This is a genomic window from Hymenobacter bucti, from assembly GCF_042681145.1.
Classification (GTDB): Bacteria; Bacteroidota; Bacteroidia; order Cytophagales; family Hymenobacteraceae; genus Hymenobacter; species Hymenobacter bucti.
Genome location: NZ_JBHUFD010000001.1, coordinates 704,981 through 817,533, shown reverse-complemented (window position 1 = coordinate 817,533; position 112,553 = coordinate 704,981). Strand labels below are relative to the sequence as shown.

Annotated in this window: 107 protein-coding genes and 1 tRNA gene (2 of these 108 running past the window's edge); 44 read left to right on the top strand and 64 right to left on the bottom strand. The window is 60.2% G+C overall.

Translation table 11 applies throughout. The annotated features are described in order from the left end of the window. Positions 1-685: the 3' portion of a signal peptidase I gene (gene lepB, locus ACFSDX_RS03320; RefSeq protein ID WP_382311758.1), read on the top strand. 485 nt of this gene lie to the left of the window's left edge; the window shows 685 of its 1,170 coding nt (coding positions 486-1,170); its start codon lies beyond the left edge, outside the window; the stop codon is at positions 683-685. Between the two features lie 121 nt (positions 686-806). After that, positions 807-1,301 carry an HNH endonuclease gene (locus tag ACFSDX_RS03315; protein ID WP_382311757.1) on the top strand — a complete coding sequence of 165 codons (495 nt, stop codon included), beginning with the start codon at positions 807-809 and terminating at the stop codon, positions 1,299-1,301. Between the two features lie 76 nt (positions 1,302-1,377). Here ACFSDX_RS03315 and ACFSDX_RS03310 read toward each other — a convergent pair whose 3' ends face one another. After that, positions 1,378-2,286, bottom strand: a complete 909-nt coding sequence (locus ACFSDX_RS03310; RefSeq protein ID WP_382311756.1) for an alpha/beta fold hydrolase — start codon at positions 2,284-2,286, stop codon at positions 1,378-1,380. Positions 2,287-2,467: 181 nt separating this feature from the next. On the opposite strand from ACFSDX_RS03310, the gene ACFSDX_RS03305 reads away from it, so the two are divergent. Together ACFSDX_RS03305 and ACFSDX_RS03300 are read left to right on the top strand one after the other, a co-directional pair. Further along, a complete protein-coding gene (locus tag ACFSDX_RS03305; RefSeq protein WP_382311755.1) occupies positions 2,468-3,715 on the top strand; it encodes a DUF3298 and DUF4163 domain-containing protein in 1,248 nt (415 codons plus the stop codon). 208 nt (positions 3,716-3,923) lie between these two features. Next, the gene (locus tag ACFSDX_RS03300; RefSeq protein WP_382311754.1) at positions 3,924-4,517 is read left to right on the top strand and encodes a DUF4202 domain-containing protein; all 594 of its coding nucleotides are present in this window, start codon (positions 3,924-3,926) and stop codon (positions 4,515-4,517) included. A gap of 109 nt (positions 4,518-4,626) precedes the next feature. Here the strand turns inward: ACFSDX_RS03300 and ACFSDX_RS03295 are convergent, their stop codons facing one another. Both ACFSDX_RS03295 and cobA read right to left on the bottom strand, forming a co-directional pair. Further along, positions 4,627-4,791: a hypothetical protein gene (locus tag ACFSDX_RS03295; protein ID WP_382311753.1), complete on the bottom strand. Its 165-nt coding sequence runs from the start codon at positions 4,789-4,791 to the stop codon at positions 4,627-4,629. Between the two features lie 26 nt (positions 4,792-4,817). Next, entirely contained in the window at positions 4,818-5,564 is a 747-nt protein-coding gene (gene cobA / locus ACFSDX_RS03290; RefSeq protein ID WP_382311752.1) for a uroporphyrinogen-III C-methyltransferase, read from the bottom strand. A 318-nt stretch (positions 5,565-5,882) separates the two neighbouring features. Here cobA and nirB point away from each other — a divergent pair, with 318 nt between their 5' ends. The 6 genes from nirB to ACFSDX_RS03260 all read left to right on the top strand — a co-directional run bounded on the left by nirB (position 5,883) and on the right by ACFSDX_RS03260 (position 16,162). Beyond that, on the top strand, positions 5,883-8,387 hold the full coding sequence (gene nirB, locus ACFSDX_RS03285) for a nitrite reductase large subunit NirB (protein WP_382311751.1): 2,505 nt from the start codon (positions 5,883-5,885) through the stop codon (positions 8,385-8,387). 160 nt (positions 8,388-8,547) lie between these two features. Further along, positions 8,548-8,898, top strand: a complete 351-nt coding sequence (nirD, locus tag ACFSDX_RS03280; protein WP_382311750.1) for a nitrite reductase small subunit NirD — start codon at positions 8,548-8,550, stop codon at positions 8,896-8,898. An 88-nt stretch (positions 8,899-8,986) separates the two neighbouring features. Next, positions 8,987-10,306 carry an MFS transporter gene (locus ACFSDX_RS03275; RefSeq protein WP_382311749.1) on the top strand — a complete coding sequence of 440 codons (1,320 nt, stop codon included), beginning with the start codon at positions 8,987-8,989 and terminating at the stop codon, positions 10,304-10,306. 72 nt (positions 10,307-10,378) lie between these two features. Continuing rightward, positions 10,379-13,879, top strand: coding sequence for a molybdopterin-dependent oxidoreductase (locus ACFSDX_RS03270; protein ID WP_382311748.1), 3,501 nt, complete (start codon positions 10,379-10,381; stop codon positions 13,877-13,879). A 38-nt stretch (positions 13,880-13,917) separates the two neighbouring features. After that, positions 13,918-15,420 carry a rubredoxin gene (locus ACFSDX_RS03265; protein WP_382311747.1) on the top strand — a complete coding sequence of 501 codons (1,503 nt, stop codon included), beginning with the start codon at positions 13,918-13,920 and terminating at the stop codon, positions 15,418-15,420. Between the two features lie 55 nt (positions 15,421-15,475). After that, the gene (locus ACFSDX_RS03260; RefSeq protein WP_382311746.1) at positions 15,476-16,162 is read left to right on the top strand and encodes a precorrin-2 dehydrogenase/sirohydrochlorin ferrochelatase family protein; all 687 of its coding nucleotides are present in this window, start codon (positions 15,476-15,478) and stop codon (positions 16,160-16,162) included. A gap of 121 nt (positions 16,163-16,283) precedes the next feature. On the opposite strand, the gene gpmA is transcribed toward ACFSDX_RS03260, so the two are convergent. Then, positions 16,284-16,973: a 2,3-diphosphoglycerate-dependent phosphoglycerate mutase gene (gpmA, locus tag ACFSDX_RS03255; protein WP_382311745.1), complete on the bottom strand. Its 690-nt coding sequence runs from the start codon at positions 16,971-16,973 to the stop codon at positions 16,284-16,286. 313 nt (positions 16,974-17,286) lie between these two features. Between gpmA and rpsA the strand changes: the two genes are divergently transcribed. Both rpsA and ACFSDX_RS03245 read left to right on the top strand, forming a co-directional pair. Then, positions 17,287-19,182 (top strand): 30S ribosomal protein S1, encoded by a 1,896-nt coding sequence (gene rpsA / locus ACFSDX_RS03250; protein WP_382311744.1) that lies wholly within the window; start codon positions 17,287-17,289, stop codon positions 19,180-19,182. A gap of 109 nt (positions 19,183-19,291) precedes the next feature. Next, positions 19,292-19,362: transfer RNA gene (locus ACFSDX_RS03245), tRNA-Cys, on the top strand. Between the two features lie 157 nt (positions 19,363-19,519). On the opposite strand, the gene ACFSDX_RS03240 is transcribed toward ACFSDX_RS03245, so the two are convergent. From ACFSDX_RS03240 to ACFSDX_RS03230, 3 genes are read right to left on the bottom strand one after another with little or no spacing between them, the layout of a single operon-like run. Continuing rightward, positions 19,520-20,173: an acetyltransferase gene (locus tag ACFSDX_RS03240; RefSeq protein WP_382311743.1), complete on the bottom strand. Its 654-nt coding sequence runs from the start codon at positions 20,171-20,173 to the stop codon at positions 19,520-19,522. Positions 20,174-20,233: 60 nt separating this feature from the next. Beyond that, entirely contained in the window at positions 20,234-21,229 is a 996-nt protein-coding gene (locus ACFSDX_RS03235; RefSeq protein WP_382311742.1) for a glycosyltransferase family 2 protein, read from the bottom strand. Next, positions 21,189-22,340 (bottom strand): DegT/DnrJ/EryC1/StrS family aminotransferase, encoded by a 1,152-nt coding sequence (locus ACFSDX_RS03230; protein WP_382311741.1) that lies wholly within the window; start codon positions 22,338-22,340, stop codon positions 21,189-21,191. The genes ACFSDX_RS03235 and ACFSDX_RS03230 overlap by 41 nt, the downstream gene beginning before the upstream one ends. Positions 22,341-22,683: 343 nt before the next feature. On the opposite strand from ACFSDX_RS03230, the gene cphA reads away from it, so the two are divergent. From cphA to ACFSDX_RS03210, 4 genes are read left to right on the top strand one after another with little or no spacing between them, the layout of a single operon-like run. Continuing rightward, on the top strand, positions 22,684-25,350 hold the full coding sequence (cphA, locus tag ACFSDX_RS03225; protein WP_382311740.1) for a cyanophycin synthetase: 2,667 nt from the start codon (positions 22,684-22,686) through the stop codon (positions 25,348-25,350). A 14-nt stretch (positions 25,351-25,364) separates the two neighbouring features. Continuing rightward, a complete protein-coding gene (locus tag ACFSDX_RS03220; protein WP_382311739.1) occupies positions 25,365-27,179 on the top strand; it encodes a DUF885 domain-containing protein in 1,815 nt (604 codons plus the stop codon). 59 nt (positions 27,180-27,238) lie between these two features. Further along, a complete protein-coding gene (locus ACFSDX_RS03215; protein ID WP_382311738.1) occupies positions 27,239-27,679 on the top strand; it encodes a DoxX family protein in 441 nt (146 codons plus the stop codon). Between the two features lie 53 nt (positions 27,680-27,732). Continuing rightward, positions 27,733-28,365: a flavin reductase family protein gene (locus ACFSDX_RS03210; RefSeq protein ID WP_382311737.1), complete on the top strand. Its 633-nt coding sequence runs from the start codon at positions 27,733-27,735 to the stop codon at positions 28,363-28,365. Positions 28,366-28,415: 50 nt separating this feature from the next. Here the strand turns inward: ACFSDX_RS03210 and ACFSDX_RS03205 are convergent, their stop codons facing one another. Both ACFSDX_RS03205 and ACFSDX_RS03200 read right to left on the bottom strand, forming a co-directional pair. After that, positions 28,416-29,438: an MBL fold metallo-hydrolase gene (locus ACFSDX_RS03205; RefSeq protein ID WP_382311736.1), complete on the bottom strand. Its 1,023-nt coding sequence runs from the start codon at positions 29,436-29,438 to the stop codon at positions 28,416-28,418. 190 nt (positions 29,439-29,628) lie between these two features. After that, on the bottom strand, positions 29,629-29,997 hold the full coding sequence (locus tag ACFSDX_RS03200) for a hypothetical protein (RefSeq protein ID WP_382311735.1): 369 nt from the start codon (positions 29,995-29,997) through the stop codon (positions 29,629-29,631). 136 nt (positions 29,998-30,133) lie between these two features. Here ACFSDX_RS03200 and ACFSDX_RS03195 point away from each other — a divergent pair, with 136 nt between their 5' ends. Then, positions 30,134-31,270 carry an esterase/lipase family protein gene (locus ACFSDX_RS03195; RefSeq protein WP_382311734.1) on the top strand — a complete coding sequence of 379 codons (1,137 nt, stop codon included), beginning with the start codon at positions 30,134-30,136 and terminating at the stop codon, positions 31,268-31,270. 83 nt (positions 31,271-31,353) lie between these two features. Here ACFSDX_RS03195 and ACFSDX_RS03190 read toward each other — a convergent pair whose 3' ends face one another. After that, a complete protein-coding gene (locus ACFSDX_RS03190; protein ID WP_382311733.1) occupies positions 31,354-32,619 on the bottom strand; it encodes a TPM domain-containing protein in 1,266 nt (421 codons plus the stop codon). A gap of 507 nt (positions 32,620-33,126) precedes the next feature. Then, positions 33,127-33,675 carry a GNAT family N-acetyltransferase gene (locus ACFSDX_RS03185; protein ID WP_382311732.1) on the bottom strand — a complete coding sequence of 183 codons (549 nt, stop codon included), beginning with the start codon at positions 33,673-33,675 and terminating at the stop codon, positions 33,127-33,129. A gap of 267 nt (positions 33,676-33,942) precedes the next feature. Between ACFSDX_RS03185 and hrpB the strand changes: the two genes are divergently transcribed. Next, complete coding sequence (hrpB, locus tag ACFSDX_RS03180; protein ID WP_382311731.1) at positions 33,943-36,615, top strand: ATP-dependent helicase HrpB; 2,673 nt, start codon at positions 33,943-33,945, stop codon at positions 36,613-36,615. Positions 36,616-37,130: 515 nt separating this feature from the next. Here hrpB and ACFSDX_RS03175 read toward each other — a convergent pair. After that, positions 37,131-38,219, bottom strand: a complete 1,089-nt coding sequence (locus ACFSDX_RS03175) for a T9SS type A sorting domain-containing protein (protein WP_382311730.1) — start codon at positions 38,217-38,219, stop codon at positions 37,131-37,133. A gap of 761 nt (positions 38,220-38,980) precedes the next feature. Here ACFSDX_RS03175 and ACFSDX_RS03170 point away from each other — a divergent pair. Continuing rightward, positions 38,981-39,814: an oxidoreductase gene (locus tag ACFSDX_RS03170; RefSeq protein WP_382311729.1), complete on the top strand. Its 834-nt coding sequence runs from the start codon at positions 38,981-38,983 to the stop codon at positions 39,812-39,814. A gap of 104 nt (positions 39,815-39,918) precedes the next feature. On the opposite strand, the gene ACFSDX_RS03165 is transcribed toward ACFSDX_RS03170, so the two are convergent. From ACFSDX_RS03165 to ACFSDX_RS03145, 5 genes are all read right to left on the bottom strand, one after another. After that, a complete protein-coding gene (locus tag ACFSDX_RS03165; RefSeq protein ID WP_382311728.1) occupies positions 39,919-41,376 on the bottom strand; it encodes a hypothetical protein in 1,458 nt (485 codons plus the stop codon). A 126-nt stretch (positions 41,377-41,502) separates the two neighbouring features. Beyond that, a complete protein-coding gene (locus ACFSDX_RS03160; RefSeq protein WP_382311727.1) occupies positions 41,503-42,834 on the bottom strand; it encodes a dicarboxylate/amino acid:cation symporter in 1,332 nt (443 codons plus the stop codon). 269 nt (positions 42,835-43,103) lie between these two features. Then, positions 43,104-44,429: an MFS transporter gene (locus tag ACFSDX_RS03155; protein WP_382311726.1), complete on the bottom strand. Its 1,326-nt coding sequence runs from the start codon at positions 44,427-44,429 to the stop codon at positions 43,104-43,106. A gap of 252 nt (positions 44,430-44,681) precedes the next feature. Beyond that, complete coding sequence (locus tag ACFSDX_RS03150) at positions 44,682-45,953, bottom strand: sensor histidine kinase (protein ID WP_382311725.1); 1,272 nt, start codon at positions 45,951-45,953, stop codon at positions 44,682-44,684. Then, positions 45,950-46,633: a response regulator transcription factor gene (locus tag ACFSDX_RS03145; protein ID WP_382311724.1), complete on the bottom strand. Its 684-nt coding sequence runs from the start codon at positions 46,631-46,633 to the stop codon at positions 45,950-45,952. The genes ACFSDX_RS03150 and ACFSDX_RS03145 overlap by 4 nt, the downstream gene beginning before the upstream one ends. 171 nt (positions 46,634-46,804) lie before the next feature. Between ACFSDX_RS03145 and ACFSDX_RS03140 the strand changes: the two genes are divergently transcribed. Continuing rightward, positions 46,805-47,599 (top strand): FRG domain-containing protein, encoded by a 795-nt coding sequence (locus ACFSDX_RS03140; protein WP_382311723.1) that lies wholly within the window; start codon positions 46,805-46,807, stop codon positions 47,597-47,599. Between the two features lie 78 nt (positions 47,600-47,677). Here the strand turns inward: ACFSDX_RS03140 and ACFSDX_RS03135 are convergent, their stop codons facing one another. Next, on the bottom strand, positions 47,678-47,845 hold the full coding sequence (locus ACFSDX_RS03135) for a hypothetical protein (RefSeq protein ID WP_382311722.1): 168 nt from the start codon (positions 47,843-47,845) through the stop codon (positions 47,678-47,680). Positions 47,846-48,013: 168 nt separating this feature from the next. Between ACFSDX_RS03135 and guaB the strand changes: the two genes are divergently transcribed. The 8 genes from guaB (at position 48,014) to ACFSDX_RS03095 (ending at position 58,283) form a co-directional block, all read left to right on the top strand. Beyond that, positions 48,014-49,492 carry an IMP dehydrogenase gene (gene guaB, locus ACFSDX_RS03130; RefSeq protein WP_382311721.1) on the top strand — a complete coding sequence of 493 codons (1,479 nt, stop codon included), beginning with the start codon at positions 48,014-48,016 and terminating at the stop codon, positions 49,490-49,492. A 132-nt stretch (positions 49,493-49,624) separates the two neighbouring features. Then, positions 49,625-51,733 carry a PP2C family protein-serine/threonine phosphatase gene (locus ACFSDX_RS03125; protein WP_382311720.1) on the top strand — a complete coding sequence of 703 codons (2,109 nt, stop codon included), beginning with the start codon at positions 49,625-49,627 and terminating at the stop codon, positions 51,731-51,733. A 21-nt stretch (positions 51,734-51,754) separates the two neighbouring features. Continuing rightward, entirely contained in the window at positions 51,755-52,084 is a 330-nt protein-coding gene (locus ACFSDX_RS03120; RefSeq protein ID WP_382311719.1) for an STAS domain-containing protein, read from the top strand. A 98-nt stretch (positions 52,085-52,182) separates the two neighbouring features. Beyond that, positions 52,183-52,599, top strand: coding sequence for an ATP-binding protein (locus ACFSDX_RS03115; protein ID WP_382311718.1), 417 nt, complete (start codon positions 52,183-52,185; stop codon positions 52,597-52,599). A 192-nt stretch (positions 52,600-52,791) separates the two neighbouring features. Next, entirely contained in the window at positions 52,792-55,182 is a 2,391-nt protein-coding gene (locus tag ACFSDX_RS03110; protein ID WP_382311717.1) for a peptidylprolyl isomerase, read from the top strand. Positions 55,183-55,303: 121 nt separating this feature from the next. Continuing rightward, positions 55,304-56,698 (top strand): peptidylprolyl isomerase, encoded by a 1,395-nt coding sequence (locus ACFSDX_RS03105; protein WP_382311716.1) that lies wholly within the window; start codon positions 55,304-55,306, stop codon positions 56,696-56,698. An 88-nt stretch (positions 56,699-56,786) separates the two neighbouring features. Continuing rightward, a complete protein-coding gene (locus ACFSDX_RS03100) occupies positions 56,787-57,752 on the top strand; it encodes an AAA family ATPase (RefSeq protein ID WP_382311715.1) in 966 nt (321 codons plus the stop codon). A gap of 96 nt (positions 57,753-57,848) precedes the next feature. Further along, positions 57,849-58,283 carry a hypothetical protein gene (locus ACFSDX_RS03095; protein ID WP_382311714.1) on the top strand — a complete coding sequence of 145 codons (435 nt, stop codon included), beginning with the start codon at positions 57,849-57,851 and terminating at the stop codon, positions 58,281-58,283. Between the two features lie 154 nt (positions 58,284-58,437). Here ACFSDX_RS03095 and ACFSDX_RS03090 read toward each other — a convergent pair whose 3' ends face one another. After that, complete coding sequence (locus ACFSDX_RS03090; RefSeq protein ID WP_382311713.1) at positions 58,438-59,328, bottom strand: SDR family NAD(P)-dependent oxidoreductase; 891 nt, start codon at positions 59,326-59,328, stop codon at positions 58,438-58,440. A gap of 110 nt (positions 59,329-59,438) precedes the next feature. On the opposite strand from ACFSDX_RS03090, the gene ACFSDX_RS03085 reads away from it, so the two are divergent. Continuing rightward, positions 59,439-60,005 carry a GNAT family N-acetyltransferase gene (locus tag ACFSDX_RS03085; protein WP_382311712.1) on the top strand — a complete coding sequence of 189 codons (567 nt, stop codon included), beginning with the start codon at positions 59,439-59,441 and terminating at the stop codon, positions 60,003-60,005. A 166-nt stretch (positions 60,006-60,171) separates the two neighbouring features. Here ACFSDX_RS03085 and ACFSDX_RS03080 read toward each other — a convergent pair whose 3' ends face one another. Next, positions 60,172-61,143, bottom strand: coding sequence for a hypothetical protein (locus ACFSDX_RS03080; protein WP_382311711.1), 972 nt, complete (start codon positions 61,141-61,143; stop codon positions 60,172-60,174). A gap of 448 nt (positions 61,144-61,591) precedes the next feature. Here ACFSDX_RS03080 and recA point away from each other — a divergent pair, with 448 nt between their 5' ends. The 9 genes from recA (at position 61,592) to tsf (ending at position 69,339) form a co-directional block, all read left to right on the top strand. Continuing rightward, on the top strand, positions 61,592-62,680 hold the full coding sequence (gene recA, locus ACFSDX_RS03075) for a recombinase RecA (RefSeq protein WP_382311710.1): 1,089 nt from the start codon (positions 61,592-61,594) through the stop codon (positions 62,678-62,680). Between the two features lie 181 nt (positions 62,681-62,861). Then, positions 62,862-63,683 (top strand): DUF3108 domain-containing protein, encoded by an 822-nt coding sequence (locus ACFSDX_RS03070; RefSeq protein WP_382311709.1) that lies wholly within the window; start codon positions 62,862-62,864, stop codon positions 63,681-63,683. 112 nt (positions 63,684-63,795) lie between these two features. Further along, positions 63,796-64,515, top strand: coding sequence for a response regulator (locus ACFSDX_RS03065; RefSeq protein WP_382311708.1), 720 nt, complete (start codon positions 63,796-63,798; stop codon positions 64,513-64,515). Positions 64,516-64,593: 78 nt separating this feature from the next. After that, the gene (locus ACFSDX_RS03060) at positions 64,594-65,712 is read left to right on the top strand and encodes a sensor histidine kinase (protein ID WP_382311707.1); all 1,119 of its coding nucleotides are present in this window, start codon (positions 64,594-64,596) and stop codon (positions 65,710-65,712) included. Positions 65,713-65,819: 107 nt separating this feature from the next. Beyond that, on the top strand, positions 65,820-66,533 hold the full coding sequence (locus ACFSDX_RS03055) for an RluA family pseudouridine synthase (RefSeq protein WP_382311706.1): 714 nt from the start codon (positions 65,820-65,822) through the stop codon (positions 66,531-66,533). 132 nt (positions 66,534-66,665) lie between these two features. Continuing rightward, on the top strand, positions 66,666-67,118 hold the full coding sequence (gene rplM / locus ACFSDX_RS03050; protein WP_382311705.1) for a 50S ribosomal protein L13: 453 nt from the start codon (positions 66,666-66,668) through the stop codon (positions 67,116-67,118). Between the two features lie 46 nt (positions 67,119-67,164). Further along, positions 67,165-67,551 (top strand): 30S ribosomal protein S9, encoded by a 387-nt coding sequence (gene rpsI, locus ACFSDX_RS03045; protein ID WP_382311704.1) that lies wholly within the window; start codon positions 67,165-67,167, stop codon positions 67,549-67,551. 18 nt (positions 67,552-67,569) lie between these two features. Beyond that, on the top strand, positions 67,570-68,343 hold the full coding sequence (gene rpsB, locus ACFSDX_RS03040; protein ID WP_382311703.1) for a 30S ribosomal protein S2: 774 nt from the start codon (positions 67,570-67,572) through the stop codon (positions 68,341-68,343). 159 nt (positions 68,344-68,502) lie between these two features. Continuing rightward, positions 68,503-69,339: a translation elongation factor Ts gene (tsf, locus tag ACFSDX_RS03035; protein ID WP_382311702.1), complete on the top strand. Its 837-nt coding sequence runs from the start codon at positions 68,503-68,505 to the stop codon at positions 69,337-69,339. Between the two features lie 143 nt (positions 69,340-69,482). Here tsf and ACFSDX_RS03030 read toward each other — a convergent pair whose 3' ends face one another. Genes ACFSDX_RS03030 through ACFSDX_RS03020 form a run of 3 tightly spaced genes read right to left on the bottom strand, consistent with a single transcriptional unit; the run spans position 69,483 to position 71,281 of the window. After that, positions 69,483-70,220: an SHOCT domain-containing protein gene (locus tag ACFSDX_RS03030; RefSeq protein WP_382311701.1), complete on the bottom strand. Its 738-nt coding sequence runs from the start codon at positions 70,218-70,220 to the stop codon at positions 69,483-69,485. 24 nt (positions 70,221-70,244) lie between these two features. Then, positions 70,245-70,976: a hypothetical protein gene (locus tag ACFSDX_RS03025; RefSeq protein ID WP_382311700.1), complete on the bottom strand. Its 732-nt coding sequence runs from the start codon at positions 70,974-70,976 to the stop codon at positions 70,245-70,247. 44 nt (positions 70,977-71,020) lie between these two features. Continuing rightward, the gene (locus tag ACFSDX_RS03020) at positions 71,021-71,281 is read right to left on the bottom strand and encodes a hypothetical protein (RefSeq protein WP_382311699.1); all 261 of its coding nucleotides are present in this window, start codon (positions 71,279-71,281) and stop codon (positions 71,021-71,023) included. Positions 71,282-71,464: 183 nt separating this feature from the next. Between ACFSDX_RS03020 and ACFSDX_RS03015 the strand changes: the two genes are divergently transcribed. Next, the gene (locus tag ACFSDX_RS03015; RefSeq protein ID WP_382311698.1) at positions 71,465-71,644 is read left to right on the top strand and encodes a hypothetical protein; all 180 of its coding nucleotides are present in this window, start codon (positions 71,465-71,467) and stop codon (positions 71,642-71,644) included. 16 nt (positions 71,645-71,660) lie between these two features. Here ACFSDX_RS03015 and ACFSDX_RS03010 read toward each other — a convergent pair whose 3' ends face one another. The 3 genes from ACFSDX_RS03010 to ACFSDX_RS03000 form a co-directional block, all read right to left on the bottom strand. Continuing rightward, positions 71,661-72,980: an MFS transporter gene (locus tag ACFSDX_RS03010; RefSeq protein ID WP_382311697.1), complete on the bottom strand. Its 1,320-nt coding sequence runs from the start codon at positions 72,978-72,980 to the stop codon at positions 71,661-71,663. A 134-nt stretch (positions 72,981-73,114) separates the two neighbouring features. Next, a complete protein-coding gene (locus ACFSDX_RS03005; RefSeq protein WP_382311696.1) occupies positions 73,115-75,283 on the bottom strand; it encodes an FUSC family protein in 2,169 nt (722 codons plus the stop codon). Between the two features lie 133 nt (positions 75,284-75,416). Continuing rightward, positions 75,417-77,606: a glutamine synthetase III family protein gene (locus ACFSDX_RS03000; RefSeq protein ID WP_382311695.1), complete on the bottom strand. Its 2,190-nt coding sequence runs from the start codon at positions 77,604-77,606 to the stop codon at positions 75,417-75,419. 699 nt (positions 77,607-78,305) lie between these two features. Between ACFSDX_RS03000 and ACFSDX_RS02995 the strand changes: the two genes are divergently transcribed. Genes ACFSDX_RS02995 through ACFSDX_RS02985 form a run of 3 tightly spaced genes read left to right on the top strand, consistent with a single transcriptional unit; the run spans position 78,306 to position 81,493 of the window. Then, positions 78,306-79,505 carry an outer membrane beta-barrel protein gene (locus ACFSDX_RS02995; protein ID WP_382311694.1) on the top strand — a complete coding sequence of 400 codons (1,200 nt, stop codon included), beginning with the start codon at positions 78,306-78,308 and terminating at the stop codon, positions 79,503-79,505. A 36-nt stretch (positions 79,506-79,541) separates the two neighbouring features. After that, positions 79,542-80,108, top strand: a complete 567-nt coding sequence (locus tag ACFSDX_RS02990) for a DUF4468 domain-containing protein (RefSeq protein ID WP_382311693.1) — start codon at positions 79,542-79,544, stop codon at positions 80,106-80,108. Between the two features lie 56 nt (positions 80,109-80,164). Continuing rightward, complete coding sequence (locus tag ACFSDX_RS02985) at positions 80,165-81,493, top strand: ammonium transporter (protein ID WP_382311692.1); 1,329 nt, start codon at positions 80,165-80,167, stop codon at positions 81,491-81,493. A 127-nt stretch (positions 81,494-81,620) separates the two neighbouring features. On the opposite strand, the gene ACFSDX_RS02980 is transcribed toward ACFSDX_RS02985, so the two are convergent. Next, on the bottom strand, positions 81,621-82,370 hold the full coding sequence (locus ACFSDX_RS02980) for an MlaE family ABC transporter permease (protein WP_382311691.1): 750 nt from the start codon (positions 82,368-82,370) through the stop codon (positions 81,621-81,623). A 322-nt stretch (positions 82,371-82,692) separates the two neighbouring features. Next, positions 82,693-83,655, bottom strand: coding sequence for a bestrophin family protein (locus tag ACFSDX_RS02975; protein ID WP_382311690.1), 963 nt, complete (start codon positions 83,653-83,655; stop codon positions 82,693-82,695). Between the two features lie 195 nt (positions 83,656-83,850). Here ACFSDX_RS02975 and ACFSDX_RS02970 point away from each other — a divergent pair, with 195 nt between their 5' ends. Both ACFSDX_RS02970 and ACFSDX_RS02965 read left to right on the top strand, forming a co-directional pair. After that, a complete protein-coding gene (locus tag ACFSDX_RS02970) occupies positions 83,851-84,702 on the top strand; it encodes an energy transducer TonB (protein WP_382311689.1) in 852 nt (283 codons plus the stop codon). Positions 84,703-84,796: 94 nt separating this feature from the next. Beyond that, positions 84,797-86,374 (top strand): diadenylate cyclase, encoded by a 1,578-nt coding sequence (locus tag ACFSDX_RS02965; RefSeq protein WP_382311688.1) that lies wholly within the window; start codon positions 84,797-84,799, stop codon positions 86,372-86,374. A gap of 7 nt (positions 86,375-86,381) precedes the next feature. Here ACFSDX_RS02965 and ACFSDX_RS02960 read toward each other — a convergent pair whose 3' ends face one another. From ACFSDX_RS02960 to rplD, 36 genes are all read right to left on the bottom strand, one after another. Then, complete coding sequence (locus tag ACFSDX_RS02960) at positions 86,382-86,876, bottom strand: DUF4442 domain-containing protein (protein ID WP_382311687.1); 495 nt, start codon at positions 86,874-86,876, stop codon at positions 86,382-86,384. 24 nt (positions 86,877-86,900) lie between these two features. Next, positions 86,901-87,302, bottom strand: a complete 402-nt coding sequence (locus ACFSDX_RS02955) for a PPC domain-containing DNA-binding protein (RefSeq protein WP_382311686.1) — start codon at positions 87,300-87,302, stop codon at positions 86,901-86,903. A 107-nt stretch (positions 87,303-87,409) separates the two neighbouring features. Continuing rightward, positions 87,410-89,416 (bottom strand): DUF3857 domain-containing protein, encoded by a 2,007-nt coding sequence (locus ACFSDX_RS02950; protein WP_382311685.1) that lies wholly within the window; start codon positions 89,414-89,416, stop codon positions 87,410-87,412. A 115-nt stretch (positions 89,417-89,531) separates the two neighbouring features. Continuing rightward, on the bottom strand, positions 89,532-91,484 hold the full coding sequence (locus ACFSDX_RS02945; protein WP_382311684.1) for a DUF3857 domain-containing protein: 1,953 nt from the start codon (positions 91,482-91,484) through the stop codon (positions 89,532-89,534). Between the two features lie 226 nt (positions 91,485-91,710). Next, entirely contained in the window at positions 91,711-95,025 is a 3,315-nt protein-coding gene (locus ACFSDX_RS02940) for a tetratricopeptide repeat protein (RefSeq protein ID WP_382311683.1), read from the bottom strand. 111 nt (positions 95,026-95,136) lie between these two features. After that, on the bottom strand, positions 95,137-96,360 hold the full coding sequence (locus ACFSDX_RS02935) for a hypothetical protein (RefSeq protein WP_382311682.1): 1,224 nt from the start codon (positions 96,358-96,360) through the stop codon (positions 95,137-95,139). Then, positions 96,350-97,144 (bottom strand): hypothetical protein, encoded by a 795-nt coding sequence (locus ACFSDX_RS02930; protein ID WP_382311681.1) that lies wholly within the window; start codon positions 97,142-97,144, stop codon positions 96,350-96,352. The genes ACFSDX_RS02935 and ACFSDX_RS02930 overlap by 11 nt, the downstream gene beginning before the upstream one ends. A gap of 146 nt (positions 97,145-97,290) precedes the next feature. Further along, positions 97,291-97,866 carry an RNA polymerase sigma factor gene (locus tag ACFSDX_RS02925; protein ID WP_382311680.1) on the bottom strand — a complete coding sequence of 192 codons (576 nt, stop codon included), beginning with the start codon at positions 97,864-97,866 and terminating at the stop codon, positions 97,291-97,293. Positions 97,867-98,071: 205 nt separating this feature from the next. After that, positions 98,072-98,662 (bottom strand): 50S ribosomal protein L17, encoded by a 591-nt coding sequence (gene rplQ, locus ACFSDX_RS02920; RefSeq protein WP_382311679.1) that lies wholly within the window; start codon positions 98,660-98,662, stop codon positions 98,072-98,074. A gap of 170 nt (positions 98,663-98,832) precedes the next feature. Next, a complete protein-coding gene (locus ACFSDX_RS02915) occupies positions 98,833-99,822 on the bottom strand; it encodes a DNA-directed RNA polymerase subunit alpha (protein WP_382311678.1) in 990 nt (329 codons plus the stop codon). 186 nt (positions 99,823-100,008) lie between these two features. Beyond that, a complete protein-coding gene (rpsD, locus tag ACFSDX_RS02910) occupies positions 100,009-100,614 on the bottom strand; it encodes a 30S ribosomal protein S4 (protein WP_382311677.1) in 606 nt (201 codons plus the stop codon). Between the two features lie 26 nt (positions 100,615-100,640). After that, positions 100,641-101,033 carry a 30S ribosomal protein S11 gene (gene rpsK / locus ACFSDX_RS02905; protein WP_382311676.1) on the bottom strand — a complete coding sequence of 131 codons (393 nt, stop codon included), beginning with the start codon at positions 101,031-101,033 and terminating at the stop codon, positions 100,641-100,643. Between the two features lie 84 nt (positions 101,034-101,117). Next, a complete protein-coding gene (rpsM, locus tag ACFSDX_RS02900; protein ID WP_382311675.1) occupies positions 101,118-101,495 on the bottom strand; it encodes a 30S ribosomal protein S13 in 378 nt (125 codons plus the stop codon). Between the two features lie 113 nt (positions 101,496-101,608). Continuing rightward, positions 101,609-101,725, bottom strand: a complete 117-nt coding sequence (gene rpmJ / locus ACFSDX_RS02895) for a 50S ribosomal protein L36 (protein ID WP_068340511.1) — start codon at positions 101,723-101,725, stop codon at positions 101,609-101,611. A gap of 23 nt (positions 101,726-101,748) precedes the next feature. Then, entirely contained in the window at positions 101,749-101,967 is a 219-nt protein-coding gene (gene infA, locus ACFSDX_RS02890; RefSeq protein WP_035567874.1) for a translation initiation factor IF-1, read from the bottom strand. 5 nt (positions 101,968-101,972) lie between these two features. After that, positions 101,973-102,755, bottom strand: a complete 783-nt coding sequence (gene map, locus ACFSDX_RS02885) for a type I methionyl aminopeptidase (protein WP_382311674.1) — start codon at positions 102,753-102,755, stop codon at positions 101,973-101,975. 9 nt (positions 102,756-102,764) lie between these two features. Continuing rightward, a complete protein-coding gene (gene secY / locus ACFSDX_RS02880; RefSeq protein WP_305018573.1) occupies positions 102,765-104,081 on the bottom strand; it encodes a preprotein translocase subunit SecY in 1,317 nt (438 codons plus the stop codon). Positions 104,082-104,104: 23 nt separating this feature from the next. After that, positions 104,105-104,551, bottom strand: coding sequence for a 50S ribosomal protein L15 (gene rplO / locus ACFSDX_RS02875; protein WP_382311673.1), 447 nt, complete (start codon positions 104,549-104,551; stop codon positions 104,105-104,107). A 15-nt stretch (positions 104,552-104,566) separates the two neighbouring features. Beyond that, on the bottom strand, positions 104,567-104,746 hold the full coding sequence (gene rpmD, locus ACFSDX_RS02870) for a 50S ribosomal protein L30 (protein WP_173116012.1): 180 nt from the start codon (positions 104,744-104,746) through the stop codon (positions 104,567-104,569). Positions 104,747-104,753: 7 nt separating this feature from the next. Beyond that, complete coding sequence (gene rpsE / locus ACFSDX_RS02865; protein WP_133656913.1) at positions 104,754-105,368, bottom strand: 30S ribosomal protein S5; 615 nt, start codon at positions 105,366-105,368, stop codon at positions 104,754-104,756. A gap of 5 nt (positions 105,369-105,373) precedes the next feature. Further along, the gene (rplR, locus tag ACFSDX_RS02860) at positions 105,374-105,724 is read right to left on the bottom strand and encodes a 50S ribosomal protein L18 (protein ID WP_283562697.1); all 351 of its coding nucleotides are present in this window, start codon (positions 105,722-105,724) and stop codon (positions 105,374-105,376) included. A 9-nt stretch (positions 105,725-105,733) separates the two neighbouring features. Then, the gene (gene rplF / locus ACFSDX_RS02855; protein ID WP_382311672.1) at positions 105,734-106,291 is read right to left on the bottom strand and encodes a 50S ribosomal protein L6; all 558 of its coding nucleotides are present in this window, start codon (positions 106,289-106,291) and stop codon (positions 105,734-105,736) included. 21 nt (positions 106,292-106,312) lie between these two features. Then, positions 106,313-106,711 (bottom strand): 30S ribosomal protein S8, encoded by a 399-nt coding sequence (gene rpsH, locus ACFSDX_RS02850; protein WP_157564854.1) that lies wholly within the window; start codon positions 106,709-106,711, stop codon positions 106,313-106,315. A 327-nt stretch (positions 106,712-107,038) separates the two neighbouring features. Then, positions 107,039-107,308 (bottom strand): 30S ribosomal protein S14, encoded by a 270-nt coding sequence (rpsN, locus tag ACFSDX_RS02845; RefSeq protein ID WP_144846881.1) that lies wholly within the window; start codon positions 107,306-107,308, stop codon positions 107,039-107,041. Further along, complete coding sequence (gene rplE, locus ACFSDX_RS02840) at positions 107,308-107,865, bottom strand: 50S ribosomal protein L5 (protein WP_133656908.1); 558 nt, start codon at positions 107,863-107,865, stop codon at positions 107,308-107,310. The genes rpsN and rplE overlap by 1 nt, the downstream gene beginning before the upstream one ends. Before the next feature lie 12 nt (positions 107,866-107,877). Further along, positions 107,878-108,141, bottom strand: a complete 264-nt coding sequence (gene rplX, locus ACFSDX_RS02835; protein ID WP_151086035.1) for a 50S ribosomal protein L24 — start codon at positions 108,139-108,141, stop codon at positions 107,878-107,880. A gap of 3 nt (positions 108,142-108,144) precedes the next feature. Continuing rightward, a complete protein-coding gene (gene rplN, locus ACFSDX_RS02830; RefSeq protein ID WP_068340463.1) occupies positions 108,145-108,513 on the bottom strand; it encodes a 50S ribosomal protein L14 in 369 nt (122 codons plus the stop codon). A gap of 9 nt (positions 108,514-108,522) precedes the next feature. Continuing rightward, positions 108,523-108,822: a 30S ribosomal protein S17 gene (rpsQ, locus tag ACFSDX_RS02825; protein ID WP_133656906.1), complete on the bottom strand. Its 300-nt coding sequence runs from the start codon at positions 108,820-108,822 to the stop codon at positions 108,523-108,525. Positions 108,823-108,824: 2 nt separating this feature from the next. Next, positions 108,825-109,034 carry a 50S ribosomal protein L29 gene (rpmC, locus tag ACFSDX_RS02820; protein ID WP_133656905.1) on the bottom strand — a complete coding sequence of 70 codons (210 nt, stop codon included), beginning with the start codon at positions 109,032-109,034 and terminating at the stop codon, positions 108,825-108,827. A 4-nt stretch (positions 109,035-109,038) separates the two neighbouring features. Further along, a complete protein-coding gene (rplP, locus tag ACFSDX_RS02815; RefSeq protein ID WP_133656904.1) occupies positions 109,039-109,467 on the bottom strand; it encodes a 50S ribosomal protein L16 in 429 nt (142 codons plus the stop codon). 93 nt (positions 109,468-109,560) lie between these two features. After that, positions 109,561-110,472 carry a 30S ribosomal protein S3 gene (gene rpsC, locus ACFSDX_RS02810; protein WP_382311671.1) on the bottom strand — a complete coding sequence of 304 codons (912 nt, stop codon included), beginning with the start codon at positions 110,470-110,472 and terminating at the stop codon, positions 109,561-109,563. A gap of 6 nt (positions 110,473-110,478) precedes the next feature. After that, on the bottom strand, positions 110,479-110,904 hold the full coding sequence (gene rplV, locus ACFSDX_RS02805) for a 50S ribosomal protein L22 (RefSeq protein ID WP_382311670.1): 426 nt from the start codon (positions 110,902-110,904) through the stop codon (positions 110,479-110,481). 1 nt (position 110,905) lies between these two features. Next, positions 110,906-111,184 (bottom strand): 30S ribosomal protein S19, encoded by a 279-nt coding sequence (gene rpsS, locus ACFSDX_RS02800; protein ID WP_068340444.1) that lies wholly within the window; start codon positions 111,182-111,184, stop codon positions 110,906-110,908. Between the two features lie 3 nt (positions 111,185-111,187). Next, positions 111,188-112,015 carry a 50S ribosomal protein L2 gene (gene rplB / locus ACFSDX_RS02795; protein ID WP_133656901.1) on the bottom strand — a complete coding sequence of 276 codons (828 nt, stop codon included), beginning with the start codon at positions 112,013-112,015 and terminating at the stop codon, positions 111,188-111,190. A 33-nt stretch (positions 112,016-112,048) separates the two neighbouring features. Continuing rightward, positions 112,049-112,336 (bottom strand): 50S ribosomal protein L23, encoded by a 288-nt coding sequence (gene rplW / locus ACFSDX_RS02790; RefSeq protein ID WP_068340438.1) that lies wholly within the window; start codon positions 112,334-112,336, stop codon positions 112,049-112,051. Next, positions 112,336-112,553 carry the final stretch of a 50S ribosomal protein L4 gene (rplD, locus tag ACFSDX_RS02785; protein ID WP_382311669.1) on the bottom strand. It continues 439 nt past the right edge of the window, so 218 of the gene's 657 nt are visible here — the last part of the coding sequence; the start codon falls outside the window, past its right edge — the gene reads right to left on this strand; its stop codon occupies positions 112,336-112,338. The genes rplW and rplD overlap by 1 nt, the downstream gene beginning before the upstream one ends.

Below are 112,553 nucleotides of genomic sequence, written 5' to 3'. Positions count from 1 at the left end.
CATCGCGGGCCAGCTGCAAACCACCTACTTCATGGAGGTAGCCTCGGCCAATGACGAGGTGCGCCAAGCGCTGCACGACCAGGGCGTGGTGGACTACACCCAGCCCGATGGTATGCCGGCCCTCAGCGGCAACATGCACGATGCTAACAAGCTCGGCTACTATATCAGCTGCACGTCCGCCGTGGCCGAGTTCTTCAAGAAGCAGCCCTACGTGAAGTCGATGGAGGTGTACGATGGCGACCTGCCGGCCAACAGCCTGTTTCCGGACGTGGCCGACAAGTACGGCTCGGAGGCGCGCAGCGCCACGCCCCGCGGCTGGAACCTCGACACCTACGGCCCGCTGCCCGTGCCCAAGAAGGGCCAGACCATCACGCTCAGCCCCGGCAACGCCGCGATTTACTACAAAATCGTGGCCCAGTACGAGCACAACCCAAATGTGAGCTGGGACAACGGCACCGGCATGATTTTGCAGGACGGCAAGCCCCTGACCAGCTACCTCATTAAGCAGAACTACTACTGGATGATGGGCGACAACCGCCACAACTCGGAGGACTCGCGCTTCTGGGGTTTTGTGCCCGAAGACCACGTGGTGGGCAAGGCCGTGCTTATCTGGCTTTCGGTCGACCCCTTCGGCGACTTCTGGCACAAGGTGCGCTGGAACCGGCTGTTCCATACCATTGACTAGCAGCGGGCTATAATTTAGCTCCTCGGCAGGGCCCCTCGGCGGAATCTTCGCCTAGGGGCCCTTGTTCATATGGGTGAAATCTAGTAGCTTGCAGCTATAACTAGAATTTCGCCTACCGTATATGGACCAAAAAGTGCTTGTACTCAATGGCGACTACACCGCCATTACCTTATGCAGTGTACAAAAAGCCTTCGTGCTTTTATTTCTGGATAAAGCGGAGATGGTAGCTAAGTCGGAACACGGCGTGATGCGCACGATTTCGCAGGCTTTTCCCAAGCCCAGCATCATCCGGCTGGCGCGCTACGTGCGCGTGCCCTACAAGGGCATTGCCCTCAGCCGCCACAATATTTTTAAGCGCGACCAGTACGAGTGCCAGTACTGCGGCTCGACCAAAAACCTGACCCTCGACCACGTGCTGCCCCGCTCGCGCGGCGGCGACTCGGGCTGGACCAACCTCGTGGCCGCCTGCTCGCGCTGCAACCACGCAAAGGGCCAGCGCACGCCTTCGGAAGCCAACATGCCCCTGCGCACGCAGCCCAAGAAGCCCACGCTCACGGGCTTCCTCAAGCTCTCGGCCGGCACGCTCGACCAGACCTGGCACGCCTACCTAGGGTAATTTTTACATATAAAAAAAACGCCCCGCTTTGCAGCGGGGCGTTTTTTGTTGGGCTGCGGTGCAGTCCCTAGGTCACTTAAATCGCCTCGTTTTCAGTGCGGATGGGCTGCGCTTCCACGTCGGCGCTGTCAAAATTGTCCTGCACGGGCTGGCCGTTCACGAAGGTTAGGATATCGCGGTTGAGGCGGTCCTTGGCCGTGATGTTGAGGCCGTGGGCCTCGCCATCGTACACGACGAGGCGGGCGTTGGCTACGTGCTTCACGGCCTGCTCGGCGCTGTTGGCGAGCGGCACGGTCTGGTCGTCGGCGCCGTGGATGAAGAGCGTCGGCACCTTGATGGTGGCCAAGTCAGCCCGGAAATCAGTGCTGCTGAAGGCGCGCACGCACTCGGTAGTGGCGCGCGGTGAGGCGGGCAAGGCCATAGCCTGGCTCCAGTCGAGCGTGGCCTGGGTTACGGGCTTGTTCAGCAGGCCTTGGCCGTAGAACTGCTTGCCAAACGTAGCCAGGAAGTCAAACCGGTCTTTGCCGAGATTCTGAATCATCTCGTCGAATACCGACTTGTCGACGCCCTCGGGGTTGTCGGCCGTCTTGAGCAGGTAGGGCGTTACGGCGCTCACAAAAATCACGTTTTTAACGCGGGCGCCGCTGTACTTGCTCATGTAGCGGGCTACTTCGCCGCCGCCCATCGAGAAGCCTACTAGGGTCACGTTTTGCAGGTCGAGCTCCGTGAGCACGGCGTTCAGGTCGCTGGCCAGCGTGTCGTAGTCGTAGCCGTTCCAGGGCTTCGACGACAGGCCGAAGCCGCGGCGGTCGTAGGCCACCACGCGCTTGCCGTGCAGGGGCAGTTCGGCCAGCTGGTACTCCCAGGAAGCGGAGGACAGCGGCCAGCCGTGGATGAGGACGATGGGGTCGCCCTGGCCATAGTCTTGATAATATACCTCAACGTCTTTGCCGTGAGTGTCTTGACCAACTTTGATGAGATTCATAATAAGGGGGAGCGTGGGGTTAGGAAGCACCTGGCAAAGTGTACGTAAGGCCCCGGCAATAGATTGGCTAAGCCCTAATTTTATAATCACCTAGGGAGGCACCTAGGGCGCCCGGCCGCAGTGGATGGCGGCCAGCCGGGCTGCTGCTGCTGGGCGCCCCGCCAGCGCTTTCCTTTGCGCTATGAAACCTTCTCTGTGCGCTTTGGCCGCGCTGCTCGCCCTGGCCGCCTGCCATTCGCAACCCAACCAGCCCACGGCCGGCGACGCGGCCAGCCCTGCTACCACGCCCACCGCGGGCCAAGCGGCCGTGGCCAACTCGCCGGGCACCTCCTACCAGGTATACCGCGCCCTGCTGCCCGGCCAGGCCGATAGCATCACGCTGCACTTGGTATCGGCGCCCCGCAGCGCCAGCAATGCCGACCTAGCCGGGCACTACGGCAGCTACTACGGCCCCGCTGCCCACCCCTACTCCCTGATGGGCCAGCCCAGCGCCGCCCCCGACAGCGTCATTCTCTTCGACACGAGCCCTGAGAAAGCGGTGGGTACGGGCGGCGATAACCTCTTCTGGCGCCTGCAACGGCAGGCAGGCCGCGGCGACTTGGCGGGCACCGTGGGTGGGCAGCCCGTACGCCTGCGGGCCGTGGCACCGGCGGCCGGCGCGCTCACATTTGCGGTGCGCTATTTTGCCGACTCGGCCGCCGCGTTTCCTAAAGAGGCGAAGTCGCCGCTGGGTCGCATCAGCGTGCAGGCGCTGGTGCCCCTGGGCGGCAATGAGGCAGCGCGCACTACCCTAGAGGCCAGCATGCTGCGCGACTTGCGCGGCGACACCCTCGATGGGCTGCCGACCATCACGCTGACCGCGCTTTACAAGCAGCAGCGGCAGCAGTTCTTCAAAGAATACCGCCAGGATGCCACCGACAGCCGCCCCGCCCCGGCCGATACGGCCGGCATCGGCCCCTATGGCATTGGCATGAGCTACGAAGACCAGACCGCTACTTACGTGCTGTACCAGCAGGGCAGCTTGCTGAGCCTAGGGTTTTTTCACTACAACTTTAGTGGCGGCGCCCACGGCAACTACGCCCTCACGCCCGCCAGCTACGACCTGCGCACCGGCCGCCGCCTGCGCTACGACGATATTTTTAAGCCAACCGCCGCGCAGCAATTGCCCGCGCTGCTGGGCCAGGCCGTGCGCCCCGAGGTAGGCCTGCAGCCTGGCGAGCCGCTCGATAAGCAGCTATTCGTGAGCAAAATGCCCGTGACCCACCAGGTGTACCTGACGGCGACTGGCGCCATTTTCGTTTATCAGCCTTACGAAATTGCCTCCTACGCGCAGGGCGAAATCCACGTATTTGTGCCGCTGTCGGCGCTGCGCCCGCTGCTGCGCGACGGCCTGCCCCTACCAGCCGCTAGCAACGTGGCGGCGCGCTAAAGCAGTTTTGGAGTTTGGGTGAGCGCCGGGCAGTAGCGCGAACTTTGTAATTCGCGTTTTTGAACGGTGCGGGGGCGCGCACTACAAAGTTCGCGCTACTCCCTCTTGACGTAGAAACCACGTAACCCGCTACCTAGGGCGTAACTAGCGGGCCGGGCGCTATTTTGCGCCTCCAGTGGCCCGCTTGTCAGGCCACCCGCTCCTTGCTATGCCCACGCACCCTACCCATTTCGCCGAGGCCATTCGCCTGTTCGACGCCGCTAATAGCGAAGACCCCAACCTCGAAACCGACGACGCGGGCCAGCCCATTGCCAAGGAGCTGCTGTATGCCCAGCGCATGAGCGCCTGCTTGGCCCGCGTGGCGCCCGATGCGCCCGAGGCCGTGCAGCTCGCTGCCCGCGCCCAGCACATCCGGCGCTGGAGCATTCCGCGCAGCGATTACCCCATGACGCGCCCCGCCTACCACCAGTGGCGCAACGCCCTCAAGAAATACCACGCCGAGCTAGCCGGCCAGCTCATGGCCCAAGCCGGCTACGGGCCCGAGCTCATCGAGCGCGTGCAGCAGCTACTGCAAAAGCTGCGTCTCAAGGACGACCCCGAAGTGCAGCTGCTCGAAGACGTTATCTGCCTGGTGTTTCTGGAATACTATTTTCTGCCCTTCGCCGCCCAGCACCCCGAGGAGAAGGTCATTGAAATCGTGCAGAAAACCTGGTCCAAAATGACGGAGCGCGGCCATGCCCTGGCCCTGCAGTTGCCCTTCACGCCCGAGGCGTTGGCGCTGGTGAATAGGGCGCTGGGGTAGTAGCGTAGAACTAGTACCAAAGAATACGTCCGTCATGCTCATCTGGCGTCCGCGAAGCCGAAGCATGACGGACGTTTTGCATCGCTCCGTTGCTTTGCAGCTGTTTAGCTTATCTAGCCGGCGCCTTCACGGCCTCGGCGATTAAGTCGGCTGCTTTTTGGGGCAGCAACGGCAGGGGCACGTGGCTCGCTTGCAGGGTGAGCGTGGTGGCTTTGATTTTCGTGGCCATCACCTGCTCCAGCACGGGGCTAATTAAGCGGTCGTTGCTTACCAACTCACAGACTGAAAGTCTGCGCTAATTTACCCTAGGCCCACCACGTCGCCAATAAAGATGATGGCGGGGTATGTGATGCCCGCCGCCGCTACCAGCGCAGGCAGCTCCTCGATGCGGCCGCGCACCACCTTGCGCTGGGGCAGCGAGGCGTGCATAACCACGGCGGCGAGCGTGGCGCCGCGCCCTTCCTGCACGTAGGTGGCTGCGATTTGGGGCAGCTTTTTCATGCCCATGTAAATAACCACCGTCGAGTTACTCTGCATGGCCACGCGCAGGTCGGCCGAGAGCGAGCCGTCCTTTTTGGTGCCCGTAAGTACCCAAAAGCCCTCGCTCACCACCCGGTGCGTGAGCGGAATATCTTCGAAGCCCACGGCCTGCATGCTCGAAATACCGGGCACGTAGTGCGCCGCAATGCCGTGGCTGCGGGCAAATAGCATCTCCTCAAACCCCCGGCCGAAGATAAACGGGTCGCCGCCCTTCAGGCGCACCACGCGGCCCTTGGCCAGCGCCTTTTCGCGGATAAGCTCGTGGATAACCTCCTGGGGCGTGTACTCGCCGTAGGGTTTTTTGCCTACATAAATGCACTCGCAGGCCGTGGGCGCCAGGGCCAGCAGTTCTTGGTTGGCGAGGTTATCGTAGAGCACCACGTCGGCCGTTTGCAGAATGCGGTAGGCTTTCAGCGTCAGCAGCTCGGGGTCACCGGGGCCGGCGCCTACTACATAGAGTTCGGGAGGAGGGGGCAAATGAGCCATGAGCATGGTAGCAGAACGCACAAAGGAAAGGCCGCAGCCACCGGGATAAGTAGGAGCCAAACAACTGCCGCGAACCCTTGTGCGAAATTATTTCGGCAATTTCCATAAAATGCCCCTATCAATCAGGGGCTACTTTATAAATATTTATCACAATTTTTATAAAGTAGCCCTTTGTATTAGGGTCCATTTTGTTTAAGTTTGCCTTACAAGGTAATAAACACCCTCTGCTAGGGGGTCATTTTTAGAAAAGCGCACTTCTAAAAAATTACCTACCCTTCCCCCCCTCTCCCACCCCTCGCATTTGCCTATTCATTTTATATCTACACCTAATCGGTTAGTATGGCACCGCAGGGAAAACCTACCGTCGTTGTTATCGGCAATGGCATGGTCGGCTACAAATTTTGTGAGAAGCTTCTCGCCAAGTCGACCGCTTTCAACCTCGTAGTATTCGGCGAAGAGCCCCGCGTGGCCTACGACCGCGTGCACTTGAGCGAGTATTTCGGTGGCAAAACCGCCGACGACCTGCTGATGGCGCCCACGCAGTGGTACCACAACAACGGCATCAGCCTGCACCTAGGCGACGCCGTGCAGGAAATCAACCGTGCCAACCAGACCGTGCACTCGCGCAGCGGCTTGGTGCAAGCCTACGACTACCTGGTGCTAGCCACCGGCTCGTCAGCCTTCGTGCCCGACGTGCCGGGCGTGGAGAAGAAGGGCGTGATGGTGTACCGCACCATTGAGGACCTCGACGAAATAAAAGCTTACGCCGCCACCGCCCGCAGCGGCGCCGTGCTCGGCGGCGGCCTGCTGGGCCTGGAGGCCGCCAAGGCGCTGCTCGACCTAGGCGTGGAAGATGCGCACGTGGTAGAGTTTGCTCCACGTCTGATGCCCAGGCAGATAGACACGGCCGGCAGCGCCATGCTGCAAAGCAAGCTGGAGGCCCTAGGTCTGAAAATTCACCTCAGCAAAGCCACGTCGCACATCGGCGGCAACGGCAAGATTGACTCGCTGCACTTCGGCGACGGCTCCATTCTGGAGGTCGATATGCTAGTGATTTCGGCCGGCATCCGGCCCCGCGACGAGCTGGCCAAGCTGGCCGGCCTGGAGGTGGGCATGCGCGGCGGCATCGTGGTCAACGACACCATGCAAACCACCGACCCGCGCATCTTCGCCATCGGCGAGTGCGCGCTGCACAGTGGCATGATTTACGGCCTCGTGGCTCCCGGCTACGACATGGCCGAGGTGGTAGTCAGCCAGTTGCAGCAGGGCGCGCGCGCTTTCACGGGCTACGACATGAGCAGCAAGCTCAAGCTGATTGGGGTGGACGTGGCCAGCTTCGGCGACCCGTTCATCGCGGAGCCGCACAGCCGCAGCATCGTGTTTGAAGACGCGCACAACGGCGTGTACAAACGCATCAACCTAAGCCCCGATGGCAAGTATTTGCTGGGCGGCGTGCTCATCGGCGACGCCGAGGCCTACAACATGCTGCTGCAAACGGTGAACAACAAAATCGCCCTGCCGCCGCACCCCGAAGACCTCATTCTAGGGGCCCGCGGCGGCGAAGCCGAGGGCGGCGCGGGCGTGATGAGCCTGCCCGACGAGGCGCTGGTCTGCTCGTGCGAGGCCGTGACCAAGGGCATGATTTGCGACGCCGTGACCACCCTAGGCGCCACCAGCGTGGACGCCATGAAGAAGTGCAATAAGGCCGGCACCGGCTGCGGCGGCTGCGTACCCATGGTAAAAGACCTCATCAACGGCACGCTCACGGCGCAGGGCGCTTACATCAAAAACGTGCTGTGCGAGCACTTCGACTACTCGCGCCAGGAGTTGCTGGACTTGCTACGCATCAACGAGGTGCGGACCTACGGCGCGGCCCTCGACCACTTCGGCACCGGCGACGGCTGCGAGGTGTGCAAGCCGGCGGTGGCCAGCATCTTGTCGGGCCTGTGGAATGAGCTGATTGTCAAGCAAAACGTTATTCAGGATACCAACGACCGCTACCTGGCCAACATCCAGAAGGGCGGCAGCTACTCGGTGATGCCGCGCATGGCGGGCGGCGAGGTGTCGCCGAAGCAGTTGATGACCATCGGCCGCATCGCGGAGAAGTACAACCTCTACACCAAGATTACGGGCGGCCAGCGCATCGACATGTTCGGGGCGCACGTGAGCGACCTGCCCGATATCTGGGAGGAGCTCATCGAGGCCGGTTTCGAGAGCGGGCACGCCTACGGCAAGAGCCTGCGCACCGTAAAAAGCTGCGTGGGCAGCACCTGGTGCCGCTACGGCCTGCACGACAGCGTCTCGTTCGCCATCGAAATCGAGAACCGCTACAAGGGCATCCGCTCGCCCCACAAGATGAAGAGCGGCGTGAGCGGCTGCGTGCGCGAATGCGCTGAAGCCCAAGCCAAAGACTTCGGCGTAATCGCCACCGAAAAAGGCTGGAACCTCTACGTATGCGGCAACGGCGGCGCCAAGCCCCAGCACGCCCAGCTACTGGCGGGCGACATCGACAAGGACACGCTGCTCAAGTACCTCGACCGGTTTATGATGTTCTACATCAAGACCGCTGACCCGCTCATGCGCACCGCCACCTGGCTCAATAAGATGGACGGCGGCATCGCCTACCTCCGCAACGTGGTGGTGAACGACAGCCTAGGTATCTGCGCCGACCTCGAAGCGGAAATCGAGTTGCTCATCAAAAACTACCATTGCGAGTGGAAGGAAGTGGTGGAAAACCCCGAGCTGCGCAAGCAGTTCACCCACTTCGTGAACGCGCCCAAGGTGAAAGACCCCACGATGGAATTTGCCGAAATGCGCGGGCAAAAGATGTCGAAAGCTTGGTAAGATATAGCGTGGACTCTGCGAATCCGCGGGTGAGCGGAGCGAACATCCGGCACCCAACAAGTCCAGACGCAAGCTACTCGCTCCACTCACTCGCGGACTCGCAGAATCCACGCTACGCATCAGTCGCTTACTCAATCTAAACATTCATAATCAATATTTTATGGAAACCGCAACTGCCGTTACCTGGCTACCCGTGTGCCAGGCCGCCGACATTCCCGCCGATGGCGGGGCCTGCGCTCTGGTAGAGGGTGAGCAGGTGGCCATCTTCAACTTTGCCCGGCGTGGCGAGTGGTACGCCACCCAAAACCTATGCCCCCACAAGCAGCAGATGATACTGGCGCGGGGCATGATTGGTAGCACCGGCGAAGCCTGCGAGCCCAAAGTGGCCTGCCCCTACCACAAGCGCACGTTTTCGCTGCTCACCGGCGAGTGCCTAAACGCTGACGAGTGCACCATTCAGACCTATCCCATTAAGGTTGAGGATAATACTGTGTACATCGGCTGGGCCTGATACACGGTAGCGCGGGCTTTCAGTCCGCCCGCTGAAATAATCTAGTATTTCCACTCGCGGACTAAAAACCCGCGCTACTCCCTCGCTTATGGACGCTACGCTACCCACGCAGCAGCCGCTCTCCCGGCTCAATGTTTTCGCCACTAAGGGCGTGCAAATGCGCACGTTTCACCTAACCTGGCTCACGTTTTTCTTCTGCTTTTTTGGGTGGTTTGGCATTGCGCCGCTCATGCCGCTGGTGCGCGAGCAGTTGCACCTCGACAAGGGGCAGGTCGGCAACATCGTCATTGCCTCGGTATCGGCCACCATCCTGGCGCGCCTGCTCATGGGCAAGCTCTGCGACACCATCGGGCCGCGGCTGGCCTACACGCTGTTGCTGGCCGTAGGCGCGCTGCCGGTAATGTTTATCGGCCTGAGCAACAGCTACCAGAGCTTCTTGCTGTTTCGCCTCGCCATCGGCATCATCGGGGCGTCGTTCGTCATCACGCAGTTTCACACGTCCATGATGTTCGCGCCCAATATCGTGGGCACGGCCAACGCTGTGGCCGGCGGCTGGGGCAACCTAGGGGGCGGCATTGCCAACATGCTGATGCCGCTAGTAGCCGCCGGCTTCGTGGCCTTGGGCTACGTGGACAAGGCCAATTCGTGGCGCCTCGCCATGGTGGTACCGGGCGTTATCCTGCTGATTATGTCCGTGTTGTATTACAAATTCACCGAGGACACGCCCCGCGGCAACTACGCCGATATTGAGCGCACGGCGTCTATCAAAAAGAAGGGCACCTTCTTGCTAGCCCTGCGCGACTACCGCACCTGGCTGCTGGCGCTGGCCTACGGCGCCTGCTTCGGCATCGAAATCACGATTGATAACGTGGCCGCCGTGTATTTTGTCGACCACTTTGGGGCTACGCTGGTGGCGGCGGGGCTACTGGCCGGCGTCTTCGGCTTCATGAACATCTTCGCCCGCGGCCTCGGTGGCATCGTGGCCGACCGCACTGGCCGGGCCTACGGCATCAAGGGCAAGTGGGTGTTGCTCAGCGGCCTGCTGGTGCTCGAAGGCATTGGCATCGCCTTTTTCTCGATGGCGCCGAGTTTGGCGCTAGCCATTACGGCCATGCTGGGCTTCGCGCTCTTTCTGAAAATGGCCAACGGCTGCACTTACTCCATCGTGCCGTTTGTGAACAAGGAAGCCATTGGCAGCGTGAGCGGCGTGGTGGGCGCGGGCGGCAACCTAGGCGCCATGCTGGTCGGCTTTCTATTCAAATCAGCCAGCATTTCCTACAGCCAGGCCTTCCTCTACATCGGCTTTGGGGTGGCGGCCGTGGGCGCGATAGTGCTTTTGGTACGCTTGGTAGTAAAAGAATCGGCAGAGGTCGCTACCGAGGCTCCTTTGACGCTGGCGAGCGCTTAGGTTGGTGGGCGTTGGCCTCACCTGGCGAGCCAGGCAACGTTATTCTGGTGTAATCAATTAAGCGTAAGATATATGCCTACTTCCACCGCGGCTGCCCCATCCATTTGCTGCTACTGCGGCGTGGGCTGCGGGGTGCTGGTCGAGCCGCTCAAAAACGGCGACGTGGCCGTGGTGGGCAATCCCGCTTACCCCGTCAATAAAGGGGCGCTGTGCAGCAAGGGCCTCAACCTGCAATACACCGTCAACGACCGCAGCGAGCGGCTGCTGTACCCGCAGATGCGCTACAGCAAAAACCATCCCTTGCAGCGCGTGAGCTGGGACGAAGCCTTGCAACGCACGGCCGCAGTCTTCAAGACCTTTATTGAGCAGTATGGGCCCAACTCGGTGGCGTTTTACGCCTCGGGGCAGTGCCTCACGGAAGAGTACTATGTTATCAATAAGCTCATTAAGGGCTTCATTGGCAGCAATAACATTGATACCAACTCGCGCCTGTGCATGAGCAGCGCGGTGGTGGGCTACAAGATGGCGCTGGGCGAAGACAGCGTGCCCGTGTGCTTCGACGACATCGAGCTGGCCGATTGCTTCCTGGTGACGGGCGCCAACCCCGCTTGGTGCCACCCCATTTTGTGGCGGCGGGTGGAGGCCCACAAAGCCGCCCACCCCGAGACCAAAATCATCGTCATCGACCCGCGCGCCACTGATACCTGCGCGCTGGCAGATGTGCACTTGCAGCTCATCCCCGGCACCGACGTGGTGCTGAATCAAGCCCTAGGGCGCGCCCTGATTGAGCGCGGCGACATCGACCTGGCCTTCATCGAGCAGCACGCCGAGGGCTACGAGGCCTACCGCGAGGTAGTATTTGAGCGCACGCTGGCCGAATCGGCGCAGCTGTGCGGCGTGCCGGAGGCGGATATCCGGCTAGCGGCCAGCTACATCGGCAGCGCGCAGGCGTTTCTATCGATGTGGACGATGGGGCTGAACCAGAGTGCCGTAGGCGTCGATAAAAACTTGAGCCTGCTGAATCTGCACCTCATTACGGGGCAGATTGGGCGGCCGGGCGCGGGGCCGCTCTCGCTCACCGGCCAGCCCAACGCCATGGGCGGGCGCGAGGTGGGCGGCCTCAGCAACCTGCTGCCGGCCCACCGCAACCTAGCCAACCCGGCGCACCGGGCCGAGGTGCAGCAGTTTTGGGGCAGCGGGCCGCTGGCGGCCACGCCCGGCTACACGGCCACCGAAATGTTTGAAGCCCTGGAAGATGGCCGCCTCAAAGCCATCTGGATAATCTGTACCAACCCGCTCACCAGCCTGCCCAACGTGCGCCAGGCCGAAGCCGCCCTGGCCAAGGCCAAGTACGTGGTGGTGCAGGAGGTCAGCACCAAGCCCGAAACCCTGGCCTACGCCGACGTGGTGCTGCCCGCCGCCGCCTGGGCCGAAAAGGAGGGCACCATGACCAACTCGGAGCGCCGCATCAGCTACCTGCCTAGGGTGGTATCCGCGCCCGGCGAGGCCCTGCCCGACGCCGAAATCATCTGCCGCTTTGCGCGGGCCATGGGCTTTCGGGGCTTCGACTTCCCGAATATGGAAGCCATCTACCTGGAGCATATTCGCCTCACGGCGGGCACCAGCCTCGATAGCACCGGCCTGAACTACAGTATTCTGCGCGCGCGCGGCTCGGTGCAGTGGCCCTACCGCACTAGCCAGGCTGAGCCCGACACGGCGCGCTTATTCACCGACCAGCAGTTTTATACCCCGTCGCACCGGGCGGTTATTCACCCCGTGACGGCGGCCTTCCGAAGCGAGGCGCCGGACGAGGATTTCCCGTTCATCCTCACCACGGGCCGCATCCGCGACCAGTGGCACACCATGACCAAGACGGGCCGGGTGAGCAAGCTCACCAAGCACATTCCGCAAGCGTTTATGGAGCTGCACCCGCAGGACGCGGCGGCGCTCAACGTAGCCGAGAGCGACCTCGTGGTGGTGCAGTCGCGCCGCGGCGAGGTGCGCATAGCGGCGCGGCTGTCGGCGGGCATTCGGCCGGGCGTCGTGTTTTTGCCCATGCACTGGGGCAAGGTCCTGGGCTCCGACCTGAACCGTGCCAATAACGTGACCTCGGGCGCCCTCGACCCCCTCTCGAAGGAGCCCGATTTTAAGTACTGCGCGGTGCAGGTGGTGAAGTACCAGAAGCCGACGCAACGCATCGTCATCATTGGGGCGGGCGCGGCGGCCTACGGCTTCGTGAAGTCGTACCGCGAGCTAAACCAGGCCGATAGTATCACTATCTTCAGCAAGGAAGATTTCCCGTTTTACAACCGGGTGATGCTGCCCGACTACATCAGCGGCCACCAGGATTGGGCTCAGCTGGTGAAAATGCCCGACGCCGACGAGCCCGCCTATAACATCCAATTGCTGCGCGGCGTGAGCGTCGAAACCGTGAACCGGGCCGAGAAATACGTGCTCGACTCGCGCGGCCAGCGCACCGACTACGACGTGCTGCTCATGGCCACCGGCAGCCGGGCGGCGCTGCCGCGCCACGTGCCCGCGCTGCCCGGCATCTTCACCATGCGCAGCCGCACCGACGCCGACGACTTCAAAAACCACCTGCCCGCCGAGGCGCACGTGGTGGTAGTGGGCGGTGGCCTCCTAGGGCTCGAAATGGCGGCTTCCCTGCGCGAAGTGGGCACGAGGGTTTCGGTGATTCAGCGCACGTCGCGGTTTCTGGACCGGCAGCTCGACCAGCTCGGCAGCCAGCTGCTGCGCGAGGAAATGGAAAACCAGGGCTGCGACCTCTACTTCAACGACGAGGTGGAGCTCTACTACGGCCGCGCCCGTCTAACGGGGGTAGGCCTGAAAAGCGGCCGCCGCCTGGCCTGCGACGCCGTGATTCTGGCCATCGGCACCGCGCCCAACCTGGAGCTGGCCCGCGACTGCGGCCTGGCCTGCAAGCGCGGCGTAGTGGTCGATGCCCACCTCCAAACCAGCGACCCCAGCGTGTATGCCCTGGGCGAAATCGCCGAGTTTGAGGGCACGCTCTATGGTATCACGGCCGCCGCCGAGCAACAGGCCGCCGTGCTGGCGCACTATCTCAATGGCAACGTGGCCAGCCACTACCAGGGCAGCACGTTCATGAATATCATCAAGATTCATGGCTTCGACTTGTGCAGCATCGGCCTACCCGAGCGCCCCAATACGACTGACTATGAAGAGATTGTCTTCATCGACCAGGCGCAACGCTACTACAAGAAGTGCATCATCCACCAGGACCGGCTGGTGGGCGCCATCCTCATCGGCGACAAAAACGAGTTTCAGGAGTATCGCGAGCTCATTGCCAATAAAACCGAGCTGAGCGACAAGCGCTTGCAGCTGCTGCGCAGCGGCGGCCCCGCCACGCCGGTACTCGGCAAGCTCGTGTGCAGCTGCAACAACGTGGGCGCCGACAACCTACGCCAAGCCATCGCCACGGGCTGCGGCAGCCTCGCCGAGTTGTGCGCCAGCACCGGCGCGGGCACCGGCTGCGGCTCGTGCCGTCCCGAAGTGCAACAGTTGCTCGAAGAAAGCCTGGTGACCATAAGCTGAACAGTCCCTAGGTACCCCACCCGCTCGGCCATCGCCCCATGCCTCCCCAGACGCACCTCGTTAAAATCAATCTGCCCGGCGGCATCGTGCCGGCTGGCGACCTGCTTACCATCCTCGAAGCGGCGGAGGCGGCCGAGGTCGAGCACATTCAGTTTGGCCACCGCCAGCAGCTGCTTTTCACGGTGGCGGCCGCGCAGCGGCGCGGCCTGGTGCAAGCCCTGGCCAAGGCCAATATCCTGTGCGAAGTCGATGCCGACGTGCACCCCAACATCAGCAGCTCTTACGTGGTCGAGGACGTGTTTCACAACACGGCGTGGCTGCGCGAAGGGGTGTACAAGGACATTCTGGACTTGTTCGATTTTCATCCTAGGCTGAAAATCAACCTTATCGACCGCAACCAGACCTTCGTGCCCTTCTTCACGGGCAACCTCAATTTCATCGCCTCCGACACCAGCAACTACTGGTACTGCTACGTGCGGTTTCCCAAGACCAACGTGCTCTACTGCTGGCCGTCGCTAGTGTACTCGGAGGATATTCCAGGCCTAAGCGGCGCCATCGAGCGCATTATCTACGCGCACAAAGACCAGTTTTTTGAGCAGCCCGCCGCCAACGGGCCGCTGCTGCACAGCTTGGTGAGCGCGGGCCAAACCTTTGTTTTGCAGCCGCTTACTACGCCACTCACGCTGCCCACCTTCACGCTGCCCTACTACGAGGGTTTCAACCGCTACGGCAGCAAGCTGTGGCTGGGCATCTACCGGCGCGACGAGCAGTTTGCAGTGGCTTTCCTGAAAGACGTGTGCCAGCTGTGCCTCCAGACGCGCCTAGGTCAGCTGTGCACCACGCCGTGGAAATCGCTCATTATTAAGTCTATCGAGCTGGCCGACCGGCCGCTTTGGGACGTGGTCCTGCGCAAGCACCGCATCAACGTGCGCCACGCCGCCAACGAACTCAACTGGCAGGTCGAGGACCACTGCGCCCAGGGCCTGGCCCTGAAACACGAGCTGGTGCGCTACCTCAACGAGGAGGACATTCGCACTTACCAGCTGTGCTTTGCCATCAAGACGCAGCCCAAAACCGGCTTGTTCGGCTCCATCGTCATTCGCCATCACTTCGATAATCTGACCCAAACCGGCCTGCACGCCGAACAATACGAGATTCTGCACACCCGCGACTTCAATCCGAACAATAAGGATTTTATCAGCTTCCGCAAAAAAGTCAACCGCGACAACCTGGCCTGGTACCTCACGCAGCTCTGCGACTATTTCTACGAGCTGCAAAGCGCGCCGTCCCTCCCCGTCCCCGAGGAAATAGCCCCCGTTGCGGATGCCGCGCCCGCTACGGCGCCGCTTTACCAGTGCCGCCGCTGCCTCACGGTGTACGACGAAGCCTACGGCGACTCGGCGCAGGGCATCGCGCCCGGCACCGCGTTTGCGACGCTCACCGCTTACTGCTGCCCCACCTGCGAGGCGCCCCTAGCCCAGTTCGTGGCCGTGCCTACGCCACAAAGCCAGTGGCTCGCCGCGGCTACCTCAGTTGCGTAAAAGGCAACCTAGGCCCGGCGCACGTGCGGCGGGGCCCGGCCGCTACCTTCGCCCTATGCCCAACCAAAACCCGCTTTTCCCCGCCTTTCTCAAGCTCGAAAACCTGCGCGTGCTCCTCGTGGGCGGCGGCAACGTGGGCCTGGAGAAGCTCACCGCCATCCTGCGCAACAGCCCCGAAACGGCGGTTACTATCATCAGCATCACCTTCCTATCCGAATTACGGGAAGTGGCCAGCCGTCATCCGCGCATCCAGCTCATCGAGCGCGGCTGGCTGGAAACCGACTTAGACGCTGCCGACATCGTGTTTGCCGCCACCGACGACCCGGCCCTGCACCGCACCATCAAAGCCGCCGCCCGCCAGCGTCGCCTACTCGTGAACGTGGCCGATACGCCGGCTTTATGCGATTTCTACCTCTCCTCGGTGGTAGTGAAAGGCCAGCTCAAAGTAGCCGTGTCTACTAATGGCAAATCGCCCACTGTGGGCAAGCGTCTGCGCGCCGTGCTCGAAGACACGCTACCCGAAGAACTAGACGAAGTGCTTGAGCAAATGACCATTATCCGCAACCGGCTGGCCGGCGACTTTGCCAATAAAGTAAAGTCCCTCAACGCCGTGACGGCCGAGCTAGCCGGCGGCAAGGCCTATGAGTCACCCGCCACCAAGCGCTGGCGCCGCGTGGCCACGGGCTCGCTGCTAGCCGTCGGGGCGTTCGTAGTTAGCCGCCTAGTCAGGCGTCCGGAATAGCAGTAGCTTGGACTCTGCGAGTCCGAGCATGAGCGTAGCGAGTAGTTCCCGTTTATTCTGCTCAGACGTCTATACTCGCTGCGCTTGGGCTTGGACTCGCAGATTCCAAACTACTTTTTGGCTACGTCAGATAATAGTGCTGAATCTTGTCAAGGTTATCGTCTAGCTCGTACACCAGCGGCACGCCAGTCGGGATGTCTAGGTTCGTCACATCTTCATCCGAGAGCTTATCAATGTACTGCACCAGCGCCCGCAGGCTGTTGCCGTGGGCCGCTACTACTACCTTTTGCTGGTGCCGCATGGCGCGCATGATGCGCTCGGTCCAGAAGGGCATCACGCGCGCCATCGTTTCGCTCAAGTTCTCGGTTAGCGGCCGTTCGCGGTCGGTCAAGTGGTTGTAGCGCGGGTCGAAGCCGGGGTAGCGCGGGTCCTCCCGTGTGATGGCGGGCGGCAGCGCGTGCGGGTCGCGCCGCCACAGTTGCACCTGCTCGGCGCCGTATTTCTCAGCCGTTTCAGCTTTGTTCAGTCCCTGCAAGGCGCCGTAGAAACGCTCATTCAGCCGCCACGATTTTTGCACCGGAATCCACATGCAATCCATCTCGTTCAGCACGTAATCCAGCGTTTTGATGGCCCGCTTTAGTACGGAAGTAAAGCCCTGGTCGAAGATGTAGCCGTTGGCTTTCAGCAACTGGCCCGCGTGGCGCGCCTGCTCGCGGCCGGTATCGGTCAGGTCCACATCGGTCCAGCCAGTGAAGCGGTTTTCGAGGTTCCACTGACTTTCACCGTGGCGGATGAGCACGAGTTTTTCCATTGTAAATACGTTGTAGTAGCGTGAGAGCTCGGCTCACGATACGGCAATAGTGCGTGTGAAGGTCTCATGAGCCAAATCTAGACCGTTTCCCGCACCTTGCTATTACGGGGCAAACTATAAATTCCCGGTATATCGAAGTCATCGACAACTCTTCCTGGCATTACCCAAGTGCTTGCTAAACCCGCTGAAAATCCGTACCTTTGCGGCCCTGTCAAGGCGGCAGGTCGGGAGATTTTTCTTTCGGAACCAACCCAAAATGCGCCCCGCTCTAGGTTCCGGTGTGGCGTTCAGTAGTTTAGGAGCCTGCTATTTCATGGCAGAATTGATTGACGATTTCGATTGGGACAACGTAGGAGCCAACGGTTTTGGTGGCAACTACAACGCTGACCAACGCGCCGAACTCGAAAAAATGTACGGCGACACCCTCACCACCGTTCAGGAGGAAGAGGTTATTAAAGGCACCGTGGTGGGCATCACCGACCGCGATGTTATCCTGAACATCGGCTTCAAATCAGACGGCCTCGTGCCCCTGAGCGAATTCCGTGACCTGCCCGACCTGAAGGTTGGCGACGAGGTGGACGTGTTCATCGAAGACCAGGAAGATGCCAACGGCCAGCTTATCCTGAGCCGTAAGAAAGCTAAAATCAAGCAGGCCTGGAACGCGATTTACGCGGCCCTGGAGAATGATACTGTGCTGGAAGGCGTGGTGAAGCGCCGCACCAAAGGCGGCCTCATCATGGAGATGGATGGCGTAGAAGCCTTCCTCCCCGGCTCGCAAATCGACGTGAAACCCATCCGCGACTTCGACATTTATGTTGGCCGCCGCATGGAAGTGAAAGTCGTGAAAATCAACGCTGCTTTCGACAACGTAGTTGTTTCGCACAAAGTCCTCATCGAAAAGGACTTGGAGCAGCAGCGCGAAGCCATCCTGAACAACCTCGAAAAAGGTCAGATTCTGGAGGGCAACATCAAGAACATGACCAACTTCGGCGTGTTCATCGACCTCGGCGGTGTCGATGGTCTGCTGCACATCACGGACATTTCGTGGGGCCGCATCGCTCACCCGAGCGAAGCACTGCAGCTCGACCAGAAACTCAACGTGGTTGTACTGGACTTCGACGAAGCCAAGAAGCGTATTTCGCTGGGCTTGAAGCAGCTGACGCCGCACCCATGGGACTCGCTGCCAGTAGACCTCGGTCCTGGCTCGCGTGTGCAGGGCCGCATCGTGAACGTAGCCGACTACGGCGCATTCATGGAAGTGGTACCGGGCGTAGAAGGCCTGATTCACGTATCGGAAATGAGCTGGAGCCAGCACCTGCGCAACCCGCAGGACTTCATTAAGCAGGGCGACATCGTGGAGGCAGTTGTACTGACCCTCGACCGTGAAGACCGCAAGATGAGCCTGGGTATCAAGCAGCTGACCGAAGACCCGTGGACGCGTGGCGACTTCTCCGAGAAGTTTGCCGTGGGCACCAAGCACAGCGGTGCCGTACGCAACCTGACCAACTTCGGCCTGTTCGTAGAACTGGAAGAAGGTGTGGACGGCCTCGTGCATGTATCGGACCTGTCGTGGACCAAAAAAGTGAAGCACCCGTCGGAAGTGGTGAAAGTAGGCGACAAACTCGACGTAGTAGTACTCGAGTTGGATATGTCGGCCCGTCGCCTCGCCCTGGGTGTGAAGCAGCTGGAGGAAAACCCCTGGGATACTTTCCAGACGGTGTTCACCCCCGGCTCGGTGCACAAGGCTACCATCACCGAGAAGTCGGACCGTGGCGCAGTACTCGAGTTGCCTTACGGCATCGAGGGCTTCGCTTACCCCAAAGGCTTGGTGAAGGAAGATGGCTCGAACGCCGAAAACGGCGAGGCGCTGGACTTCCGCGTTACCGAGTTCTCGAAAGATGACCGTCGCATCGTGCTTTCGCACACCGCGGTGTACAACAAAGAGGACGAAAGCAACCGCAGCACCAACACCAATTCGAAGTTTGCGAAGAAAACCCCCGCTGGCGGCGCAGCCCAAGGCGAAGGCAAACTGAGCGACCTCAAGAAGCCGGCCGAGAAGAACACCCTAGGTGACCTCGACGCACTGAGCGCCCTGCGCGACCAGCTAGCTGGCGCCGAGCGCCAGGCTGGCGAAGACAAGCTGAAGGCCCGTCAGGATGTACCGGCCGCTGGCCCGTCGCCTGACAATGCTGACATCCAGGCTTCATAAGCTTCTGGTTTCAGCGTAAAATAAGAAGCCCCGGCCGCAAGGTCGGGGCTTTTTTGTGCGACGAACTTTGGCAGTACCGGGTTTTTGCGTACCTTTGTGCCCCCAAGCCGGTAACGTGACCGAGCGGCTAGGTAGAGGTCTGCAAAACCTCCTACGGCGGTTCGAATCCGCCCGTTACCTCTTTTAAAAGCAAAACCCCTTCTGAGCCAAGCGCTTAGAGGGGGTTTTGCTTTTTCTGGCAATTCGCTAGTCTAACCGGCGAATTTTGTGCCTTCCCAATTCAGGCGACAGTGCGGCTTAGATTTCCGACGCTTGTTCGGCGCACTTGGTACCTAGCTTACTTAAACAAGGCAATTCGACTAGCATCGACCAAGCGCTTCTTGCTGTACTCCCCGGTGTACACCGCGTTATCATCGGTGTGCTTGCCGATGAGGGCGCCGGCCCCGATGATGTTATTGCGGCCGATGCGCACATTTTCATTAATAACGGCGCCCATACCGACAAAGGTATCGTCGCCTATCCGGGCGTTGCCCCCAATAATACAGGCTGAAATCAGCACATTACTTCCCACAACGCTGTGATGCCCAAGAATAACCCCTAGGAGCATTGCATTATCCCCAATCGTTACGCAGGGGTGAATACTGGCGATGGGGTCAATGAACACGTGCTCGCCAACTACCATATCGGGCCAGGTATTAGCTCGCGACGAGATGTAGCTGGCAAAGGAGTAACCGGCCGCCTTGGCCTGCTCATAGATATGGCGGCGGGCTTTGGGCTGCCCCACAGCAATGTGCAATTGGAAAGCTACCGCTGGATAATGGCTGGACAACTCCTCAAACGCTACCACTGGCAACCCCACTAGCTGCCCCCCGGTAGCTGACAGATAGGCTCTGCCTACGCAAAAGGCCACTACCTCGTGCGGGCTATCGTGGGTGAACAGGTAGTGCACCATCTCGGCGTGTTTGCCAGTGCCAAAAATCACGACTTTCATAGCAGCTTGGAGTATATAGTCAGGTTGGTAAAAAAGGCACACGAGCGGCTAATGGCCTGGCTACGCCTGCCGAGGGGCGGCGCGCAGGAGTTGCGTCACCGTGCTTTTGGCTAGCCGCGCGCTAACGCCCGCTACGCTTTTCCAGAGCTGCCGCTTGATGGCGTAGGTTGTGTCATTGGCCCAGAAATGACCAATAAAACGGCGGGCATCGGCTAGATTTCCGGCTTGAATGCCTTCATCCGCTATTATGAGGCATATTCTCGCGTGGGCTATGGCAAGCAGGTTCTGGTAGGCAGTACCGGCATAGTGCAGGCGCAGTTTTTGGTGCATCGTTACGTAGTGTTGCGCGCGCCGCTCACGCGAGATGGCCGACCAGCTACCCCCGGCGTGCACCCGGTATACGCTGTGGCAGCCGGGCAATAGCTTCACCTTGCCGTGCTCGGCGTAGAGGGCCAGCAGCGGGATGTCGATGGGGTACACGGTGAAGAGCCACTCGGGCAGCGCGGGCAGCACCTGCCGAAACACCACCGTGCTGATGTGGGCCACTAGCTGGGTCAGGAAATCGGCAAACTCGAAAACCGTCTTTGGCTCGACCACGGGTGGGCCGCCGGGTGGGGCAACAGCCGGCTTGGGCTGCCCGGCCTGCACCACACTGTGCCGGTGAAAGCAGAAGACATAATCGGGGTGCGCATCCAGCCACGTTACCTGGGTTTGCAGCTTGTGCGGGGCCGTCCAGTAATCATCCCCCTCCAGCGTAGCCAGGTATTGACCCCGGCAAGCCGCAAAGCACGCGCGCAAGTTGGCGCCTACCCCTACCTGGGGCGAGTGGTAAATGGGCCGGATAATGGCCGGGTAGCGTTGCGCGTAGTCTTCCAGGATGCTCCGCGTGCGGTCGGTCGAGCCGTCTTCGCCCACAATCAGCTCGTAGGCAAAATCCACTTCCTGCATCAGCACGCTATCGAGGGCCTGGGCCAGGTAGGCCTCGTGGTTTCGCGTGAGCACCACCACGCTCACTTTAGGCACAGGCGATGGTGGGTTGGGTATGCGGCTGGTCATGGCTCAGAATAGGGTGGCTGGGTTGAAAGAAGGCAACGATGATGCGCGCAATAAACCCTACCTGCTCGGCCGCGAGGTCGGCATAAAAGGGCAGGCACAGCACGCGCCCGGCAATATCTTCGGCCATTGGGCACGGCGCGCCGATATGGTAGGGCAAGGCATTGAGCGTGGGGTAGAAATAGCGCCGGGCCCCCACGCCCTGGGTCGCCAGCGCTACTTGCAGCCGCACGGCCGTTTCCTCATCGGGCAGCACCACTGGAAAGTAGGCGTAGTTGTATTCCGTATCGGCGGGTAGCACGGGGTAGCGCAGGGGCAGGCCGGCCAGTTCGGCCCGGTAAAGCCGGTGCAGGGCCGCCCGCGCCGCGATGAACGCCGGCACGCGCGGCAGTAGGCACAGGCCCATCGCGGCGTTCAGCTCCGACGTTTTGCCGTTGGTGCCAGGCAGCACGTAGGTATCGCCCATGTGGCCGTGGCTTTTGAGCAGCCAGATTTTCCGGGCCAGCGCAGCATCGGTGGTGACGAGGGCGCCCCCTTCGCCCGTGTGAAAGAGCTTGGTGGCGTGAAAGCTGCAAGTCGTGAGGTCGCCGTAGGTGAGCAGCGCCCGTCCGTGCACCCGCGTGCCGAAGGCGTGCGCCCCATCGTAGATGACCTTCAGCCCGTAGCGCCGGGCAATGGCCTCGATAGCCATTACATCGCACGGGTAGCCATATACGTGCGTGGCCAGAATGGCCTGCGTGCGCGGCGTGATGGCCGCTTCCAGCTTGGTAGCATCCAGGCAAAACGTGTGGGGCTCGATATCAACAAAAACTGGCTGGCAGCGCTCCCACAAAATAGCAGCAGTAGTGGCCACGTATGAAAACGGCGTAGTAATAACCTCGCCCGTCAGGTCGAGCGCCCGGATAGCCAGTTGCAAGGCCACCGTACCGTTGGCAGTCAGCTCCACTTGTGCTCCATCCAGAAAGCTACCCAGCTCGTTTTCCAGCTGCCCTACCAGGGGACCATTGTTGGTCAGGTGGCCGCTGGCCCACACTTGGGTCAGGTAGCCAACGTACTCCTCAAGAGGTGGCATTACGGTGCGCGTGACGGTAATAGCAGGCGGTAATTGCTTCATAGTGGAGGCAGACAGAGACGATATGGTTCAGGTAACTGCAAAGATAACCTGAGCTTTAACGCATCAGTATCACATATTGATGCTATATCAAAATTTTTACTTATTCAGAAAAAAAATCACTTGGCGGCTCGTGTAAAAGCGCTACTCTACGGGCTCGCTCATTCTGTCCGGCCCATCGGGCCAGCAGATGTGCTAGCAGCTTTCAAGCCTGCGGCTGGCTTCTGCTGCGATGGCAACTGCCCCTGGCAGGTACCTATCCCCACAATAATGCGCCATTAAGCGGCGTACTGCCTACCTTGCCGTGCCGCCGGCCGGGCCGGCGCCTCATCCTTGTTTTGGCTATATGAAGATTATTGACCTCCGCACCATGCGCGGGCCGAGCTACTGGTCGGTAAAGCACTACCGGCTGATTGTATGCAAAGTTGATTTACAGGAACTTGCCGGCGAATGGAGCAATACCATTGAGGGCTTTGCCGAGCGCCTGACGGCCCTGCTACCCCAGCTGGGCCAGCCCCAGGCAGCGGGCCGCCACGCCAACAAGCAGCTGGCCAAGCACCCGCCCCTGACTCAGGAGCAGCTGGCTGATGGCGAGCCCCTAGGGCACGTTATTCAGCACGTGGCCCTGGAATTGCAGCGCGAGGCTGGCATGCCGGTGTTCTGGGGCAAAAGTTACCCCGCCCGCGAAGAGGGCGTGGAATATGTGGTGTTTGCCTACCAGGAGGAGCGGGCTGGCCGCTACGCCGCCCAGGCCGCCGTGGAGTTGGTAGAAGCGCTGTGCAAAGGCGAGGACTTTATCCTGAAGCCCGTCATCGACGAGCTGCACGACATTCGGGAGGAGGAGTTTTTTGGACCCAGCACTTGGAGCATCGTGGCCGAGGCGGCCTCGCGCAACATTCCCTACATTCAGCTCAAGAACAGCAGCATTATTCAGCTTGGCTACGGTGTGAACCAGCGCCGCATCTGGGCTACGACGACCAACCTGACCTCGCACGCGGGCGTGGAAGTGGCCGGCAATAAGAACCGCACCAAGGCCATGCTGGCCGATGGCGGCGTGCCAGTACCCCGCGGTACTACCGTGTATTCGGAGGACGGCCTGCGCGACGCTATTGAGGAACTAGGCTTTCCCATCGTGACCAAGCCGCTCGATGGCAACCACGGCAAGGGCGCCACCATCCGCATCATGAATTGGGACGATGCAGTGGAAGGCCTCCAGTTTGCCAAGGAGTACGGCCGGGCCGTGATTGTGGAGCAGTTTGTGGAGGGCGACGACTACCGCCTGCTGGTGGTAAACGGCAAGCTCATTGCAGCCGCCAAGCGCACGCCCGCCGCCGTGAAAGGCGACGGTAGCAGCACGATTCAGCAGCTGATTGACCAAGTAAACACGGACCCGCGCCGCGGCGTGGGGCACGAAAAGGTGCTCACCTCCATCAAGGCCGACCAGCACACGCTGGACATTCTAAAGGGTAAGGAACTGAGCCTGGACTCAGTGTTACCGGCCGGCGAAACGCTGTACCTCAAGAGCACCGCCAACATCAGCACGGGCGGCACGGCCACCGACGTAACGGACCTCATCCATCCCTACAACCTGCTGCTGGCCGAGCGCGTGGCGGGCATCGTGGGGCTGGATATCTGCGGCATCGACCTGCTGACCAGCGATATCGCGATTCCGCTGAACGAGACGCGGGGCGCGGTGATTGAAGTGAACGCGGCGCCAGGCTTCCGCATGCACATTGCCCCTACCGAGGGCCTGCCGCGCAACGTAGCCGCGCCGGTTATTGACATGCTCTTTCCGCCCGGCTCCACGGCGCGCATTCCGATTATTGCCATCACGGGTACCAACGGCAAGACGACCACTACGCGCCTCATTGCGCACCTGGTGGCCAGCATCGGCTACAAAGTCGGCTTCACGACTACCGACGGCATTTACATTCAGGGGGTGCAGCTGCAAAAAGGCGACTGCACGGGCGGGCAAAGCGCCGAGTTCGTGCTGCGCGACCCCACCGTGAACTACGCTGTGCTCGAAACGGCGCGGGGCGGTATGCTGCGCTCGGGCCTGGGCTTCCACAGCTGCGACATTGCGGTGGTGACCAACGTGGCGGCCGACCACCTCGGCATGCGCGACATCTACACCGTGGAGGAAATGGCGACCGTGAAGGCCGTGGTGCCCCGCACCGTGCCCAAGCACGGCTGGGCCGTGCTCAATGCCGACGACGACCTCGTGTACGACATGGGCCGCACGCTCGACTGCAAGGTGGCTTACTTCTCCATGAACGAGAACAACCCTCGCATTCAGGAGCACGTGGAGGCCGGCGGCGTAGCGGCAGTGTACGAGGAAGGCTACCTCACGATTTATAAGAACTCCTACAAGCTGCGCATCGACCGCGCGGTGGAATTCCCGGTGACCCTAGGGGGCCGCGCCACCTTCAACATCGAGAATGCGCTGGCCGCCGCGCTGGCGGGCTACCTGGCGGGCTTCGACAAGGACACGATTAAGACGGCATTCCGCACCTTCGTGCCCTCGGGCACCAAGACGCCGGGGCGCATGAACAGCTACAAGTTTCCGCGCTTTGAGGTCATCGTGGACTACGCCCACAACACGGCGGGCATCACGCGCTTTGCCGAGTTTATGGCGGCCACCTCGGCCACGCGCAAAATCGGCGTAGTGAGCGGCCTAGGCGACCGCCGCGACGAGGACACCCTAGGGTTCTCGCGCATTGCCGGGCGCATTTTTGACGAGATAATCTTGCGCCAGGACCGGGATTTGCGCGGCAAGTCGGCCGAGTTTCTGCGGGAGATAATGACCCGCGGCCTGCGCCTCGACAAGCCCGAGCTGCCCGTTACGTACATTGAAAACGAGCTGGACGCCATCGACCACGTGCTGGCTACCGCGCCCGATGGCTCGGTAGTAGTGCTGCTGACCGAGAACATCACGGGCGTGCTCAAGAAGCTCGACGAGTACGAGGCCAACCTAGGCAAGGACGCGGGCGCCAACTTGCCTCACCAAATTTAATTCGCTTTCTTTCAATGAAATACCTCGCGCAGGCGGCCCTGGCCGCCGCGGCTTTGTGGCTGGCGGGCTGCCAGTCGTCTACTTCGTCGGATAAAAGCGGCCTGGAAACTGCGGCCACTGCTAGCGGCGATAAGGACCTCAACGCCTTGTTTGACAGCTACTGGGAGAAAAACTCGCAGCTGTTTCCGCTCGATGCCACGGCCTACGGCGATAACCGCTACAACGACCAGCTGCCCAATAACCAGACCCGCGCCTTCCGCGATACGCTGCGCAATTTTTACCAGGGCTACCTCACGCGGCTGGAGAAATTTGACCGCGGAAAGCTCGCGGCAAACGATAAAATCAGCTACGACATCTTTCAGTACGAGATGACCCACGGGCTGGCTGGCCTCAAGCTTAACAGCTGGATGCTGCCCGCCAACCAGTTCTACGGGCTACCCATTTCGCTGGGGCAGTACGGCTCGGGCCAGGGCGTGCAGCCCTTTAAAACGGTGCAGGACTACGACAACTGGCTGGGGCGCGTGCGCGGCTTCACGGCCTGGACCGACTCGGCCATTGCCAACTTCCGCACCGGCCTGAAGGCGGGCGTGGTGCTGCCGCGGGCCCTGGTGGTGCGCATGATTCCGCAACTTACGGCCAAGGATATTGTGGTGACGGACCCCACCAAAAGCCTGTACTACGGGCCGATAACCAGCCTGCCTAAAGACTTTTCGGACGCCGACAAAACCCGCCTGACGGCGGCTTACAAGCAGGCCATCCTCACCGAACTGGTGCCCTCGTATGAGAAGCTCGGCGCGTTCTTGCAGACCGAGTACTTGCCCAAGGCTCGCGCCACGAGCGGCATCGACGCCGTGAGCGGCGGCAAGGACATTTACGCCTACGAGGTGAAGTACGCGACAACGACCGACAAAACGCCGGCCGAAATCTACCAGATTGGCCTAGGTGAGGTGGCGCGCATTCGGGCCGACATGGAGAAAACCAAGGCGGAAGTTGGCTTTAAGGGCGACCTGCCAGCGTTCTTCAAGTACCTGAACACCGACCCCAAGTTCCGGCCCTTCAAGACGCCGCAGCAGGTGCTGGCCGCCTTCGAGGACATTCACCAGCGGATGTTGCCCAACCTGAAAACGATGTTTGGGCGCACGCCCAAAACGCCGTTTGAGATTCGTGAAACCGAGAAGTTCCGCGAGGCCTCGGCGTCGGCGGAGTACAACCAGGGCTCGCCGGATGGCTCGCGGCCGGGTATTTTCTACGTGCCCATCCCCGATGCTACCAAGTTTGCCACGACCTCGGGCATGGAGTCGTTGTTTTTGCACGAGGCCATTCCGGGCCATCACTACCAGATTTCGCTGACCCAGGAGAACACCACGCTGCCCAAGTTCCGGCGCTTCGGCTTCCAGACGGCTTACGTGGAGGGCTGGGCACTGTACTGCGAAAGCCTGGGCGCCGAGCTAGGTCTCTACAAAGACCCCTACCAGCGCATGGGCGCCATGGGCGACGAAATGCTGCGCGCCGTGCGCCTGGTGGTGGACACCGGCCTGCACTCGCGCCAAATGACGCGCGAGCAAGCCATTGCCTACATGCTCGAAAACCTAAGCACCAGCCCCGACGAGGCCACCTCGGCCATCGAGCGCTACATGGCCATTCCGGGCCAGGCGCTGGGTTACAAAATTGGGCAACTCAAAATCCGGGAGCTGCGCACCAAGTACGAAAAGCAGCTAGGCAGTAAGTTCAAGCTCAGCGACTTCCACGACGAACTGCTGAAGGATGGCTCGATGCCACTGGCCGTGCTCGAAAAGAAAATGGACGCTTGGGCGGCGAGCGTGCAGTAGGTTGTTGTAACCATTTACCCGAAAGCGGCGAATCAGTAGGTTCGCCGCTTTCTTTTTGTATGAAACTCAACAACTTCGAGCTTGCCTTTGTGCTGGGCCGCCTCCTCCTAGGTCTCAATTTTCTGATGCACGGACTCGTGCGCATCCCTAAGCTGGCCGTATTTCGGGCGGGCATCGAGAAGGAATTTGCCGCCTCCCCGCTGCCGCCGGCGCTGGTGAGCTTATATGCCACCGCACTGCCATTTGTGGAGGGCGCCATTGGTGCGCTGCTACTGGTGGGGCTCTTCACGCGGCCAGCGCTGGTGGCGGCCATGCTGGTAATAATGAGCCTAGTATTTGGCAGCAGTCTACTCGAAAAGTGGACGCTAGTAGGCGACCAACTGGTGTATGGGCTCTACATTATTACGCTGGTGCTGCACTTACAGCGCAACCGCCTGTGCCTAGATGCGGTAAGCTCATCCAGCCTAGCCACCAATCCAGCTAGCCCCTCCATAGCATAGTCAGCCTGCCGCAGGCAGGCGTATCCGCGAAATCAGTTAAATCCGTTAAATCTGTGGTCCATATAACCGCTGCCGATATTTCGGCCTTCGAAAAAGTTTACCGCCTCAACCTCGTTAATGGCCTGCCAGGCTTCAAGCCGGCTAACCTCGTGGGCACGTCCGCGCCCGACGGGCAAACCAACCTAGCTATTTTCAGCTCGGCCATCCACCTAGGGTCCGACCCGGCCGTGCTTGGCATCGTGACGCGGCCTAACACCGTGCCGCGCCACACCTATCAGAATATCAAGGATAATGACGGGTGCTTCACCCTTAACCACGTGCCGCTGAGCCTGGTAGCCCAGGCGCACTACACGTCGGCTAACTTCGACGACGGGGTGTCAGAGTTTGAAGAATGCAGTTTCACCGCTATTCACCGCGACGGTTTTCCGGCGCCCTACGTGGCCAAGAGCCCGCTCAGCATCGGGCTGCGCTTGCGCGAAGAGCACGCCATCTTCAACGGCACGGTGCTGCTGGTGAGCACCGTGGAGCACGTGTACCTGCGCGAAGAGGGCCTGCGCCCCGATGGCACCCTCGACCTGGTAGCGCTGGGCGAGGCGGCTATCTCGGGCCTCGATGGCTACCACGAGGTATTACCGCCGCAGCGCTTCGGCTACGCCCGGCCGGGCAACTTCCCGAAGGCGGAATAAGCAAAAAGGGGTCGGCAAACCAGGTGGTTTGCCGACCCCTTTTTTAGGAGCTAGTGGCGGTAGGGCCGCGGGCGGGCGGGCCGGTCGTGGTACCAGGCCCGGCGCGGCTTTTTGCGGCGCTTCTTACTAGCCAGCACCAAGCCCACGGCGGCCAGCACCGTGCCCGCGATGGCCAGCGTTTTGATGAGCGGGCTCACCAAGGGCGGCGGTACGGAGCGCACGCCGTCGGCATCGGCTACGGCGGCTTGGTGGGCGTAGCGGCCTATTTTGGGACGGGCCAGGGTATTAAAATGCACTGCCAGGTGCGCCAGCTCCGAGCGTAGGGTGTCGCCGTGCATCGGGATTCCGTGGCCGGTGGCGCCCACTTCAGGCACCAGCGTTACCAGCTCGGCCACCGACACGCGGGCCGCATCCCAATCGGGCGTGAAGTAGGCGGGCGGGCCGTGCACCTCCTGGTGCTGCGTGTAGGTGGCGATGGCCGATTCGCCCCGCACGGTTGTGAAGGCGTCGCCGGCCACCAGTACCCGCCCTTCTTCGCGGAAAAACGACACGTGGCCCGGCGTATGGCCCGGCGTGTGCAGCCAGCGCCAGCCGGGCAGGCCGGGCACGCTACCATCCTCGGGCAGCGGGTGCACCCGGGCGCCTAGGTCGTAGGGATGCTTGGGGTACAGGAAGGAGCTCCAGGCCATTAGGCCGCCGCCCACGGTGGGGTCGGGCGGCGGGTAGCTAGAGCGGCCCGTGAGGTAGGGCAGCTCGAGCGGGTGGGCGTACACGGCTACTTCGGGCCAGAGCTTCAGCAGCTCGTCGAGGCTGCCAGCGTGGTCGAAGTGCGCGTGCGTCATTACGATGGCAATCGGCGGGTTGGCGGGGCCAAATACTTCGGCGGCGTGCGCCTTGACTTTGGCGGCCGAGCCGGGCAGGCCGGCATCAATCAGTACCCAAGGGCCGAGCAGCTGCTCGGGCACAGCGGCTGCGTAGTAGAGGTTGACAAAGACGTCGCGCAGCACGTGCAGGCCGGGCACCACGGGCATGAAAGCGGGCGTAGTAGCCCGCGAAGCATCATTGGAAAGCATAGGCGGCAGGGGTGGGAAACACTGGGTGGCTGGGCCGGCGGCCCTTTAATTTTGGCTTACGGACATTGGCGCGCCGGGTCTTTATTTTACCACCTAGGGCTGAGGCTACTAGCTCGGCTAGGCGGCGCGGTGGGCACGTAAAAAGCCCACTACCAGGGCGGCAGTGGGCTTTCAGGCGTCGCTAAAAATATTATTGGTTGCTGCCGCTGGGGGCCGCCGAGTTGTCGGTGGGCTTGGCCTGCTTCACGTCGCCGAGCTGGCCGCTGGCCGACTGGGGCGAGGCGCTGCTCTTACCGGCGGGGGCCGACTGCTGCTGCTCGTCCACGCTGGCCGTTTTCAGGTCGGCGGCCGAGCCTTTGCCTACGGGCGTGCGCACGTTTTGCTTGTAGTTGATGCTATCGCGGTTCACGTCGGCATTGGTAAAGCCGGGCGTGCCGTTGAAGCCGTGCTCGAACTGGGGGTTTTTGCCGGGGCTGTAATTGTAGTCGCAAGCCGTGAGCAGCGTGGCCGAAGCAATACCCAGCAGCAGCGCCAGGGCAGGGCGAAAAGAGGAGTTCATACGAAAATAAAAGGAGTTGTTGGTGCAAAGATGCAGCCCGACTGCGTTTAGACTTGGACGAGGAAGCCGGATTTTTGTTGCCCTAGGGCTTCGAGTTGGTTTGCTTCGCCCGCCGCATCTGCCTTTCTTACTTGCTATGGCTGCTTCTTCTACGCCTTCGCCCCTGCACCGCGCCCTAGGTACACTCAAGCGGGCCGCCCTGCTGCCCGTGCGCGGGGCCGCGCAGCTGTACCAGTCGGGGCGGGCGCACCAGCATTTTTTCTTGCCCGTGCTCAATGGCGCCCTCGGCGACCAGCTGGCCGCGCGCCACGATGCGCGCGCCATTGCCCTCAGCTTTCGGCGGGGCGGCCACGATGTGGCGGTGGCCGACCTCGGCCTGAGCGAGCCGCACCAAAAAACGGTGGTGTTCGTGCACGGGCTCATGGGCGACGAGCTTATCTGGCAAACCAGCTTTCAGGACGGGCCGGGCGGCCCGCTGCGCTACGGCCCGCGCCTGGCCGCTGAGGCCGGCGTGCGGGTGCTCTACGTGCGCTACAACACGGGCCTGCACATTTCGGAGAATGGCCGGGCGCTGCACCGGCTGCTCACCGACCTACTCCTCACCTACCCCGATGCCCTGGGCGAGCTGGTGCTAGTGGGCCACAGCATGGGCGGGCTGGTGGTGCGCTCGGCGGGCTACTACGCGAGCGCGGCTGAGAAAATACGGACCCAAGCAAGCGCCAAAAAACCTAAAAAAACCGCCTCCTCGCCAGCTACCGGGCCGTTGGAAAGCGCGCCTTCCTGGCTAGCCCACCTAGGCTCCGTTTTCCTGCTGGGGGTGCCGCACGATGGCTCTTACCTGGAGCAAAATAGCCTGCTGGTAGAGCGCCTGCTCAAGCGCATCAATCTGTTTCCAACGCGCTTTATGAGCGAGGCCATCGCCCGCCGCTCCAATGGCATCAAGGACTTGGGCCAGGCTTTGCTGGTGGATGAGGACTGGCAGCAGCCCGACGACCCCGCCCTGCCGCGCCCGCGCACGGTGGTGCCCCTGCTACCCGGCGTGCGCTACCACGTGCTGGTGGGCGCTTGGCTGCGGGCCAGCCTGCCCCGCACCGTGCGCGATTACTTTGGCGACGGCCTAGTGGGCACGGCCAGCGGCCAGGGCGAGCTTTTTGGCGATGAGACTACCCTGCCGCCCGGCACCAGCGTGCGCACCGCCCACTTTGGGCAGCAGCACCACGTGGGGCTGCTGCACCACCCCGAGGTGTACCACTACCTGCGCCAGTGGGCGTGAAGATGCTCTAACTTAATAAAAAAAAGCCCGGCTGTGTGAGGCAGCCGGGCTTTTTATTTAAAAGACTTTCGGTGGCCTATAGCCTACCACGAGCCTTGGTTGTCGTCGGTGCTATCGAAGCCGCCGCCGCCAGTGTCATTCGACGACGTATCGTCGTAGGAGCCACCATCGCCGGAGAAATAGTCACCCGAATTATCTGCGCTGGCATTGTCCGAGAAATAGTCGGGTTCCGCGCTATCAGCGCCGCCGTTGCTGTTGCCGAAGTAGTCGCTGGCGGCATTAGCCGGCGGCACAGCGCCCGCGCCGGCAATACTAGCGCCCGCCGCACCAGCACCAGCCGTACCGGCATCCAGATTGTGCGCGCTGCCCGAGGTGTCGTGGCCCTCAGACATGCGATTGCCTATGTAGGCGCCCGCGGCCGCTGCGGCCCCCGTGGCCAGCATACCGCCTATGCCTGGGCCCGAGCTAGGGGCCTGCCCGCCATAGCCGCCGCCCTGCTGGTAGCCTTGGTTGCCATTGCCCATAAAGTTGGGGGCTTGGTTACCCGCTACAGGGCCGTTGCCCCGGAAATTAGGCGTCGTGGGCGACTGAGCCGCCGTATTATTATTGTTGCTCCGGTTGAACAAGCGCTTCACCAGCCAAATGCCGCCGCCAATGACCAGCGCCCCGATGAGGAGCGAGCCAATGCCCAGCCCGCCGCCCGACGAAGCAGGCTCGGCGGCCGGATACGTAGGCGCGGAGGTGGTAGGCTCGGTGCTCGCGGCACCCATAGCATTGGGAGTAGTGGCGGTGTTGTCAATTGCCGTCGATGTGGCGGTAGCAGGGGTAGTGGCCGCGCCGTTTTTGCGCGGGTTAGAGCTTGGGTTGGCGGCCAGCATCAGCGTGTTCAGGCCTTTGCGCAGCCCGGCAAAGTAGTTGCCCTGCTTAAAAGCCGGGGCCATGTCCTGGCTCATCACGCGCTTGGTAAGCTCGGGCGTGATGGAGCTGCGCAAGCCGGAGCCCGCCTCGATGCTCATCTGGTGCTCTTTGCCCGAAAGCAGGATGACAATACCGTTGTTTTTGTCGCGCTGGCCCACACCCCAGGCGGTGCCCAGTTGGCGGGCGTACTCGGCCACGCTGGTGCCGTTGAGCGAGGGCACCGTCACGACCACGACTTGCGTGCCCGTGTTGTCGGCGTATTTGCGCAGGCCGCCTTCCAGCTTCTTGGCGTCGGCGGCCGAGAGCAGGTTGGCCTGGTCAGTAACGAAGGTGAACGGCTCCGGCCGGGCCGGAATACCGTCGGCCGCGGCAGCCGGGCGACCAAGCCCAACCGCTAGCGCGAGCAGTAGAAAAGTGAGAAAACGAGACATGGGAAAGGGGAGGTGAAAGAATGAAAAAGTTTCACTTTCCTTTTACGGCAGTTAGCCAAGCAAGGTGGCTTTTGCAAAATGAGCCAGCCAAACCAAGGCCACTGCGGGACTTGAGGCACCGGGCTACTAGGGTGGCTGAGGCGCTTGCCAGGCAGCGCCGGCTAGGTAGCCACCGGCTTTCTAAGGTGCGAGCCTATACCGGTACCCATCGCCACTTACCTGATACCCAGCCCCAGCCGGAGGCCGCCGGCCTCGGTCAGCTGCCTGGCTAAAACGTATTGCGCGCCGGCTGCGTACTACCAGCGTATCCATTAGCCCCCAGACCATGAAAACGCCTAACCACACCGACCCGGAAACCAAGAAGAAAGAGAAGAAGAACGAGGTAGACGAGCGCAGCAAGCCCGACGGCAAGAAGACCACTACCCAGAAGAAGTAGCCTAGAGCTACCTCCAAACGAAAAGAGCCCGGCTACGCGCGTAGCCGGGCTCTTTTTGCGTCCTGCCGGGCCTAAAGCACCGCGGCGGGCACCACTACCCGCTCGAAGCGCACGTAGCCGTCTTCAGCGGGGCCCACCAGCGCAAATTCATTGCGCACCAGCACCTGCTGCGAGGTGGGGTTGTCGGCGCGGGCGCGGGCCACCAGCCGGCGCACCTGGCCGGTGGCGGCGGCTTGCTGCACCAAGCCGCTCACCAGCTCGGTGCCCAGGCCCTGCCCGCGCCAGTCGGCGGCAATAGAATATCCGATTTCGGCCGTGCCCGCCGCATCGGGCGGGCCCATAAAGCCCCCGGTACCCACGAGCGTGCGCGGGGTGTCGCCCTCGGCTTTGCGCAGCGCGTACCAGCCGTACCAGCCGGCCGCCTCGCGGCCACCCGCCGTCAGCTTTTCCAGAAAGTACTGCATGGCCTCCCGGTCGTAGTCGCCGGGCGGCCAGTCGGTGGGCAGCACGGCCCCTAGCAAAACGGGAAAATACTGGGGCTTGTGCAGCTCAGCGGTGAGCAGCGCCCGGCTGGCCGCCAGGATAAGGAGGCGTGGGGTATGAACAATCAATGGAATCATAGCTGCTATATACGGCCCGCGCGGCCTCAGGAAGGCACCTAGGGTAATTTTGAAGGTAGTGTAGAACTGAGCAGCCACGCAAACTTTGTAGTTCGCGCCGCCCCGTTTTAGCATGCGAACTACAAAATTCGCGCTACGAGCTTCGACCTACGAAACCGCCCTAGGTCATGCTTTTCTTACGGCGCCAAGCGAGTGAGGCGGGTAGCAAGCGCCGCGGGGCGAAAGTCGGGCGAGCCGCGGCCCAGGCCGGCGCGTAATTTTGACCTGATGCCGCACTCGTTTCGCCTTCCGCCCCTACCCGACCTTCCCATTGTGGCGGCCTTGCCCGCGCTGCGGGAGGCCCTGGCTACGCACCCCCGCGTGGTGCTGGAAGCGCCGCCCGGCGCCGGCAAAACCACCGTAGTACCCCTAGAGCTGCTGGCCGCCGCGTGGCGGGCGCCCGAGCAAAAAATACTGGTACTAGAGCCGCGCCAGCTTGCGGCGCGCGCCGCGGCGGCCCGCCTGGCCCAACTGCTGGGCGAGCCCGTGGGCCGCACCGTGGGCTACCGCGTCCGGCTCGATAGCCAGGTATCGGCCGCCACGCGGATAGAAGTTATCACGGAAGGCATTCTGACGCGGATGCTGCAAGACGACCCCGCGCTGGAAGACGTGGCCTGCGTGGTGTTTGACGAGTTTCACGAGCGCAGCCTCAATGCCGACCTAGGCCTGGCCCTGGCCCTCGATGCGCAGGCCGTGCTGCGGCCCGAGCTGCGCATCCTGCTCATGTCGGCCACCCTGGAGGCGCAGCGGCTGGGCCAGTGGCTACCGGCACCGGTGGTGTCATCGGCGGGGTTTTTATTCCCCATCGACACCCACTACCTCGACCCGCGCCGCGCCGGCGCGCTGCCCACCAAGCCCAGCGAGCGCCTGGCCGAGCTAGTGCCGGCCCAGGTACGCGCCGCCCTAGCCGCGCACCCCGGCGACGTACTGGTATTCTTGCCCGGCGTGGCCGACTTACAGCGCATCGATAGAAAGCTCGGCGACAGCCTGCCGCCGGCCACCGACCTGCACCTGCTGCACGGCGAGCTGCCGCTCGAAGCCCAGCAGGCGGCCCTGCGCCCCGCGGCGGCCGGCCGCCGCAAGGTCATTCTGGCCACCAGCATTGCCGAAACCAGCCTTACCATCGAGGGCGTGCGGGTGGTTATCGACGGAGGCTTTGCGCGGGTGCCGCGCTTCGTGGCCCGCACCGGCTTCACCACTCTCGAAACCGTACCCGTGGCCCAGGCCGCCGCCGACCAGCGCCGGGGCCGCGCCGGCCGCCTCGCGCCCGGCACCTGCTACCGCCTCTGGACCGAGGCCGAGCACTACCAGCTGCCCGCCCACCGCCCGCCCGAGATTCACACCGCCGACCTTAGCGGCCTGGTGCTGGAGCTGGCCCTGTGGGGCACCCACGACCCTAGTAGCCTGCGCTGGCTCGATGCGCCGCCCGCCGCCGCCGTGGCCCAGGCCCGCGAGCTGCTACTGCGCCTAGGGGCGTTGGAAATTAAAAATGATAAATTAAAAGTTAAAAATGAGCTCCTTGACTCGACTACTACTGACAACCAGCTGATTTTTAATTCTGAATTTTTAATTTTTAATTCAACCGCCCACGGCCGGCAGCTCGCCAAGCTGGGCCTGCCGCCGCGCCTGGGGCACCTGGTGGTGCGCGGCACCGCCCTAGGGCACGGTGCCGCCGCCACGGCCTTGGCTGCCCTGCTGGCCGAGCGCGACCTGCTGCGCTGGGCCACGCCCCACGACCCGCGCCCCTTGCCGCCCGACCTGCGCCTGCGCCTCGAAGCGCTGGCTAGCGGGCGGCCGCCGCTGGCCGGCTTGGCCCTGCACCACGCCACCCTGCAGCGCGTGCGCGATGTGGCGCGCCACCTGCACGGGCGCCTCGGCCAAGCTCGTACCACAACCGCGGATGCGGCCGTCTTAACCCAGGCGCCCGTGGGGCTGCTGGCGGCGCTGGCCTACCCCGACCGACTGGCCCAGCGCGAGGCGCCCGACCGGCTGCGCCTCGTCACGGGCCAGCGGGTGAGCCTGCGGACCGAAGATGTGGACCCGCAGGCCCGCTTTTTTGCGGTGGCCTACCTGGCGGGCACGGCGGCAGCGCCCCGCGCTACCCTGGCCGCTCCCATTGACCTGGAGGAGCTGGAAGCGGGCTTTGCGGAGCAGATTTCTACTACCGAAGAGGTGCGCTATGATGCGACTGCCCAGCGGGTGGTGGGCCGCCGCGTGCGCCGCCTAGGGGCGCTGCTGCTGGCCGAAAGCGTAATTGGCCAGCCCGACGCGGCCCTGGTGGCGCAGGCGCTGACAAGCTATTTGCAGGAAAGCGGCCTCGGCAAACTTAACTGGACGGCCGGCGCCCGGCAGCTCCAGCAGCGCCTGGCGTTTCTGCACCAGTTGCAGAGCGACGCGCAGTGGCCAGCTTTCGACGACGAGGCGCTACTCGCCGATTTGCCCGCGTGGCTGGGCCCGCACCTGGCGGGCCTCAAAAGCCTCGACCAGGTGCAGCGGCTCGACCTGACCGAGCCGCTGCTGGCCCGGCTGCCCGGCGGCTGGGCCCAGCGCCAGGAGCTCGACCGCCTGGCGCCCGCCGCGCTCGAAGTGCCCAGCGGCTCGCACATCACCCTCGATTACAGCGACCCCGCCGCCCCAGTGCTCGCCGTGAAACTCCAGGAGCTGTTTGGGCTCACCGAAACGCCGGCGGTGGCGGCGGGCCGGGTGCCGCTGCTGCTGCATTTGCTCTCGCCCGGCGGCCGGCCGGCGCAAGTCACGCGCGACTTGCGCTCGTTTTGGGAGAAGGGCTACTTTGAGGTGCGTAAAGACCTAAAGGGCAAGTACCCCCGGCACCCGTGGCCCGACAAGCCCATGGAACACATTCCGACCAGGCTCACTAAAAGGCGCCTCGGAACGTCCTAAAGTCCTGCCGACTGGTACAAGGAGTTCATCTGCTAGTACAAAAAAAGCTGAGTTGGTATACGTTTGAGGCCGTTGCGCTACTGGTTCCTGGTCGACTAGGCCCTAGGGCATTCACCAGCTACCTGCCTGACTGGCAGTGCATAGCGCTATTAAAAACAAATTGCCCATCTCAAACTGAAATGGGCAATCCAACTTTTCCTTTTCCTGTTTCTAGAAAATCTATCCTGGCCCTCTTGTAGGCCACCCCGCACCAGCCTAGCAAGGCTACACTGGTAGGACGATGAATAAATTATCTGCTACAAAAATACGGGCGAATGATGTAGGAACACGCAACTGCCGACAATCAGGGCAATAAAGTCGCCCGATGGCCACTCCGCCTCGCTGAACGAAAGCAATTTGCGAGCGAGCCGCGCTGCACCAAACCGGCCAGCTACCCGGCGCATTACAAAAAAGCCCGCTGCTCTACGTAGAGCAGCGGGCTTTGCATTGGCAGCTTGAGGCTGGTGCGCTACGCCCTAGATACCTAGGGATATTTTCTGGCTGAAAGTGCCGGCGCTGGTAGTCAGCTTCAGCATGTAGATGCCCGTCGACATGCCGGGCTCTATTTTTTGCAGCGAGCCGTTGGCCAGCGACACTTCTTGCTGGTAAACTTGGCGGCCACTCATATCGATGAGCTTCAGAAGCGCCGTGCCCACGTTAGCGGGCTGCACATCGAGGTAAAACGTGCCGTTGTTAGGCACCGGATACACGCTGATGACGAACTCCACCGCCTTTATTTCCACCGCCTTAATGGGTGAGTAGACCGGGGTGCGGTCGCTGCGCAACTGCTGCAGGCGGTAGTAGTTCCAGCCGGTGGCGGGCTGGGGGTCGATGGCATCGTAGCTGTGGGTTACCAGAGAGGTGGCCCCGCCGGGCTGCCGCAACAAGTCCGTGAATACGTGCCCGTCCGTCGATTTTTGAATTACAAACCCGGTGCAGTTTTCCTCCGCGGCGGTTTGCCAGTTCAGCGCCACCTGCTGGTTATCGGCCACTGCCTCAAAGTGCATGAGCGTGGGCCGGATAGTTGCGATAACCTGGCTGTATAATACGCCATTGGGCACCAATTGCTTGGGCATATCGGGGCCGCTGTACTGCAACACCAAGCCCTGGCTGCCCCCGTGCTCGCCATAATCGACGCGCAACGTGTGCAGGCCCGGGCTCAGGGTACAGGTGCCGTTCATTTCCCGGTAGGGAAACGAGTCGCCTTTGTTGAAAGCCACCGGCTGCGGGTTATTGTCGAGCCAGAGGTAGGCCGCATCGTCGGAGCCCAGGTAAAAGGTGTAGTCACCGGCATTCGTTACGTACAGCTGCCCCTGAAACCGCGCGCTGAACTCATCGGGCTTATTGGCTGCGTAGTAAGTGGCCACCTTCCCAACTTTAAAGTTGTCGTCCTCGGCTTCCACAAAGTTGAGTTGCTCTATTGGGCGGTTGTGGATGGCCGGGGCATTGGCCGTAAAGAAGCTGGGCTGGTCGTAGAAGTAGCCCGGGTAATAGTCGGCCGACAGGCCTGGCGAGCCCACTACCACCGGCAGCGACTGGGCCTGCGCCGCCGACGCCGACAACATGCCTAGGCACAATGAAGCGGCCAAGCCAGTCGCGAGTCGATGATTATGCTGAGCAGCCCGACGGGTAGCCTGCGCAAGGTGAAGGAGTAACATAAAGAGGATAAGTGGAATCATAGATTATTGCTCTCAGACGAAAGAAAGAAAAAATTGTTTTATACCTAAGGGGCAAAGTTCTTCAGGTATTTGGCAATTCGGAATCTATTTGAGAATAATCTTTTTGTAAGAAATTTTTGCCTTTAATCACGCACACCGGATTTCAACAGAATTACGACAAATCATAGTCATTCATGCACTATCCGCTTTCTTAGAAAAAACGATTATTATATGCTATCCGGGCAGTGAATTAACGCTTTGCTTTCCCATTTAAACCAAAAAGCTCAGTATACAGCTGCTTGTCTTACACGCAGATAGGCGGCGTTAAAAACAGAATATGCAATTATTAATATGGCTAAAAACATATATTAATTGCACGCCAAATGCAATTCTTCTTTGGCCCGCCGCTTTTTAAATGTCCATCTCCTGCTGCCGCTATAAAAACAGCAATCTCAAGCTCACTAATTAATCCCGGCCCTATACCTTAGGAAACCATTGTGGGTTACGCTAACTATTTCTTCTTTTTTTTGCAGCAACCAGCAAATTGCCGCCATAGCTCGGCTTTTTTAGCGCCGGGCCCACAGTGGATTGAGTATGCTTACCAACGAGCAGCCAAACATTCTGGTCGCGTTGTTCGTCTTAGCCGCATTCTTTTTCTTTTAATTAGTATGACTAAAAACTGGTTTATTACCGGCGTGAGCACCGGCTTTGGCAAACACCTTGCCGAATTGGCTCTCGCCAAGGGCGACAAAGTCGCCGCCACGTTCCGCAAGCAGGAGCAGGCCGACGAATTTTCTCAGAAAGCGGGTGCCAATGGCCGGGGCCTGGTGGCCGATGTGGCCGACGAAGCCGCCGTGAAACAGGCCGTGGCCGACGCCATCGAGACCCTAGGCTACCTCGACGTGGTGGTGAACAACGCGGGCTACGGCTCGATGGGCCCCATCGAGGAGGTGCCCGACGCCGAAGTACAGCGGCAGTTCGACATTAACGTTTTTGGGCCGCTGCGGGTGCTGCGGGCGGTGCTGCCGCACCTGCGCGAGCGCAAGAGCGGCCACATTCTCAACATCACGAGCATCGGCGGGCTGCGAGCTTTCCCCGGCGTGGGCATCTACAACGGCTCTAAGTTTGCGCTCGAAGGCATTGGCGAAAGCCTCGCCGCGCAGGTAGCGCCCCTAGGTATCCACGTAACCAACGTGGAGCCCAGCGGCTTCCGCACCGATTGGGCGGGGCGCTCGGCTACGTTTACGGAGCCGGCCATTGCCGACTACCGCGATACGGCCGGCAAGAACATGGCCGACATTCAGGGCTATAGCGGGCAGCAGCCCGGCGACCCCGAGCGCGCTGCGCAAGCCATGTTTGACCTCGTGCGCATGGAAAACCCGCCGCTGCACCTGCCCCTGGGCAAGGCCGCCGTGAAGGGCGCGCTCGACAAGTTTGCCACGATTACCAAAGAGGTGGAACAGTACGCCCACATCGGCAACGGGGCCGATTTTCCCAGCTAGGGCACGGCGTTCGCTTTGCTTATCAACAGAAAACCCCGGCCTGGTAGGCCGGGGTTTTCTGTTGGTGGCACTTCTCTGTCGAGGCACCCTAGGGCGCTCTCCGCCTACAAAATTACTTGAAGCTGCATCGTGGCTTCGGGCCGGTACTTTACATTGTTGACGTCGTTGAAATCGGGCCGGGCGCGGTAATTGAGCGTGATTTTGGCCTGGTGGCCATCGAGCAACACGTTCACGCCGCCGTCGAGAATGTGCACGTCGCGCAGGCCGCCATCGGTGGTGCGCAGGCCGTCGTAGCGGCCGTGGATGTAAGCGGCGTAAGGCTGCAGGCGCACCTTGGGGCCGAGCAGCTTCCTAGGCAGCAAGAAGCCGGTCTGGATGGTCTGGGCCGTGCCGGTGCCCAGCAGGGGCACCGCGTTGCCGCGCAGCGCGGCCGAGCCGGTGCCGGGGTTCATGGTACCACCATAGCGCACGAAGTTGGAGCCCATGTTGTAGCGATACGCGGCGGCGTACACCGTGAAGGCCGTTTGCTGGGCCGTGTCCACGGGCGTGTCGTAGAAGAGGTCGGCCGCGAACGTGCTCAGGTTTTGCTTTTCGTAGGGTATGGTCCAGGCATTGGCGGGCAGCGTAGTGGGGTTGGCCGATTGGCGCGTGTACATGCCGTCTTTGTAGAACAGGAAGCCCGTGCCCAAATTGAGCACCCGCCGCGCCCCTAGGTAGCAGCCCACCTGGAAGGGCACGAGGTTGGCTTCCTTGTCCAGAAACTCCCAGGCGACATAGCCCTGGTACACCATGCCGCGGGCACGGGGGTTAAACTGGGCCACGCCCGTAGCGAGGGTGGCCGGCGTGCTGGTGAGGTTGCTGCGAAACGCATCGTTGACCGACAGCTTGTAGTCGAGGCCTTTGACCCGGCCGCGCACGTACATGCCCAGGCCGCGCCCGGTCTGGTCGATGGCGTCGATAACGGGCCACTGCGTGCCGGGCACGTCGAGCGTGAGCAGCGAAAAAGCCGCAAAGCTGGTTTGGCGCGAAATGCCGTTGACGTAGTGCAGGCCGCCACCGAAGTTGACGTACTTGTTGACCTTGTACTCCACCAGCGCGTCGTGCAGGTAGAAGAGCGGCTTCTTGCCGGGACCGGTAGCCTCGCCCGGCGCCCCACCCGAAATGGTGGTTTGTACGTTGATACCCAGCTGGGTAATAATGAGGAAGCGCGGGTTGAGCTGGGCCACCAGCAGCACCCGCGAGCGCCGGATACCAAAGTCTACCTGGTCGTAGGACAGCTCCTCGGTAGCGTTAGTGGTGTTCGAATTGTTCTCGGTGTAGCGCGCCCAAAACTGGTGGGCCGTCATTATCCGCACGTACTTCGAGCCGTCGGGCGAGAGGTTAATTTTCATGCCGCCCGCGTAGGGCGCCGACTTAGTGGGGGCCGGCGTGGGCTTGGGCAAGCTAATGGGGGCCGGGTCGGGGGCCTTGCCGGTGGAGGGCGGCACTACTACCTGAGCCTGGGCGGCGGCACCTAGAAAAAGTAAGCTGGCAGCTAGCAGGCGACCGTAAAAATTACTCATTATCAGCGTGATAAAGTGGGTGGGGACAGAGGAAAAAGGCCAGGCGCAGCCCGCTCTCCGGCTTGGACCGAAAAGGAGAGTATTGCCCGGTTTGGTTTAGAAAGCCTACCTAGGGCAGCGGCGGTGCTAGTGGCGCGCTACTTCCACGAGCGGCAGCTCGCTCGCCGGCTCCGGGAGCTCGTTCTGGAGCACCGAGCGGCCCTGTATCGCCAACTGGTAGCGGGCCTCGTCAAACTCGCCTTCGCTCTTGGCGATAACCAGCGTGGCTACGCCGTTGCCGATAACGTTGGTGATGGCCCGCGCCTCGCTCATGAAGCGGTCAACGCCCAGCAGCAGGGCCACGCTTTCGACCGGAATAACCTTGGTAGCGGCCAGCGTGGAGGCCAGCACGATGAAGCCCGAGCCCGTAACGCCCGCCGCGCCCTTGCTGGTGACCACCAGAATGGCAATCAGGGTGAGCTGCTGTGTAAGCGAAAGCGGAATATTGAAAGCCTGCGCCAAGAAGATAACCGAGATAGACAGGTAGATAGACGTGCCATCGAGGTTGAATGAATAGCCGGTGGGGATAACCAGGCCGGCCACCGAGCGCGAGCACCCTAGGCGCTCCATCTTGTCAATCATGCGCGGCAGAGCCGACTCGGAAGAGGAAGTGCCGAGCACCAGCAGAATTTCCTCCTTAATAAAGCGCAGGTATGGCCCCAGGCGCAGGCCGTAGTAGCGCAACACCAGGTTGAGGCCCACGAAGATGAACAGGAACATGGTGGCGTACACCACCAGCATCAGCTTGGCCAGCGGCAGCAGCGTGGAGATGCCGTACTTGCCGATGGTGAAGGCCATGCCACCGAAGGCACCTAGCGGGGCCAGCTTCATCACCATGGCCAGCACCCCAAACATGGCGTGCGAGAGCCGGTCGAAGGTCCGCATCAGCGGCTCGCCGAGCTTGCCCATGCGGTTGAGGGCCAGGCCGAAGAGGACCGAAAATAGCAATACTTGCAGGATGTCGCCCTTAGCAAAGGCGCCCACCACGTTGTCGGGCACGATGTGCGTGAAGAACTCGACCCAGTTCATTTCGCCGGCTTTTTCGGTGAATTTGGCGGCTTCCTCTACCTTCTTGCTGTCTTGCAGCACGGCCTGAGCGGTGGCCTGCACGCCGGCGCCGGGCTGCGTGAGGTTGGCCACGCCGATACCGATGGCTAGGGCCAGCGTGGTTACTATCTCGAAGTATAGCAGGGCTTTACCACCCACGCGGCCCACTTTTTTCATGCTGCCCATGCCGGCAATGCCGATTACCACGGTCAGGAAGATGATGGGCGCAATCAGCATTTTGATAAGGCTGATAAACGTATCGGCGATGGGCTTGAGGGCCGCGCCGAACTTGGGGAACAGCGCGCCCACCACCACGCCCAGGGCGATAGCCGTGAGCACCTGCACGGTGAGGTTGGAATACCAGCGTTTCATATTAGAAGGAAGAAAGGGGTGGGAAGATGTGAGGAAACGCGGGCGCACCTAGGCGCTTGGGCGGGGTGAAAAGATGGCCCGAAACGGCCGTAAAAAGACAGCTTTCAGGAATTGACCATCGCTAGGAAACGATTGTCATGCAGAGCATTCTGCGCATTAAGCAGAGACGAAGCATCTCGCGTGGCGCAGTAGTAATCAATGCCGCTGCAATGAGGCGAGCGAGCTACTTCGTCTCTGCTTAATGCGCAGAATGCTCTGCATGACAACCATTATTTATCAAGCTGGCTAAGCCGCGACCCTGGCCGCGTCTCCGCCATCGTGAGAAACAGCACGAGCGAAATGCCGATGCAGCCCGCGGTGTAATAGTAGAAGTAGGCCTCGTGGCCCGCGCTCTTGCACCAAAGGGCGATGTATTCGGCCGTGCCGCCAAACACGGCCACCGTGAGCGCGTGCGGCAGCCCGATACCTAGGGCGCGGATTTCAACCGGAAACAGCTCGGCTTTCACTACGGCATTGATGCCGCTGTAGCCGCTCACGATGGTGAGCGCCAGCAGCAGCAGCCCCAGCGCCGCCCACGGACTAGTGGTATGGCTGAGGGCCGTGAGCAGCGGCACGGTACCTAGGGCCCCAAACACGCCAAAAAACAGCAGCAACGGCCGCCGCCCAATGCGGTCGGATAAAGCCCCAAATACCGGCTGCAATGCCGCGAACCCCAGCAGCGACAAGAAGCAGACGTTGGCCGCCGCTGACTTACTCATGTGAGCGGTGTTCACCAAAAACTTGAGCATGTAGGCCGTGAAGGTGTAAAACGCCAGCGTGCCGCCCATGGTGAGGCCCACCACCGTGAGCACCGCGCGCGGGTGCTGCCGCAGCACCCGCAGGCTGCCGCGCTGCTCCTCGGGCGTGTGCTTTTGGGCCTCAAACTCGCTGGTTTCGTCGAGGTTGTGGCGCAGGTACAGGGCCACCACCGACAGCGCCGCGCCAATGGCAAACGGGATGCGCCAGCCCCAGGCCAGCAGCTGCGCCTCGGAGAGCAGCCACTTTTGCAACACCAGTTGGATACCCAGGGCCAGCAGCTGCGCCAGTATCAGGGTCAGGTACAAGAAGCTCGAATAGAAGCCGCGGCGGCTGGGCGTAGCCATTTCGGCCAGGTACGTGGCCGATACGCCGTACTCGCCGCCCACGCTCAGGCCTTGCAGTAAGCGGGCCGTGAGCAGCATCACCGGGGCCACGAGGCCCACCGTTTGGTAAGTGGGCGTGAGGGCGATGAGCAGCGAGCCCAGCGACATGAGTAGCACCGACAAGGTCATGGACTGCTTGCGGCCCACTTTGTCGGCGATACGCCCGAACATCCAGCCGCCGATGGGCCGCATCAGGAACCCTAGGGCGAAGATGCCCGCCGTGTGCAGCAGCTGCGCCGTGGCATCATCAGAGGGGAAAAACGAGCCCGAGAAATACAGCGAGAACGCCGAGAACACGTACCAGTCGTACCACTCCACCAGGTTGCCCACCGAGCCGCTCAGGATGGCCCGCAGCCGGCGATTGGAAATCCGCTCCGGTCGCACGGAGTCCGCGCCGAGGGCGGGAGTTAGCAAAACAGGGGAGAGCAGTTGAGCCACCAGCGTGCGGGAATTGGGAAGGGAAGAGGTCGGCCGCCTTGCCGGAGTGAGTATTCACTTACCCTAGAAGACAGCGCAAAGGAGCGCAGCAATTTTATAGAAATTTCAAATAAACCTTATAATTCATTTGAAATTTCATGTTCCGCTTTACACCAACTAACCGAGTCTGACCGTTTTCCAAGCCACTGTATTCGTCTGGCTGCCACTCTCCATTGCCCTTTCCTCGCCCTAGGTCGCAAGCGGCGCAAAAACCACCCGCAGGTGATGCCACCCGTCGGCGTACTCGTAGCTAACGCGGTGTCCATATAGCTCGCTGATGCGCTTGACAATGGCCAACCCGATACCGATGGAATCAAGCGCCGCGTTGCCTTTTTTGAAGCGCCCAAACAGCTCCTCGACCGGGGCCGTAGGCGCGTGGCCGGTATTGGAGAGCAGCAGCCCGGCGGCCGACAGCTCCAGGTGAATTTCGCCGCCCGGCAAATTGTGCCGGATAGCGTTGCTAAACAGATTATTGAGTAGCAGCTGGGCCAGCGCCGCGTCGAAGGGTACGCGCACGCCGGGTGCCACGTGCTGGGTGGTGCGCAGGCCCTTCATCTCGGCGAGGTCGGCAAAGGCGGCTTCGGTAGCGGGCGCCAGTTGGCTAAAATCGGTGAGGTCGGCGGGGCGCGCCTCGTAGTGCTCGAGCTTGGCGAGCAGCGTGAGGGCCTGGTTTATTTTGGCGAGGCGCTCCAGTTCATCGTGCATAGCGGCGAGCAGGCGCAGCTGCTTTTCGGCCAGCCCGTCCGAGTCCATCAGCAGCTCAATCTTGGCCTTGATGCTTGCTATGGGCGTTTGCAGCTCGTGTGAGGCGTTTTCCGAGAACTCCTGCAAGCCCTGGTAGTCGCTTTGGGCGCGGGCCGTCATGCGCACCAGAAAATCATTCAGCTCCTCAAACTCGGCCGTGCGGCTGCGGGGCAGCTCGATGGGCTTTTTCTGGCTCAGCTGAAACTGCTGAATGCCGCGCAGCGTGGCATTGAACGGCCGCAGGATGCGCCAAGAAATCAACTCACTCAGTATCACCACCAAGGCCAGCAGGAACACGAACGTCCAGGCAAACACCAGCACCAGCCCGGTGAGGTACACGTCGCTCGGCTCGATTACGGAGGTCTGGCTGGTGATGGCATAGCGCCCCCCGCCCACCAGCGGATACGTGGTGACGCGCACCACCAGCGCCTGCGTTTGCAGGGCGGCATCCCATTCCTGGCGCACCCGCACGGTGCGCGGCCGGCGCAGCGTGTCGGGCAGCAGGCGCACCCGCACGCGGGGGCCGGGCAGCGGCGCCGCGTAGGCGGGCGCGCTGGGCAGCCGGGCCGCCGCCACTTGGTTGAGGTGCTCGAGCTTGCCGATAGCGGCCTGCGTGAAGCTGCGTGACAAAGCCGCGTACACGATGGTAAACCCCAGACTCAGGACGAAAAAGGAGATAACCGCGTAGGCGATGGTGTAGCGGTAATTAAGCTTCACTGGTCGGGAGCATTTAGCTTATACCCAAAGCCATAGACCGTGCTGATGTAGTCCTGCCCGCCCGCGTCGGTTATCTTTTTGCGCAGGTTTTTAACGTGCTGGTACACGAAGTCCACGCTGTCGAGGTTGTCGGTGTAGTCGCCCCAGAGGTGCGCCGCAATGGCCTGGCGCGTTAGCATCCGGCCTTTGTTGTTGATGAAATACAGCAGCAGGTTGGTTTCCTTGCGCGTGAGGTTCAGCAGCTTACCTTTCACGCGGCACTCCAGCGACTCTAGGTCGGCGGTGAGGTCGAGAAACGTGACGACGTTGTTTTTGTGCGGGTTGCGGCGGCGCATGATGGCCTTGATGCGGGCGTGCAGCTCGGGCAGCGGAAAGGGCTTGGTGATGTAGTCGTCGGCGCCTTCGCTGAGGCCGGTGAGCTTGAAATCGAGCGCGTTCTGGGCCGAAATGATGATGACGCTGCTTTCCACGCCTTCCTTGCGCAGCAGCTTCAGCAGATTGATGCCGTTGCCGTCGGGCAGCATAATATCGAGCAGCACCACATCGTAGGTGAAAAGCACCAGCTTTTCGCGCGCCTCGTCGAAAGTGGCGGCCACTTCGCACAGGTAATTTTCCTGCACGAGGTAGCTGGCGATGCTTTTGGCGAGTTCCGAATGGTCTTCGACAAGCAGGATTTTCATGGGTGGGAAGTTAGGCTTCAAAAGTACGGCGCTCGGCCGGTGGCTTAGCTCGGGCGTAGCTGCCCTAGGTGGCCCGCCGGCACCCGGCGCCCGCCCAAGCCCGTATCTGGGGCTATGCCCGCGTCCTTGCACTACCCCAACAACGATTTTGAAGCCCAGAGCTAGCAGCATTTGCAAGACCTGGTTTTTCGCGAAACCTGGGACGCCCGCCTCGGTCGCTACCGCTCGCCATTTGTGTACCGAGGCATGCGCAGCTTCGGCTATACGCTGAGTACCAGCTTGCAGCGCCTAGGTGGCAACTACCACGAGCTAGAGCACCACCTGCTGCGCAACTTCCGCAAGTACGCCCGCGACACGGCTACGCCCAGCAGCGCCAGCATCTGGGACTGGCTGGCCCTGGCCCAGCACCACGGCCTGCCTACCCGCCTGCTCGACTGGACCTACTCGCCCTACGTGGCCTTGCACTTCGCCACCGACGACCTGCACGCTTACCACCAGGACGGCATTATTTGGGCCCTGAACTACGTAAAGGCCGCCGAGCAGCTGCCACCCGCCCTGCAAGGCGCGCTGGCCCGCGAGGGCTCCAACGTATTTACCTCCGACCTGCTGGCCCCCGCCGCACCCTCGCTGGTCGCGCTGCAAGAGCTGCAAAAGGAGCCGTTCGTGCTCTTTCTGGAGCCGCCCTCCCTGGATGCGCGCATCGTGCACCAGTACGCATTGTTTTCGTGCATGAGCACGCCCGAGGCGCTGCTGCACCACTGGCTGGCCGAGCGGCCCGACCTGTTTTTCCGCATCCGCATCCCGGCCCGCCTCAAGTGGGAGGTGCGCGACAAGCTCGACCAGGCCAACATCACCGAGCGCGTGCTCATGCCCGGCCTAGGTGGCCTCAGCAGCTGGCTGCACCGGCACTACTCGTCGGCCCAGGGCCGGCCGGTCACGGGCGAGGGCGCCGAGCTACCGGGCTGATTGATTATTAAATCATTAAAAAAAAGCCGTTTCCTGGGGACAGGAAACGGCTTTTGAATTAGGGGCACAGGCGAGGCGCTAGTAGCGGCCGGGCCCACGGCCGTAGCCGCGGCCGTGGCCATGCCCACGGTCGTGGTCGCGCCCACGGTCGCGGCCGCGGTCATGGTCGTGCACCACGCACGAGGTCAGGGTGAGGCCGCCGATAACGAGCAGCGGCAGGATGCGGCGAAGGAGGAGCGAAATCATAGCAAAAAGCGGAAAGGAAAGCTGAGAAAATACTCAGAATGTATATACCTAAACGAAGACCGTGCCAGAAGGGTCTAGGGCCTGGTCGATACAATACCGGGCTTGGTCGGGCCTGCCTGCCGTATATTTGTCTGGCAATACGGTTTTCCTGCTAAACCCCCTGTTGCTATGGCTGACATTGCCACCCCCAAAATCGCCTTCGAGGCTCTGACCTACGACGACGTTCTGCTGTTGCCCGCTTATTCGGAGGTCTTGCCTCGCGACTGCGACCCTGGTACTCAGCTCACTACCCGCATCCGATTGCACCTGCCCCTCATCTCGGCCGCGATGGACACCGTGACCGAGGCCGACATGGCCATTGCCCTGGCGCAGGAGGGCGGCCTAGGTATCATTCACAAGAATATGAGCGTGAAGGCGCAGGCCAACCAGGTGCGCCGCGTGAAGCGCTCCGAGTCGGCCCTTATTCAGGACCCCTTTACCCTGCCGCCCACCGCCACCCTCACCGATGCCCGCACCCTGATGCGCCAGCACAACATCGGGGGCATTCCTATCATTGAGGACGACCGCCGCCTGGTGGGCATCATCACCAGCCGCGACCTGCGCTTCGAGAAGGATTTTACGGCGCCCGTTTCGACGGTGATGGTGCCCTTATCGCGCTTGGTGGCGGCCCCGGCCGGCATCGACCAGCGCGCGGCCGAAGACATGCTGCAAGACAAGAAAGTGGATAAGCTGCCGCTCGTGGACGCCGAAGGCCGCCTCACTGGCCTGATGACCTACAAGGACATCCGCAAGCGCCGCCGCACGCCGCACGCCAGCAAGGACCACCTAGGCCGCCTGCGGGTAGGCGCCGCCGTGGGCGTGACGGCCGACTTGCTCCAGCGCGTGGCCGCGCTCTACGAAGCGGGCGTGGATATCATCAGCGTGGACACAGCCCACGGCCACAGCAAAGGCGTGCTCGACGCCGTGCGCCTCATTAAGAAAGAGTATCCGACCCTGGACGTGATGGCTGGCAACGTGGCCACCGCCGCCGGGGCCCGCGCCCTGGCCGACGCCGGCGCCGACGTAGTGAAAGTGGGCGTGGGCCCGGGCTCCATCTGCACCACGCGCATCATTGCGGGCATTGGGGTACCGCAGCTGTCGGCCGTGATGGAGGCCGCCCGCGGCCTCGAAGGCACCGGCATCACGCTGGTGGCCGACGGCGGCATCAAGTTCTCAGGTGATATCGTGAAGGCCCTGGCCGGCGGCGCGGCGGCCGTAATGGTGGGCTCGCTGCTGGCCGGCACCGAGGAGGCGCCCGGCGACCTCATCATTTACGAAGGGCGCAAGTACAAGAGCTACCGCGGCATGGGCTCGGTAGAAGCTATGGAGGACGGCTCGAAGGACCGGTACTTCCAGGATGCCGAAGATGACGTGAAGAAGCTCGTGCCCGAGGGCATTGTGGGTCGCGTGCCCTTCAAGGGCGGCGTCGATGAAGTGCTGTACCAGCTGGCCGGGGGCCTGCGCGCCGGCATGGGCTACGTAGGCGCTTCCGACCTGCCCGCCCTGCAAGCCGCCCAGTTCGTGCGCATCACGGGGGCCGGCCTGCGCGAGAGCCACCCGCACGACGTGCAGATTACCCGGGAAGCCCCGAATTACTCGAGCCGCTAGCGTCAGCAACGGCGGCTGGCTCCGGGGCGGGCCGCCGTTGTGGCACTGGGCCAAGTTGTATTTTTGCTTTTCCAACGGCAAGCAGGAAATAGCGAGGGACTAGCGCCGATGGAGTTTACCTTCACGCTTCCTATGCCCAAAATTCGCTATTCTGCTTGGTTACTGGTAGCTGCTGGCCTGTGCTGGCTGCTCTTGCTGCTTAGCACTTTAAGCCGCGGCCAGCCCATTCCAGGCCTGTCGGCCGACTGGCCGCGCTGGCTGTTGCTGCTGGCCCAAGCCGGCTTTGCCTCCTGCATATTTGTTTACATGCGCGTGCAGCCCGACGCGCTGGTAGGCCAGAATTTTATTGGCCTGCTGCGGGCGCTTTTCCGCCGGGGGCTTGCGTTGAGCGCGACCCTGTTGGTGCTCATTGGCCTCGAATACCTAGTGGCGGCGCATACGCTGCCGCTGCCCGGCAATATCACGACGGCCGTTACGTACACCGTGGCGCTGGCGCTGTTCATCATCTTTCTGGCCGAAACTCTCTACGCCTGGCGGTCACTCGTCAGCTTTAGGGGCGGGGCTAAAATCCGGCGTGAGTGGCTGGTTTTCGAGGTAACCCTAGGCCTTGTCTTGCTCATGCAGCTGCTGGTCTGGCAAATGTCGCCGGGGCTGCGCCTAGGTATCGGCATTGGGCTGGCGCTCTTCGGCGTGTACCTGAGCGGGCACCAGCGCTGGGTAGCGTACCTCAATAGCTCGCAGAAGTGGCAAGCCATCCTGCTGCAGCTGGGCGTGCTGGGGTTTGCGCTGCTGTTTTTTTTCTACCTGCGCGATGCGCAAACCAACCCCGTGCTGCTTGTGCCGCCCACGCAGCTCTCTTTTCTGGTTCTTACCTCCTTCTTCGCTAGCTTCTACGCCATTGCGGGGCTTCTGATTACGCTGTTTAACCTGCCCATTGCCGAGGTTTTTGAGCAGCGGCGGGCCGAGATTCTGGGCTTGCAGCACCTGAGTCAGATTATTCAGCGGGGCCAGTCGGCCCCGGAAATCTACCAGATGCTGTTCAATTCCGCCATCCAAACCATCAAGGCCAATGCGGCCGTACTGGTGCCCCAGCGGCAGCCCGGCGAGCTGGCTAAGCACCCGCTGGCGCCTATGTTCTACCAGCTTGGGGCGGCCGACATTCCGTTGCTGGCGCCCTTGCTTACGCCCTCGCCAGACACCACGCGCATCGCGGAGCTGATTGACAACAGCCTGGAGCGCTCCAAGCGCCTCGCGGCGCTACCCACTACCTACGGGGCCGTGGCGGTGCTGCCTCTGCAAAGCCCGGCGCACGACTACGGCACGCTGCTGCTGCTGCACAACGAGCCGCACGCCTTTGATTCGGAGACGCTGAGCATCCTGCACACGTTCACAGCGCAGACGGTACTCAGCCTCGAAAACCTGCAGCTCGCCAAAGAATCACTTATCAACCAGCGCACGCAGGACGAACTCCGCATTGCGGCTTTGGTACAGGAGCGGCTCATTCCGAAGCGCTTGCCCACCGACGATTGGTTTGAAATCAGCACCTACGCCCAGGCGGCCAAGGAGGTAGGCGGCGATTTCTACGACTTCCTGCACTTGCCCGGCCAGAAGCTGGCGGTACTCATCGGCGATGTGTCGGGCAAGGGCGTTACGGCCGCCTTTCACACGGCCCAGATGAAGGGCATCTTCCACGCCTTGATGCAGGCCAACCCCCTGGCCAAGAAGGAGCGCGACCGCTACCCCGACCCGCACCGCTTCATGGTGCAGGCCAACGAGGCGCTCACGCACTGCCTAGAGCGCTCCTCCTTTATTACGGCCGCGTTTTATTTAATTGATTATCAGGCCGGCGGCTTTAGCTTTGCGCGGGCCGGACACTGCCACACGCTGTACTATCATTCTATTAAAGAAGAAGTCAGCTACTTCCGCACCGAGGGCCTGGGCCTAGGTATCATTCGTGATGCGGGCTACGAGAAGCACGTCAAAAATCAATTTTGGGATTATAATCCCGGCGATGTCATGGTGATATACACCGATGGCATCGTGGAGGCCCGCGACGGCGAGGGCAACGAGTACGGCGAAGACCGCCTGCTCCAGATGCTGGAGGCGTGCTTTTACCAGTCGGCCGAAGAAATCAACGCCCACCTGCGCCGCGATGTGCAGGATTTTAGCCAGGGCCAGCCGCTGCACGACGACCAGACGCTGCTTGTCATCAAGTTCAAAGCGGCCCAACCCCACACCTAGCCCTACGTATGGGGCACTATTATGAAAGTAACGACGCACGCCACCACCGATACGCTCACCCTCGTTCTTGACGGTGAGTTAGATGCCTCCTCCGCCGTTGTGCTCGATGCAGAACTCAACAAGCCGGAGATACTAAACTACCATAAGGTACTCGTTGACTGCCAGCGGTTGAGCTATATCTCTTCGGCGGGCCTAGGGGTGTTCATTTCGCACTTGCAGCGCTTGCAGGACTCCGATGTGAAGTTGGTATTCTTCAACATGCAGGAGAAGGTATTCAACGTATTCGAGATTCTTGGTCTCGATTCGCTCATGAACATTGTCCCCACCGAGCAAGAAGCGCAAGCCGCCTAGTAAGAAGTTAAGAGCTAGGAGTTGAGAGTTAAGAGTAGTCGCTCAGGCTACTACTAAGCTCCTGACTCTTAGTTCTCAACTCTTAACTTTTAACTTCTATGACCAGCCACCTTCGCATTGCTTGTTCGCGCCAGAACCTCCAGCAGGTGCGCGACTTTGTGCGCGGGTTTTTGATAGCGGGGCAACGCAACGAGGTAGTGGTCAACCAGGTGGTACTGGCCGTAGATGAAGTAGTAGCCAACTTTATTATTCACGCCAATGGCGAGGACGCTAACCAGTTTCTGGACCTGATGCTGACGCTCACCGAGCTTCGCCTCGACGTGGAAATTGAAGACCAGGGGCACACTATTTTTATCCCAGCCTCCGTGTCTCCCAATCCCGATATGCGCGAGTATATTCGGCAGGGACGCCGGGGCGGCATGGGAATGGCCTTGGTATCGCGGATTATGGACCAGGTAGAGTTTTTTGAGCGCAATGCGCACACCGTTTGCCACCTGAGCAAGACGCTTAGCTAGCTTTACACACCTACCTAGATGGGGCGCCCGTGCGAGGAGGAAAATCCTTCGCTCGGGCGCCCCATTTTTTATTCCGCTCTTGGGGTCAGTCAATCCCGGCAATTTTCTTCGTAAAATTGCACCAGCATTGTGTCCATAGCGTTGGGAGCAAACTTCTAACCTCAACTGGACTGATTCTGCTTACTTTTTTCTATGCAATTACGCCTTCCGCTGGCCGGCGCTGCCGCTGCCACGCTGTTGCAGCTGGCCGCTTGCCAGACCAGTAAACCCACCGCTGCGGCGACTACGGCACTCACTGGCTCGGCCGCCGCACCGGCGGGCAGTGGCCCGGCCATCGAAACGCTGGGCACGTACCAGGTCCCGGCCAGCGAGTTTGGGTACGTTTATAAGAAAAACAACGGCACCGCGCCCGACTACGGCACGCGCCAGAGCGTCACGGACTACCTCACGCTCTACACCAACTTCCGCCTGAAGGTGCTGGATGCGGAAAAGCGGGGCCTCGACACTACGCAAGCCTTCCACCGCGAGCTTGATGGCTACCGGCAGCAGCTGGCCCAGCCCTACCTCACCGAAAAAGGTGTGACCGACCAACTAGTGCGCGAGGCTTACAGCCGCATGGGCCAGGAGGTAAACGCCTCGCACATTCTCATTCGGGTAGCGCCCGACGCCAGCCCCACCGATACGGCGGCAGCTTACCAGAAAATCATGACCCTGCGCCAGCGCGTGACGGGTGGTGGCGAGGATTTCGGCGCCGTGGCGGGCAGCACCAGCGAAGACCCGTCGGCCAAGGAAAACGGCGGCAAGCTTGGCTACTTCACCTCGATGCAGATGGTGTATCCGTTCGAAACGGTCGCCTACCTCACGCCCGTGGGCCAGGTGAGCCCGCCCATCCGCACGCGCTTTGGCTACCATATCATCAAGGTAAATGACCGCCGGGCGGCCCAGGGCGAGATTAAGGTAGCCCACCTCATGGTACGTGTGACGCCGCAGGCCCCCAAGGCCGACTCAACCACCGCCCACAAAAAAATCAACGAGCTCTACGGCCGCCTGCGCAAGGGCGAAAGCTGGAACAAGCTCGTGGCGCAGTTTTCGGAAGATGCGGGCTCGGCCGCCAACGGCGGCGAGCTGCCGCCCTTCGGCACGGGCCGCATGATTCCGGCGTTTGAGGAAGTGGCGTTTAAGCTGCAAAAGCCCGGCGACCTCTCGGCCCCGGTGCAAACGCCCTACGGCTGGCACATCATCAAGCTGCTCGAAAAGCAGCCGGTGCCCTCATTCGCTACCCTGGAGCCGACGCTCAAGAGCAAAGTCGCCAAGGACTCGCGCTCGGAGCTGAACCGCACGGCGTTCCTCAAGCGCGTCCGCCAGGAAGACCAGTTTGTGGAGAACCCGACGGGCAAGACCGTGGCTTTTGCCCAGGCTGATACCGCACTGGTGAAAGGCCGCTTTAAGTTCAACCCCGCTACCCTCACGGCCGCCAGCGGCGCCAAGCCCTCGAAAAACGCGGCCAAAAACGCGGCCAAAACCGGTGGCGACAAGCAGCCGCTGTTCACCATCAAGGGTAAGCCCTACTTGGTAAGCGACTTCCTTACCTACGCGCAGCAAAACCAGCGCCCGCGCCCCACGGCGCAGCCGGCTTTTGCCATGCAGCAGCTCTACGACCAGTACGTGGACCAGAGCCTGACCGAATTTGAGAAGAACAGCCTCGACACGAAGTACGAGGACTACCGCATGCTCGTGAAAGAGTACCGCGATGGCATTCTGCTGTTCCAGCTCATGGACGAGAAAGTGTGGACCAAAGCCATTGAGGACACGGCTGGCCTGCGCAAATTCTTCGTGGCTAATCAGGCCAACTACCAGTTTGGGCAGCGGGCGCGGGGCACGGTTATCTCGGCGGCTACGCCGCGGCTGCTGGCCCGCGCCCAGCGCGAGCTAGCCACCCGCCGCTACCCCGTGGCCGGCCGGGCCGGCACGGTGCTGGTGCACTTCCGGCCCGGCACGGTGGCCCTAGGTAGCGCCAACGGCACGGCGGTGCTCAACGACCTCGCCAAGCGCATGGACCAGGACACGGCCCTCACCGCCACCGTGGCGGGCCACATTAAGCGTGGCGAGAGCCCGGCCCTGGCCCGCCAGCGCGCCACAGCCGCCGTCGACTACCTCACCAAGACAGGTAAGATTGAGCGTAACCGCCTGACCGTAGCCCGAGCCGCCACGGCTACTGCCGACGGTGACACGCGCCTGACGGTGTATAGCAGCGCCACCGGCGTGCTCGAAGCCAGCCTGAACGCCCAGAACCCGCTGGCCGTGCAGATTCAGCAGCGCACGTTCCAGAAGGGCGACAACAAGGTGATGGACGACTACCTCACGCGCCCAGCCGGCACTTACACCGTGCAGCGCGATGGCCGCCATTACGCCGTTATCGTGCAGCAGGCGCTGCCCGCCGGCCCTAAGGCACTCGGCGACGCCCGCGGCCAGGCCACCAGCGACTACCAGAATTACCTCGAAAAACAGTGGATTGAGCAGCTGCGCCAGCAATATCCGGTGCAAGTTAACGAAGTCCAGGTCAACAAGCTGGTTACCAAATAAAAGCTTGGTTCTGCCGTTTGGCTCCTGTCTATTTCAGAGGCCTAACGGATTTTCTTACCGCCCATTCGCGTTACGGCCGCACGCCCGGCAACCATTTGCCCCTTCCGCGGCTCTTTAGTTTATGCAACTCCTCCTTAAGCGTCTGCCTACGCTCGCTATTCTGGCGCTACTCTCGCTGCTGGCGGTGCCGCACACCAGCCAGGCCCAACTCGGCATCAGCCGCCCGCGCGGGCAGGAGCTGGTCGATGGTATTATTGTGAAGGTAGACAACCAGATAGTCCTGCGCTCCGAAGTCGAAAACATTTATGGCCAGGAACTTGCCCGGGCCCAAGGCAAACCTTTGCCGCCCGATTTGAAGTGCAAAATCCTGCAAAGCTTGGTGCTGAACCGTCTGATGCTCGCGCGCGCCGAGGTCGACTCCGTTACCGTAACCGACCAGCGTGTAAACTCGGAGCTTGACCGCCGCATGGCCTACTTTGTGCAGCAGATAGGCTCGGAGAAGAAGCTGGAAGAGATGTACAACAAGCCCTTGCGGGCCCTCAAGGAAGACCTACGCAGCCAGGTGCGCGACCAGCTGGTGCAGCAGGAGATGCAGGAGAAGATTGCGGGCAAGACGGCCGTGACGCCTCGCGAAGTAAAAGAATACTTCGAAAAAGTACCCAAGGACAGCGTACCGTACTTTTCTACCGAAGTAGAAGTGGGCCAGATAGTTATTCCGGCCCAGGTAAACGATGCGGCTAAGCAGGCCGCCATTGCCAAGCTCAACGAGCTGCGGGCGCGCATCCTGGCCGGCGAGAAATTCGAGCCCCTAGCCAAGGAGTTTTCGCAAGACCCTGGCTCGGCCGTGGAAGGCGGCTACCTAGGCTTCTTCAAGCGCGGCGAGCTGGTGCCACCCTACGAAGCCGCCGCCCGCAAGCTTGAGCCCGGCCAGCTGTCGCCGGTAGTGGAGTCGCAGTTCGGCTTTCACCTCATTCAGCTCATTGAGCGCAAAGGGGAGTCGTACTCGACGCGCCACATCTTGCTGAAGCCCGCTACCGGTACTACCGACGTGAGCGCCTCGGCCACCAAGCTCGCCCGCATCCGCCGCCAGATTTTGAGCGACAGCATCTCATTTGCCAAGGCCGCTAAGGAGTATAGCGATGACAAAGTGAGCAGCGCCAACGGCGGCTTGCTCGCCAACCGCCAGGACGGTGGCTCGCGCCTGCCGCTTGATAAGCTCGACCCGGCCATCTTCTTCACCATCGACACGATGAAGGTGGGCCACATCACCCCGCCCCTGCCCTACCGCACCGACGATGGCAAGGACGCCATGCGCATTCTCTACCTCAAGTCGAACATTCCGCCGCACCAAGCCAACCTGACGGACGACTACCAGAAGATTTCGCAAGCCGCGCTGGCCCAGAAAAAGAGCCGCGCACTGGACGAGTGGTACGATAAGAACCGCAACACCGTGTACCTGGAAGTAGCCCCTGAGTACGATTCGTGCAAAGTTCTGACTGCTAGTACCACTGAGTAAGTAACTTCTATTCGTGCTCCTAGGTCGCTTGTTTGCCACAACAGACGACCTAGGAGCATTTCCGTATTTATTAGATACCCTTTAGCTAATGGCTCAATTTCAGAACGATAAGGAAGCTGCCGACTCGCTTACCCGCGCTTATCAGCAGTTGCGCCAGGAAATTGGGAAGGTCATCGTGGGCCAGGAAGAGGTCGTGCGGCTCGTGCTCACGGCCGTGTTCGCGCAAGGCCATTGCCTGCTAGTCGGCGTGCCGGGCCTCGCCAAAACGCTGCTCGTGCAGACCATTGCCGACTCGCTCGACCTCTCCTTCAACCGCATTCAATTCACGCCCGACCTGATGCCGTCCGACATCGTAGGCTCGGAAACCTTGACGCAGCAGCGTGATTTTCAATTTGTGAAAGGCCCGATATTCTCGAATATTATCCTGGCCGACGAAATCAACCGCACGCCGCCCAAAACCCAGGCGGCGCTGCTGGAGAGCATGCAGGAGTACGCCGTGACGGTGGCCGGGCAGCGCTACCCGCTGGCGCGCCCGTTCTTCGTGCTGGCCACCCAAAACCCGATTGAGCAGGAAGGCACCTACCCGCTGCCCGAGGCGCAGCTCGACCGCTTCATGTTCAACATCGAGCTGGGCTATCCTAGCTACCAGGAGGAGCTCAACATCGTTAAGAACACGACCTCCGACCGCAAGCCGGTCGTGAGCAAAGTCTTGCATTCCGATGACATCCAGGCCTACCAGGCGCTCGTGCGCCGCGTGCCCGTGGCCGACAACGTAGTAGAGTACGCCGTGGGCCTCGTGCACAAAACGCGCCCCAACGGTGAGCGCGCCGCACCTAGGGCCAAGCAGCTGCTGGAATGGGGCGCCGGGCCGCGCGCCAGCCAGTACCTCATTGTGGCTGCCAAGTGCAACGCGCTGCTGACCGGCAAATACTCGCCCGATATTGAAGACGTGCGCGCCGTAGCTTTGCCCATTCTTCGCCACCGCCTCGTGCGCAACTTCAAGGCCGAAGCCGAAGGCGTGACAATAGAGCAGATTGTGAAAGAACTACTTTAGTCAGTTATCAGTCATCAATTACCAGTTATCAACCTACTAAATAGGAGGTGGTAACTAAAGTTGATAACTGATAATTGATGACTGATAACTGAAGAAATGGAAGCCCAAGCTTACTACCAGCAATTTGAGCGCAACGTGCGCATCATCCTCGATGCCCTCGCCGCAGGCCTCGACCTGCGTACCACGACGCTCGAAACCAGCCTTCCCCTCGAGGTGTACGTGCTGTGCGAAGTTCTTAACCAAGGAGCCGGTGAGCACTTCACCCTGTCGGCGACGGGCGTGGCTCGCTTAGCCGAGTTTCAACAGCAGTTCATGCGCCACGAAAACCAGACGCTCGCCGCCATGCAGCGCCTGCTGGCCGACAAGCAGGCCATAATGCGCACGCCCGAGGGCCGGGTCCTGACCAAGGAAATGCTCATCCGCCGCCTAGAGTACTTCAACGAAGCTGCCCGACAAGTCAATGTCATGCGCACGCAGCAGGCCCTAGGTAGTCCCCGCCAATACCCAGAATCGCAGATTAAACGGATTTAACGGATTACGCAGATACGCCCGCCTGCGGCGGGCTGACGATGCGAACGCAGGAGCGGCTTCGCCGGCTCTTTTTACGAGCTAGCCGAAGACTGTTCTGCGTTCGCATCGTTAGCCCGCCGCAGGCGGGCGTATCTGTGCCATCCGTTAAATCCGTTTAATCTGCGATTATTAAGTGGCCCGCGGCGGCGTGGCGTATTTCGGTGTGGCCGTCTTTGCTGTGCTGAATGTCTAGGTCGCCGGCCGGCTCTTTTTTGAGGGCGGTGGGCACCTGGGCGCCCGAGTTGGACTTGGAAATGGTGACGCCGCCATCCACAAAGTAGATGGCACCCGTGACGTAGCTCGCCTCATCGGAAGCCAGGAACAGGTACACGTTGGCTACTTCTTCGGTGGTGCCGCGGCGACCTAAGAGCGCGCCTTCCACGGTCTGCTTTTCCATTTCGGCGGCCATGGGGCCGGTTTCTTTGTGGGTCCAGGCCGTGTCGATGGGGCCGGGACCCACGCAGTTGGCCCGCACGCCGTATTTGGCTTGCTCGCCAGCAATGCCTTTGGTGAAGGCATGGTTGAAGCCCTTAGTGCCACCGTAGGGCGTATTCATGGGCGCGCCCATGTGGCCCGCCTCCGAGCCCGCCGTCACGATGTTGCCACGCGTTTTCTTCAGCTCGGGCAGCGCGGCCCGGCTCATGTGAAACGTGGTGTAAATGTTGTTCTTCACCATGTACTCGAAGGCCGCTACCGGGTACTCGTCGAGTTCGGCGGTGGCGGGGAAAGCGCCGGCATTGTTTATCAGAATATCCAGCTGCCCAAACTGCCCTACGGCAGCCTGCACGCAGGCTTCGGCCACGGCCTGGCTCGCTAAGTCGCCTTCAAAGGCCGTGGCGCGGCCGCCAGCGGCCGTTATCTCGTCTACCACCGCCTGCACGGGGTCTTCGGGCAAGCCCGCTACCACCACGGCGGCGCCTTCTTTGGCAAATTTTTTGGCGATAGCCTCGCCGATGCCCGAGCCGCCCCCAGTTACGATGGCCACTTTACCTTGTAGTCTGTTCATAGGAAGTAAAGAAAAAAAGCGTGAAGTTTGCCTTCCTTACTGGCTTCCTATTCGGGGGGTTGCTGCTAATTTGCCCCGCTGTTGCCCTTATTTCGGACTCGTAACTTCCTGTGCTCGACACTAATCGCCTGCAACTACGTCCTTATCAAGCCACCGACGCCGACGCATTTTTTCGGGTGCTCGACCAAAGCCGGGCGCGTTTACAGCACTCATTTCCCGACCGCCTGCGGGCCGTGCCGACCCTAGCCGACGCGCCTACCCAACTTGCGGCCTTCGCCCGCGACTGGCGCACGGGCCGCTTCTATGTGTTTGGCATCTGGCATCGCGCCAACCAAGCCTACCTAGGCGACATTTGCCTGATGCCCCAGCGTGGGGGGCAGGCCGAAATAGGCTATTACCTGGCTCTTGAAGCCGAAGGCCACGGCTACGCCCGTGAGGCCCTTGGCGCCATCGTGCAGTTTGGCTTCGAGCAGGTGCAGGCCGAACGGCTGCTCATCCGCTGCTTTGCCGACAACAAGCGGGCCCAACAGGTAGCTCAGGCCCACGGCTTCCAGTTGCTGGCGCAGGAAGAGCCAACGCGCCCCTGGTTCCACTTCAGCTTCTGGGATAACACCCCACCCCAAGCGCCCGCCATCCTCCACTTCATCCGCCCAAAATCGCAGATTAAACTGATTTAACGGATGGCGCAGATACGCCCGCCTGCGGCGGGCTGACGATGCGAACGCAGAGCGGCCTTCGGCTAGCTCGTAAAAAAAGTTGGCGAAGCCACTCCTGCGTTCGCATCGTCAGCCCGCCGCAGGCGGGCGTATCTGCGCCATCCGTTAAATCAGTTTAATCTGCGATTTATTGGGTTACTCGGGCGCGGTGGCCTACGTTGCCGAGCAGCCAGTCTTGGCGGAAGTTGAGGTATACGCCGAACGAGAAGTCCAGCAGCTTGGCGTTGAAGTCGTACACGGGCTCGACGCGCACCGTCACGGCGGCCGCGTCGGAGATGCGGAAGTCACGCAGCAGGCGCACCAGCAGCAAGCGCCGCTCGGGGTCGGTGTAGCCGGGCGTGCCCTCGCGGGCAGCCACCGACTGGTAATAATTACCACCTAGGGGCGCGTAGAAGCGGTGCCCCTGCCAGTAGCTCAGCATAAGGTCGGCGTAGCGCGTTTCGAGCGTACCGTTGAGGTACAAGCCGTTGCCATTCTGAAACGGCAACCGGTAATTTCCCATCGAGTGGTCGTCGAAGAGCAGGCCATAAGCATTAAGGCGCACGGCTTGCAGCACGCGGCCTTTAAGCGGCAGCCGGGCCACCACGCCGGTAGCGTAGTTGAATAGCGTTTGGATGGGCGCGTGCAGCGTATCTATCTGCCCGCCCGCGTGCCGCGCTGTGAATTGCAGCGGGATGGAAATAGCGACTGGGCTGTTGTCACCCGTCATGCGAAAGCTGCTGCTGAGGCCGCCGGCTATCTGCTCCTGGTAGTTAGAGCCGGGGTACTCCTGGCGCAGCCAATCGACCCACGCATCCAGAAAAACCCGCTTACTATTTAGCCGGTATTGCAGGCCCTCTTCTAATGGCTTTAGTATTACTTGCTCAAAATCAAGCAATGGCTCGATATAGTTATGATTGAGGTGCGGGCGGATATTACCAAAGATGAATTGCTGGTTACCTTTCGTCCAGGTAGCCCGGAAGGTGGGGCGCACCTGCCGGAGTTGCGAATTACCAAAATCTTTCCACAGAAACACACCGGCTTCGAGGCGCAGGTCTTTGATGGGATAATAGACGAGCTGTGGGTTTAACTGCGTGCCAAACAGCGTGTAACCTTGCACGATATCATTAAAATACTCATTATCTTTGAAGAATGTGAAGGCGTTGAGCGAGAGGCGCAGGTCACCTTTTTCAACCGTTCTTGCTAGGTCAAATGCTTCGTTTTCTGCAAAAATAGAATCCGCTACTCCTTGCTGACAACCGAAGCATTCTTCAATTCTAGGCCTACTTTGGAGCCCTGGCGTAGGTGATGTGAACGCCTGATTGTTTAGCTGCGCCTGCGCCGGACTGGCCATAAATAGCACAGCCCCAAGGCATCCCAAAAATTTTAGAAAATTCCTCATATATTTCCGCCCCCAACGGCACAAAACCGCGGGCCGCTGTGTTAGAAAAAGCCGCCTGAGAACGGCCGATGCGCGGTTAATCTACCGCTTATTCGGACCTTGCGTAAGTGAGTTCAGCCCGATAAAAGCACCAAACCTAACTACTTTTTTACCTAATTTCCCCGACATGGCAGTTGCAACTGACAAAGCCGAGAAAACCACCACCAACGCGGCCACTGAGAAAGCTAAAGCGCTTCAGCTAACGCTCGACAAGCTGGACAAAGCCTTCGGTAAAGGCACCGTGATGAAGCTGTCGGACCAGAAAGTCAACGACATTCCGGCTATCAGCACAGGCTCGCTTTCGCTGGACATTGCCCTCGGCATCGGCGGCTTGCCCCGCGGCCGAGTGGTAGAAATCTACGGCCCCGAATCGAGCGGTAAGACGACGCTGACGATGCACGCCATTGCCGAAGCCCAAAAGGCGGGTGGCACGGCGGCTTTCATCGACGCTGAGCACGCCTTCGACCCGAGCTACGCCAAGAAGCTAGGCATCGATGTAGATGCTCTTCTCATTGCGCAGCCCGACAACGGCGAGCAAGCCTTGGAGATTGCCGACCAGCTAATTAGTTCGGGCGCCATTGACATTATTGTAATTGACTCGGTGGCGGCCCTTGTGCCCAAAAGCGAGCTTGAAGGCGACATGGGCGACTCGAAAGTGGGCCTACACGCCCGCCTCATGAGCCAGGCCCTGCGGAAGCTCACTGGTACCATCAACAAGACGAACTGCCTCTGCATCTTCATCAACCAGCTGCGCGAGAAAATCGGCGTAATGTTCGGCACTCCCGAAACCACGACCGGTGGTAACGCTCTGAAGTTCTACGCTTCAGTACGCCTCGACATCCGTCGTATCGGCCAGATTAAGGAAGACAAAGACAACGTGACCGGCAACCGCACCAAAGTAAAAGTGGTGAAGAACAAGGTTGCGCCCCCCTTCAAGGTAGTAGAGTTTGATATCATCTACGGCCAGGGTATCTCGAAAGTAGGCGAGATTGTGGACCTAGGCGTGGACATGGGCATCATTGCCAAGTCGGGCTCGTGGTTCAGCTACGGCGCCAACAAGATTGGCCAGGGCCGTGAGGCCGTGAAGACGCTGCTGCTCGATAACCCCGAGCTAGCCGACGAAATCGAAGCCAAGATTCGCACCATGGCCAAGGGTGATACTGATGTCATCCCCGTGGACCTGAGCGGTCCTGAGGACGGCGACGACACGCTCTAAGCCGCGGCTTATTGACTAACAAAGCCTGCTACCAAATGGTAGCGGGCTTTTTTTGTGCCCTAGGGTGGTTTGGCTCGCACTATATTGCGTAGCTTGCCCAGCTTATTGTTTATATCCTATTTTTGTCTTGGCACTTTGTTTGTAATTATTCCCTAGGTATTGCGTTACGTCTATCCCGTTTATGACCCGTCGCTGGCTACTCTGTCTTCCGTTATTACTGGCCTGCGTGGCCTGGGCGCAGCCGGCGGGCTCGGCCGAGCCAGTGCGCGTGTGGCCCAACCCGAGCTTTCGGGCCGGCGAAACCATCCGCTACAAGGTTCATTACGGGCTGATTAACGCGGCCGAAGCAGTGGTAGAAACCTCTGGTTCGCTCGACCGCGTGGCCGAGCGGCCCTGCTACCGCGCCACCGTGAGCGGCCACACCACGGGCTCGTTCGATTTCTTCCTGCACATCCGCGACCAGTGGCGCTCGTACATCGACACCACCAGCATCTTACCGCTACGCGCTACGCGCGACATCACCGAGAAGGGTTACCACAAGAAGGAAACGGTAGACTTTGACCACCGGCGCGACATCGCCGATGTGCAAATCCATGACCGGGAAAGTCCTACTCGCACGGCGTACAAAATCCCAAATAATGCGCAGGAGCTAGTGAGCGGCTTCTATTATTTGCGAACCCTACATTACGAACATATGAAGCCCGGCGACGTCATCAAAATGCCCGGCTTTTTCGACGAATCGACCTTCAATCTGGAAGTTACCTTCAAAGGCCGCGAGCTGGTCGAAACTAAAGCCGGCATCGTGCACGCGCTGAAACTGGTGCCCAAACTGCCGAATAACAAGATATTTCGCGGCGAAGACGCCATCAAGATTTACCTGTCCGACGACCGCAACAAAATTCCAGTACTCTTTCAAGCTGAGCTCTTTGTGGGCTCCGTAAAAGTTGACATGTACAAGTACGATGGCCTGAAGAGCCGGCTCAACATCGTGAATGCTCAATAAGTATCTAGCGTGACCCCGGCCGCGCGGCGCGTCACACAACGGTAACATGCTGCTGGGTGGCCGGCTGGTATTTTTGCACTGCGAAAGTCCTTCCCCCTTTCGCTCAGTTACCATGGCTGCTTCCGTTGCCCCCCGGGCTACCTCAGCAAAAACGCCTACTTACAAAATTCTAGTAGTCGACGACGACCCCGACATTGTTGAGCTGCTCGAATTCAATCTGAAGAAAGAGGGCTACCTCACTGCTTCGGCCAATGATGGCCGCCGGGCGCTGGCAATAGCGCAAGACTTTGTGCCCGACATCATCTTGCTCGACGTGATGATGCCCCAGCTCGATGGTATTGCCACGTGCCGCCTGCTGCGCGAGCAGCCCCGCCTCAAAGACACCTACATCATGATACTCACGGCCCGCTCCGAGGAATTTTCGGAGGTCGCGGCCTTCGATGCCGGCGCCGACGACTTCATTGCTAAGCCCATCAAGCCTAGGGCCTTGCTGAGCCGCCTAGCCGCCGTAGTGCGCCGCGACCAAGACCCCCACGCCGGCGTAGAAGCCATCGATATTAATGGCCTACGCATCGACCGCACGGCGTTTGCGGTGTACCAAGATGGCAAAAAGATAACGCTGCCCAAGAAGGAATTTGAGCTGCTCGCCTTCCTGGCCGCCGCGCCGCACAAGGTATTCAGCCGCGATGAGCTGCTGCAAAATATCTGGGGCAACGACGTGTTCGTGCTGGCCCGTACCGTGGATGTGCACGTGCGCAAAGTGCGTGAAAAAGTAGGCGACCACCACATTCAAACTATTAAGGGCGTAGGCTATAAATTTAACGCCGACTAGCGAGCTACTTCTTAGCTCGCAGCGGCCTCTATGAGCCAACTGCGCTGGATACTGCGAGGACTGCGGCGAAGCACCTCTTTGCTGTCTCGCCTCGCTTATTTCACCCACTCGGCCCGCTACAAAACGGTGGAGATTTCCTCGCGCACCATTGCCCTGCTCATTGCCCTGCTGGTCGCATGCGTGCTCACCACGTTTGCCTACCTAGGGCCCGGCCTGCCGGTGCGGCAGGCCTTTTTGGCGGGCGGCGCCACGATAGCCGCCTGCTTTTTGCTAGTGTACCTGGCGTTCGAAGCCCTCATCTTTCGCGAAATCAACGGCATCTACGCGGGCCTTGAACATATTAAGCGCAAAGAGTTTAAGAAGCTGAGCAACCGGTTCCTATTTCGGCCCGAGCCCCTCAAACGCCTGCGCGACGAGATTCTGGAAACGGCCGAGCGTCGCCAGCAGGAGTTCGACGAGCTCAAGCGGCTGCAAGTACTGCGCCGCGAGTTCCTGGCCGACGTATCGCACGAACTGAAGACGCCGCTGTTTGCGGCCCAGGGCTTCGTGCACACCATTCTCGACGAAGAAGAGGACGACGAGGATGGCATGGACCCCGCCACCCGGCGCAAATTCTTGCAGAAGGCCGCCAGCAGCCTCGACGCGCTCGACACGTTGGTGCAGGACCTAGTAACCATCTCGCAGCTCGAAAAGGGCGTGGTGCGTATGCGCCGCCAGCGCTTCGACCTCGTGGCGCTGGTGCAGGAAATATTTGAGTTGCTGGAACAGCAAGCCGGGCGGCGGGGCACTACCCTAACGCTCTTCCCAACCCCGTTGCCCGAAGCTGGCCTGCCGGTAGTGGCCGACCGTAACCGCATCCGGCAAGTACTCATCAACTTAATAGACAATGCGATAAAGTACGGTCGCGAAACCGGCGGGCAGGTAGTGGTATCGCTCGTGGCAGGCCGCGAGAGCGTACGGGTGACGGTGCGCGACAACGGGGCCGGCATCGCGCCCGAGCACCAAGCGCGCGTGTTCGAGCGGTTCTACCGTGTCGAGAAGAGCCGGACCCGCGCCGCGGGTGGTACCGGTCTAGGGCTGGCCATCAGCAAGCATATAATTGAGGCGCACAAGTCGAACATCCGTATTAAAAGCGCGGTGGGCGAAGGCACGGCGATGGAGTTTAAGCTACCTCGGCCGAAAGAGGTGCGCGTGTAGCTCGCATCTACTCTGGCAATACAACTTACCCTAGCGCAGCTGTTCGCTGCGCTCACGCTCGGACTCGCAGAGTCCAAGCTATTGGGAGGCGTACCTTTGCGCTTCGCATGAAGCCACCTAAGTTCAAAGACCTCATTCTGTTTGAAAACGACGATTATATCGTCGTCAACAAGCCGCCCTTCCTGGCCACGCTCGACGAGCGCATTGGCGTAGCCCCGAGCCTGCTGCGCCTGGCCCGCGAGTACGCCGACGATGCTCAGGTGGGCCACCGCCTCGACCGCGACACCAGCGGCTCACTGGTATTGGCCAAAAACCCCGAGGCGTACCGCCACATCTCGATGCAATTCGAAAACCGCGAAGTGCACAAGATTTACCACGCCGTAACCAACGGCGCGCCGCCGCTGGAGCAGTTTGTAGTCGAGCGCAACATTGAGACGACCAAAAGCGGCAAAGCCCGCCTGGCCTTCAAAGGCAAGCCTGCCGAAACGCGCTTCACCACGCTCGAAGTATATGCCAAGCACGCCTTGGTACAATGCGAGCCGGTGACGGGGCGCATGCACCAGATTCGCCTGCACCTAGCGTATGTGCAGACACCCATTGTGGGCGATACGCTCTACGGCGGTGAAGATTTTTACCTGTCCTCGCTCAAGAAGAAATTCAACCTGAAGGAAGGCGAAACCGAGCAGCCGTTTATCAAGCGTTTCGCGCTGCACGCCATGGAGCTCGGTTTTACGGGCCTAGATGGCGAGGCGATTAAGGTTGAGGCGCCGTACCCAAAAGACTTCCGGGTGCTGGTCGAGACACTGCGGGAGTACCGCTAGTTTCAGATAATTAGCTAGCCCACGTTTGGTATTCTGCCCAAAAAAGAGTACCTTTGTGTCCGTTTTTCCCCAGGCCCAAACGGCTTGGGGGTTATTGTCAATTGTTTAGCCGGTAATTTTTACCAAATCCTCATGGACCACCTGAGCTTCAAGACGACCCACGTCAACAAGGCCAACGCCCAGAAAGCCTGGGTCATCATCGACGTCAGCGTGGCCCCGCTGGGCCGCGTGTGCAGCCAAATTGCTAACGTTCTGCGTGGCAAGCACAAGCCTTCGTTCACTCCCAACTCCGACTGCGGCGATAACGTTATCGTTATCAACGCTGACAAGCTGCGCGTGACGGGTAAGAAGATGGAAGAAAAACTCTACATCTCGCACTCGGGCTACCCCGGTGGCCAGAAGCAGCGCACCCTGCGTGAGCAGATGGGCCGCGACTCGCGCAAAGCCATCGAGCACGCTGTAAAAGGCATGCTGCAAGGCAACCGCCTAGGTGCTGCCCAGTACCGCAACATGTACGTGTACGCTGGCAGCGAGCATCCGCACGAGGCGCAGCAGCCCACCGTGTACGAGCTGAAGAACCTGTAAATCATTGCTTTTACGGCCGATTTTGGCCGCATTATTTCTCCACTAAATGGCAGTTACTAACACCTCTGGTAGAAGAAAAACCTCGGTGGCCCGCATTTACATGCAGGCCGGGCAAGGGAATATCACTATCAATGACCGGGACATGAAGTCCTACTTCGCCAACGAACTGTTGGAGAACATCGTGAACCAGCCCCTGGCTATCCTCGAGCAGGTGGGCCAGTATGACATCAAGGTGAACGTGAGCGGCGGCGGCATCGCCGGCCAGGCTGAGGCTATTCGCCTCGCCATCTCCAAAGCCTTGGTAAGCGACAACGCTGAGGTTAAATCGGCTCTCCGCAAGGAAGGCTTTATGACCCGCGACCCCCGCATGGTTGAACGTAAGAAGTTCGGCAAGGCCAAGGCACGCCGCTCGTTCCAGTTCTCTAAACGCTAAAATCCGAAGCAGAATCTCATGGCTCAGTCCACCACCTACAAAGAACTGCTTGACGCAGGTGCCCACTTTGGTCACCTTACGCGTAAGTGGGACCCGAAAATGGCGCCGTATATCTTCATGGAGAAGAACGGCATCCATATTATCGACCTGAACAAGACGCTTGCCTCGCTTGATTACGCTGCCTCGGCTATTCGCAACATCGCGAAAAGCGGCCGCAAAATCATGTTCGTAGCCACCAAAAAGCAGGCGCAGGAAATAGTGCAGACTGAGGCTCAGCGCCTCAAGATGCCCTACGTAACTGACCGCTGGCTAGGCGGGATGCTGACGAACTTCGCCACCATCCGCAAGTCGCTGAAGAAAATGAGCACCATCGACAAGATGGTGAAAGAAAACACCGCTTTCGCGGCCCTTGCTAAGCGCGAGAAGCTCATGATGAGCCGCGAGCGTGAGAAACTGGAGCGCGTAATGGGTGGCATCGCTGACCTAAGCCGCCTGCCCGCTGCCATGTTCATCGTGGACGTGAAGCGCGAGCACATCGCGGTGAAGGAAGCCCAAAAGCTTGGCATCCCCGTGTTCGCTATCGTTGATACGAACTCGAACCCCGAGCTGGTGCAGTTCCCGATTCCGGCCAACGATGACGCTTCGAAGTCGATTCAACTCATCATGAACGTGATTGGCAAGGCTATCGAAGATGGCCTGTCGGAACGCAAGGTTGACAAAGAAGATGCTGACCGCAAAGAGGCTGACGAAGCCGCTATTGCGGAGAAAACTGAGGCTGACACCGAAAGCTAAGCCGCTTTTTTAAGCTTGAATGAAAAAGGGAACGGTCGAAGCTAGTGCTTGGCGGTTCCCTTTTTCTTTGTAGCGCGGACGATAGGAGTTCGCGCAGGAAGTAGTCAAAATTTCAATTCACCCACCAATTCGCGGACTCTCAAAGTCCGCGCTACAACTATGGCCGCTATCACCGCCGCAGACGTAAACAAGCTCCGTACCATGACTGGCGCGGGCATGATGGATTGCAAAAAAGCGCTGACCGAAGCCGACGGCGACTTTGAAGCCGCCCGCGACATTCTGCGCAAGCAGGGTCAGAAAATCGCCGACAAGCGCGCCGACAATGCCACGTCGGAAGGCTTGGTACTAGTGAACGTGAGCGAAGACGGTACTACCGGTAAGCTGGTGGCCCTGGCTTGCGAAACTGAGTCGGTAGCCAAAGTAGCTGACTTCCGCAACCTGGTGCAGCAAATCCTGGACACGGCCGTGAAAACGAACGTGGGCACCAAAGAAGACCTGCTGGCTGCTACGGAGGCTGACGGCCGCACCGTACAGGAGCACATCACCGAGCTGACCGGCAAAATCGGCGAGAAGCTCGACCTGAGCTACGTAACGCTGAGCGCTGAGAAAGTAGCTTCGTACATCCACTCGGATAACAAGAAGGGCGTACTTGTAGGCCTGAAGAACGTAGGCAGCGCCGAAACTGCTGAAATCGGCCGCGACGTAGCGATGCAAATCGTAGCGATGAAGCCTGTTGCCGTTGACAAAGACGGTGTAGACGCTGGCACGGTAGAGCGCGAAATCGAAATCGGCAAAGAGCAGGCGCGCGCCGAAGGCAAGCCCGAGGCGATGCTGGAGAAAATTGCCCAAGGCAAACTCAACAAGTTCTACAAAGAGAATACGTTGTTGAACCAGGAGTTTGTGAAAGACAACTCGCTGACCATCGCTCAGCTACTCGACAAAACGTCGAAAGGCATGACGGTATCGGACTTCAAGCGCGTAGTAATCGGGGCTTAGTTAGCCCTAGGTTGTTAAAATAAAAAGCCCGCTGGCAATGTGCCAGCGGGTTTTTGCGTATGTGCGGTGGGCCATTGGGTCAACAACGACGAGATGCGAAAGGCGTCGCTATACCCTGCTCACGCCCTACCTCCGCAATCGCTTTAAATAGCCGTATCAGCCACTACCGTTTTGGTTGGAACAGGCTTGGCAATGGGCTTAACAGGGGCTGCGGCTGGGGTAGCTACTGGTACGCTTGCGGCCGGCGGAGCGACAGCCGAATCAACTCGAACCTGGGTAGCAACAGGATTGGTTACTGGAGCTTGCACGATGACGGGCGCTACGCGGATGGTTTCGGGCGTGGCGGGCGGTAGGGTAAGTTGCTCGGCTTGCGGGCCTATCTCGGGGGTGGTGGAGGCAGAGTCGGCAGCGGTTTGACTAGTGCTGGTGAGGTGCTCGTTGGGGGTATTGCCACCTAGGGTAAGATAAAGCAGCAGAGCCAGCAGCACCAATGCGCCGCCAATCAGGAAAACCAACGTCAGCGGATTGCGGCGCTCTTCGGCCGCTTCGATAAGCGGGTCGGGCAGCGTATTTTCTGGCAATACGGGCGCGGCGACAGTAGTCCAATCGGTACCCTCGGGCGTAGTAGAGGCGACCGGCAGGTCTATCTCGGCAGGTATGGCAGGCACGGCGGGCAGGTAAGCCGTGGCCTCAGCAGCGGCGCTGGGCTGACCTAGGGTCACCGAAAGCGGGGGCTCTGTGATAGGTGCAGCGGTTTCCAAGCCAAACAGCAGCTTTTGCTTGAGCGCGTCAAACTCCTGCGGCGTGAGGGCGCCCGCGTCGAGCATTTCCTTGAGCTGGCGTAGGGTAGCCAGCGCCGAATCGGCATCGGACGGATTCATAAGCTCGGGCGGCGGGGCCGCCGGTTATTTTTTATCGACGGTGGCTAGGCGGTCGCGGCGGCGCTGCAGGCGGGTACGGGTGAGCTCGCGCAGTTGAGCATTAGTGGTGAGTTGCAGGCTGTCCTGGTGCATTTGCAGGGCGTTGGAGCGGTTTTTACTGATTAGCTCGTCGATGCGCTTGAGGTTGGCGGCGGTGTTGCTTTGGGCGGACTGGATACTACGATTCAGCTTGTCTTGCTCTTTGTCGGCGGCCGATACGTCACGCTCGGCTTCTTTCACTTGCACCTGGTAGGCATTAGCGCGGGCAGCCACGGCAAACTTGTCCATAATCTTACGCAACGCCTTAAACTCGGGCACGGTGCGGGTGGGCTCAAAATACGTTTTATCGCCGAAGCCCCCAAAAAACGCCACCTCGGTAGTGGAGTCGTTGATGGCGTTGAGGTTGACGTACAGCGTCACGGGCCGGCTCGAAATACCAGCGCCCGACACGTCTTGAGCCGACAGCTCATCTTTCTTGCCCTTGATACCTAGGGTGGCCAGCGCGCCGCTCTTGAAACGGATGCTGTACGTGTCCTTCATGTAGTCTTGCCAAAACTCGCGGGTGGTTTCGACCGAGCCGTCGACTTGCACCAGCAGCGCGTCGCGGTCGCGCTTGTCGTGGGTGGCCACGCCGTTGTTTACTTGGTAGAGCTGGGCCCGGACGGGCGCTGCCAAGGCTAAAAAACTGACCACTAAGGCGAAGAAGAACTTAGGCATAGAGCGAGAGTGAAAGGGGGCAGAAGGGTGGTGTACGCAGAAAACTAGCGCAGGTCGTGGCGGGCAAAGGCGTCGCGCATGTCCTGCTGCATGGCTTGGAAGCGGGCTACGGCGGCGGCCAGAAACTCATCGTCGAGGAGCTGGCGAATCTCCACGTCGGGTGGCTGCACACCGCTCAGGTCCAGCTCGGCTACTTTGTAGGTCTGCTCGATGGGGCCCTGCTCAAGTTTGAGCAGGTACTTGCCGTTCCAGGCGAGCAGCGTGATTTTGACCTGGGGATACGGAATATTGGCGACGTGGCGCATGGCAGCTAGTGAATAAAAACCCCGCTGCGGTAGCGGGCAATGGCGGCGCGAAGATACGGGCAGCGCGTGCGGGCCTGGTAAGCTGCGCGTTAACCGCGGCCCGGCTCGCGCCGTACCAAAACCAAGCCATTCGCCACGGCGGGGGCCCGTTGCTATTTTATCCACCTTTTATCCGCTACCACCATGCCACAGGGAGATAAGGACAAGTACACGGACAAGCAGAAGCGCCAGGCCGAGCACATCGAGGAAGGCTACGAGAAAAAAGGCGTGCCCGAAGACGAGGCCGAAGCCCGCGCCTGGGCCACCGTCAACAAGCAAGATGGCGGGGGCAAGAAGCCCGGCGGCGCAGGCCGCAAGAAATAATGGCCTTGCTCCTACCCTAGGCCGCGGCGGCCGGCGCCGCCAGCTGCGCCTGCGCCGCGGCCTGGACGTTGGGGTTGAGGCGGTAGAGCGCCAGCAGCAGCCCCATCAAGAGCAACCCGCAACCCAGGCCGATGAACGGCGCCGTGGTGAACTCCAGCAGCCAGCCGTTGAGGTAGCTGGCGGTCACGGTGCATAGGTTGACTAGGGCCATGTAGGTGGTGAACTGCGAACCCTCGATTTTGGGGCGGCAGTAGGCCATCAGCAACGGCATGGCCGCTATACTTACTAGCGGGTCGGCGAGATTGATGATAATAAGGCCCACTACCCCAACGGCTGGAACAGCCCAAAATGGTGATAAGAAGCTGAATGTTAGAGCAAAAAATGCCAGCCCAGCTAATCCCCACCGCTGCACGTGGCTGGCGCTGAGGCGGTCGACTAGGATGCCGCCACCCATTAGCACACCAAATGATAGCATTGTAACCCAAGTGCCTTGCAAGGTGGAGACGAAAGCATCAGACCAACCTAGGGTATGAATAAGGTAAAAGGAATAGGCGTTGTTAAATAGCGAGCCGGCCATGTACGTCAGCATGATGATGGCGAACGCCCGCAGGCTGTGCTTCTCGACCATGCTGCGCCACAGCTCGCGAAAAAGCCACCCTAGGGACGGGTTCTCTTCGTCGGTGAGGACGGGCCGGGCCGGCCGCGGGCCCGCGCCAAACTGCGGCAGCAATTTATCGGTGCGCTCGAGCTTGATGAAGAACGTGAGCGCCGTGAACGCCAGCAGCACCAGCGACTGCACCCAAGCGGCGCGCCCAAAGCCGCCGTGGTGCAGCAGGTATGAGAGCACCGCACCGCCCACTGCCCAGCCCGCCAGCGAGCCCGCCCGCATGAAGGCATTGACACGCCCGCGCTCGGCCACTGGCACCACCGAAATAGCAATGGCATCGACACTGGCATCCTGAATGGAGGCGAACACGCTGTGCACGAAAAATACGCCCCCCAGCAGCGCAAGCTGGCGCACGGGGTCGTGCACCAGCAGCAAGGACAGCGAAGCCACTACCGCCACTAGCTGCGTGAGCACCACCCACTGCTTGCGGTGCCCGAGCACCGAATACTGATACTTGTCAATCAGCGGCCCCCACACGAACTGGAACGTCCAGGGCAGGCCCACGATGGCGGCAAACGAGCCCACCGACCGGGCCGACAGCCCCTGCCCAATCAGGAAATTGTACACCGCCGTAAGCGCAAACCCCGAGGGAATACCCTGCATCACGTACAAGTAAAAGAACGTGAAGTAGCGCAGCCGGGCGCTATCGCGCAGTACGAGGTTACTCAAAGCGGGCGGGAAGAAAGGTGGAGCTGACCGCTTAGCTTACGGCCTTACCCAAAAATAGTGCAAGCCTGACCGCTAATTGTGCTTCGGCCTTCGAAGTACGTTGCCCCCTACTGATTCCGCTGCGGGCCGCGGCCCTAGCTGACGAGCACCTCGGTTACCTTACCTAGGTCAGCGCTTACTTTCTGCAGAAAGCTCAGCTGCTCCAGCAGCGGCCGGTCGGCGGGGGCGGCGGGCACTTCGGAGCGCACCTCGGGCGGGGGGGTGCCGTCTTCGGGCGGGGTTTCGGGGGCTAGGCGCGTGAGGCTGCGCGTGAGGGCCGCCTGGGCGCTAGTAAGCGCGCGCCGGCTCTCGGGCGAGGGCGGCGGGTTGGGCGTGGTGGTGTCCTGCAGCGTGGCGGTGAGCGCGGCGATATTAGACGACAGAATGTGGTTAAGCACCACAAACTGGTGAATTTCGGTGGGGTGGCGGCGCTTGCTCTTAGGCTCGGACAGCATGCGCTGAAACGCCGCCGCGAGGTTGGCTGAGGCCACGTACACGTCTTTACGCCGCAGGCGGTAGGCGGTGGCTGTCACTTCGCGGCCGGCCAAGCGGTCGGCCAGCTGGCGCAGGTAGGCGAGGTTGGCACGCAGCGTGGCAGCCAGCAAATCGCGCAGCTGGTCGCTTTCCCAGCGTGGAAAAAGCAAGTAACCCGCGCTGAACGCAATGGCGCAGCCCAGCAGCGTATCGGTCACGCGCTCCTCGATGATACCTAGGTAGCCCGCCCCCAAAAACGTGAACATGATGAGCAGGTAAGCCGTCAGGAATATCACCGTCACGATGTACTTGGTGCGCTGAAAGCTATAGGCGATGACCATAAACACCACCAGAAACGCGAAGCGCGCGTCGCCGCTGTCCACCGTTTTGAGGATGAGCGCACCCAGCACGCCGCCCACCAGCGTGCCAACGATGCGCTCGATATTGCGCTGGCGCGTGAGGCTGAAGCCGGGCTTGAGCATGATAGTCACCGTCATGAGCACCCAGTAATTGTGCTGACCGTGCCAAAGACTTTCGGCCAGCACGAAGGCCACGGCGCAGGCCACCGTCATCCGGATGGCGTGCCGGAACACCGACGAACTGAGCGTCAGGTTTTGGGTAAAGGCCGTGAAGTGCAGCTCTTGCCGGGCCACGAACTGCAGGTGCGTGGCGGCGCGGTTGGGCTCGGGCGCGGCTTCTTCGAGCAGGCTCTCGTCGAAGTAACGGCGCAGATTGGTGACGCGCCGGATGAGGTCGCGCAGGTTCACCAGTATCTTGAGCAGCACCCTAGGGCTACCGCCGGCCGCCTCGGCGGGCGTGGCCGCAATGCGGGCTTGCAGGCGGCTCCACTCGGCGGTGCGGTCGGGCGGCGGGCCACCGTAGGCGCGGTTGGCCTGAATGGCGCTGCCCAGGTAGTCGAGGTCAGTGGCCAAGCGGCTGATGAGGGCGGCAATGTCGCCCAGCAAACCCGTGTGGCCAAAGTCACGCCGCAGGGCCGCGTAGTCGTAGTAGCCCGCCATGATGTGCTCGTACAAGTCCACGGCTTCCACGAAGGTGAGCACGAGGCGGCGGCTGGTACTGGTGCTCTCGTTCACAAGCTGGCGCGAGCGAAAGATGACCTCACGCACGGCTTCTTGCTTCTCGTTCACCGTGACCTGCTGGGCCACTAGGCGGCGGTAGTCGTCTTCGAGGTCAGTTGATTCCTGGTAGAAATCGGCCTTTAATTGCAGAAAGCCCGCCATGGCGTGCAGGCACTCGCCAAGGGCCTGCTGGGCCGGGCGGTAGGGCTGCAGCTGGTTTTGCAGCAGCGCCAGCACCAGGTACCAGCCGCCGCCCAGCAGCAGCAGCAGCGCGTGGGGCAGCACTTGGCTGGGCGCGGGCGGGTGGGCCAGCATAAGCACCATGGCCAATAGCGTGGCCGAGCCCACCGAGCCCGCCCGCGCGCCCCACACTAGCAGCATGGTGAGCGCGAAGGCCATAATTACAATCTCTAGCCCCAGCAGCCAGCGGTAGGGCGCCACGAAGCCCGTGAGCAGCGACACCACAAATACCAGCCCCAGGCCCGCCAGCATGCCGTTGCGCTTGTGCCGGGCGGGGCCGGGGCCGTCGGTGGCGCTCACGCACACGGCCCCGGTCGAGATGGTGATGCCCGCCGCAAAATCGCCCCACTGCGCCCCCACCAGCGCCGGCAGCAAGATGGCCAGCGTAGTGCGCAGCCCGTCGGAGAAGTGCTGGCTAAAGAAGAAATACGATAAATCGCGGCGGGAAACGCGGGGGAGCGAGGGCAACATGGGTACCGGCAGATACGGTCTGCGCCCGGTTGAGTTGAGGCGCCAAACAAATGGCCAGGCGTGATATTACTCACGCCTGGCCATTTGTTTGTCGCTTACCACCCTAGGTAGTAGCTGCGGGCACTCGCCGGGGCTAGTGCCGGAATAGCAGCTCGCGGTACTTCACCAGGGGCCAGTCTTCGTCCGATACCAGCAGCTCGAGCTTATCGCTGGCGCGGCGGATGGCCGTGAACTTCTCCTTGATGTCGTCGCAGTAAGCCACGGCGCGCTCGCGGGCATCTTCGAGCTTGTTAGCGGCTTTGCGCGACTCAATCATGGCGTCCACGGTGCTCTTGATGGTCGAAACGTGGCCCGAAATCTCCTTAATCATGCCTACCGTCACCTGGCTGTTCTCGTCGTCGAGACCTAGGTCGCGCAGGCCGCGCACGTTTTCAATCAGCTTGGTTTGATAGGACAAGGCCGTCGGAATAACCTGATTGACGGCCAGGTCGCCCAACACGCGGCTCTCAATCTGAATTTTCTTGATGTACTCGTCCAGCAAAATCTCGTGGCGGGCGTGCAGCTCGGTCTCCGACAAGATGCCGTGGCGGCTGAAGAGTTCAGCGGCATCCTCGCGCACTAGGGCGTCGAGGGCCTGGGGCGTGGTGGGCACGTTGGCCAGACCGCGGCGGGCGGCTTCATCCTTCCACTCGTCCGAGTAGCCGTTGCCCTCGAAGCGGATGTTTTTGGATGAGATAACGTACTCGCGTAGCACGTCCACGATGGCTACTTCCTTCTTCTTCCCCTTGTCTATCAGGCTATCAACCTGCTCCTTAAAGTCGATGAGCTGGTCGGCCACGATGGCGTTGAGCGTGGTCATGGCCGACGAGCAGTTGGCGCTGGAACCCACGGCGCGCAGCTCAAACTTGTTGCCGGTAAAGGCGAACGGCGAAGTGCGGTTGCGGTCGGTATTGTCGAGCAGAATGGCCGGAATCTTATCAATGCCCAGCTTCATATAAATGTTGTCGCCCTTGTCGAGCGGCAGCTGCGCGGTGCGCTCCAACTCGTCGAGCACGCCGTCGAGCATCGAGCCCAGGAACACCGACATGATGGCCGGCGGCGCTTCGTTAGCACCTAGGCGGTGGTCGTTGCTGGCCGAGGCGATGCTGGCACGCAGCAGGTCGCCGTAGCGGTGCACGGCTTTCACCGTCGTGATGAAGAAAGTCAGGAACTGTAGATTTTCCTTAGGCCGCTTGCCGGGCGCAAACAGGTTCACGCCGGTATCGGTGCTCATCGCCCAGTTGTTGTGCTTGCCCGAGCCGTTGACGCCCGCGAAGGGCTTCTCATGCAGCAGCACCTTGAAGTTGTGCTTGAGGCCCACGCGGTCCATCAGGTCCATCAGGAGCTGGTTGTGGTCCACGGCCAGGTTGGCGTCTTCAAAAGTTGGGGCGCACTCAAACTGGTTGGGCGCCACCTCGTTGTGGCGGGTGCGCAGCGGGATACCTAGGGAGTTAGCTTCCTCCTCAAACTCCACCATGAAGGCGTGCACGCGAGGCGGAATCGAGCCGAAGTAATGGTCCTCCAGCTGCTGGCCCTTGGCCGAGGCGTGGCCGAAAAGCGTGCGGCCCGTCATCACGAGGTCGGGGCGAGCATCAAAGAGCGCCTTGTCAACCAGGAAGTACTCCTGCTCGATACCGAGGGTCGTGTTGACGCGCTGCACGTCCTTGTCGAAGTACTGGCACACCTCCACGGCGGCTTTTTCGAGCACGGCCAACGACTTGAGCAACGGGGCTTTGTAGTCGAGCGCTTCGCCGGTGTAGGCCACGAAAATCGTGGGGATACACAGCGTTTTAGCGCCGGCCGTTTCCATAATGAAGGCGGGCGAGGTAGGGTCCCAGGCGGTGTAGCCGCGGGCCTCGAAGGTGTTGCGGATACCACCGTTGGGGAACGACGAGGCATCGGGCTCCTGCTGCACCAGCGCCGAGCCTTTGAAGTTCTCAAGCGGCCGGCCGTCGGAGCTAAGGTCGAAAAACGAGTCGTGCTTTTCGGCCGTGGCGCCGGTCAGGGGCTGAAACCAGTGCGTGTAGTGGGTAGCGCCCTTGGCCATAGCCCAGGTGCGCATGGCTGAGGCTACGGCATCGGCCACGGAGTGCTCGACGGCTACGCCTTGCTTAATAGCAGCTTGCAGCTTCTTGAAGTAGTCGCCGGACATGTTGGCCCGCATGGCCCCCAGGTTAAACACGTTCTGCCCAAACGATTCGGACCGGTGGTGTTTGGCAGGCTCCGCGGGCAGCGGCTGGCGGTGGTCTACAAGTTCAAGCGCGTTAAAGCGAAGTATTGCCATGACGACAGTAAAAAAGTGAAGCTATACTAGTTTTTTAGGCTGGGTAAATGTAGAAGCAAAAATACATTTTCAAAATACCCATAAAAAATATAGGCAGTATCCAAAAAAAAGTAGTCACTCTTTGCCAACCCCCTGAGCGCGGAAACCCTACTGACTAAAAACACCGAGCAGCCAGGCTACTGCACCCATAAAACTGAAGCGCTTGGCCAGAAATATATTTTAGCTTAAAAGTGCTGTTTCTGTGCCTTTAAGCAGCCTACAGGCATAAACTGAACGGCTCCGACGGGGCAGTCACGCGCGCAGCGCCGACCGAGCCGACTTATACAAAACCCGCGCACGCCTTCCCGATGCAGCCGACTACCTAGGTGCCTCAACCAGACTGTGGAGGTATAAGATATTGCAAAAACAAGCTTTAAATAAATCAAAAAAAAGAAAGCTGTTTGCAAATATGCTGGCTGCTATTACTTTTGGCTTGGTTCAAAATTATGATTATACCCCCTTTATATTTTAGGGTGCATTTTGATTAATCATATGTTTTATTAGAAAAACCACCCAGTTATTCCAGGCCTTTCCGATAGTTAAATCTAGTTTTTAGGTAATACCACCTTCCCAGAAGGGATACCGGTCTTTATAGCTCCGGGCTGGTTTTTCACCCGTGCAGCTTTGCTTGCCATCTACTATTCACCAATCGGAATATCCATGAATAAACTCTTACCTACGCTTGCGCTGACCGCTGTGAGCTTAGCAGCCCACGCGCAAACCGACTCTACCGATACTGGTAAGCTCACCGTTTCGGGCTACATCGATTCGTACTACCTCACGGCCTTCAACCGGCCTAAATCGGGCAATTTGCTGGGCACGGACCAGCTAGCCGGGCGGGCCTTCGACCGCCTGCCCGACCAATTTTCCCTGGGGCTGGTGCAGGCCAAGCTGGCTTACTCCAACCGGAAATCCGACCTGGTTATTGACCTCACTTTCGGGCCCAATGCCGACCTAGGCAACTTTGGCAACACCAGCGGAGCGCTCAACCTCTACCGGCCGGCCTCGCCCTACGTGGCCGCGCTCTACGGCACTTCGGCCGCCATCAAACAGGCCTACTTTACGTATCGCATTGTGCCTAAGCTCAGTGTAACGGTCGGGCAGTTTGGCACGCACATCGGCTACGAGGTCATTGATGCGCCGCTCAACTACAATTACTCGCTGTCGAATCTGTTCAACAACGGGCCGTTTTACCACATCGGCCTCAAAGCTACCTACGCCTTCAACGACAAGACTACGCTGATGCTGGGCGTGGTCAACAACTGGGACAACCTGACGGACAACAACAAGCAGAAGTCGCTCATCGGCCAGTTCGCCTTTAAGCCTCTGAGTACTTGGGCAGTGTACGTCAACTGGATAGGCGGCTACGGCGACGACGCTTACCTCTCGACGCTGGTGGATGCCGGCACGCTGCCGGCCGCGTGCAACAACTACCAACGCAACTTATTCGACCTGACGACCACCTACCAGGTGACGCCCAAGTTTTTTGTGGGCCTCAATGCCGCCTATGGTTGGTACAACTTCAAAGATGCGGGCGCGGAACAGGCTATTTCGACGCTGTTTGGCAGCACCTCGCCCGACTGGGGCGGCGCGGCGCTCTATACCAACTACGCCTTCACCGATGTGTTTGGCCTAGGGGTGCGCTACGAGTACTTCAATGACAAGCACGGCGTGCGCTACCTGCACACATCTAATAACTCCCTGACTGTTACGGCGCCCATCACGCTGGCGGCCGGCAAGCTCCAGGTAAAACCGGAGTTTCGGCTCGATGTAGCGCCCAGCGCCTACTACGAAAACTCGCTCGGCACCGGCACCGACCGGCAGTCTACCCTAGGGGTGGCCTTCATCTACAAATACTAGCTTACTGGCTTCGTCTTGCCCTTTTCTCAGACTTTGATGCGCCTGCTACTCGCCTTTTTTTGCCTACTGCTGCTAGCCACGCCCCCGGGCCGTGGCCAGGCGCTACCGCTTGATAACCAAGGCAAAGTAAGCTTCTACGAAGTAGTGCCGGCCGACTCACTGCGGGCCGGCACGCTCTACGCGCACGCCAAGCGCTGGCTGCACCGCTATGGCTACACGCTAAGTACGGCCGACTCGGTGGCGGGCCGGCTGGTAGCCACGCAGGCCCTCGCCATGTACGACCGTGGCTACCTCACCAAAAAGCTGCACGGCAAAGTGCGCTACCAGCTCACGCTGGAAGTGAAGGATAGCCGCTACCGGCTGCAATTCAGCGACTTCGTGTTTGACTACTACCACGAGGACCGCGCCTACCGCCTGGTGCCCACCGGCAAGGCCAAGCCCCTGGAAGAACCCCTGGCCGCGGGCTGGCAGAATCTCTGGCAAAACCACCGGCACGCTACGCTGCTGGGCATCACTAACCTCCAGGCCGAGCTGAAAACGGCCATGCTGGCGGCGCCCAAGCCCACGGCCCAAACCCCGCCTACCCGCTCGGCCAATTGGTAGGCTGCGCTTCACTTTTTATAGTTTTCTTATAACCAACCCCTTACTCCCTACTACTCATGCAGAAACCTAACGTTATTCCCCTCTTACTGTTGCTGGCGCTGGGGTTCCTGGCCGTCTTCATGCCCGCCATTCCGACCAGAATCGTGACGGAAGGCATCAACGCGGGCGATACGGCCTGGATGCTTTGCGCCACGGCCCTCGTGCTGTTTATGACGCCCGGCCTGGCTTTCTTCTACGGCGGCATGGTAAACTCCAAGAACGTGATTTCGACCATGTTGCAAAGCTTCGTGGCCATGGGCATCGTGAGCTTGCTGTGGGTCGTGGTGGGCTTCAGCCTGGCGTTTGGCGACTCCATTGGGGGCTTCATCGGCGACCCGCGCACGTTCTTCCTCTTCAAGGGCGTGCTCGACGGCAAGCCCTGGTCGCTGGCGGCGACGATTCCGCTGGCGCTGTTCGCTTTCTTCCAAATGAAGTTTGCCATCATCACGCCAGCCCTCATCACGGGCTCGTTTGCTGAGCGCATCAACTTCAAGTCGTACGTGCTTTTTATCGTGCTCTTTAGCTTGGTAGTGTACACGCCCCTGGCCCACTGGACCTGGCACCCCGACGGCTTCCTGTTCAAGCTGGGCGTGCTCGACTTTGCGGGCGGCACGGTGGTGCATATGTCGGCGGGCTGGGCCGCCCTGGCCTCGGCGCTATATCTGAAGCCGCGCAAGACTTACGGCACCGCGGAGGTGCTGCCCCCGGCCAACATTCCGTTTGTGCTCCTAGGTACTGGTTTGCTGTGGTTTGGCTGGTTTGGGTTTAATGCCGGCTCGGCCGTAGCGGCCAGCCCGCTGGCCGTGAGCGCGTTTGCGACCACCAACGTGGCCGCCGCCGCCGCTGGCATTTCCTGGATTCTGTTTGATGTGGCGCGGGGCCGCAAGCTGTCGGCGCTGGGCTTCTGCATTGGGGCGGTGGTAGGGCTGGTGGCCATTACGCCGGCCTCGGGCTTCGTTACGGTGCCCGTGAGCATCTTTATCGGCATTGTGGCCGGCGCTACCAGCAATTTCTTCGCCCACCTGCGCTCAAAGTCGCGCATCGACGACACGCTCGACGTGTTTCCCTGCCACGGCATCGGCGGCATGGTCGGCATGATTATGACGGGGATTTTCGCCAGCAAGGCCGTGAACTCGGCCGCCGTGGATGGCCTGGCCTATGGTGGCACGCACCTGTTCCTGGTGCACCTCATGGCGCTGGTGCTGGTATCGGCGTTCGCATTCTGCGGCTCGTTTGCCCTGCTCAAGCTGACTGACCTCATCATTCCGCTCCGCGTATCGGCCGAGGAAGAGCTGCTGGGCCTCGACGTGAGCCAGCACGAGGAAACGGTACTTGTCAGTGCTTAGCCACCTACGCTGGTAACACTTATGCTCAACAAAAAGGCCGGCGCAGTTGCGCCGGCCTTTTTGCATTATCAGTACACCTGTTAGACCGGTTTAGATAGCCTGTGGCCCTAGGTGGTCGTTTTTTTTGTTACAGCAGCACGGCCGCGAGGGCGTAGTCAGCCAGCAGGATGGCAATGATGGAATTGGTAACGGCGGCCGTGCCCGCGGCTCCTACTTCCAGGGCGCCGCCGTGTACCGAGTAGCCTTTGTAAGCCGAAGTGGCCGTTACCAGAAAGGCAAAGACGACCGCTTTTATCAGCGCGAACAGTACGGTGTAGGGCTTAAAATCGAAGCGGATGCCCTCGATGTAATCGGCGGCCGACATGATGCCCGACACTTGCGTGGCCACGAAGCCTCCTAGGATGCTCAGGTTCATGGCCAGAATCACGAGCAGCGGAAACACGAACATGGCCGCCAGAATGCGCGGCAGCACCAGGTAAGAAGCCGAATTGATACCCATGGCATCGAGGGCCGAAATCTGCTCGGTGATGCGCATGGTGCCCAGCACCCCCGCGATAGACGAGCCAACCTTGCCCGCCAGCACGATTGAAATAATGGTGGGCGCCAGCTCGAGAATCGTCATTTCGCGCACCATGTAGCCCACCATCGACTGCGGAATGAGCGGATTGACCAGGTTATACGCAATCTGAACGCACGTTACGGCGCCGATAAAAGTCGACACCAGCCCCACGATGAAAACCGAGTCGGTGCCGATGAGCACGGCCTCTTCCATGGTGCGCCGCCAGATAATGGCGAACCGCTCGGGCCGCACCACCATTTCACTCATCAACAGCACGAAGCGACCAAAAGCCGAAACCGGCCGGGGATAACGATACATCTCACTAACTATATAGACTACACTGCAAAGGTACGCCCCGCCCCCGTGGGAGCACCGGCCCAGGTTAGAAGGTTGCAGCAGCTCTCTCCTAGGGGCGCCGTACCCAGCAGGCCGTCAGTACCCAGACGCAGGAGCCAGGAGAATACTTTAAGTAGTGGTTAGTGAGTAGTTGTTAGTATTTATAACTACTAGACTTATTTCTGAATTAAGAAAAACACAAAAACGGGTCATGCTTCACTGCGTTCAGCATGACCCGTTTTCACAAGACTTTTAATTTGGGAGCAAGCCTACTCACTAATAGCTAACCACTATTCTCTTACAACTAATACAGCACATCGTTGATGGGCTGCATGGGCGTGGGCAGGTTGGTTTCGGCCAGCATCTGGCGCAGGTCAATCTCGATACTACGGCAGATGGACGACATCGACACGTCGTTTTCCTGGTTTTCGAAGGGATTTTCGCTGTTGTGCCCCACCTTCTCGATAGTATGAAATACCCAGCTCACCAGCGTGGCGAAAGGCACCATCAGCCAGACGTGGTAGGGCCCGAGGGCCACGCGGCTGTCGAACTCTTCAACCAGACCTAGGGGCAGCAGGATGGCAAACACCATGACGAAGACGTAGCTGAAGAACGCGTACTGCCGCGGAAACGGGGTGTTCTTGATGCGCTCGCAAGCACCCTGGTGGTTGTTGAGCTCGCGCAGGGTCTCGGCCATCGACACCTCCCGAAACTCGCTAATCATGCCATCAAAGCTGAGCTGGCGCAGGTCGTGGCCCTGGCGAATGACCAGCTGGGCGGGCGGGTTGTTGGTTTTGCCGAGGGCGTGGTCGGCGGGGTCCAGCAGAAAGGGCACGACCTCGGCCTCCCACAGCTCGGCCGTTTGGCGGCGCAGGTGCAGGCGCAGGGCATTGGCCCAGGCAATGTGGCGGTACACCAGCCGGCGATGGGCCTCCTGCTCGGCACTGTCGTAGGCAAAATTGTCGTCGGGGGTACGCACAAAATCAAGTACTCGCCCAGTCCAGGTGCGCGAGGAGTTGACGACCGAGCCCCACAGCTGGCGGGCTTCCCAGAAGCGCGAGTACGAGGCGTTGCTCTTGAAGCCGATGTAGAAGGCCACGGCCGTACCTAGGGTAGCCACCGGCTGCCACGGAATGTCGAGCCAGTGAAAATCGAGCGGCCCGTACATGAAGCCAATGATGGCATCGTACGTCATAAAGATTAGCAGCGGGCGCCAGCCATATTTCTGCCAGATGAAGCTAGGCCGCAGGTTTCGTTCGATGTGCATAGGATAGGGTATTCTAATATTATTCGGCCCGATTAATGACTGGCCAACTGAGTAGGGACTAACACCCTAGGGGCCGCCGGCTACGCAAAATAAAGGCCATTGGGGGGTCTGACAGTGCAGTTTTACTTTGGCCGCTCGTTCTTTACGGTGCTAAGGCCCACATAACCATTATCAACCGTATTTCATTTTTCCTTCATGAAGTTACCTACGCTATTTTCTATCCTTATGCTGGCCGCCGCCACCCCGGTTTTGGCCCAAAAGCCAGCCAAGCTCAAGTACCCCACCGACGACAACAGCCGCGTCTACGACGCGGTGGAGCAGCCGGCCGTGCCCAAAGGTGGCCCCCAGGGCTACGCCGACTACCTGGCCAGCCACCAGAAGTACCCCACCGCCGCCATGCAAGCCAAGCAGGAAGGCACGGTGATGGTGACGTTCGTGGTTGAAAAAAGCGGCAGCATTGGCGAAGTAGAAGTGAAGCAGCCTATCGCGCCCCTACTCGATGCCGAGGCCATCCGGGTCATCAAAAGCGCCCCTAGGTGGACGCCCGCCCACCAGAAAGGCAAAGCCGTGCGCCAGCGCGTGACCGTGCCCGTGAGCTTTGTGCTGGCCGAAGGCTCGGGCGAAGTGATAGAAGTACCAGCCGCCGGCGCCCCCAAGCCCGGCCAGCCATTGCCGCCCGGCGCCGTGGCGGCCACGCCGGGCACGACTTCGGTGGTGGGCACCGCGCCCAATGGCGCCGCCATCATCCGGCCCGAAAAGTCGGCTCAGCCGGTAGGCGGCAACGCGGCCTTTTTCACTTGGATTGCGGCCAACCAAAAGTACCCCGACCTAGCCCGCAAGCGCCACATCCAAGGCAAGGTGCCGGTCGAGTTTACGGTGCAGCCCGACGGCTCACTCACCGACGTACGCGTGGTGCAGAAGCACGGCTCGGGGCTCGATGAGGAGGCCGTGCGCCTCATCAAAGCCGCGCCCAAGTGGGAGCCGGCCCTCTACCAGGGCAAGCCAATAAAGCAAAAGATGGCGTTGCCGGTTCTATTCCAATTGTAGGCCTCGCCGGGGCAGCCGCACTTGCGCTAAGCTGGTGCGTGAAGTATCGGGCGGGCCTGCGCGTCTATCTGCCTACGGCCCTCTTTCCTGCCCCATGTCCTACCTCGAAGTTGCCACTGTTCCCGTCACTTTTCGCATTTGGTCGCACGAGCGGCGCTACCGCAATGCCGCGCAGGCCATTGCCCAGGCGCTGTTCGATGCCCTAGACGATGAGCTGGAGCCGCAGGTACTGCTGCTGGGCCTACCCCTAGATACCAGCCAACCCATCGTGCAGGAGGCCGGCCCCGATGGCACAGAACTGCCCACCGAGCTGCTGGCCGACGTGGCGGAGCGCGGCCGCAGCCTGGCGCTGATGGGCCAGGTACCGGTGGCCACCACGCCCATCGACAACGCGCTCGACCCGGCCGACTTGCGCGACCGCCTCGAGCGCAAGGGCGTGCGAATGGCTTTGCAGCCGGTGCTTAATGAGCTGGCCGCGGGCACCGACTACGAGTACTTTTCGACCTGGCCGATAGTCCTTAACAACTACTACGTCTGCACCATCCTGCGCGTGCAGCGCAGGCCGCTGCAAGCCTATCCAGCCCTGCGCCCCGACCGCGCCTACACCGATGGCCGCCCGCTGCCCAACTCGCTGCTGGTGGCGGCCATGTCGCGCTTCAACGAGGAAACGGTGAAGGCCCTGACCGAGCCCGAGCCCGGCGCCGGCCTGCTCTACCGCCCCCGCGACACCGAGGAGCTGCTGCGCGCCGCCGGCCGCAGCCTGCTCGATGCGCCCGCCCTGGCCGTGGGCTCGGCCGACTGGAGCAGCGGCGAGCGCCTTGACTGGGGCAGCAGCACCGGGCCGGGCGCCGAGCGGCTGTTTTACATTATCAATACCATTTCCAGCCTCCGCTACGAGGGCGCCGAGGGCGTGGGCTGCCTGCTGCTGGCCCGCCGCGGCCACCCTAACCTCGAAGAAGTCTTTGCCCTAACCTGCCCGGTAGACCTCACCGACTACCGGGCCGTACGCAAGCTCCTGGAAATGACCACGCCCGGCATTCACCTGCTGGCCGATGCCGACAAAGTGTACGCCCTGGGCCGCGAGGTAGGCCACTACGACGCCGCCCGCGAAGACCTGTTTGCCTTCCACTTCGTGACGTACTACACCTGGGAGTTCAGCCACGCGGGCCACACGCTGGTGCGCTGCCGCTATGGCCTGCCCGGCCTGGCCCGCCCCCGCCTCAACCGCCTGGCCTTCAAGCGCGAGTACAAGCGCACCTTCGGCGTGCCCAAGGCCGAGGAGCTAGAGCGGATGTGGCAAGTGGTGCTGGAAGCCAGCCGCCAGCCCAAGGGCACGCTGCTGGTCGTGAGCACCGAGGCGCTGGCCGAGGCCGACCGCCTCAAGCTCCAGTGCACGCTCATCGAGCCAGTGGTGCTCACACCCATCATCACCCAGCTCGTCACGGCCATCGACGGCGCCGTGATGCTCGACCCGCAGGGCTACTGCTATTCCATCGGCGTCATCCTGGACGGCACTGCCAGCGGCCGGGGCAACAGCACCCGCGGCGCCCGCTACAACTCGGCCATCCGCTACGTCGAAAGTTCGCCCTACCCCACCCTAGTCGTAGTAGTGAGCGAAGACGGCATGGTGGACGTGATGACCAAAGCCAGCCTGGCCGAAAGCCGGGTGTAGCAGCAACCTAGGGCTTTGCTTTGAACGACCACGTAACCCGGAACACGGCCACCACGTCGCCGGCCTCGTCGCGGCCCGTGCTGGCGCACACTACGGTGCGCCCTTCGCCCGTGGCGCGGCTTTCGGCGATGGCCTGCGCAATGGCGGCGCCATCGGGGCAGGTGAAAGCAATGAGGCCCACGGCTTTCTTCGTAAACTCGGCTTGCAGGCCCACTACCAGCATCGACACCGGCCCGCCGCCCTGCGTGTGCAGCATAGCCTGTAGCCCCGAGGCCAGCTCGGCCGCCATGGCCAGCGCCGCGAAGTAGATGCTACGAAACGGATTCTGAGTAAGATACTTGTAGCGAATAGTGACCGTGGCGGCCTCGGGCGTGAGCGCCACCAGCCGCAGCCCGGCCAGCCAAGCCAGCGGCAGCTTACGCAGCATAAACAGCCGCAACTTGTGCGGGTTGAGGACCTGGCGGCGGAAAGCCTGCATAGCGGGCGTGTCGAGGAGCGGCATAGGCAGGAGGTTTCTCGCAGAATTTTATTTCTTAGGCTTCACTACGAGCTCCCTGTACCCAAAAACCGGGTCCGTTTCGCGGGTAAACTCCAACTCGGGCAAGGCCACCAGCACAATTTCAGCGGTGGTATACACCCGGCAGCCGGCCAACAAATGCCCGCCTAGGGTGCGCCCGATGCTGTCGGCTACCGATAGGTGCAGGTGCGAGCCGCCCGTAGCCGAGAGCGTGCCCACAAGCGAGACAATTTCGAAGTGCCCGCGGTACTCCGTGGGCCCCTCTTGGTTGGCGAGCCGCAGCGTGGCTACCGTAAGGCTGCCCACGCACGTGAGCACTGCCCCGGCCCCTAGGTGCTGCTGCGCCACGTAGGCCAGTAGGGCATCGCGCAGGTCGTCGCCGGGCCGCAGCCGCAGGGCGTGGGCCCGCATAGGCGACGTAGGAGTCGGGGCAGGTTTTGCAGATTGAGCCATCGTGAGCGGACTATTCAGCAGCCCTAGGAGCAAAACTAACGCCCATCGGCCGGCATCCTTATTTCTCATTTCTTCTCTAGTACCAATACTATTTTGTTGAAGTTAGCCGAGGCGTTGATGACCGAGCGATAAGCCTCAAAGTCCTTCTTGGGCCAATAAATCTGGTGGTAGGCCTCGGTCGAAGTCACCGTCAGCTGCTGGCCTTGCTGCGAGTAGACCGAGCGAAAGAAATAAATGGGCGCCGCCGGGTCGGCGCCGGCTTTCACATCTATGTTCAGGTCTTGCAAGTTGCGCACTGAGTAGCCGGCGGGCAGCTCCACCACCAGCTGGCGGCTGTACTCGCGGTTGAAGTCGTTCTCCACGTCGAACTGCCGCGCCTCCTGCTGGTACAGCTCGCTCTGCGGGCCGATGAGGGTGCCAATTTTAAATAAATAGCGGGGCCCGGCCTTGTCGAGCAAGCCCGCGCTTTCGAGGTCCGAGTCTACCGTAAACGGCTTGGCCAGGATGTTGAGCCCGCGCTCGCCGTTGCGGGCCGTGGTTTTGAGGAAGGTAGCGTCGGGCACGATGGGCTTTTGCAATTCCAACAGCACTTCGGCCTGCTTGTCGGTGGGCACCAGCGGATACAGGGCTTGCAACTGGGCGCCGTGGTAGCCCCCAAACTCTTGGTGCAGGTGCACGGTGGCTTTGTCCAGGGTCGGCGCGAAGCTTACCTGCACGGCCATGTTGTGCGGGCTGGCGCTGGCGGGCAGGGCCGCCACCTCGCGCACCGTGCCCACCGCCGATTCCATGCTACCTAGGGTCACGCTTTTGATGAACAGCGCGGGCGTGCCTGTCCAGCCGGGGGGCACCATACCTAGGCGGAAGTCGGGCCGGCTCGGGGCCAGGTACTGCTTGGTGGCCGGGAAGTAGAAGAAGAAATTATCGAGGTAGCCCCAGGTATCGAAGCTGCCATCGAAGGGTATCTCGCTGCGGTCGGTGTTCACCACCAGTTCGTGCTCCACCCCCAGGGCTTTGTAGAGCGCCCCCAGCAGCCGCACAAACCCGAGCTCGGGCGCGTTGTGTGTGGCCACCACGCGGGTGAGGCCAGGTTCAGCGCCGGGGTCCAGGTTGAAGTTGAGCTTCACGTAGCTTTCCACCGCCGCAATGCGCTCGGGCAGGCTAGCGCCGCTGGGCACGTTGGCGGCTTTCAGCACGGTGCTCACCGCCTTGGCCTCCTCCTTGGTCAGCGTGTACACCACTTGGTGCATGGTCTGGCTGGCATCGGCCCAAGTAAACTGGCGGGCAGCGCCCTTGTTGGCTACGTAGGCCAGCTTGTACTCCACCCGGGCCCGGTGAGCTTTGGGGTCGGCAAAGGCCTCGTTGTGCAGGGCCTCCAGCGCGGGCACCTGCACCCGCAGGATGCGCTTGCCGGCGGTCAGAGTGTCGGTTTGCACCTTGGCCGTCGAGTTGTATACCTTGGCTTCGAAGGTGAGCCCCACGGGCGCAATCAGCTCGAAGGCCACGTCGTGCTCGGGCGTGCCGCCCTGCAATATTTCGCGGCCAAAGTGGCTCATGCCCCGCTCGCGAGTGTAGTAGTACTCGACCTCGCTGCCAGTCTCAACGCCCTCGAGCGCGAAAATGCGATAGTCGCCCGCGCCCGACTCGTTTTTGAGCTCCTTCATACTCTCGGGCTGCACCTCCACCACCACGCCCTTGGGGCTGATGGTGCGGGCCCGCACCGCCACCGTGGCGCCACCCGGCAGCACCGGCACGGCCAGCTTGTTGTGCTGCTCGATGCCGTCGGCCGTGTTCACGCGCACGATGCGGTGCTCGGTCGTGAACTCGCGCAGGCCCTTACCAGCCGGGTCGAAGTAGTACTCCGTGGCCGTGAAGTCCTTCAGTACCACGGCGGGCAGCGCGGCTTCATCGGCTGACACGGGCAGGCGCTGGTGGCGCTTCTCGTCCCAGTGGTAAGCCGCGTATTTGAGCTGGCTTGGGATAGCCTGGCTGGCCTTCTTCTGAGCCAGGGCAAAGCGCGCCGGCAGCAGCGCGGTGAGCAGCAACGCGCTGCGGAAATAAGTAGAAGTATGCACGAATCGGATACTAGTTATAGCGCTTAATTTATTTTGAAACTGTATAGCAAGTTGAAAACGAGCGTTATGCTGAGCGAAGCCGAAGCATGACTTTTCAGCCTTCCCAAATAACTCCCTAGGTCTTCCTCTTTTTCAGAATAACCACTTCGCGGTAGGCCGCGCCTAGCTTGTCCACCACGCCGTTCCACTGCTTAAACTGCTTGGTGGGCAGCAGCAGGTAGTTCACGGTCAGCTCGCGGTTTTGGATGATGCGGTCGCCCTGGCGCTCGTAGCTGATGCGAAAGGCCAGCGGGCCGGCCGCGTCGCCGGCCTGGGCGGCGGGCGGCAGGTAGCTCACCTCGTAGCCGGCGGGCACCACCAGCTCGGTGCGGGTGTGGTCGGTGTGGGCAAACTCGTTGGCACGGGGCAGGCGGCGCGTCAGCGAGTCGAGTCGGTCGTGGGCCAGCGGGCGCTCCAGGTTGAGGTTGATGTAGAGCTCGTCGTCGAGCTTCTGCACGTAGTCTTGCAGGCGGTAGTCGTAGGTGAGGCGCAGGGGCTGGTCGCGGGCGTCGAGGTTCTGCACGGCGTACTTATCCACGAAGAATTTATTGCTGCCACGCTCCAACAGGGCTTTCACGTACTTGGGCTCCTGCACGCGGTCGAGGCCACCTAGGGCGTAGCTCTGGTTCACCTTGGCGTAGCCCGTGAAGGCGAGCTCGCCGGTGCCGCGCAGGCTGGTGCCGTCCAGGGTCAGCACCGAGCGGTCGGTGGCGCCGTTGCGGGCGGGCGCCACCACCGGAATGGGCACCACCTTGCTCTGCTGCCCATCGATGCCCAGCAGGCCTTCCTTACCCTGAATAAACGCCGAGGGCATGCCGAAGGGCGTGTGGTTGCTAGTGGCATCCAGGAAAGTATACTGGCCGGGGCTGAGCTCGCAGGTCGAAATCATGTGGTTGTCCACGCCCGGCGTGGCCAGCTCGCCGTACTTGTAGGGCAGGTCGCGGGTGCCCACCCAGGTCAGGTACGACTTGAGGCCGGCCAGGCGCAGCATTTCGGTGGTGAGGTTGGCCATGTCCTTGCAGTCGCCGTAGCGGCGCTCGTAGACCAGCCCGGCGGCGTGGGGCACGAAGCCGCGCATACCCTGCTCGAAGGCGATGTAGCGCACATTGTCCTGCACCCAGTAGTAGATGCGGCGGGCTTTTTCCTCGGGCGTAGTGGCGCCGGCCACCAGCGAATCGACGCGGTGCTTCAGGGCCGGGCTGTCGTGGGGCTGAATGCGCCGCACAAAATCGGCGTACATCGTATAAAGCTGCGGCACGCCCCCTAGGAGCTGCTGCTGGCGCCCGGCCACCGTGGCCTGCTCGATATAGTACACCAGGTGGGGCAGGTAGTAGGCGGCCTTGGGTGCGTCTTCGTCGCGCGGGGCGGCGGGCAGGTTGTCGGCCGACCAGCGGTACACCACGTTGCCGCCCTGCTCCTGCTTACTGAACTTGATGGGCAGCTGCTCGGCATTGAACAGCTTGTAGTTGAGCTGCACGCCCTTGGGGGCCGTGATGGTGACTTCGGCGTGCCGCACGGGCACGTAGGAACCGAAGTAGAAGGGCATCAGAAACCGCCCATCGGGGTGGCGCACGGTGTAGTCGGTAACGGTGCGGGCGCCCGGCGCCACGGCCGGAAAGCTGAACGAAGTAGCGCGGGTATCATCAAAGAATATGCCTTCCTGCATGTCAAACTTGTCCTTGAAGGCTGTCACGCGCAGGGGCTTGTACTTATCGGCCGCGCCCGGCACGGGCACCAGCGTGCGAGCTTCCAGCTTCAGCAGCTTGTTGAAATGCGAGCTGTACACCTGGTCCAGGGCGTAGGGCGCCGAGTGGTCGCCTAGGTGCACCATGTCGTGATAATGGTGCGCCAACACCTGCACCGAGTCGTGGCGAATCTCGATAGTCAGGTCGGCCCGCAGGTTTACGTAAGCGGCCTGTTGGCCCAGATACTGCTGCTGCATCTCGGCCAGCGGCGGCAGCGTTTGGCCCCAGGCAGTAGTCGAATCTAAACTAACTAATAGTAAAACAAGGATAGGTAATAATTTCATAGCAATAAGCAGATTAGCCCCGAAAATATACGCTAAAAACAGCCCGCGGCCCGCTCTTGGCACCCGTAGTTTTGCCTGGCGCGGTTTCGGCGTCAGCAGCTAGTAGCGCGAACTCTGTAGTTCGCGTTTTTGCAACGTTCAAACGGCGCGAAAGCGCGAACTACAAAGTTCGCGCTACTACCCAGCGCCTATTCTCACGCCGCAACTGACCTAGGAGCGGGGCGCCCTACTGAAGATTGTAGACCGCGTTGTTCCAGTAAACCTCCGTAAGCTGCGGCTTGCCCTGGGCGTCGTAGGCAATGGTGGGGCCCGAGCGCTCGCCGGCCCGGTAGGCTTCTTCGCGCTCTAGGGTGCCATCGGGGCGGTAGTAGCGGCTGCGGCCGTGCAGCTCGCCATTTTGGTACGATTCTTCCTCCATCAGCTTGCCGCTGGGCCAATAGCTCACTTGCAGGCCGTGGCGCACGCCCTGCTGGTGCGCCACCCGCCGAAATACCTGCCCCGAAGTGTAGTAGTACGTGAAATTACCACTCGGATAATTGCGCGCGTAGGCTTCTTCCGCCGCCGGCTTGCCGTTGGCAAACGCCGTTTTAATGGCGCCGCCCGCCGCGGGCAGCGCCTGGCTGGCACTAGTAGCCCCTATCGCGCCGGGCCCGGCAAAGCCCACCAAGCGGCCCTGCTCGTAGCGCCGCTCCAGCAGCAGCTCGCCGGCGGGGTTGTAATGGCGGCTGGGGCCGTCGAGCTCGCCCTCGTCGTTGTAAGCCTGTACGCGCTGGGGCTTGCCGTTCGGAAAGTTGTATACCCACTCCCCCACCGGCTCATCGTCGAGGTAGCGGCCGCGGTTGCGCAGGGTGCCGTCGGGGTAGTAGGTGCTGAATTGCCCGTAGAGCTTGCCGCCTAGGTACTGCCCTTCGGTCTGGGTTTGGCCGTTGTCGTACTGGCTGCGGTAGGCGCCGTAGCGCTGGCCGCCGCGCAGCGTTGTTGCCGTTTCGGTCTGGCCGTTGGGGCGCAGCCAGGTAGTGGCGCCTTCGTAGTCCCGGTTAGCCACCCCGGCGCGGTTCAATACTTTTTTGCTGCTACCGGGGTAGTGCAGCACCAGCTCTTTGGTGGCCGGCGTTAGCTCGTAGCGGTCGATGACTTTATTCGTTGAGTCATAGGTCGTGAGCTGGCGCAGCTTGCCGAAGGCGAACAGTCGCTCCTGCGTTAGCTTGCCGCCCGGCTCATACGCCCGAAACACCCCGCTCTGCTCGCCGTGGAAGTACTCCTGCTCCTGGCTTAGCCGCCCGGTGGGGTAATATGATTTCCACACGCCCTGCTCCTGGCCCTGGCGCTGGAAGCCCGTTTGCAAGGGCTTGCCCGTGGCGTAGTACTGCTCAAAGTAGCCATCGGGCACGCCGCCCGGCCCGTAGTGGCGGCGCTGGTGCAGCTGGCCGTTGGCGTAGTACACCTCGCCCACGCCCGTGAGCGCGCCGGCCGCATCGTAGTGCTGCACCTGCGAGAGCGTGCCATCGGGAAAATACGTTTTCCACTCCCCGGCCAGGTGGCCGTTTTCTACTTCCCCGGTGCTCTTGAGGCGGCCCTCTGCGTCGTAGTTTTTCACGGGCGTGCGGCCTTTTTTCAGGGGAGTGTCGGCCAGGGTTTTGCCCTGCGCATCGAGGCTAGTCAGGCGCACCATGCGGCCGTGCTCGTAGAGCGTGGTACTGTAGTGGCGGCCCTGGGCGTCGTAGTCGAGGTAGGAGCCGTGCAGCTCGCCGGTGGCATCGTAGGTTTCTTCTACGCTGAGCTTACCGGTGGCAAAGTACTCTTTCCACGGGCCCGTGCGCTTGCCGCGGGTGTACTGCCCGGTTTCGCGCACTTTGCCGTTGGGGAAGTACGTGCTGTAGGGGCCGTGCAGCTCGTCCTGGTCGTAGGTGGCCTTTTTCTCCACCGTCTTGTCGGGGTAGTACACTACCGACTCGCCCTGCGTTTTGCCCTGCGCGTAGGTGGTGCGCACCTCGGGCGTGCCATCGGCATAAAACCGTTCCAGCAGTCCGTCGCGCTTGTCGGCGTGCATCTTGGCTCGAAAGCTGACGGTGCCGCCCGGCCGGTAGTCCACGGCCTCGCCCTCGTAGTCGTTGCCCACAAACTGCCGGGTGTCGCTCAGCTGGCCATCTTCGGCGAAGGCCTTGCTACCGCCCTCCAGCTTGCCCTGCCGGTAAATTGCCTCGCTTTGGAGCTGGCCGCCGGGGTAGTAGTAGCGCGTGGGGCCGTCGAGCTCGCCCTTGGCGCCGTACTGCATCTCGGTTTCGGTGCTGCCATCGGGGCGCAGCACCAGCCACTTGCCCGTACGCTCGCTGGCGGCCGAGTAAGCCCCGCGCTGGCGGATGTTACCATTTTGGGCCACCAGCAGCCAGTTGCCGGTGGGCTGCACTTCGCCCTTGGCATCACGCTGGCCGGCACCTAGGCCATCGAGGTACGGGCCATCGAACCAGGCTGCTACCTGGCCTGAGCCCGTTGGCCGGGGCTGCTGATTGCGAAACGCCAGCAACGGTTGGCTCACGGCGGCCGTCAGCTTTTCGAGGCGGGCTTTGTTACCCTTCAGCCACTGCTGCGCGCTTTTATCCTCGGCCGAACTAAGAATGAGGTAGGTGAAAGTGGTCAGGTTGTCGTCCTGCCGCAGCGCTTTTATTACGGGCCCATAGGCCCGCAGCCAGAAGTCGCTGGCCGGGTCGGCCTCCAGCGGAAACTTCTCCACCAGCAGTTGTAATTGCTTCACAATGCCTGCCTTAAACTTCACCTTGCTGATGTACGCCGCATTCAGCGCCACCTTACTCGTGAGCAGTTGGTCGAGCTCCTCAAACGCGGCATTCGGCGCTATGGGCGCCGTCTGGTCCTGCTTGTCAATGATACTCACGCCCTGCGATAAACGCTCTAGGTCTACCAGCACCGCATTGCTGCGTGGCCCTTCGGGCTCGATGGCCAGAAACAGCAGCAGGCTCAGCATGGCGTGGGCCGTCTGGCCCTGCTGCGCCGCCGCGATACCTAGGAGCCGGTGCCCGCTCGCCTTGGCGGGCCGCAGCTCCAGCGCCCGCTGGAGGCTGGCTAACGCCGCCGCCATCTGGTGCTGGTTCAGCTCTAGCACGCCTTGGTTAATCCACAGGTTTTCGTTGTAGGGAAACAGCTTGAGCCCCGCCGTGTAGGCTTGGCGGGCTTCGGCCAGCTGCTTCAAGCCCTCGTGGGCGCTACCTAGGGTGCTGTACAGCTCGGGCTCGAAGGGCTCGACGGCCAGCGAGCGCCGGGCGGCCTCTACGCTGGCCTGGTACTTTTCGGCGGCCATCAGGCTGAGCGCAAGCTCGGCCTGGGCCTGCGCGTAGGCGCTGTCGCCGGGCGTCACGAGCTGGTAGCGCGCGGCGGCCTCGGCGTACTTCTCGGCGTCGTGCAGCGCCACGCCTTCCTTGATGAGGGCCGCCGCCTCGGTATAGGTAGGGGCAGTGGTTGTTTGAGCATGGCCCAAGCCGGGCAGTGCCAATAGGGCCATAGCCGCCCCATAGTGTCGCAAGTGCATACTGGAAAAGAAGCCTATCCCAGCCGCAACACGCAGCTTATCTTAAATAAGCGAGCAAGTATAAGCACTTACGCACCAGCTTTTCAGCAATTCCCGGCAGCCTGCAATTTTTTATTTGCTGAACCGCACACTGCCGTGGCGCATCTTAATATTGACGCTGCCCGCGCCGCGAACCGGCGCCCGACGGCCGTACACCCCCAACACGTCGGCAATGCCTTGGTCGTGCTCATTCGTGGACAGTACCCGCACCAAATTCTTGTCCACCAGCAGCTGGCCTTGCTCGGTACTCACGTCGAATTGGAAGCTAGGTGTCTCTTCCGCGAAGCCCAGCCGGATGGTGCTGTAGCCGCCATCTAGGTTTATCTGCCGGAAATTGGCGCCCATGTCGCGCACCTCGAAATTGGGGCAGTATCGCACCGCCATGTCGAGCCCCTCGCTCAGCTTATCCACGCTAAAGCGTGAGTAGCCCGACGAGCCACGCAGGTTGCGCACCTTACCTAGGGCCACGTCGCCGTACTTGCTGTGTACCGTCAGGTCTTGCACGGTGGCCATGTCCACGTCGGCGTAGTTGGTGCGCAACTCTACTTGCTCGCCCTCCGTCAGGCGCAGGCGGGCGTAGTTGGCCTCCAGGGTAGCTTGCTTCACGTAAGGGATGGTCGCCTCGCCGTTGGCAATGTGCACCACATTGCGGGTGCCCGCCAGCCGCGCCGTGCGCAGGGTTCCGTAGTCTACGTTGAACTGGGTCGGCCCCTGCCAATCGCCGGCTACCGTAACGTCGGCAAATGAAGCCGCCACGCGCAGCGCTAAGGTACGGGGCAGCCAGATGGTATAATTGACCTCGTAGCGGCGCCCGCCGCCGCACTTACCCCGCAGGCTGGCTCCAAACTGCGAGCTCACGCTTGTGCCGCCCGTGTTGGCATCATAGGCGAGGTACTGTACGCTCAGCGCGTCGAGTATCTGCGCGGCGGCCACGGGCGTTTCGGCCCGGGCCACCAGGTCAGTTTCTACTTTTATCTCCTGCTTATTCCAAGCGTTTATTTGCACTCGACCGTAGCGCGTATCTAAGGCAAATGACTGACCCGTTTTGCTCACCGAAAAGCGCCGGCTCAAATGGCGGCGCTGCTCAATGGGCGGCAAACCCTGCTCGCCATCTACCTGCTCAGTAGGCCCTTGCTGATTGGGGCTCGCCTGGGTGGGCCCGTCCTGGTCATTTATTTCCCACTTACTAGCTTCTGCCCTAGGTAGCCAGGCGTGTGCAGCTATAGCCCACGATGGCAACCCCAGCCAGCTCGCCAGTACTACCAACCCACTTACTAGCGCACGGTTAGTGGTCATGGCGCAGGTTACTAGCCGGTAATCGGCGACTATCGGCCAGGGCAAATTCCCCGCGCGCATCGTTGTTCATTGCCGTTTGGGCATCGCCGTGCTGCTCCAATTGCTGGTCCAGGATATCAAGCCGGTATTGTAGGTTGCGGTTCATGGCCGTCAGCACTACTTCAGGCTGCGGATGCTGAGGCAATACCCGCTTGAGCTGCTGGTAGCTGGAGTCTAGCTCAACTAGCTCCCGCGTCCAATCGGCCGCAGCACCAGGCGCGAGCTGGCTCAGCTCAGCTTTGCGGTCGGCTAATTGGCCCACGTAATACCGTTCCATCCCGCGCACCGCCGTATCCAGCCGGGCGTTCGTATTCTGGCTTGCCTCGCTGGCCACCATCTCACCCGAAGGCGCCAGGTAAAGTGCCGCTTCCGCTGGGCTATCAGTTGGTAACCCAGTCATAGTGCCCGCTGCCACGCGCTCTTTCGCCACCTGGCCCGACTTCCAAGCCTCTCCTAGGCCCGCAGCCAGTATCAGCACCGCCACCGCCGCCGCGATACTGTAGCGCTCGGCCCAGGCCCGGCGCTTGCCAGATGCTACCGGCTCCAGCGGCATAATCGGGGTCTCCTGGCTGATTGCAGCGGTTGCAGGACCTGCAATACTCATAATAGGCTCGGCTACGTTGCCTGAGCCGTGCAATTCTTTCTCCAGCGCCGCCCATAGTTCAGGGCGGGGCTCGTGCAGGTCGAAATCGGCACGGTGCCGTTCTACGCACGTTTCAAGTTGGTCTTGCTTACTATAGTTCATGGCGAATAGCTCTAAAATCCATCGGTAATAATGCCGCTACCCGTTGCTAATACGGTGCCAGGTAGCGAAGGCCAGCGGAGAAAGTGAGAAAACAGCGATTGCAGCAAAAAAGTCTTGGTAATCAGTAATTTTAAATTCTGCTAAGCTTAGCTTAAACCTCGCTGCATAGCTAGCTCGCGCAGTCGCTGCCGCGCCCGGCTGTATTGCGACTTAGAAGTAGACTCAGTGATACCCAGGATGCCCGCGATTTCTAAATGGTCATAGCCCTCTAGCAAGTAAAGCGACAACACCACCCGGTACCCGTCTGGTAGTTCCTGAATGCACCGCCGCAGTACATCGGCGCGGTACTGCAACTCGTCGGCCTCCTCGCCGGCATGCGTTGCAGTAGCCTCGGCCGGGGCCGCTTCGTGATGAAAATCCTCCAGCGGCACGAGCTGTAGGCGTCGTTGCCGTAGGCAATTGATACTCTTATTAACCACAATGCGCTTGAGCCAGGCGCCGAACGAAGAATCGCCCTTGTAGCCGCTCAGTTCCCGAAAGGCACTGAGAAACGATTCTTGTAGTACGTCCTCCGCTTCGGCATAGTCCCCAGTGATGCGCAAAGCAGCATTGAACATCGCTTTTGAATAGCGCCGGTACAGCTCGGCTTGCGCTTGGCGGTCGTTGAGCCGGCACCGCTCTACCAGCGGGGCATTAATGTCGATATAAGCAGCAGCTTCCATAGGCACACTCGGTCTGGATGAGCTACGAAGGTCGGCAGCTTTCCGAAATACTACGCCACAGACAATTGCCACGAGCCCTAGGTTGCACCTAGCTATGGAAAAGCTTTAGTTTAACGTTGAGCTTATAATACTTTAGACGCACAAAAAAGGGACGCACCGAGTGGTGCGTCCCTTTTAAAAACTTACTTTCAGCGATAGGGGCTAATTACTCACCCTTCTCAGCTTCCTCACGGGTTTCGCCGTTGGTCAGCGTTTCGGTGTCCGTGTCTTCCGGAGCCGACTGAGTAGTGGTAGCCGCAGGCGCAGCATCAGCCACTACGGCAGCCGAAGTGCCAGTTTCGTTACCAGCAGCTTCGCCCTTACCACCACGACGACGCGAACGACGGGTAGTGGTTGACTTAGCTTCAGTAGCATTTTTCGACTCGAGCAGTGTCTCGTTGAAGTCCACCAGCTCGATAATGCACATATCCGCGTTGTCACCGAGGCGGGTAGCGCTCAGCTTCAGAATGCGAGTATAGCCACCGGGTCGCTGGCCGATTTTCTCAGCTACCGAACCAAACAGCTCCTTCATGCTCTCTTTGTTCTGCAACGAAGCAAACACGGTCCGGCGCGAGTGCGTCGTATCATCTTTGGCCTTGGTCAGCAGAGGCTCTACGTACTGGCGTAGGGCTTTCGCCTTGGCAACCGTAGTAGTCACGCGCTTGTGCATGATGAGCGACGTTGCCATGTTCGACAGCATCGCGTGGCGATGGGCGGTAGTCCGGCCCAGGTGGTTGATTTTTTTACCGTGTCTCATTGGACAGATTAGTTAAATGCTACGCTTGCGGAGAAGGACCACGGCGGGTCGCTAGAACCTCATTAGAACCCCAAACCCTAGGGCGCAGCGGATGAAAAAAGTAACTATAAAAAATTGCTGGCTGCCAATTCCTCGCAATGAGGATTTAGCAGCCAGCAAGGCAATCTATTCTAGTCTTCGTCGAGGCGGTACTTGCTCAGGTCCATACCGAAGTGCAGGCCCTTCTCTTCCACCAGGTTTTCCAACTCAGTGAGGCTCTTCTTACCGAAGTTGCGGAACTTCATCATATCGGCCATGTCGAGCTGCACTAGCTCGCCTAGGGTCTTGATGTCGGCCGCCTTCAAGCAGTTGTATGCCCGCACCGAAAGGTCCATCTCGCCAAGCGAGGTTTTCAGCACCTTGCGCATGGCGAGGGTTTCCTCATCAATGGGCTCGGCAGCTACCGGGCGGTTGCCGCTCAGCTGAATCGTGCTGTCCGAGAACAGCATAAAGTGCTGAATGAGAATGTTGGCCGCACCTTTCAGCGCTTCCTCGGGGTGAATCGAGCCGTCGGTCGATATTTCAATCAGCAAGCGCTCGTAGTCAGTTTTCTGCTCTACGCGCGTATTCTCGATGCTGTACTTCACGTTCTTGATAGGCGTGTAGATGGCATCGATGGCAATCTGACCGAAAACCTGGTCAGCGGGCTTGTTCTCGTCGGCGGGCACGTAGCCACGGCCACGCGCTACCGTCAACTCAAACTCCAGCTCTTTGGCCGGGTCGAGGTTGCAGATAACCATCTTCGGGTTCAGAATCTGGAAGCCCACGGCAAACTTGCCGATGTCGCCCGCCGTGAAGCTGTCTTGCCCGCTGATGCGCACCGTAATCTTGTCCTCAATAGCGTCGCTGATTTTCTTGAAGCGCACCTGCTTGAGATTCAGGATGATTTCGGACATGTCCTCAATCACCCCCTCAATCGTCGAGAACTCGTGTAGTACCGAAGTCGTACGCACCGACGTGATGGCGAAGCCCTCCAGCGACGACAACAGGATGCGACGCAGCGCGTTTCCAATCGTGACGCCGTAGCCCTTCTCCAGAGGCTTGAATTCAAACGTCCCGGTAAAGTCGTCGGATTTCTCCATTACCACTTTCTCCGGCATCTGAAAAGCTAAGATTGACATATGTGGGGCAGTTAATTAGTGTATACTGGAAAAGCAAGCCGAAGCTTGCCTCAAATTTGGGTAGCCAACCAAAACCACGAGCGGGTTGTTTTCGTGCCCTAGCGCGCTCATAAGCAGCAGCATAGCAGCACTGGCTTAGCACAAATGCGGCCCGAACCAAGCCCGGGCCGCACCAGTGTGCCAATCTTACTTCGAATACAGTTCGACGATGAGCTGCTCCGTGATTTTCTCCGGGATAAGCTCACGTGCAGGCATGTTGATGAACTTGCCCACCAAGTCTTTGCTATCCCACTCCAGCCACGAGAACTGACGCGAGTTGCGCACGGTCAGCGAAGTCGTGATAGCTTCAAGTGACTTCGACTTCTCACGCACACCAACGAGGTCGCCGGGACGCAGTTTGTACGAGGGAATGTTTACCACTTCACCATTTACCGTAACGTGGCGGTGCGACACTAGCTGACGAGCAGCACGACGCGTAGTAGCGATACCGAGGCGGTACACTACGTTATCGAGGCGCGACTCCAGCAGGCCGAGCAGGTTCTCACCCGTGATGCCGGGGAGTACAGCAGCTTTGTGGAAGAGGTTTTCGAAGTATTTTTCCAGTACACCGTACATGTACTTTACTTTCTGCTTCTCCATCAACTGCACGGAGTATTCCGACTGCTTCTTGCGACGGCCACGGCCGTGCTGGCCGGGGGGGTAGTTCTTTTTGTTGAGCGCTTTGCTCGGACCAAAAATCGGCTCCGCAAAGCGACGGGCGATTTTGGCGGTAGGACCAGTATAACGTGCCATTTTAGAAAAATATCAGGAGTGAAAAATCAAACGCGGCGACGCTTGGGCGGGCGGCAGCCGTTGTGCGGCAGCGGCGTCACGTCGCGGATGGTCGTCACTTCGATACCAATGTTGCCGAGGGCGCGGATGGCCGACTCGCGGCCAGCACCCGGGCCTTTCACGAAGATTTCGGCTTTGCGCATACCGAGGTCGTGCGCTACTTTGCCGCAATCCGTGGCTGCCATCTGGGCAGCGTAAGGCGTGTTTTTCTTCGAACCGCGGAAACCCATTTTACCCGCCGAGGCCCAGGAAATAACCTGGCCGTTCGAGTTGGTTACCGAGATGATGATGTTGTTAAAGGAGGCGCGGATGTGGACTTGGCCCACCTGCTCCACCACGACAAGCCGCTTCTTGGCTTTGTCTTTTCTTTTTTGTGCCATTTGGTTATCGCTATAAACGCGGCAGGTGTTGGCTCCGCCTCACGCCCACAAGGAGCATCAAGCAGAGCCGATTGCCGCTACGGGTTATTTCGTTGCTTTCTTCTTGCCGGCCACGGTCTTACGCTTGCCCTTGCGGGTACGCGAGTTGTTCTTGGTGCGCTGACCACGAACTGGCAGACCTTTACGGTGACGGAGACCGCGATAGCAGCCAATGTCCATCAGACGTTTGATGTTGAGCTGAACTTCTGAGCGCAGTGCACCTTCCGTCTTATGCTCAGCGGCGATGATGGCGCGGATTTCGCCAGCTTCAGCCTCGGTCCAATCTTTCACTTTCTTGTTGACATCGATGCCAGCTTTGGTGAGGATTTTAACCGAGTTGCTCCGGCCGATGCCGAAAATGTAAGTCAGGGCGATTTCGCCGCGCTTGTTGTCCGGGATGTCTACCCCTGCGATACGAGCCATAGTGTTGTGAGATGTTTGCGGACCAGAAAGCCCGGCAGCGGCTTGGAAGGCGGTTAGCTGAATAAAAGTTCAAACTAGCCAGTACCCAAGGCTCCGGGCCTCTGAAAATTGATTTAGCCCTGACGCTGCTTGAAGCGGGGGTTCTTCTTGTTGATAACGTAGAGCTTGCCGTTGCGGCGGATGATTTTGCAATCAACGCTACGTTTCTTCACCGAGGTTTTTACTTTCATGACCTTGAAAAGAACGAAAAAAATTACTTGTAACGATACTTGATGCGACCTTTCGACAAGTCGTAGGGTGACATCTCTAATTTTACCTTGTCGCCGGGCAGAATCTTGATGTAGTGCATCCGCATCTTACCCGAGATGTGGGCAATCAGCTGGTGGCCATTTTCCAATTCCACGCGAAACATGGCGTTGGAAAGGGCTTCGAGGATGGTACCGTCCTGCTCGATGGAGGCTTGTTTTGCCATAAGGGCTAACGCAATGCTTTTTCTATATATTCAAACGAGGTCAGAATTTCTGCCTTATCCTTTCTAACAACAACCGTGTGCTCAAAGTGCGCAGCTGGTTTCTTATCGCGGGTTCGGATAGTCCAGCCATCCTTCTCCTGCACCACATCCTTCTTGCCGAGGGTAATCATCGGCTCGATAGCGAGCGTCATCCCGGTTTGCAGTAGCGGTCCCGAGCCCCGTTTGCCGTAATTAGGCACTTCGGGTTTCTCATGCAGGCTAGCCCCTACTCCGTGGCCGACCAGTTCGCGCACCACGCCGTAGCCTTTTGGCGAAACGTAGTTCTGAATGGCGTAGCTGATATCACCAACGCGGTTGCCAGCTACGGCTTGCTCAATGCCTTTGTACAGCGATGCTTCAGTTTCCTTCAGCAGTTGCTTTACTTCAGGCGACACCTCCCCGATTGGATAAGTGTAGGCACTGTCGGCGTGATAGCCATTGAGGAACACCCCGCAGTCTACCGATATGATATCTCCGCTTTTCAGCGGCTCATCAGTAGCAAAACCGTGGACTACTACCGAGTTTGGACTCAAGCAGCAGCTATGCGGAAAACCATAGAGCCCTTTGAACGAAGGGGTAGCGCCGTGGTCGCGGATGAACTCCTCAGCGCGGCGGTCTAACTCGCGCGTCGTGACTCCCTCGCGCACCAGCGCAGCTACCTCGCCGTGGGCACGCGCCAGCAGTTGCCCGGCGGCGCGCATTAAGTCTATTTCCTCTTCAGTTTTATACTGAATAACACCAGTTGCCATTCGTGCTGATTAGGAGGCAATGGCAATCGGCTGTGAAGGCCGACCGCGCAATTTGCCTGATTTCATCATGCCATCGTAGTGGCGCATCAGCAAGTAGCTTTCTACCTGGTTGAGCGTATCTAGCACCACGCCTACCATAATGATAAGCGAAGTTCCCCCGTAGAACAATGATAGCGGACGAGTAACACCTAGCAGCAGCGCTAAAGTCGGGAAGATGGCAATCAGTGCCAGCGCTACAGCACCCGGCAAAGTCACGCGAGTCAGGATTTCATCAATAAACTCCGACGTATCGCGACCTGGCTTTACGCCGGGCACGAAACCACCGCTACGCTTCAGGTCATCCGCAATCTGATTGGGGTTAACGCTGATAGCCGTGTAGAAGTAGGTGAAGATGACAATCAGCAGCGCGAACACCGTATTATATACCCAATGCTCGGGCGAAAAATACGCTGCAATCGTAGCTGCTAGGTCACTATTCTTGTCCCAAGCCGAAGCAGCGATGCTCGGTACGAACATCAGCGACTGGGCGAAGATGATGGGCATAACACCTGCGGCGTTAACCTTCAACGGGATAAACTGACGCTGGGCGTCGAGTTGCGTGGCACCACCTACCTGCTTAGCATACTGCACCGGAATCCGGCGTACAGCCTGCGTGAGCACGATAACAGCCATTACTACCAAGAACAGCACTACCAGTTCGAGAAGGAAAATCAGCGACTTATTGACGCCTTTAGCAGCAGCTTCGCCGATAAGAGCACCAGGGAGGCGCGATACGATACCAATCATGATAATCATGGAAATACCGTTGCCAATGCCTTTGTCGGTGATTTTCTCACCTAGCCACATGCAAAACAGCGTTCCGGCCGTGATGATGAGCATGGTCGAAATGGTGAAGAATGTGCCGGGATTCATGATGGCCTCGGCATTAATCGTCGCCAGGAAACCCACGGACTGCGCCATCACAATCGGGATGGTGAGCACGCGGGTGTATTGGTTGATTTTCTTCCGACCCGACTCACCTTCTTTCTGCAGCTTCTGGAAGTACGGCACGGCAATCGTGAGCAATTGCAGCACGATAGACGCCGAGATGTACGGCATAATGCCCAGGGCGAAGATGGAGGCGTGGCTAAACGCACCACCGAGCAGCGTGTCCAGAATACCGAACACGCCGCCAGTGCCTTGCTTCAACTGCGTAGGGTCTACACCTGGTAGAACTACGTAGCAGCCTAGCCGGTAGATAGCAATGAAAAATAGCGTATTGAGGATTCGCGTACGCAAATCCTCAATAGCGAAAATATTCTTTATCGTTTCGATAAACTTATTCATTGCCAATTGCTAACAATAAGAAGCTACAGCGTAACTACTTTGCCACCAGCTTTTTCGATAGCCTCAACGGCCGATTTCGAGAAAGCGTGGGCGTGTACTTCCAGAGCGGTGGTGAGTTCACCACGACCTAGGATTTTGATTTTGGCATTCTTCGACACCAAGCCAGCTTCTACGAAGTAAGCTTGGTCCATCGCGGTTACCGTACCTTTTTCGAGCAGACCCTGGAGCACGTCCAAATTGATGCCTTTGAACTCAACGCGGTTGATGTTCGTGAAACCGAACTTAGGAACGCGACGCTGGAGGGGCATTTGGCCACCTTCGAAGCCCGACTTACGCGAGTAGCCCGAGCGTGACTTAGCACCTTTGTGACCACGAGTTGCGGTACCACCGCCGCCCGAGCCCTCACCACGGCCAAGGCGCTTGTTGTTGCGCGTCGAGCCAGCAGCGGGTTTTAGATTGGAAAGATTCATGACTGGGATAAACGCTTACAGTTCGGTTACTTCCAGCAGGTGCTGAATCGACTTCACCATACCCAGGATGCTGGGGTTGGCTTCGTGCGTAGCAACGCTGTTCATTTTATTGAGGCCGAGGGCCTCCACGGTACGCTTCTGACGCTCGGGGCGGTCGATGGCGCTGCGCACGAGCTTTACTTGAATCTGTGGCATGGTCAACTTAACCGTTAAATACGCGAGCGAGAGAAATGCCGCGTGCTTGAGCGATTTGCATCGGGTCGCGCATCTTGGCTAGGGCAGCAAAGGTAGCCTTTACTACGTTGTGGGGGTTCGACGAGCCTTTCGACTTAGCCAGTACGTCTTTGATACCAGCCGATTCGAATACGGCGCGCATGGCACCGCCGGCGATTACGCCCGTACCAGCCGCAGCGGGCTGCACGAGTACGAAACCTCCGCCGTAGCGGCCTTCCATTACGTGGGGAACGGTGTGCTTGTACAGCGGCACTTTCACCACGTTTTTGCGAGCGTCGTCAATGCCTTTGGCAATGGCGTCGGTTACTTCGTTGGCTTTGCCCAGGCCGTAGCCTACGTTGCCTTTGCCGTCACCCACCACTACGATAGCCGAGAAGCTGAAGCGACGACCACCTTTCACCACTTTGGCTACGCGGTTGATAGCTACTACTTTCTCTTTGAAGTCCGAATCGCCCTGAACTGAGCTATCGTTGCCGCGGCCACCGCGGTCGTTGCCGCGACGGTCGTTGCCACCCCGGTTGTTGCCACCGCGGTCGTTTCCACCAGGAGCACCACCACGGTTGTTGTTGTTATACTCTGCCATGATGCTTAGAAATTGAGGCCGCCTTCGCGGGCTCCTTCAGCTAGTGATTTAATACGACCGTGATAGAGGTAGCCCGAACGGTCGAATACCACTTTCGTGATACCGGCCTCCTGCGCTTTAGCAGCGATTTCGCGGCCAACGGCGGCGGCCAAAGCCACCCCGTTACCACCTTCGGCGGTTACCTTCTTCGACGAAGCGGCAGCCAGCGTGCGGCCAGCCGAGTCGTCGATAATCTGGGCGTAGATGCCCGTGTTGGAGCGGAACACCGACAGGCGCGGGCGCTCCGACGTACCGGACACTTTCGTGCGGATGATGCGCTGAATGCGCTTCCGGCGAGTTGCTTTATCGAAAGCCATGATACTAGATTACTTTTTAGCGGCAGTCTTGCCGGCTTTACGACGAACGATTTCACCCACGAAGCGCACACCTTTGCCTTTGTAAGGCTCTACTTTCCGCAGCGAGCGGATTTTGGCGGCTACCTGACCGATAAGCTGCTTATCGATGCTGTTCAGGGTAACGATAGGGTTTTTACCTTTCTCGGTAACGGCAGTGGCCTTTACTTCGGGCGGCAGGGCCAGGTACACGTTGTGCGAATAGCCAAGCGACAATTCCAACGACGAGCCGGCCAAGGTAGCCTTGTAACCTACGCCTACCAGCTCAAGCTTGTGCTCGTAGCCGGTGTTAACGCCGGTAATCATGTTGTTGATGAGCGAACGGTACAGGCCGTGCATGGCTTTGTGGCGCTTCTGCTCCGTAGGGCGGGTCACCACTACGTTACCGTCTTCCATAGCTACCGCGATGTCGCGGTCTACGGCCTGGGTCAAGGTGCCTTTCGGACCTTTCACCGTTACGGTGTTCTCGTTGTCGACCGATACCTGCACGCCAGCGGGCAGTGCAATCGGCAGTTTACCAATGCGGGACATATAGATACTAGGGCTTAGCGGTTAGTACACGTAGCACAGCACCTCGCCGCCCACGTTCTCGTTTTTCGCCTCCTTCTCGGTCATTACCCCTTTCGAGGTCGACAGGATGGCGATGCCCAAACCACTCAATACGCGGGGCAGGTTGTCGGCCGCGCGGTATTGGCGCAGGCCGGGCGTGCTCACGCGGTCCAGCTTGGTGATAGCGGGAGCCTTCGTAGTAGGGTTGTACTTCAGGGCGATTTTAATCACACCTTGGGCCGAAGTATCATCAAAACGGTAGCTCTGAATGTAGCCCTTGTGATAGAGCACTTTCGTGATTTCCTTTTTGATGTTGCTGGCCGGGATTTCCACTACCCGGTGGTTCGCCTTGAGGGCGTTGCGCAACCGGGTAAGGTAATCGGCAATCGGGTCAGTATTCATTTAGTTTAAGTAGGCCCTGGTTATGGGACCGCAAAGATAAGAAAATTTCGACGCACTAGCTACTGCCGTACAACGAAATTTCAGTTAAGACTACTGGGCTCGGCTGTCGGGGCCGGCCCATGGTTTCTTTCGGCAACCTGCCAAATGAGTGGGCGAACCCACAGTGTACCTTAAGCTTTTTCGGGGTGCAAAGGTAGCAGGAAGTCTGGCACTTATGCAAGGGCCCAGGCAAATTTTATTCCCTACCCCCTTTTTAATCCAAAGAAAATTCCCAAGCTAAGGTCCGAAAACCTCAACTTGGGAATCAATTCTTAGCAGCTGGTTAGACTACCAGCTAGACTTCGTCACGCCGGGAATCTTGCCAGCCAGCGCCATTTCGCGGAAGCGAACGCGGCTGATGCCAAACTTACGCATGTAGCCACGGGGACGGCCGTCAATCATGTCGCGGTTGTGCAGGCGCACGGGCGACGCGTTGCGGGGCAACTTGTCGAGGCCAGCGTAGTCACCGGCAGCTTTCAGGGCCTTACGCTTCTCAGCGTAGCGGGCTACCAGGGCAACGCGCTTGCGGGCCCGGGCTTTGATGGATTCTTTAGCCATTATTCAGCTTCCTTTTTAGCGTTAGCGAAGGGCATACCAAAAGCACGGAGCAGCTCGTAGCTCTGCTCGTCGTTTTCGGCCGTCGTTACGAAGGTGATATCCATACCGGAGATGCCTTTGATTTTATCAATCGAAATCTCAGGGAAGATAATCTGCTCCTTCACGCCGAGGGTATAGTTACCCCGGCCGTCGAAGCCCTTATCGTTGATGCCTTTGAAGTCCCGCACGCGGGGCAAGGCTACCGTCAGCAGACGGTCCAGGAATTCGTACATCCGCTCGCCGCGCAGCGTTACGCGCGCACCGATGGGCATACCTTCCCGGAGTTTGAAGTTCGAAACCGAGCGCTTAGCGATGGTCGGAACAGCTTTCTGACCGGTGATGGTCGTCAGCTCCTCTACCCCGTTGTCAACCAATTTCTTGTCAGCAACAGCGGCACCGATGCCACGGTTGATGCAGATTTTGGTGATGCGCGGTACCTGCATGATGCTCTTGAACTGGAATTTCTCCTGGAGCGCGGGTACTACTTCTTTCTGATATTTATCTTTCAGTCGAGCCATTATCGTAGCGAATTAAGCGTTGGCCGAATCAACCTTCTTCACGTTCGAAACGTGCATGGGGCTCTCGATTTTGGTGATGCCACCCTGGGGGTTCTTGGCACTCGGCTTGTTGTGCTTCGTTACCAGGTTCAGGCCTTCTACGATAACGCGCTGCGTAGAGCGGTTAACTGATTTAATGGTGCCGGTTTTGCCGCGCTCGTCGCCGGCAATAACCTTCACGAGGTCGCCGGACTTCACGTGCAGGTGCACGGCCGGGGCTTTTGCTTTGGTTGCCATTGGTTAGATTACTTCGGGGGCCAGCGATACGATTTTCATGAACTGCTTCTCGCGCAGCTCACGGGCTACTGGCCCGAAGATGCGCGTGCCGCGGGGCTCGTCGTTGTTGTTGAGCAGTACGGCAGCGTTGTCATCGAAGCGGATGTAAGAACCATCTTTACGACGGATTTCCTTCTTCACGCGCACGATAACAGCCTTGCTAACAGTACCTTTCTTGGCATTGCCCGAAGGAATAGCCGACTTGATAGCTACCACGATTTTATCGCCAACCGTAGCGTACTTCTTGCCCGTGCCACCCAATACGCGGATGCAGAGCACTTCCTTGGCGCCGCTATTGTCGGCTACCGTGAGGCGGGATTCTTGCTGTATCATCGTTCAGGATTATTTAGCACGTTCAACAATTTCAACCAAGCGCCAGCGCTTGGTCTTGCTCAGGGGGCGGGTGCTCATGATGCGCACCAGGTCACCTTCGCCACACTCGTTTTTCTCGTCGTGGGCGTGGAACTTGGTGGTCTTGCTCACGAACTTGCCGTAAATCGGGTGCTGGTGTTTTGCAACTACCGCAACCGTGATGGACTTATCCATCTTGCTGCTGGTCACCTTGCCCACGATTTCTTTCCGCATGTTGCGGTCCGAAGCATTGTCGTGAGCCGGCAACAGGTTTTCTTGAGTCGGTTCCATTACTAGGCTTTGTTAGAGGCCTGCTCATTGTTCCGACGCGAAACTTCCGTTTGCAGGCGAGCAACGGTTTTGCGGTTGGCCTTCAAGCGGCCGGGGTTTTCGAGCGGGCTGATAGCGTGCGCGAAGCGCATCTGCTGACCGTTGGTTTGCTCAGTTTTCAGCTGGGTGCGCAGGTCGTCGACCGACAGGGCGCGAATTTCTTCGTTTTTCATCGGATTAAGCAACGTTATCTACGTAGTCGCGACGAACTACAAAAGAGGTACGAACCGGCAGCTTTTGAGCAGCCAGACGCAGCGACTCTTTTGCGGTTTCGAGGCTCACGCCATCCGATTCAAACATGATTTGGCCAGGCTTCACGCAGGCTACCCAATACTCGGGCGAACCTTTACCCTTACCCATCCGCACTTCAGCAGGCTTCTTGGTAATTGGCTTATCTGGGAAAATGCGAATCCATACTTGCCCTTCGCGTTTCATGGCACGGGTCATGGCAATACGGGCAGCCTCAATCTGGCGAGCCGTAATCCAAGAGATTTCCAGTGACTTAAGCGCGAACGAACCGAAGTCTATGGAGCTGCCGCGGTAGGCTAGGCCTGTTACGCGACCCTTTTGCATCTTGCGATACTTGGTCCTTTTCGGTTGTAACATTTGAGTAAAAAAAGAAAACTTGAAAAATATTAGCAGTGAACTGTACCCTGAACGAAATGATTCAGGATACGGCTCAGACTAGTTTATTGTAACCTAGCGACGGGGACCGCCACCTTGGCCGCCGCGGTTGCCACCGCCAGCGGGGCCACCACCTTGACCACCACGGGGAGCACCGCCACCCTGGCCGCCTTGGCCACCACGAGGGCCGCCTTGACCGCCACCAGCGGCGCCGTCACGACGCGGGCCACGGTCGCCATCGCGACGCGGACCACGGTCGTTGCGGTCACCATCGCGGCGCGGGCCACGGTCGCCACCACGGCCACCACGGTCATCACCACCCTGCTGACCAGCAGGCACTTGGTTGGGCGAGAGGTCTGGCTTGCCGAATACCTCACCGCGCATTACCCACACCTTGATGCCGATTTTGCCATACACCGTTTGGGCTTCCGACAGGGCATAGTCGATGTCGGCGCGCAGCGTGTGCAGCGGGGTACGACCTTCTTTGTACTGCTCCGAGCGAGCAATCTCGGCACCACCTAGGCGGCCACCGCACTGAATTTTGATGCCTTCAGCACCAGCCCGCATAGCAGCCTGGATAGACATCTTCATAGCGCGACGGAACGAGATACGAGCAGCCAGCTGCTGAGCGATGCTCTCGCCTACTAGGCGAGCGTCCAGCTCGGGGCGCTTAATCTCGAAGATGTTGATTTGAACGTCCTTCTTGGTAATTTCCTTGAGTTCGTCCTTAATCTTATCTACCTCCTGGCCGCCTTTACCGATTACCACACCCGGACGAGCCGTGTTGATGGTGATGGTAATCCGCTTCAGGGTGCGCTCGATAACGATGCGCGAGATACCACCCTTTTGGATACGGGCGTTGATGTACTTGCGGATTTTCTCGTCCTCAACGAGTTTGTCGGCAAAATCCTTGCCGCCGTACCAGTTTGAGTCCCAGCCTTTAATAACGCCGAGTCGGAAACCGACGGGATTTACTTTCTGTCCCATGATTGATTAAGCGTTGGCGGGGGTTTCAGTGGGGGTAGCAGCTGCGAGGCGAGTTAGAGCATTCAGCTCTTTCTTCGACATCTGCGACTCACGCTGCGGACCAACCGTCAGCGTGATGTGGTTCGAGCGCTTGCGGATGCGGTGACCACGGCCCTGGGGGGCGGGGCGCAGACGCTTCAGCTGACGTCCTTCGTCCACCGAAATCTCGGTGATGCAAAGGTTGGCGTCTTCGATGCGCTCCTCGGGGTTCTTCTGCTGCCAGTTGGCCAAGGCCGACAAAAGCAACTTCTCAACCTTCTCGGCACCCGAGTTGGCTTCGAAACGAAGCAGACCGAGGGCCTGGGTTACGCGCTTACCGCGAACCAGATTGGCTACCAGGCGCATCTTGCGCGGCGAGGTAGGCACGTTACGGAGTTTGGCTACTGCTTCCATCTTAACGCTTGCCTTTATCTTTTTTGGCGACGTGACCACGGAAGTTGCGCGTGGGCGCAAACTCGCCGAGCTTGTGGCCGACCATGTTTTCAGTTACATAGACCGGGATGAACTTGTTCCCGTTGTGGACTGCGAAGGTGTGACCCACGAAGTCAGGCGAAATCATTGAGCGGCGCGACCAAGTCTTTACCACCGATTTTTTGCCAGCGCTTTCCAGCGCTTCTACCTTCTTCTCGAGCCGGAAGTCAATGTACGGCCCTTTTTTGAGTGAACGTGCCATATATTACTTCTTGCCTTTGCGGCTGACAATCAGGTTCTCAGAATACTTGTTCTTGTTGCGGGTCTTCTGACCCTTAGCGAAGATACCGTTACGGCTACGTGGGTGACCACCCGACGATTTACCTTCACCACCACCCATTGGGTGGTCAACAGGGTTCATGGCTACACCACGAACGCGGGGACGACGGCCAGCCCAACGGTTGCGACCGGCTTTGCCCATCACAACGTTCATGTGGTCACCGTTCGATACCGTACCAACCGTGGCGGTGCAGGTAACGAGTACCATGCGCATCTCGCCGGAAGGCAGCTTGAGGGTAGCGTAGCGCTCCTCACGAGCCACGAGCTGGGCATATGTGCCAGCCGAGCGAGCGATAGCGGCACCCTGACCGGGCTGCAACTCGATGTTGTGAACGATAGTACCGAGGGGCATTTCGCGGAGCGGCAAGGCATTGCCAACTTCGGGAGCTACACCGGGGCCCGATACGATAACGGTATCTACATTCAGGCCCGCGGGGGCGATGATGTAGCGCTTCTCGCCGTCGGCGTAGTGCAGCAAGGCAATACGAGCGGTACGGTTAGGGTCGTACTCGATGGTCTTCACCGTGGCCGGAACACCGGCTTTGTCACGCTTGAAGTCCACGATACGATACTGGGTCTTGTGTCCACCGCCGATGTAGCGGTTCGACATTTTACCCGAAGAGTTACGACCGCCGCTCTTTTTGAGCGAGGTCAGCAACGACTTCTCCGGCGTCGACGTGGTTAGCTCGTCGAAGGCCGGGGCCACGCGGAAGCGTTGGCCTGGCGTGGTTGGTCTGAGTTTTTTAAGTGCCATTACTAGCTAGTTGGGCTTTTGCGGCGAAGGCAATTAGATATTGCCGTAGAAATCGATGATATCACCGTCCTTCAGGGTCACGACGGCTTTTTTGCCATGAGCGCGACGACCCGAAACCTGGCCACCTTTGGTAGCCTTCGACTTGATTTTGCCAATCGTGCGCATCGTGTTGATGCCGGTCACGGTGACGCCATAAAGCTGCTCGATGTCTTTTTTAATCTGCACCTTGTTGGCCGTGCGTTCCACTTCGAATACGTAGCGGCCGGTTTCGGTGAGGCTAGTAGCCTTCTCGGTGATAATGGGGCGTTTTAGCGTGCTCATTATTCGGCGGAGTTATTAGCGGTCTCGGTATACAGTTGCTCCAGCGAACGCAGGCCATCCTCGCTCAAGAGCAGGGTGTCGGTGTTCAGCAGGTCGTGGGTGTTGAGGCCCACGGCGGTCGAAATCTTCACCTTTTGCACGTTGCGGGCGCTCAAGAGCAGGTTTTTGTCGGCAGCCTCGCCAGCCACGTACAAGGTCTTGCGACCGTTGTTGAGCT

What these genes read in the sequence shown, in the direction of transcription:
- ACFSDX_RS03315 (WP_382311757.1), top strand. Translation starts at nt 807, where the DNA reads ATGGACCAAAAAGTGCTTGTACTCAATGGCGACTACACCGCCATTACC.
- ACFSDX_RS03310 (WP_382311756.1), bottom strand. Translation starts at nt 2,286, where the DNA reads ATGAATCTCATCAAAGTTGGTCAAGACACTCACGGCAAAGACGTTGAG.
- ACFSDX_RS03305 (WP_382311755.1), top strand. Translation starts at nt 2,468, where the DNA reads ATGAAACCTTCTCTGTGCGCTTTGGCCGCGCTGCTCGCCCTGGCCGCC.
- ACFSDX_RS03300 (WP_382311754.1), top strand. Translation starts at nt 3,924, where the DNA reads ATGCCCACGCACCCTACCCATTTCGCCGAGGCCATTCGCCTGTTCGAC.
- nirB (WP_382311751.1), top strand. Translation starts at nt 5,883, where the DNA reads ATGGCACCGCAGGGAAAACCTACCGTCGTTGTTATCGGCAATGGCATG.
- nirD (WP_382311750.1), top strand. Translation starts at nt 8,548, where the DNA reads ATGGAAACCGCAACTGCCGTTACCTGGCTACCCGTGTGCCAGGCCGCC.
- ACFSDX_RS03275 (WP_382311749.1), top strand. Translation starts at nt 8,987, where the DNA reads ATGGACGCTACGCTACCCACGCAGCAGCCGCTCTCCCGGCTCAATGTT.
- ACFSDX_RS03270 (WP_382311748.1), top strand. Translation starts at nt 10,379, where the DNA reads ATGCCTACTTCCACCGCGGCTGCCCCATCCATTTGCTGCTACTGCGGC.
- ACFSDX_RS03265 (WP_382311747.1), top strand. Translation starts at nt 13,918, where the DNA reads ATGCCTCCCCAGACGCACCTCGTTAAAATCAATCTGCCCGGCGGCATC.
- ACFSDX_RS03260 (WP_382311746.1), top strand. Translation starts at nt 15,476, where the DNA reads ATGCCCAACCAAAACCCGCTTTTCCCCGCCTTTCTCAAGCTCGAAAAC.
- gpmA (WP_382311745.1), bottom strand. Translation starts at nt 16,973, where the DNA reads ATGGAAAAACTCGTGCTCATCCGCCACGGTGAAAGTCAGTGGAACCTC.
- rpsA (WP_382311744.1), top strand. Translation starts at nt 17,287, where the DNA reads ATGGCAGAATTGATTGACGATTTCGATTGGGACAACGTAGGAGCCAAC.
- ACFSDX_RS03240 (WP_382311743.1), bottom strand. Translation starts at nt 20,173, where the DNA reads ATGAAAGTCGTGATTTTTGGCACTGGCAAACACGCCGAGATGGTGCAC.
- ACFSDX_RS03235 (WP_382311742.1), bottom strand. Translation starts at nt 21,229, where the DNA reads ATGACCAGCCGCATACCCAACCCACCATCGCCTGTGCCTAAAGTGAGC.
- ACFSDX_RS03230 (WP_382311741.1), bottom strand. Translation starts at nt 22,340, where the DNA reads ATGAAGCAATTACCGCCTGCTATTACCGTCACGCGCACCGTAATGCCA.
- cphA (WP_382311740.1), top strand. Translation starts at nt 22,684, where the DNA reads ATGAAGATTATTGACCTCCGCACCATGCGCGGGCCGAGCTACTGGTCG.
- ACFSDX_RS03220 (WP_382311739.1), top strand. Translation starts at nt 25,365, where the DNA reads ATGAAATACCTCGCGCAGGCGGCCCTGGCCGCCGCGGCTTTGTGGCTG.
- ACFSDX_RS03215 (WP_382311738.1), top strand. Translation starts at nt 27,239, where the DNA reads ATGAAACTCAACAACTTCGAGCTTGCCTTTGTGCTGGGCCGCCTCCTC.
- ACFSDX_RS03205 (WP_382311736.1), bottom strand. Translation starts at nt 29,438, where the DNA reads ATGCTTTCCAATGATGCTTCGCGGGCTACTACGCCCGCTTTCATGCCC.
- ACFSDX_RS03200 (WP_382311735.1), bottom strand. Translation starts at nt 29,997, where the DNA reads ATGAACTCCTCTTTTCGCCCTGCCCTGGCGCTGCTGCTGGGTATTGCT.
- ACFSDX_RS03195 (WP_382311734.1), top strand. Translation starts at nt 30,134, where the DNA reads ATGGCTGCTTCTTCTACGCCTTCGCCCCTGCACCGCGCCCTAGGTACA.
- ACFSDX_RS03190 (WP_382311733.1), bottom strand. Translation starts at nt 32,619, where the DNA reads ATGTCTCGTTTTCTCACTTTTCTACTGCTCGCGCTAGCGGTTGGGCTT.
- ACFSDX_RS03185 (WP_382311732.1), bottom strand. Translation starts at nt 33,675, where the DNA reads ATGATTCCATTGATTGTTCATACCCCACGCCTCCTTATCCTGGCGGCC.
- hrpB (WP_382311731.1), top strand. Translation starts at nt 33,943, where the DNA reads ATGCCGCACTCGTTTCGCCTTCCGCCCCTACCCGACCTTCCCATTGTG.
- ACFSDX_RS03175 (WP_382311730.1), bottom strand. Translation starts at nt 38,219, where the DNA reads ATGTTGTCGGCGTCGGCGGCGCAGGCCCAGTCGCTGCCGGTGGTAGTG.
- ACFSDX_RS03170 (WP_382311729.1), top strand. Translation starts at nt 38,981, where the DNA reads ATGACTAAAAACTGGTTTATTACCGGCGTGAGCACCGGCTTTGGCAAA.
- ACFSDX_RS03165 (WP_382311728.1), bottom strand. Translation starts at nt 41,376, where the DNA reads ATGAGTAATTTTTACGGTCGCCTGCTAGCTGCCAGCTTACTTTTTCTA.
- ACFSDX_RS03160 (WP_382311727.1), bottom strand. Translation starts at nt 42,834, where the DNA reads ATGAAACGCTGGTATTCCAACCTCACCGTGCAGGTGCTCACGGCTATC.
- ACFSDX_RS03145 (WP_382311724.1), bottom strand. Translation starts at nt 46,633, where the DNA reads ATGAAAATCCTGCTTGTCGAAGACCATTCGGAACTCGCCAAAAGCATC.
- ACFSDX_RS03135 (WP_382311722.1), bottom strand. Translation starts at nt 47,845, where the DNA reads ATGATTTCGCTCCTCCTTCGCCGCATCCTGCCGCTGCTCGTTATCGGC.
- guaB (WP_382311721.1), top strand. Translation starts at nt 48,014, where the DNA reads ATGGCTGACATTGCCACCCCCAAAATCGCCTTCGAGGCTCTGACCTAC.
- ACFSDX_RS03125 (WP_382311720.1), top strand. Translation starts at nt 49,625, where the DNA reads ATGCCCAAAATTCGCTATTCTGCTTGGTTACTGGTAGCTGCTGGCCTG.
- ACFSDX_RS03120 (WP_382311719.1), top strand. Translation starts at nt 51,755, where the DNA reads ATGAAAGTAACGACGCACGCCACCACCGATACGCTCACCCTCGTTCTT.
- ACFSDX_RS03115 (WP_382311718.1), top strand. Translation starts at nt 52,183, where the DNA reads ATGACCAGCCACCTTCGCATTGCTTGTTCGCGCCAGAACCTCCAGCAG.
- ACFSDX_RS03110 (WP_382311717.1), top strand. Translation starts at nt 52,792, where the DNA reads ATGCAATTACGCCTTCCGCTGGCCGGCGCTGCCGCTGCCACGCTGTTG.
- ACFSDX_RS03105 (WP_382311716.1), top strand. Translation starts at nt 55,304, where the DNA reads ATGCAACTCCTCCTTAAGCGTCTGCCTACGCTCGCTATTCTGGCGCTA.
- ACFSDX_RS03100 (WP_382311715.1), top strand. Translation starts at nt 56,787, where the DNA reads ATGGCTCAATTTCAGAACGATAAGGAAGCTGCCGACTCGCTTACCCGC.
- ACFSDX_RS03095 (WP_382311714.1), top strand. Translation starts at nt 57,849, where the DNA reads ATGGAAGCCCAAGCTTACTACCAGCAATTTGAGCGCAACGTGCGCATC.
- ACFSDX_RS03090 (WP_382311713.1), bottom strand. Translation starts at nt 59,328, where the DNA reads ATGAACAGACTACAAGGTAAAGTGGCCATCGTAACTGGGGGCGGCTCG.
- recA (WP_382311710.1), top strand. Translation starts at nt 61,592, where the DNA reads ATGGCAGTTGCAACTGACAAAGCCGAGAAAACCACCACCAACGCGGCC.
- ACFSDX_RS03070 (WP_382311709.1), top strand. Translation starts at nt 62,862, where the DNA reads ATGACCCGTCGCTGGCTACTCTGTCTTCCGTTATTACTGGCCTGCGTG.
- ACFSDX_RS03065 (WP_382311708.1), top strand. Translation starts at nt 63,796, where the DNA reads ATGGCTGCTTCCGTTGCCCCCCGGGCTACCTCAGCAAAAACGCCTACT.
- ACFSDX_RS03055 (WP_382311706.1), top strand. Translation starts at nt 65,820, where the DNA reads ATGAAGCCACCTAAGTTCAAAGACCTCATTCTGTTTGAAAACGACGAT.
- rplM (WP_382311705.1), top strand. Translation starts at nt 66,666, where the DNA reads ATGGACCACCTGAGCTTCAAGACGACCCACGTCAACAAGGCCAACGCC.
- rpsI (WP_382311704.1), top strand. Translation starts at nt 67,165, where the DNA reads ATGGCAGTTACTAACACCTCTGGTAGAAGAAAAACCTCGGTGGCCCGC.
- rpsB (WP_382311703.1), top strand. Translation starts at nt 67,570, where the DNA reads ATGGCTCAGTCCACCACCTACAAAGAACTGCTTGACGCAGGTGCCCAC.
- tsf (WP_382311702.1), top strand. Translation starts at nt 68,503, where the DNA reads ATGGCCGCTATCACCGCCGCAGACGTAAACAAGCTCCGTACCATGACT.
- ACFSDX_RS03030 (WP_382311701.1), bottom strand. Translation starts at nt 70,220, where the DNA reads ATGAATCCGTCCGATGCCGATTCGGCGCTGGCTACCCTACGCCAGCTC.
- ACFSDX_RS03025 (WP_382311700.1), bottom strand. Translation starts at nt 70,976, where the DNA reads ATGCCTAAGTTCTTCTTCGCCTTAGTGGTCAGTTTTTTAGCCTTGGCA.
- ACFSDX_RS03020 (WP_382311699.1), bottom strand. Translation starts at nt 71,281, where the DNA reads ATGCGCCACGTCGCCAATATTCCGTATCCCCAGGTCAAAATCACGCTG.
- ACFSDX_RS03015 (WP_382311698.1), top strand. Translation starts at nt 71,465, where the DNA reads ATGCCACAGGGAGATAAGGACAAGTACACGGACAAGCAGAAGCGCCAG.
- ACFSDX_RS03005 (WP_382311696.1), bottom strand. Translation starts at nt 75,283, where the DNA reads ATGTTGCCCTCGCTCCCCCGCGTTTCCCGCCGCGATTTATCGTATTTC.
- ACFSDX_RS03000 (WP_382311695.1), bottom strand. Translation starts at nt 77,606, where the DNA reads ATGGCAATACTTCGCTTTAACGCGCTTGAACTTGTAGACCACCGCCAG.
- ACFSDX_RS02995 (WP_382311694.1), top strand. Translation starts at nt 78,306, where the DNA reads ATGAATAAACTCTTACCTACGCTTGCGCTGACCGCTGTGAGCTTAGCA.
- ACFSDX_RS02990 (WP_382311693.1), top strand. Translation starts at nt 79,542, where the DNA reads ATGCGCCTGCTACTCGCCTTTTTTTGCCTACTGCTGCTAGCCACGCCC.
- ACFSDX_RS02985 (WP_382311692.1), top strand. Translation starts at nt 80,165, where the DNA reads ATGCAGAAACCTAACGTTATTCCCCTCTTACTGTTGCTGGCGCTGGGG.
- ACFSDX_RS02980 (WP_382311691.1), bottom strand. Translation starts at nt 82,370, where the DNA reads ATGTATCGTTATCCCCGGCCGGTTTCGGCTTTTGGTCGCTTCGTGCTG.
- ACFSDX_RS02975 (WP_382311690.1), bottom strand. Translation starts at nt 83,655, where the DNA reads ATGCACATCGAACGAAACCTGCGGCCTAGCTTCATCTGGCAGAAATAT.
- ACFSDX_RS02970 (WP_382311689.1), top strand. Translation starts at nt 83,851, where the DNA reads ATGAAGTTACCTACGCTATTTTCTATCCTTATGCTGGCCGCCGCCACC.
- ACFSDX_RS02965 (WP_382311688.1), top strand. Translation starts at nt 84,797, where the DNA reads ATGTCCTACCTCGAAGTTGCCACTGTTCCCGTCACTTTTCGCATTTGG.
- ACFSDX_RS02960 (WP_382311687.1), bottom strand. Translation starts at nt 86,876, where the DNA reads ATGCCGCTCCTCGACACGCCCGCTATGCAGGCTTTCCGCCGCCAGGTC.
- ACFSDX_RS02955 (WP_382311686.1), bottom strand. Translation starts at nt 87,302, where the DNA reads ATGCGGGCCCACGCCCTGCGGCTGCGGCCCGGCGACGACCTGCGCGAT.
- ACFSDX_RS02945 (WP_382311684.1), bottom strand. Translation starts at nt 91,484, where the DNA reads ATGAAATTATTACCTATCCTTGTTTTACTATTAGTTAGTTTAGATTCG.
- ACFSDX_RS02940 (WP_382311683.1), bottom strand. Translation starts at nt 95,025, where the DNA reads ATGCACTTGCGACACTATGGGGCGGCTATGGCCCTATTGGCACTGCCC.
- ACFSDX_RS02935 (WP_382311682.1), bottom strand. Translation starts at nt 96,360, where the DNA reads ATGACCACTAACCGTGCGCTAGTAAGTGGGTTGGTAGTACTGGCGAGC.
- ACFSDX_RS02930 (WP_382311681.1), bottom strand. Translation starts at nt 97,144, where the DNA reads ATGAACTATAGTAAGCAAGACCAACTTGAAACGTGCGTAGAACGGCAC.
- ACFSDX_RS02925 (WP_382311680.1), bottom strand. Translation starts at nt 97,866, where the DNA reads ATGGAAGCTGCTGCTTATATCGACATTAATGCCCCGCTGGTAGAGCGG.
- rplQ (WP_382311679.1), bottom strand. Translation starts at nt 98,662, where the DNA reads ATGAGACACGGTAAAAAAATCAACCACCTGGGCCGGACTACCGCCCAT.
- ACFSDX_RS02915 (WP_382311678.1), bottom strand. Translation starts at nt 99,822, where the DNA reads ATGTCAATCTTAGCTTTTCAGATGCCGGAGAAAGTGGTAATGGAGAAA.
- rpsD (WP_382311677.1), bottom strand. Translation starts at nt 100,614, where the DNA reads ATGGCACGTTATACTGGTCCTACCGCCAAAATCGCCCGTCGCTTTGCG.
- rpsK (WP_382311676.1), bottom strand. Translation starts at nt 101,033, where the DNA reads ATGGCACAAAAAAGAAAAGACAAAGCCAAGAAGCGGCTTGTCGTGGTG.
- rpsM (WP_382311675.1), bottom strand. Translation starts at nt 101,495, where the DNA reads ATGGCTCGTATCGCAGGGGTAGACATCCCGGACAACAAGCGCGGCGAA.
- rpmJ (WP_068340511.1), bottom strand. Translation starts at nt 101,725, where the DNA reads ATGAAAGTAAAAACCTCGGTGAAGAAACGTAGCGTTGATTGCAAAATC.
- infA (WP_035567874.1), bottom strand. Translation starts at nt 101,967, where the DNA reads ATGGCAAAACAAGCCTCCATCGAGCAGGACGGTACCATCCTCGAAGCC.
- map (WP_382311674.1), bottom strand. Translation starts at nt 102,755, where the DNA reads ATGGCAACTGGTGTTATTCAGTATAAAACTGAAGAGGAAATAGACTTA.
- secY (WP_305018573.1), bottom strand. Translation starts at nt 104,081, where the DNA reads ATGAATAAGTTTATCGAAACGATAAAGAATATTTTCGCTATTGAGGAT.
- rplO (WP_382311673.1), bottom strand. Translation starts at nt 104,551, where the DNA reads ATGAATCTTTCCAATCTAAAACCCGCTGCTGGCTCGACGCGCAACAAC.
- rpmD (WP_173116012.1), bottom strand. Translation starts at nt 104,746, where the DNA reads ATGCCACAGATTCAAGTAAAGCTCGTGCGCAGCGCCATCGACCGCCCC.
- rpsE (WP_133656913.1), bottom strand. Translation starts at nt 105,368, where the DNA reads ATGGCAGAGTATAACAACAACAACCGTGGTGGTGCTCCTGGTGGAAAC.
- rplR (WP_283562697.1), bottom strand. Translation starts at nt 105,724, where the DNA reads ATGGCTTTCGATAAAGCAACTCGCCGGAAGCGCATTCAGCGCATCATC.
- rplF (WP_382311672.1), bottom strand. Translation starts at nt 106,291, where the DNA reads ATGTCCCGCATTGGTAAACTGCCGATTGCACTGCCCGCTGGCGTGCAG.
- rpsH (WP_157564854.1), bottom strand. Translation starts at nt 106,711, where the DNA reads ATGAATACTGACCCGATTGCCGATTACCTTACCCGGTTGCGCAACGCC.
- rpsN (WP_144846881.1), bottom strand. Translation starts at nt 107,308, where the DNA reads ATGGCTAAAGAATCCATCAAAGCCCGGGCCCGCAAGCGCGTTGCCCTG.
- rplE (WP_133656908.1), bottom strand. Translation starts at nt 107,865, where the DNA reads ATGGCTCGACTGAAAGATAAATATCAGAAAGAAGTAGTACCCGCGCTC.
- rplX (WP_151086035.1), bottom strand. Translation starts at nt 108,141, where the DNA reads ATGGCAACCAAAGCAAAAGCCCCGGCCGTGCACCTGCACGTGAAGTCC.
- rplN (WP_068340463.1), bottom strand. Translation starts at nt 108,513, where the DNA reads ATGATACAGCAAGAATCCCGCCTCACGGTAGCCGACAATAGCGGCGCC.
- rpsQ (WP_133656906.1), bottom strand. Translation starts at nt 108,822, where the DNA reads ATGGAACCGACTCAAGAAAACCTGTTGCCGGCTCACGACAATGCTTCG.
- rpmC (WP_133656905.1), bottom strand. Translation starts at nt 109,034, where the DNA reads ATGAAAAACGAAGAAATTCGCGCCCTGTCGGTCGACGACCTGCGCACC.
- rplP (WP_133656904.1), bottom strand. Translation starts at nt 109,467, where the DNA reads ATGTTACAACCGAAAAGGACCAAGTATCGCAAGATGCAAAAGGGTCGC.
- rpsC (WP_382311671.1), bottom strand. Translation starts at nt 110,472, where the DNA reads ATGGGACAGAAAGTAAATCCCGTCGGTTTCCGACTCGGCGTTATTAAA.
- rplV (WP_382311670.1), bottom strand. Translation starts at nt 110,904, where the DNA reads ATGGAAGCAGTAGCCAAACTCCGTAACGTGCCTACCTCGCCGCGCAAG.
- rpsS (WP_068340444.1), bottom strand. Translation starts at nt 111,184, where the DNA reads ATGGCACGTTCACTCAAAAAAGGGCCGTACATTGACTTCCGGCTCGAG.
- rplB (WP_133656901.1), bottom strand. Translation starts at nt 112,015, where the DNA reads ATGGCACTTAAAAAACTCAGACCAACCACGCCAGGCCAACGCTTCCGC.
- rplW (WP_068340438.1), bottom strand. Translation starts at nt 112,336, where the DNA reads ATGAGCACGCTAAAACGCCCCATTATCACCGAGAAGGCTACTAGCCTC.